This window comes from Holdemania sp. 1001095H_141210_F2 (assembly GCF_015558105.1).
Lineage (GTDB): Bacteria > Bacillota_I > Bacilli_A > Erysipelotrichales > Erysipelotrichaceae > Holdemania.
In genome coordinates this window covers 57672-151744 of the sequence record NZ_JADNPO010000007.1, presented here as the reverse complement: position 1 = coordinate 151744, position 94073 = coordinate 57672, and the positions used below count along the sequence as shown (strand labels likewise).

At 50.0% G+C, this 94073-nt stretch carries 79 protein-coding genes, 6 tRNA genes and 1 riboswitch (1 of these 86 only partly in view); of the genes, 23 read left to right on the top strand and 62 right to left on the bottom strand.

Going from position 1 to position 94073, the window contains the following annotated elements:
• Window positions 1-140 precede the first annotated feature (140 nt).
• The 7 genes from I2G61_RS06795 to I2G61_RS06765 form a co-directional block, all read right to left on the bottom strand.
• Window positions 141-214, bottom strand: a tRNA-Gly gene (locus I2G61_RS06795).
• Between the two features lie 9 nt (window positions 215-223).
• Window positions 224-299 (bottom strand) — tRNA-Lys (locus tag I2G61_RS06790).
• Between the two features lie 22 nt (window positions 300-321).
• A tRNA-Gln gene (locus I2G61_RS06785) sits at window positions 322-397 on the bottom strand.
• Between the two features lie 16 nt (window positions 398-413).
• Window positions 414-498: transfer RNA gene (locus I2G61_RS06780), tRNA-Tyr, on the bottom strand.
• A gap of 6 nt (window positions 499-504) precedes the next feature.
• Window positions 505-580: transfer RNA gene (locus I2G61_RS06775), tRNA-Thr, on the bottom strand.
• Window positions 581-590: 10 nt separating this feature from the next.
• Window positions 591-666, bottom strand: a tRNA-Val gene (locus tag I2G61_RS06770).
• A gap of 561 nt (window positions 667-1227) precedes the next feature.
• Window positions 1228-2859, bottom strand: a complete 1632-nt coding sequence (locus I2G61_RS06765) for a hypothetical protein (protein WP_072684695.1) — start codon at window positions 2857-2859, stop codon at window positions 1228-1230.
• A gap of 179 nt (window positions 2860-3038) precedes the next feature.
• Between I2G61_RS06765 and I2G61_RS06760 the strand changes: the two genes are divergently transcribed.
• Together I2G61_RS06760 and I2G61_RS06755 are read left to right on the top strand one after the other, a co-directional pair.
• Window positions 3039-5120: an alpha-amylase family glycosyl hydrolase gene (locus tag I2G61_RS06760; RefSeq protein ID WP_072684694.1), complete on the top strand. Its 2082-nt coding sequence runs from the start codon at window positions 3039-3041 to the stop codon at window positions 5118-5120.
• A gap of 287 nt (window positions 5121-5407) precedes the next feature.
• On the top strand, window positions 5408-6340 hold the full coding sequence (locus I2G61_RS06755) for a ribokinase (protein ID WP_072684693.1): 933 nt from the start codon (window positions 5408-5410) through the stop codon (window positions 6338-6340).
• Window positions 6341-6669: 329 nt separating this feature from the next.
• Here I2G61_RS06755 and I2G61_RS06750 read toward each other — a convergent pair whose 3' ends face one another.
• The 8 genes from I2G61_RS06750 to I2G61_RS06715 form a co-directional block, all read right to left on the bottom strand.
• A complete protein-coding gene (locus tag I2G61_RS06750; protein ID WP_072685051.1) occupies window positions 6670-7995 on the bottom strand; it encodes an MATE family efflux transporter in 1326 nt (441 codons plus the stop codon).
• Window positions 7996-8312: 317 nt separating this feature from the next.
• Window positions 8313-10211 (bottom strand): ABC transporter ATP-binding protein, encoded by a 1899-nt coding sequence (locus tag I2G61_RS06745; RefSeq protein ID WP_139248620.1) that lies wholly within the window; start codon window positions 10209-10211, stop codon window positions 8313-8315.
• The gene (locus I2G61_RS06740) at window positions 10192-11931 is read right to left on the bottom strand and encodes an ABC transporter ATP-binding protein (RefSeq protein ID WP_072684691.1); all 1740 of its coding nucleotides are present in this window, start codon (window positions 11929-11931) and stop codon (window positions 10192-10194) included. Before I2G61_RS06740 ends, I2G61_RS06745 begins: the two co-directional genes overlap by 20 nt.
• Window positions 11932-11954: 23 nt before the next feature.
• Entirely contained in the window at window positions 11955-12380 is a 426-nt protein-coding gene (locus tag I2G61_RS06735; RefSeq protein ID WP_072684690.1) for a MarR family winged helix-turn-helix transcriptional regulator, read from the bottom strand.
• A gap of 310 nt (window positions 12381-12690) precedes the next feature.
• Window positions 12691-13470, bottom strand: coding sequence for a hypothetical protein (locus I2G61_RS06730; RefSeq protein ID WP_072684689.1), 780 nt, complete (start codon window positions 13468-13470; stop codon window positions 12691-12693).
• A gap of 121 nt (window positions 13471-13591) precedes the next feature.
• A complete protein-coding gene (locus I2G61_RS06725) occupies window positions 13592-14485 on the bottom strand; it encodes a hypothetical protein (protein WP_072684688.1) in 894 nt (297 codons plus the stop codon).
• A 150-nt stretch (window positions 14486-14635) separates the two neighbouring features.
• The gene (locus I2G61_RS06720) at window positions 14636-14962 is read right to left on the bottom strand and encodes a hypothetical protein (protein WP_072684687.1); all 327 of its coding nucleotides are present in this window, start codon (window positions 14960-14962) and stop codon (window positions 14636-14638) included.
• On the bottom strand, window positions 14955-15938 hold the full coding sequence (locus tag I2G61_RS06715; protein ID WP_139248619.1) for a hypothetical protein: 984 nt from the start codon (window positions 15936-15938) through the stop codon (window positions 14955-14957). Before I2G61_RS06715 ends, I2G61_RS06720 begins: the two co-directional genes overlap by 8 nt.
• 151 nt (window positions 15939-16089) lie before the next feature.
• Here I2G61_RS06715 and I2G61_RS06710 point away from each other — a divergent pair, with 151 nt between their 5' ends.
• The 3 genes from I2G61_RS06710 (at window position 16090) to I2G61_RS06700 (ending at window position 17627) form a co-directional block, all read left to right on the top strand.
• The gene (locus I2G61_RS06710) at window positions 16090-16569 is read left to right on the top strand and encodes a peptidoglycan-binding protein (protein WP_072684685.1); all 480 of its coding nucleotides are present in this window, start codon (window positions 16090-16092) and stop codon (window positions 16567-16569) included.
• Window positions 16570-16702: 133 nt separating this feature from the next.
• Entirely contained in the window at window positions 16703-17164 is a 462-nt protein-coding gene (locus tag I2G61_RS06705) for a MarR family winged helix-turn-helix transcriptional regulator (RefSeq protein ID WP_159432797.1), read from the top strand.
• 4 nt (window positions 17165-17168) lie between these two features.
• Window positions 17169-17627, top strand: a complete 459-nt coding sequence (locus I2G61_RS06700) for a pyridoxamine 5'-phosphate oxidase family protein (RefSeq protein ID WP_072684684.1) — start codon at window positions 17169-17171, stop codon at window positions 17625-17627.
• 164 nt (window positions 17628-17791) lie between these two features.
• Here I2G61_RS06700 and I2G61_RS06695 read toward each other — a convergent pair whose 3' ends face one another.
• The 7 genes from I2G61_RS06695 to I2G61_RS06660 form a co-directional block, all read right to left on the bottom strand.
• Window positions 17792-17944 (bottom strand): hypothetical protein, encoded by a 153-nt coding sequence (locus I2G61_RS06695; RefSeq protein ID WP_195397017.1) that lies wholly within the window; start codon window positions 17942-17944, stop codon window positions 17792-17794.
• A gap of 314 nt (window positions 17945-18258) precedes the next feature.
• Window positions 18259-18747 carry a pyridoxamine 5'-phosphate oxidase family protein gene (locus I2G61_RS06690; RefSeq protein WP_072684683.1) on the bottom strand — a complete coding sequence of 163 codons (489 nt, stop codon included), beginning with the start codon at window positions 18745-18747 and terminating at the stop codon, window positions 18259-18261.
• A 196-nt stretch (window positions 18748-18943) separates the two neighbouring features.
• Window positions 18944-20104: a DUF349 domain-containing protein gene (locus I2G61_RS06685; RefSeq protein WP_072684682.1), complete on the bottom strand. Its 1161-nt coding sequence runs from the start codon at window positions 20102-20104 to the stop codon at window positions 18944-18946.
• Between the two features lie 551 nt (window positions 20105-20655).
• The gene (locus I2G61_RS06680; protein WP_200798796.1) at window positions 20656-23208 is read right to left on the bottom strand and encodes an ATP-binding cassette domain-containing protein; all 2553 of its coding nucleotides are present in this window, start codon (window positions 23206-23208) and stop codon (window positions 20656-20658) included.
• 634 nt (window positions 23209-23842) lie between these two features.
• Complete coding sequence (locus tag I2G61_RS06675) at window positions 23843-25219, bottom strand: ATP-binding protein (protein ID WP_072684681.1); 1377 nt, start codon at window positions 25217-25219, stop codon at window positions 23843-23845.
• An 849-nt stretch (window positions 25220-26068) separates the two neighbouring features.
• Window positions 26069-27610, bottom strand: coding sequence for a glutamine-hydrolyzing GMP synthase (guaA, locus tag I2G61_RS06665; RefSeq protein WP_072684680.1), 1542 nt, complete (start codon window positions 27608-27610; stop codon window positions 26069-26071).
• Between the two features lie 123 nt (window positions 27611-27733).
• Window positions 27734-29047: an NCS2 family permease gene (locus I2G61_RS06660; protein WP_072684679.1), complete on the bottom strand. Its 1314-nt coding sequence runs from the start codon at window positions 29045-29047 to the stop codon at window positions 27734-27736.
• 61 nt (window positions 29048-29108) lie between these two features.
• Window positions 29109-29209, bottom strand: a riboswitch (purine riboswitch).
• 231 nt (window positions 29210-29440) lie between these two features.
• Here I2G61_RS06660 and I2G61_RS06655 point away from each other — a divergent pair.
• Window positions 29441-30226 (top strand): copper homeostasis protein CutC, encoded by a 786-nt coding sequence (locus I2G61_RS06655; RefSeq protein ID WP_072685048.1) that lies wholly within the window; start codon window positions 29441-29443, stop codon window positions 30224-30226.
• A gap of 551 nt (window positions 30227-30777) precedes the next feature.
• Here I2G61_RS06655 and I2G61_RS06650 read toward each other — a convergent pair.
• From I2G61_RS06650 to I2G61_RS06625, 6 genes are all read right to left on the bottom strand, one after another.
• On the bottom strand, window positions 30778-31980 hold the full coding sequence (locus I2G61_RS06650) for a cytochrome c biogenesis protein/redoxin (RefSeq protein ID WP_072684677.1): 1203 nt from the start codon (window positions 31978-31980) through the stop codon (window positions 30778-30780).
• Between the two features lie 74 nt (window positions 31981-32054).
• Window positions 32055-32885: an undecaprenyl-diphosphate phosphatase gene (locus I2G61_RS06645; RefSeq protein ID WP_072685047.1), complete on the bottom strand. Its 831-nt coding sequence runs from the start codon at window positions 32883-32885 to the stop codon at window positions 32055-32057.
• 128 nt (window positions 32886-33013) lie between these two features.
• The gene (locus I2G61_RS06640; RefSeq protein ID WP_072684676.1) at window positions 33014-33511 is read right to left on the bottom strand and encodes a GNAT family N-acetyltransferase; all 498 of its coding nucleotides are present in this window, start codon (window positions 33509-33511) and stop codon (window positions 33014-33016) included.
• A gap of 42 nt (window positions 33512-33553) precedes the next feature.
• Entirely contained in the window at window positions 33554-34063 is a 510-nt protein-coding gene (locus tag I2G61_RS06635; RefSeq protein ID WP_072684675.1) for a methylated-DNA--[protein]-cysteine S-methyltransferase, read from the bottom strand.
• Between the two features lie 303 nt (window positions 34064-34366).
• Window positions 34367-35305 (bottom strand): GTP-binding protein, encoded by a 939-nt coding sequence (locus I2G61_RS06630; RefSeq protein ID WP_072684674.1) that lies wholly within the window; start codon window positions 35303-35305, stop codon window positions 34367-34369.
• Window positions 35306-35308: 3 nt separating this feature from the next.
• Window positions 35309-36523, bottom strand: coding sequence for a CobW family GTP-binding protein (locus I2G61_RS06625; protein ID WP_195548067.1), 1215 nt, complete (start codon window positions 36521-36523; stop codon window positions 35309-35311).
• A 232-nt stretch (window positions 36524-36755) separates the two neighbouring features.
• On the opposite strand from I2G61_RS06625, the gene I2G61_RS06620 reads away from it, so the two are divergent.
• Window positions 36756-37241: a hypothetical protein gene (locus tag I2G61_RS06620; RefSeq protein WP_195548066.1), complete on the top strand. Its 486-nt coding sequence runs from the start codon at window positions 36756-36758 to the stop codon at window positions 37239-37241.
• Between the two features lie 166 nt (window positions 37242-37407).
• Window positions 37408-37932, top strand: coding sequence for a hypothetical protein (locus tag I2G61_RS06615; RefSeq protein WP_072684671.1), 525 nt, complete (start codon window positions 37408-37410; stop codon window positions 37930-37932).
• 49 nt (window positions 37933-37981) lie between these two features.
• On the opposite strand, the gene mglC is transcribed toward I2G61_RS06615, so the two are convergent.
• From mglC to I2G61_RS06600, 3 genes are all read right to left on the bottom strand, one after another.
• The gene (gene mglC / locus I2G61_RS06610; protein WP_072684670.1) at window positions 37982-38983 is read right to left on the bottom strand and encodes a galactose/methyl galactoside ABC transporter permease MglC; all 1002 of its coding nucleotides are present in this window, start codon (window positions 38981-38983) and stop codon (window positions 37982-37984) included.
• Window positions 38984-38997: 14 nt separating this feature from the next.
• Window positions 38998-40506 carry a sugar ABC transporter ATP-binding protein gene (locus tag I2G61_RS06605; RefSeq protein ID WP_195397011.1) on the bottom strand — a complete coding sequence of 503 codons (1509 nt, stop codon included), beginning with the start codon at window positions 40504-40506 and terminating at the stop codon, window positions 38998-39000.
• A 79-nt stretch (window positions 40507-40585) separates the two neighbouring features.
• Window positions 40586-41620 (bottom strand): galactose ABC transporter substrate-binding protein, encoded by a 1035-nt coding sequence (locus I2G61_RS06600; protein WP_072684668.1) that lies wholly within the window; start codon window positions 41618-41620, stop codon window positions 40586-40588.
• 310 nt (window positions 41621-41930) lie between these two features.
• Here I2G61_RS06600 and I2G61_RS06595 point away from each other — a divergent pair, with 310 nt between their 5' ends.
• Window positions 41931-42944, top strand: a complete 1014-nt coding sequence (locus tag I2G61_RS06595) for a LacI family DNA-binding transcriptional regulator (RefSeq protein ID WP_072684667.1) — start codon at window positions 41931-41933, stop codon at window positions 42942-42944.
• 97 nt (window positions 42945-43041) lie between these two features.
• Window positions 43042-43245 (top strand): hypothetical protein, encoded by a 204-nt coding sequence (locus I2G61_RS06590; RefSeq protein WP_139248617.1) that lies wholly within the window; start codon window positions 43042-43044, stop codon window positions 43243-43245.
• 387 nt (window positions 43246-43632) lie between these two features.
• Here I2G61_RS06590 and I2G61_RS06585 read toward each other — a convergent pair whose 3' ends face one another.
• From I2G61_RS06585 to iadA, 8 genes are all read right to left on the bottom strand, one after another.
• On the bottom strand, window positions 43633-46446 hold the full coding sequence (locus I2G61_RS06585; protein ID WP_195548065.1) for a transporter substrate-binding domain-containing protein: 2814 nt from the start codon (window positions 46444-46446) through the stop codon (window positions 43633-43635).
• A 505-nt stretch (window positions 46447-46951) separates the two neighbouring features.
• The gene (locus tag I2G61_RS06580) at window positions 46952-49720 is read right to left on the bottom strand and encodes an ATP-binding protein (protein WP_195397009.1); all 2769 of its coding nucleotides are present in this window, start codon (window positions 49718-49720) and stop codon (window positions 46952-46954) included.
• Window positions 49721-50344: 624 nt separating this feature from the next.
• Complete coding sequence (locus I2G61_RS06575) at window positions 50345-51103, bottom strand: SDR family NAD(P)-dependent oxidoreductase (RefSeq protein ID WP_195397008.1); 759 nt, start codon at window positions 51101-51103, stop codon at window positions 50345-50347.
• Between the two features lie 59 nt (window positions 51104-51162).
• Window positions 51163-51789 carry a flavin reductase gene (locus tag I2G61_RS06570; RefSeq protein WP_072684663.1) on the bottom strand — a complete coding sequence of 209 codons (627 nt, stop codon included), beginning with the start codon at window positions 51787-51789 and terminating at the stop codon, window positions 51163-51165.
• 363 nt (window positions 51790-52152) lie between these two features.
• The gene (locus tag I2G61_RS06565; RefSeq protein WP_072684662.1) at window positions 52153-52692 is read right to left on the bottom strand and encodes a methylated-DNA--[protein]-cysteine S-methyltransferase; all 540 of its coding nucleotides are present in this window, start codon (window positions 52690-52692) and stop codon (window positions 52153-52155) included.
• 58 nt (window positions 52693-52750) lie between these two features.
• Window positions 52751-53452, bottom strand: coding sequence for a DNA-3-methyladenine glycosylase (locus I2G61_RS06560; RefSeq protein WP_072684661.1), 702 nt, complete (start codon window positions 53450-53452; stop codon window positions 52751-52753).
• Window positions 53453-53526: 74 nt separating this feature from the next.
• Window positions 53527-54729 carry a helix-turn-helix domain-containing protein gene (locus I2G61_RS06555; RefSeq protein ID WP_072684660.1) on the bottom strand — a complete coding sequence of 401 codons (1203 nt, stop codon included), beginning with the start codon at window positions 54727-54729 and terminating at the stop codon, window positions 53527-53529.
• 133 nt (window positions 54730-54862) lie between these two features.
• The gene (iadA, locus tag I2G61_RS06550) at window positions 54863-55996 is read right to left on the bottom strand and encodes a beta-aspartyl-peptidase (RefSeq protein ID WP_072684659.1); all 1134 of its coding nucleotides are present in this window, start codon (window positions 55994-55996) and stop codon (window positions 54863-54865) included.
• A 99-nt stretch (window positions 55997-56095) separates the two neighbouring features.
• Here iadA and I2G61_RS06545 point away from each other — a divergent pair, with 99 nt between their 5' ends.
• Entirely contained in the window at window positions 56096-57187 is a 1092-nt protein-coding gene (locus I2G61_RS06545; protein WP_072684658.1) for a YdcF family protein, read from the top strand.
• Window positions 57188-57331: 144 nt separating this feature from the next.
• On the opposite strand, the gene I2G61_RS06540 is transcribed toward I2G61_RS06545, so the two are convergent.
• The 5 genes from I2G61_RS06540 to I2G61_RS06520 all read right to left on the bottom strand — a co-directional run bounded on the left by I2G61_RS06540 (window position 57332) and on the right by I2G61_RS06520 (window position 62960).
• The gene (locus tag I2G61_RS06540) at window positions 57332-58678 is read right to left on the bottom strand and encodes an MATE family efflux transporter (RefSeq protein ID WP_072684657.1); all 1347 of its coding nucleotides are present in this window, start codon (window positions 58676-58678) and stop codon (window positions 57332-57334) included.
• Window positions 58679-58877: 199 nt separating this feature from the next.
• Window positions 58878-59093 (bottom strand): hypothetical protein, encoded by a 216-nt coding sequence (locus tag I2G61_RS06535; RefSeq protein ID WP_072684656.1) that lies wholly within the window; start codon window positions 59091-59093, stop codon window positions 58878-58880.
• Window positions 59094-59312: 219 nt separating this feature from the next.
• Window positions 59313-60182 carry a substrate-binding domain-containing protein gene (locus I2G61_RS06530; protein WP_072684655.1) on the bottom strand — a complete coding sequence of 290 codons (870 nt, stop codon included), beginning with the start codon at window positions 60180-60182 and terminating at the stop codon, window positions 59313-59315.
• Between the two features lie 13 nt (window positions 60183-60195).
• Entirely contained in the window at window positions 60196-61734 is a 1539-nt protein-coding gene (locus tag I2G61_RS06525) for a hypothetical protein (protein WP_139248615.1), read from the bottom strand.
• 332 nt (window positions 61735-62066) lie between these two features.
• Window positions 62067-62960, bottom strand: coding sequence for a LysR family transcriptional regulator (locus tag I2G61_RS06520; protein WP_195397005.1), 894 nt, complete (start codon window positions 62958-62960; stop codon window positions 62067-62069).
• A gap of 131 nt (window positions 62961-63091) precedes the next feature.
• Between I2G61_RS06520 and I2G61_RS06515 the strand changes: the two genes are divergently transcribed.
• From I2G61_RS06515 to I2G61_RS06500, 4 genes are all read left to right on the top strand, one after another.
• Entirely contained in the window at window positions 63092-64939 is a 1848-nt protein-coding gene (locus tag I2G61_RS06515; protein ID WP_195548064.1) for an FAD-dependent oxidoreductase, read from the top strand.
• A 440-nt stretch (window positions 64940-65379) separates the two neighbouring features.
• Complete coding sequence (locus I2G61_RS06510) at window positions 65380-66189, top strand: MerR family transcriptional regulator (RefSeq protein ID WP_195548063.1); 810 nt, start codon at window positions 65380-65382, stop codon at window positions 66187-66189.
• A 69-nt stretch (window positions 66190-66258) separates the two neighbouring features.
• Window positions 66259-66534 (top strand): twin-arginine translocation signal domain-containing protein, encoded by a 276-nt coding sequence (locus I2G61_RS16420; protein ID WP_229100698.1) that lies wholly within the window; start codon window positions 66259-66261, stop codon window positions 66532-66534.
• Window positions 66449-66970, top strand: a complete 522-nt coding sequence (locus I2G61_RS06500; protein WP_229100697.1) for a flavodoxin family protein — start codon at window positions 66449-66451, stop codon at window positions 66968-66970. The genes I2G61_RS16420 and I2G61_RS06500 overlap by 86 nt, the downstream gene beginning before the upstream one ends.
• Window positions 66971-67141: 171 nt before the next feature.
• Here the strand turns inward: I2G61_RS06500 and pflA are convergent, their stop codons facing one another.
• The 4 genes from pflA to pflB are packed head-to-tail and all read right to left on the bottom strand — an operon-like array spanning window position 67142 to window position 70455.
• The gene (pflA, locus tag I2G61_RS06495) at window positions 67142-67891 is read right to left on the bottom strand and encodes a pyruvate formate-lyase-activating protein (RefSeq protein WP_072684650.1); all 750 of its coding nucleotides are present in this window, start codon (window positions 67889-67891) and stop codon (window positions 67142-67144) included.
• A gap of 6 nt (window positions 67892-67897) precedes the next feature.
• Window positions 67898-68140, bottom strand: coding sequence for an autonomous glycyl radical cofactor GrcA3 (gene grcA3, locus I2G61_RS06490; protein WP_006061091.1), 243 nt, complete (start codon window positions 68138-68140; stop codon window positions 67898-67900).
• Window positions 68141-68154: 14 nt separating this feature from the next.
• Window positions 68155-68394 carry a hypothetical protein gene (locus I2G61_RS06485; RefSeq protein WP_072684649.1) on the bottom strand — a complete coding sequence of 80 codons (240 nt, stop codon included), beginning with the start codon at window positions 68392-68394 and terminating at the stop codon, window positions 68155-68157.
• Between the two features lie 3 nt (window positions 68395-68397).
• Window positions 68398-70455 (bottom strand): formate C-acetyltransferase, encoded by a 2058-nt coding sequence (gene pflB, locus I2G61_RS06480; protein ID WP_072684648.1) that lies wholly within the window; start codon window positions 70453-70455, stop codon window positions 68398-68400.
• Between the two features lie 674 nt (window positions 70456-71129).
• On the opposite strand from pflB, the gene I2G61_RS06475 reads away from it, so the two are divergent.
• The 5 genes from I2G61_RS06475 (at window position 71130) to I2G61_RS06455 (ending at window position 78001) form a co-directional block, all read left to right on the top strand.
• Window positions 71130-72113, top strand: coding sequence for a LacI family DNA-binding transcriptional regulator (locus tag I2G61_RS06475; protein ID WP_072684647.1), 984 nt, complete (start codon window positions 71130-71132; stop codon window positions 72111-72113).
• A 240-nt stretch (window positions 72114-72353) separates the two neighbouring features.
• The gene (locus tag I2G61_RS06470) at window positions 72354-74255 is read left to right on the top strand and encodes a sucrose-specific PTS transporter subunit IIBC (protein WP_072684646.1); all 1902 of its coding nucleotides are present in this window, start codon (window positions 72354-72356) and stop codon (window positions 74253-74255) included.
• Complete coding sequence (locus I2G61_RS06465; protein ID WP_195396999.1) at window positions 74252-75568, top strand: glycoside hydrolase family 32 protein; 1317 nt, start codon at window positions 74252-74254, stop codon at window positions 75566-75568. Before I2G61_RS06470 ends, I2G61_RS06465 begins: the two co-directional genes overlap by 4 nt.
• The gene (locus tag I2G61_RS06460; RefSeq protein ID WP_195548062.1) at window positions 75565-76506 is read left to right on the top strand and encodes a carbohydrate kinase; all 942 of its coding nucleotides are present in this window, start codon (window positions 75565-75567) and stop codon (window positions 76504-76506) included. Before I2G61_RS06465 ends, I2G61_RS06460 begins: the two co-directional genes overlap by 4 nt.
• A 322-nt stretch (window positions 76507-76828) precedes the next feature.
• On the top strand, window positions 76829-78001 hold the full coding sequence (locus I2G61_RS06455) for an FMN-binding protein (protein ID WP_072684643.1): 1173 nt from the start codon (window positions 76829-76831) through the stop codon (window positions 77999-78001).
• 229 nt (window positions 78002-78230) lie between these two features.
• On the opposite strand, the gene I2G61_RS06450 is transcribed toward I2G61_RS06455, so the two are convergent.
• Together I2G61_RS06450 and I2G61_RS06445 are read right to left on the bottom strand one after the other, a co-directional pair.
• Window positions 78231-79022, bottom strand: a complete 792-nt coding sequence (locus I2G61_RS06450; protein WP_072684642.1) for an alpha/beta fold hydrolase — start codon at window positions 79020-79022, stop codon at window positions 78231-78233.
• Window positions 79023-79039: 17 nt separating this feature from the next.
• Window positions 79040-79564: a GNAT family N-acetyltransferase gene (locus I2G61_RS06445; RefSeq protein ID WP_072684641.1), complete on the bottom strand. Its 525-nt coding sequence runs from the start codon at window positions 79562-79564 to the stop codon at window positions 79040-79042.
• Between the two features lie 133 nt (window positions 79565-79697).
• On the opposite strand from I2G61_RS06445, the gene I2G61_RS06440 reads away from it, so the two are divergent.
• A complete protein-coding gene (locus tag I2G61_RS06440; RefSeq protein ID WP_072684640.1) occupies window positions 79698-80462 on the top strand; it encodes an HAD family hydrolase in 765 nt (254 codons plus the stop codon).
• A 120-nt stretch (window positions 80463-80582) separates the two neighbouring features.
• On the opposite strand, the gene I2G61_RS06435 is transcribed toward I2G61_RS06440, so the two are convergent.
• Window positions 80583-81254, bottom strand: coding sequence for a hypothetical protein (locus I2G61_RS06435; protein WP_195548061.1), 672 nt, complete (start codon window positions 81252-81254; stop codon window positions 80583-80585).
• A 174-nt stretch (window positions 81255-81428) separates the two neighbouring features.
• Here I2G61_RS06435 and I2G61_RS06430 point away from each other — a divergent pair, with 174 nt between their 5' ends.
• Together I2G61_RS06430 and I2G61_RS06425 are read left to right on the top strand one after the other, a co-directional pair.
• Window positions 81429-81992, top strand: a complete 564-nt coding sequence (locus I2G61_RS06430; protein ID WP_195548060.1) for a TetR/AcrR family transcriptional regulator — start codon at window positions 81429-81431, stop codon at window positions 81990-81992.
• Between the two features lie 21 nt (window positions 81993-82013).
• Window positions 82014-82409, top strand: coding sequence for a DUF2871 domain-containing protein (locus I2G61_RS06425; RefSeq protein WP_072684637.1), 396 nt, complete (start codon window positions 82014-82016; stop codon window positions 82407-82409).
• Window positions 82410-82653: 244 nt separating this feature from the next.
• On the opposite strand, the gene I2G61_RS06420 is transcribed toward I2G61_RS06425, so the two are convergent.
• The 11 genes from I2G61_RS06420 to I2G61_RS06370 all read right to left on the bottom strand — a co-directional run.
• Window positions 82654-85266 (bottom strand): response regulator, encoded by a 2613-nt coding sequence (locus tag I2G61_RS06420; protein WP_195548059.1) that lies wholly within the window; start codon window positions 85264-85266, stop codon window positions 82654-82656.
• A gap of 177 nt (window positions 85267-85443) precedes the next feature.
• Window positions 85444-87270 (bottom strand): recombinase family protein, encoded by a 1827-nt coding sequence (locus I2G61_RS06415; RefSeq protein ID WP_195548058.1) that lies wholly within the window; start codon window positions 87268-87270, stop codon window positions 85444-85446.
• A 68-nt stretch (window positions 87271-87338) separates the two neighbouring features.
• Window positions 87339-87506, bottom strand: coding sequence for a hypothetical protein (locus tag I2G61_RS06410; RefSeq protein WP_187367950.1), 168 nt, complete (start codon window positions 87504-87506; stop codon window positions 87339-87341).
• Window positions 87507-87520: 14 nt separating this feature from the next.
• The gene (locus I2G61_RS06405) at window positions 87521-88045 is read right to left on the bottom strand and encodes a type II toxin-antitoxin system PemK/MazF family toxin (protein WP_148429242.1); all 525 of its coding nucleotides are present in this window, start codon (window positions 88043-88045) and stop codon (window positions 87521-87523) included.
• 620 nt (window positions 88046-88665) lie between these two features.
• Window positions 88666-89115, bottom strand: coding sequence for an RNA polymerase sigma factor (locus I2G61_RS06400; protein ID WP_148429244.1), 450 nt, complete (start codon window positions 89113-89115; stop codon window positions 88666-88668).
• Window positions 89116-89695: 580 nt separating this feature from the next.
• On the bottom strand, window positions 89696-90103 hold the full coding sequence (locus I2G61_RS06395; RefSeq protein ID WP_148429246.1) for a winged helix-turn-helix domain-containing protein: 408 nt from the start codon (window positions 90101-90103) through the stop codon (window positions 89696-89698).
• A gap of 5 nt (window positions 90104-90108) precedes the next feature.
• Entirely contained in the window at window positions 90109-90501 is a 393-nt protein-coding gene (locus I2G61_RS06390; RefSeq protein ID WP_148429389.1) for a metal-dependent transcriptional regulator, read from the bottom strand.
• Between the two features lie 26 nt (window positions 90502-90527).
• The gene (locus tag I2G61_RS06385; protein ID WP_148429248.1) at window positions 90528-91913 is read right to left on the bottom strand and encodes an ABC transporter ATP-binding protein; all 1386 of its coding nucleotides are present in this window, start codon (window positions 91911-91913) and stop codon (window positions 90528-90530) included.
• A complete protein-coding gene (locus I2G61_RS06380) occupies window positions 91910-92605 on the bottom strand; it encodes an energy-coupling factor transporter transmembrane component T (protein WP_148429250.1) in 696 nt (231 codons plus the stop codon). The genes I2G61_RS06385 and I2G61_RS06380 overlap by 4 nt, the downstream gene beginning before the upstream one ends.
• Complete coding sequence (locus I2G61_RS06375; RefSeq protein WP_148429252.1) at window positions 92605-93204, bottom strand: MptD family putative ECF transporter S component; 600 nt, start codon at window positions 93202-93204, stop codon at window positions 92605-92607. Before I2G61_RS06375 ends, I2G61_RS06380 begins: the two co-directional genes overlap by 1 nt.
• A gap of 24 nt (window positions 93205-93228) precedes the next feature.
• A protein-coding gene (locus I2G61_RS06370; RefSeq protein WP_148429254.1) for an ABC transporter ATP-binding protein crosses the window boundary here: on the bottom strand, window positions 93229-94073 show its final stretch. The gene runs 928 nt beyond the window's last position; only the last 845 of its 1773 coding nucleotides appear in the window; its start codon lies beyond the right edge, outside the window; it ends in the stop codon at window positions 93229-93231.

Genomic DNA, 94073 nt, shown 5'->3' with positions numbered 1-94073 from the left:
TTTTTTTATGCTCAAGAAAAAAAGGCGTTGGTTTCCACCAACACCAAAATTTATAGAACCTTGTTTTACTAAAAATGACTGATGAGAGAATATCCATCATGGAAAACAAAAAAACCCTCGATCAGGGTTATGGTCTTCAATGGAGCGAATGATGGGAATCGAACCCACGTAGTCAGCTTGGAAGGCTGAAGTTCTACCATTGAACTACATTCGCATAGTTAAGTGGTGTCCCGGAAAGGAATCGAACCTTCGACCCACTGATTAAAAGTCAGTTGCTCTACCGCCTGAGCTACCGGGACATAAACAATCCAAACTAAAAATTGGCTGGGGCACCTGGGGTCGAACCAGGGAAATGACAGAGTCAAAGTCTGTTGCCTTACCGCTTGGCTATGCCCCACTATCTTAAAAAAGAATGGTGGAGAGGGGCAGATTCGAACTGCCGAACCCGTTGGGAACTGATTTACAGTCAGCCGCGTTTAGCCACTTCGCTACCTCTCCAACTCCTGGTGCCGACTATAGGAATCGAACCTACAACCTACTGATTACAAATCAGTTGCTCTGCCAATTGAGCTAAGTCGGCAATAAAAAAATGGTGGAGGCTGAGGGGCTCGAACCCCCGACCCTCTGCTTGTAAGGCAGACGCTCTCCCAACTGAGCTAAGCCTCCATCTTTTTACTCGCTGATTACCAGCGCTTTAATAATATATCATAAGTTCCGAATCTCGTCAATAATAAAATCAGATTTTTTTACTGGGGTTTGATTGCAAAACTGAACACAATCTCCACAATTCCATGAAATCATTCTATGCTGGAAATATAATGAAGACTGCGTTACCGATACAATCCTGTTAATTACAACTGGACAAGCAATAGATGCAGCTTTGCTTTCTTTCGGAAATAAACTGGCCCATCTATTGTTAGATCATCCCTGCGCTTTGCCGCCTCTGCTCTTATTATTTTAACATAGCGCTAACCTGATAAACTATATCCCTTTATACTTCAGAACATAAAAAAAGATTCTCTTCTTAGAATAAGACACTGTTTAAGCAATAGTAACAATAGCTGGCTGCACAAAGACTAAAAGCATTATGCAGCCAGCTTCACTCTATTGAAAATTGTAATCAACACTGAACCAAGTAAAAACAAAAACGAATAAGTCTCTCAGCATGTGATCCAATTCTGAAAATCAATTTAATCTGAATCCCATTTTCTTTTTACCAAGGTTAAATCACGATTCTGGCACTTCCTCTGCCGGCTTATACGGCGTCATCCACGATTCACTGCGCTCAAGTAATTTCAGCTGAGCCTCTTCCGGCGTCATTTCCTGTTTGATTACACTTTCAGCGATTTCAATTAATCCGATCTCTGAGAGCATATCCCAGCCTCTGACGGATGGATCTTTTTCAAAGGCCACCATTGATTCTTCCTGAGATAATGAAAAAGCATGGCTGATCTGCCGCTGATTCTCATTCCTGAAACTCAAATAATACGGCACGATCTTATCGGACTCACCTTTTCCTTCTGCCTCTTCATTCTCCGGTGCCGGACGATTTTCCGGCCGATCAACCACGGTCACCGCCGGGATTTCATCGACCGTATCCATATACGCCTGTATTCCTGCTTCGCTGCGAATCAAACGCAGAACTTCATTCGCAGCGGACGGATATTTTGTTTCTTCAGATAACAAATACCCCTTCGTTTTCGCTAAGGGCGAAAGTGACTGTTCTTTCCAGGTAGGCATCGGTGAGAAATAAAAATCCTGCTGCTCAATATCCTCCTGTTGATTATAGTACATCCACGTTCCAACTAACGAAAATGGTGAAATAAGTTTTTCCAGATACACATCATACAACCACCCTCCCTCAAAAGCGCGGTCATTCTCTGACCGGTAAGGAAGAATGATTTCCTCCTCCTCACCTGGATTATCCGGCGTTTTCTTATTCTCATCCCCTTCCGATGAAGCCTCTTCTGACGGTGCTTCCGTATCAGGATCAGCCATCAACACGCCTGCCTCTTCTGTGTCCAGTTCCTCATCCGCAGCAGTTTCCGCCGCTTCCTCCCCGCTCGCTTCCTGAGGATTCAAATACCAGGGATATTCACCCATTGCCCTTAAAAATTTCAGTGTTTCTAAAAACTCATCCGTCTCCATTCCGGGACGGAGCGCCTCATAAGTTGCAAAAAAACGAAACTGATCAGCGCTGAAAAACACCATTGAAGCCCATAATTCAGAGAGAGCAAATGGGAAAACTGCGGTTACCGCCCGATCATGATAGATTCGCTCGATTCCTCCCCATTCCTCTGCCAGAGCCATTAACTCCTCAAAACTGTCAAACGCATCGACCAAGCCATCGCCATTTTCATCAGTACTATCATATCCCATTTCATTAAGCATCGTAACATTGGTAGAAAACACCAATCCGTAATAACTCATAGGCACATAGCGCAGACCTTCCAAATTTAGAAGCTCGCCAAACTGCTGTGGTACATGTTCCTGAATCATCACTTCCAGATCCGGCTGAACCGGCATAAAATTATTAAGAATCTGCGTTGCATCATTACTCCACAATAACGCAATATCCGTCTTATAGCCCAACCATGTCGCCGCATCGAAGTTCTGCACGACGATCGGCTCGATCACACCGGTCTGCTCGGGATGTTCTGCATCCCAAAGATTGATCAAAGCCTGACCATAAGCTTCGTTTTCCACCATCACTCTGATCCGGGCTCCGTCCTCTATTTGATAGCGCTGATTTTCTTCATCATAACAAACGATGCCATTTTCAGCAACACACGGTTTTTCTTTCGCACATCCCCCCAGCATAAGCATTACCCCCATGCTGATCAATAACAGTTTCCGCATTCATTTCACCTCAATGTCCAATTCAACCGCTATCATGGTAACAGACTTCCAACAGATTGACAAATTTATTTTCAGATTCCGATTTGCATTTTTCCTGAAAAAGCTGAAATTCTGTCAATCACTCGATTTTTCATGATAAAATGAATTAGGTCTTTAGTCACTTACAAAAGGAGTATTTCATGAGTTATCTATTAAAATTACAGAAAGCCCTGCAGCATCAGCGTCATTTACACGATTATCCATATAATTATACCCTTCCCGATCTTTTTGATAGTCTGGATTTAAAATGTCCTTCAAAATATAAATTACCCTCTGGCGAAATTTGCGTCAATCCTTATCAATTCTTTGATGAGTTGATCAATTCGCTTCGCAAGGATCATGCCGATCCCATTTGCCAACCTTATTATAAGAATCATTCAATCGCCAGCGTCGGCGCTCATGGGAATTGGATCCGGCAAAGCTGTGTGTATTCCTGCATGATCCGTACCTCCAGCAGCTGGGATCATGACCGCAGCGGATTTCTGGAAAGTGTAAATTTATATGGCCTGAAAGAAACCGGAACTTTTGTTAAAACGTTAGCTCTGCTTCCGTTATTAAAAAAAATGGGAGTCGATACGTTATACCTGCTTCCGATCAGTCAGTATTCGACCAAAAACAAAAAGGGAGATTTGGGCTCACCTTATGGCGTAAGTAATTTTTTCAAGTTAGATCCGAATTTAAAAGACCCCATGACCGGCGATGAATTGAGTGTCGAGGATGAATTCAAGGCGCTTGTGGAAGCTTGCCATTGCCAGGATATCAAAGTAATCATCGACTTGATCCCACGTACAAATTCAGTGAATTCCGATCTGATCGCCGAACATCCCGACTGGTTTTACTGGATTAACGTCGATCAATTAGACACTTACAAACCGCCGTTTGTTCCCGGCGTCGAACCTGGCAGTGTCGCTGATCCCAAATATCTGGAATTGATGTACGCCAGCAAAGAAGTTCTGGAGCATATCCGCAAATTCCAGCCGAATCCGCAAAGTCTGGATCCTGAAAAGTGGAAAACTGTCGTTGCGCGATGGAAAAAAGGAAAAGAAGAAATTCTGGATCTGGTTCAGGAAGTGTTTGGCATGACGGTCGCTCCGGCTTTCAGCGATTGCATCAATGATCCGCAGCCAGCCTGGAACGACATCACTTTTTTCCGCATGTATTTAGATCATCCGGCGTCCTCCGTTCCCTTCCTGCCGAAAACGGAGAACTTCAATCCCTATATTCTTTACGACGTCGCAAAGTCGAGTTTAAATCCCGGCAGCGTCATCAACGAGCCGTTATGGGATCTGTTAAGCCAGATCATCCCTTACTATCAGACGGAATTCGGAATTGACGGGGCACGGATTGACATGGGGCACGCGCTGCCGCTAAAGTTGGTAAAGCGAATCATTGACGCCGCCCGGGAAATCGATCCTCACTTCTGTTTTATCGCCGAGGAACTGGATACACAAAACGCGGCGGTTTCTTTGAAAAAGGGATATAATATGATTATCGGCGGAGGGTTCACTCAGGAAACGCGTCCCAAAGAAGATCAATTAAATGCTTTTGCTTACGGAGCTTCCGCTTTGCCCTGCCCGGTTTTTGCGGCAGGCGAAACGCACGATACGCCGCGGTTAAGCGCCCGCGAAGGGGGAAGACAGCTCTGCCGGATGTTAACTTTGCTTAATTTATTTATACCGAATTGTGTTCCGTTTATCAATTCAGGCCAAGAGGTTTACGAAGTCCAACCGATGAATACGGGATTGGATTGCCGGCCTGATGAACAAGACCAGCTGCCGGAAACAGACCCATTTTACCGCAAACTGGCGTTATTCGATCGTTATGCTTTCCATTATCTTGACGCGCAGCGGTGGCAGCTTCCGACGCTCCTGGAAGCGGCAACACAAATCCGACGGCGTTATCGCTCGGCGTTGACACGCAAGGCCGATCAATTCCCATTGATGTTTGAAGGGCCATGGATTCCGGCATTGGGCTTCGGCTATGCGCTTAAGCGTTCCATGATCCTGGTCATCGCTAATCATGATTTAGAAACGAGTCATCGGCATTGGATTCGTACCGGCAATCTGCCGGAGCGCTTCCAAAATGCCGTAAAGTCCGCAAAGGTCATCTTGAGTTCTGAAAATGAGAATTCCCGGATCGATCTGAATTTGGAGTTTGGCGAACAAGCGTTTTGCGCCGCTTTTCTGCCTGGGGAAGTTAAAATCGTGGAAATCACCTGTTGAATCTTTCTCCTGTTTTCTTTCACAGATCTTTGCCTAGAATCAATCACGACATCTCCCAAAGAACGGAATTCGGTAAGCATCATTCACCGGATTCCGCTTTTTATTGGAAAAAGACCGTTTTCATGTCTTAAAAAGCAAACAAAAGTAACATTCATCTACGGTCAGCTCGCTTTTGCGCCAACTTCAATCTTAGGATATTTGTCCTTTCATGCACCGCCTTTCACTTTTATTTGTATTTCCTGCGGCAGCGCATGCTATAATTAAAAAAATAAGGAGGCTTCTTCAACATGCAGAAATGTCTGGTTTTTGGATCGTTAAATCTCGATTATTTTTACTCCGTTGATCATATCTTAAATCCAAAAGAAACGCAGTCAGCCCGACAAATGCAGTGTTTCTGCGGCGGAAAGGGATTGAATCAGGCGGTTGCGCTCAGCCAGGGCGGCGCGTCAGTTTATTTTGCAGGCTGTCTGGGGCAGGCAAGCTCACTTTTAACGGACACGTTGGCGCATTATCATATTCATACCGATTTATTGCGCTTAGTTGACCAACCGGCCGGCCACGCGATAATCCAGGTAGATGATTCCGGCCAGAATGCCATTCTTGTCTATCCTGGAAGCAATTTTTCCATAACTTCAGCACAAATTGATGAAACGTTAGCTCATTTTCAAGCCGGCGATCTGCTTGTCATTCAAAATGAAATTAACCGGCTGGACGAGTTAATTCATAAAGCGCATGCTCAAGGCTTGACGATCGCGCTGAATCCTTCACCAACTCCGGCTGTTCCTGAATGGCTGCCATTAAATGAAGTGGACCTGTTATTCATCAATGAAGTTGAAGGGGCCTTCTTTTCCGGACAGAGTGAACCCGAAGCCATCCTGAACTACTTCGCTGAAACTTTCCCTGATGTGCAGATTATTCTAACCTTGGGGGAACAGGGAAGCTGTCTGCAAGCTGGGCGCAAACGATTGACTTTGCCTTGTTGTCCGGTTGAAGTTGTGGATACTGTCGGCGCCGGCGATACTTTTACAGGATTCTTTCTGGCGGCTAAACTTGCTGGTCACCAAGATCTCGATTGCCTTGCAATCGCTACGGCAGCCAGTGGCTGCGCAGTTATGAGAAAAGGTGCTTCGGCTTCGATTCCAACCTTATCTGAAGCACAAGGGATGCTGAACCGATACCGTGATTATTTATGGTCGAAAAAAACTGAAGTTGCTTTTTAACGGGTCAGCTGATTTCATTTCTTTTCAACAATACAGCTTCATATCATTTCCTGGGAAATGTCTACCTGTCGTATTCTCCCTCTGTTTAACCTGACTTCGCCGGCATTTCATCACAAAGTCAACCGGCTTGTTTTGCGCCCCATTCAATCATAATAAGAATTCATGAAAAAAATACCGCAAAAAAACGGGCTGTTCAAAGTTGAAATAAACTTTGAACGGTCCGTTTCTTTTACCTCGAAATTATATGGTTGTTTCCACTGCGTGTGAGCAGACTGCGCCGCAAATCCGCTCCTTCTATTTATTTTATTGAGCTGATGAGGCCGGTAAAGTTATTGCGCATCAAATGCATGCATCCAGTCGACGTGCCGATAATAATAGAAGAAAATAACTGAACTCATCAGCCAGGTCAGCGGATATGCCCAGAAAACAACTTGAATCGAATTGACCCAACGAACCATCAGCGTGATAAACGTTACCCGCGCCGCGCACCAGGTCAGCAGCATGACCAGCATCGGAACAGTCGATTTCCCAGCCCCGCGCAGGATTGCCGCCATACAATGAGAAAATGCCAGCAGGAAGAAAAACAAAGCGGACGTCCGCGCCCGATCCGTTCCATAGGCTATCACCTGCGGATCCCGATTAAAAGCAGCGATCAGCCACGGTGCTCCGATAAAAATCAAAATTCCAATGCCTTCGGCAATCGCCACTGAGCAAAGAATTCCAAACCGCGCCCCTTTGCGGGTTCGTTCAAGCTCGCGAGCTCCCAGATTCTGACCAACAAACGTCGTCAACGCCATCGTAAAGCTCGTGATCGGCAGGAAACCAAACCCTTCAATCTTTGAGAACGCGCCGCAGCCAGCCATTGCCATCTGCCCGAAAGCATTGATATTGGTCTGAACGACTACATTGGCAAATCCGATAATCGAATTCTGCAGCCCCGACGGCAAACCATATTGAATAATCAGTTTCAGCATCGGTTTGTCAAAATGAATTTTCTTTGGCTCGATACGATAAACGTCCTGCACCTTCAACAAACGTCTAAAGCAAAGCGCAGCGCTGACAAACTGCGATAGTATTGTCGCAAAGGCTGCCGAACCGACGCCCAGATGCATACCGGCGACAAACACCAGATCCAGAACAATATTGATCAGCGAGGAAATGACCAGATAGACTAACGGATGACGGCTATCTCCGGCCGCCTGCAGGATACCGACAAAAATATTATACATAATAAAGCCTAATGATCCGGCAAAATAGATTCGAAAATAAACTGCAGATAAGCCCAGCACCTCCGCCGGCGTTCCCATCCAGATCAGAATCTGCGGCGCCAGAATTACGCCAACGGCCGTCATCAACAGACTGGCGGCCAAACCGAAAGCCACTGTCGTATGCACCGCCAGCTGAACCTGTTCGCTATTGCGCGCTCCATAGTAACGGGCGATCACCACCCCAGCTCCAACAGCGATGCCGTTGAAGAAACCGACGAGCAGAAAGATCAGATTGCCTGACGAACTAACTGCCGCCAGCGCCTCACTGCCTAGAAAATTCCCGACGATCAGCGAATCGGCGGTGTTGTATAATTGCTGAAACAAATTACCGAAAAAAATCGGCAGCGCAAAGAATAAAATCTTCTTCCAGATCACACCTTCAGTCATTAAATTTTTAGAATTGGCTTGCGTCACTCCATTCCCCTCTTTCCCTTTTTAACCGATTTCCATCCGCGCGTAACGGTAAGTGCCTGCCCCTTTATCATACCAGCTGGACCGGACTATAAGTCAACTTTTTTGTTATTTTTGACGATTTACCATCGCTTATATTTTTGAATTGATCCATTTTCATTACCAGTCCCATTTTCATTTGAAATTTCAATTAGGCTGAGCTTTAAAAGCATTTTTTCTCTGCATCACGTCCGCCCTCATTTCATAATTCGAATTCCGGGCCAACAGGAAAAACAGACGGGAACTCCCGCCTGTCAGTCGTTTTCGATCAAGCCGGTATACAGCTGATAGTAGACGCCATGCTTTTCCAGCAGACGTTCATGATTGCCCCGTTCGATAATCCGGCCATGATCCATGACCATGATCGCGTGCGAGTTTTTAATCGTACTCAACCGGTGAGCGATGACGAAGGTCGTCCGGCCGCTCATCAGCTTATCCATGCCTTCCTGCACAAGTTTCTCGGTTCGCGAGTCAATCGAAGAGGTCGCTTCATCCAGAATCAGTACCGGTGGATTGGCCAGCGCAGCCCGGGCGATGGAGATCAGCTGCCGCTGTCCCTGCGACAATGAAGAACCATCGCGGGTCAGCCAGGTATCGTAGCCTTTTTCCAGATGCTTGATGAAATAGTGAGCATTCGCCAGTTTAGCTGCCGCCACAACTTCTTCATGCGTCGCCTCCGGCCGGGCATATTTGATATTGTCCTCAATCGTGCCGGTGAACAGATGGGTATCCTGCAGAACAATCCCTAACGACCGCCGCAGATCATCCTTGCGGATCAGCTTAACGTCGATGCCGTCATAGGTGATCGAGCCTTTCTGTACGTCGTAGAATCGATTGATCAGGTTGGTCATCGTCGTTTTGCCCGCGCCGGTCGCGCCGACAAAGGCCAGCTTCTGCCCCGGCTCGGCAAACAGTTCGATGTCATGCAGTACGGTTTTGCCTTCAACATAGCCGAAGCTGACATCGTGGAAGCGAACGTCGCCGGTCAGTTCGACATAATCGACGCTGCCGTCCTCATGGCAATGTTTCCAGGCCCAGTGGCCTGTCGTCATTTCCGCTTCACTCAGCCGTCCCGCCTCATCTTTATTGACATTGACCAGCGTTACGCGGCCGTCATCCACTTCGTGCGGTTCATCCAACAACTTGAAAACCCGCTCCGCGCCGGCCATCGCCATGATGACGGAGTTCAGCTGCTGCGAAATCTGGTTCAGCGGACCGTTGAACGATTTATTCAAAGCCAGGAAGGAGGCCAGGCCGCCCAGTGTCAAACCGCTGATGCCGTTGACTGCCAACACGCCGCCGATAAACGCACACAGAACATAGGAGATGTTGCCCAGATTGCCAACGATCGGCATCAGGATATTGGCATATTTATTTGCTTTGTAGGAAGCTTCGCACAGATCCTCATTGATCTGATTGAATTCCTCGATCGCCTTCTGTTCATGCGTGAACACCTTGACGACCTTCGCGCCTTCCATCATTTCTTCGATATATCCGTTTTCTTTCCCCAGCTGCCGCTGCTGCGCGCCAAAGTAACGACCTGACTTGCGCATGATTTTCTGCAGCGCAAACTGCATGACCACAACCATCATCAGGGTGACCAGCGTCAGCGGCACGCTCATGACGATCATTGAGAAGAAAACCGAAACGATCGTAAACAGCGAGGACAGAAATTGAGGAATGCTCTGGGAGATAACCTGCCGCAGCGTATCAATATCGTTGGTATAGACGCTCATGATATCCCCATGCGCATGCGTATCAAAATATTGGATCGGCAGTTTTTCCATGTGGCTGAACAGATCATTCCGCAAATCATTCATCGTGCCTTGAGAAATAACAACCAAAATTTTCTGATAAGCCAGATTCGAAATCACACCTACCAAATAGATACAAGCCATTGTACTTAACGCCTGAAACAGCGGCGTAAAATCCGGACTGGCGCTTTGCACTAACGGTGTGATGTAGCCGTCGATCAGCGTTTTCATGAAGACTGAAGACGCGACTGAAGCCAGCGATGAAATAATAATACAGATCAGAACGATAGCGTAACGGAATTTATATCGGCTGAGGATGTAGCTCATCAGTCGTCCCAGCACTTTCGTGTTCAGCTTTTCGCCGTTGGTTCCCACGTTTCTAGGCCTGCTCATGTTCATCCTCTCCTTTCTTCTGCGTTTCGTAGACTTCCTGATAAATCGCGTTGCTCGCCAACAGTTCCGCATGCGTGCCCACGCCTTCAATCCGCCCTTCGTTAAGCACGACGATCCGATCGGCGTCTTCAATGGAGGATATCCGCTGTGAAATGATCAGCTTGGTCGTATTCGGAATTTCTTCCCGGAACGCCTTGCGGATCATACTGTCGGTGCGGGTATCGACGGCGCTGGTGCTGTCGTCAAGAATCAGAACTTTCGGTTTTTTCAGCAATGCCCGCGCGATGCACAAGCGCTGCTTCTGACCGCCGGAGACGTTAGTTCCGCCTTGTTCGATATAGGTGTCGTAACCCTTCGGGAATTGCCGGATGAACTCGTCGGCGCAGGCAAGCTTGCAGGCATGGATCATTTCCTCATCCGTGGCCTGTTCGTTGCCCCAGCGCAGATTATCCTTGATCGTCCCGGAAAACAGGACGTTTTTCTGCAATACCATCGCGACGCTGTTGCGCAGCGAATCCAGATCATAATGACGGACATCGACGCCGCCGACGCGGACTGTGCCCTCGCTGGCGTCATATAGTCGTGGAATCAGGCTCATCAGCGTGGATTTACTGGAACCGGTCGGACCGAGAATTCCAATGGTTTCTCCGGCTTTGATCTTCAAATTAATGTCTTCTAAAACATATTTATCCTTTCCGGCATAATAACCGAACGCCACATGATCGAACTCGATCGAGCCGTCGGCCACAGTCATCGCCGGATTTTCCGGATTGACGATGCTCGGCTTTTCCTCCAGAATCTCCGCGATTCGCTGGGCCGAAGCCATCGACATACTCAGCATGACGAAGATCATCGACAGCATCATCAAACTCATCAGGATATTCATCGTGTAGGTAAACAAGCTCATCAGCTCGCCCGTTGTCAGCGCGCTGCCGACGATCATCCGCGCACCCATCCAGCTCAGCGCCAGGATGCAGCAATACATCGTCAGCTGCATGACCGGATTGTTGAACACCAGAATGTTCTCAGCTTTCATGAACATCTTTTTCAGGTTGCCGGCTGCGGTTTTAAATTTATCGGTCTCCGCACTTTCCTTGACATACGCTTTGACAACGCGGATATTCGTGACGTTTTCCTGAACGCTCGCGTTTAAATCGTCATATTTGCGGAACGTTTTGCGGAACATCGGATGGGCCTTCAGCGTGATGAAGCTCAGGATCGCCCCCAGAAAAATCATCGCGTAGAAGAAGACCATCGCCAGCTTGCCGTTGATCATAAACGTCATCGACATCGCCACCACCAGCATCAGCGGCGCGCGCACGCACATCCGCAGAATCATCTGATAGGCGTTTTGGACATTGGTCGCGTCGGTCATCATGCGGGTAACCAGACCAGAGGTCGAATATTTGTCAATATTGGCAAATGAGAATTTCTGGATACTTTCGAACATCGCTTTCCGCAAATTCTTCACAAACCCTGCCGAAGCGTACGCCGCATATTTTCCGCTCAGCATCCCGCAGAACAGAGATAAAAATGCACAGAGCAGCATCAGCGCTCCGTATTTAAACACCGCGGCCATGTCGCCCTGATTGACGCCGGAGTCAATGATGAACGACATCAAAAACGGCAGCATCAGCTCCATGACCACTTCGCCGACCATCAGCGCCGGCGCGAGCAAGGAAGCTTTTTTATATTCTTTTACTTCTTGAAGCAATCGTTGAATCATAACATTCTCCTTCCTCTTTTACGTTATTCCAGATTCTTTTTTAATTGATCCAAAACAGAAAAAAAGTGTTCCTGGTCATCCGGGGAGATCGATTGGGAAAGCAGGGCTTCCATCCGATCAATATTCTCGGTCATCTTCTGATTCAGCTGCAGCGCCTTTTCAGTCAGCACCAGTTTTTTCAGCCGGGCGTCATGCGGGGCGGGAATTCGATGAAGATAACCGTCGCGCTCCAGGACGTTCAGAATTTCGCTGGCGGTCGACCGGCGAATGCGCAATTCCTTTTCCAGATCTCGCTGGAAGACATCCTGCCCCCGACTGGCAATCAAAAAACCGATTGTCCGAGTTTGAACTAACGTCAGTTCACAGCCGTTCTCGTGACGGAATTGTTCCATCTTTTGATGAATCATCTGTTGGACTTCACGAATTTCATAACCAATTCTTCGCTGCATCAGTATCACTCCCTTTTTGTTAGGATACTAACATTTTACTCTGATCTTCCCGCTTGTCAATCTTATTTGTTGTGAATTTTATGTGAAATTTAACGAATAAAATCAGCTTCATTTCTTCCGGGAAAGCGTATAAATTTAATAAAAAAGCGAACGTTTCCACTGGACATGTTCGCTTTAACGAGATTGATAAACTTGAAATTACTGACCTGCGTGGATTATTCCACGCGCAAAAACGGTTATCGTTTTTTCCAGAAACGGACGATCGTCAGCGCAGTCAGGGCGATCACGCCGGCAATGCCCGCGCCAAGCATCAGCGTAAACTCCGGGCGTTTCTTAAGATAAGGATCCACAGAACCGTGGGTCGGCCGCGGTGAATCGAGCGGAACGCGCGGGATCGGGGCAGTCGGACGGGGCGTCGGCTTCGTCGGGGCATACGTTCCCTGATCCAGATACCAGTAATTTTCCAGCCCATCGGCGTCAGCTTTTGACCTTCCCGAATCCAGCCATACATCCCCGCGTCAACCTCAATATAGAACCAGACCTGTCCTGACTCGTCCGTATATTTCTTCGTGATCCGAATGACCGTCTTGGGATCCAAATTCCAGCTGTCGATGTAATTTTCAATGTGTTCCGATCCCGGATATTCCCACAACGTCAGATAGCCGCGCGGTTCGTTTAGAGTGTAGGTTTGCTCGATGGGCTCCAGCGCATCCTGATGTTCCCGCTCGAAATCCTCGGCTGTCTTTGCGATTTCAAATTCCGTCAGATTCATCCACTGCCCCAGACTCAGATCGCGCCGCGGCGTCTGCACGCCCCACAAAACGCCTTCTTTCGTCTGGTAAGTAAAATCAATCCAGATATCTGTGCCGTTGGGAATTTCTCCGACGATTTCATTGGAAATCGGGCTGGAATAAACATAGACAACCCCCGCATCCCCAGCCGCCGTGTAAAGCTGTCCGACATACTCGCATTCCTCGTCGTGTTCCTTGAAGAAATCATCCTCCGGACAGACGATCAGATCCGCATGCAGGGTCGCCGCACTGCCTGCGAGCAGCATCATCGCCGCGGCTATTTTCAAAAACTTCTTCATCGTTGTCCCTCCCTGTATTTTTCCATGCACTTCTGTGCTTTTGATTTTCTTCATTTATTTTCACGCCCCTTGCCTCAACGATCATCGTTCGATCTTGTGTCTTGTCCCTCGCCAAGGCTGGCTAGCGTTTCGGTTTTCTCCAGAAAACAGCGATCAAACCGCCGGTCACCACAACGACAGCGAGCACCAGACCGCCGATCAAGCCATCCGGCGATGAAGAGATCGCGATGTATTGGCGGACTGAGCCGCGTCTTGCCGGTCTGTCTGTCCTGTCCGGCTGCGGCGTGAGGACAGCCGGCTGCGGCGTCACAAAAGGAGCAACCTGAAGCGTGCCGTCTTCATCTGCCTGAATATGACCGCGCAGGTAGTTCAAAAGCGGCGCCTGTTCCACCACGGGCTGATCGCGCTGAAACCATCCCTGATGTCTAAAATAATTAAGGGTATACAGCCACACCTCTTCCGTCTCTGTTTTAAACAGCCCGCACACCGGCACCGGGCTTTCCAGAAGACTTTCAGCGTCGGTATATTCGTACACACTGTCCGCTCCGGGATACTCATAAAAGCATAAATAACCGGAAAAAGAATCCGGCGCAAATACGTCGTCGATCAGTTCTATTTCTTCCTGATGTTCCTTGAAAAAAATCGCATCATTCATTTCTGTCTGAAGATCCGCCAGATTCAGCCAGACTGAAGAACCGGCCAGATCGCCTTCCAGCGCCTGAACACCCCAGACATCGCCAATTTCTGAAACATACGTAAAGTCGATCCAGATTTCTTCTCCCAACGGCACCTGTCCGAGGACTTCCGCAGATTGCGGAGCGGCGTAAAGCGGAGCACCTTTGACGGCAATTACCCGATAATATTGCCCCACATAAGTGCATTCTTCGGCATGTTCTTTATAAAAAGGATCTTGCGGTTCCGCGATCACATCCGCGCTTACCGGTGTCAACAATCCCGCCACCAGAATCAGAATGCTGAAAATTTTCATCATGACCCAATCTGATTTTCTTTCCATGATTTTTCCCCCTTTCTGCAATATCCGCTATATCAATAAAACGACTTCGATGTTTCCGGTTCTGCAATATCCGTTGTATCAATAAATGATGAAGATGATTTCGCAAGGAAAGTCCGCTTTTTCAGCCTGACTTTCACAGACATTAATTGATCAGCCGTGCTGCAGCAGCCAGCCGACGCCATAGGAGAAAACGTTAGCCGCCAGCGAGAACAGCCAGGGATGACGGATCGTCAGCGCATAGCTTCGGTAATACAGTGCTTCCACCACGACTGCCAGACTTTCCAGCATCGTAATCAGAAGCCACGAAGGCAGGGAGTACCGGAAGGTCAGCGCCAGGTAAACAACCGCCGGATTGGTCATCAGATTGACCAACATGATCAGAATCAGATCTTTCCAGCGCCGGATCCCCAGCAGAAACGCAAAGCTCAGCTCCAGCAGCCACGTCATCATCAGCGACAGAATCAGCGATCTAAACATCGTCCTGCCCCCTTTTAAAGGCCATTCCCAAACCCAGCCAGGACAGCGCGATCAAAATCAGCGTCTGCGCTTTCGTCACCGTCGTTATGCCCAGGATCACCGGCACAAACCCAAGAAACAGCGCAAACGTTAAAAGTCCGAACACAAATCCGGCATGTTCCGGAAACTGTCGATGCATCTGCTTCAGACACAGCGGCATCGTCATATTGAATAAAAATACGCCGCTCAGTCCGGCAACGATCCAGTTGGCTTTTAAAAAGCAAAGAAAGCTCAGGCCCAGCGAAAACAGCGCCGTTTTCTTCAGTCCCCAGTAATCGGCAGCGATCCCGCCCGCCGCTTTGCCCCCCGCGACAGCCAATGTCAGCGGAATCAACGCCTGAGCTTTCCAGGACAGCGGCCAGGTGAAACCGGCAAAGGACCGCAGAGCGGCGACAAGAAACAAACAGATCACCCCCGTTAAAGAAAAGGAACATTTCTTTTCCCTCCGGTGCTCCTGCGGCTGCCACCGCAGCCGGTAAACAACAAACGCCAGCCCAATCAGAACAACGCTCAGCGGCAGGATCGAAATCCTATTCATCTTGGCGGCCCATGTTCCCAGCGTAATGCCCAGCGCTCCCGGCGCGACAAAGATCCCCAGTGCCGCGCTGCCGGATTCCGCCTCCATCAACGGTTTTCCAATCCCCAGATGATACGCCGCGTTGCCAAGTCCCAAAATCAGTCCCAGCGCCGCTAACGGCAGCGGCAAGGCTCCCGCGGCGCACAAAAGAGCACCCCCGGCCGCCCAGGGAAGCGCCGGCCAGCGGTCCGCCAGAATTCCCAATGGCATCTGCAGCGCAAACGCGCAGAAATTATAAAGGATCAACAGCTCCGTCCAGTATATCGTTTCTCCATTATGCCGCAGCAGAAACGCCGCGCAGGCAAAATCGACCAGGAAGTGACCGATCGCCCCCGCTGCCAAGACCTTCCCATTCTTCATCAACATTAACCCCTTTTCTTCATTATACAGGAAAAACCGACGTGCACAGCGTAAAAACTGACAAATTCATCAATCGGTTTGACATCCGCCTTTGCCCGCCTAACCCACCCCGGTTTCAACGCATAGCATACAGGGAAAGGAGGAATGCAAAATGGCATACACCTTACAGTTGGGAAGTAATGGAATCGACGTCAAGAAAATGCAGTATTATATCAACCAGATCCTGGCCGCGCCGAATCTGACGCCGATGGAGGAGGACGGCATTTACGGTCAGAAGACCGAATTTGCGGTCGCTGTTTTCCAGTATGTTTATCACCTGAATGTCGACGGCATTCTTGGACAGACGACCTGGGATAAGATTATCCAGGAATTCAAAAACCTGCCGAGTCCGGCGGTGGAGCGCAACAAATCAACGCGCACGCTGCGTGTCGGCAACGTCGGTCTGGGTGTCCAGAAATTCCAGCAATATCTGAATGAGCTGATCGCTCCCAATCCACGCCTGGTCGTCGACGGCAACTTCGGTCAGAACACCAAGCGTGCTGTGGAAACCTTCCAGGCTCTCAATGGCTTAACGGTCGACGGAGTCATTGGCAACAACACCTGGGATCGCGTCATCAACCGCCTGCAGTAAACAAAACAACTTTACAGGAGGGAAAAGGTCTGGAATCCAGACCTTTTTCATTCAGATTCAGGCTTGACGGCAGATTGGGAATGGATTATCATATTTATAGTTCTATATAGAACATATAGTTGAAATCCTCGAGGTGGTCCCCATCGAAACACTAGGCGGTTTTTACATCACGCAGATTAAACAGCTTCAAGATCGAATCTTTGAACGCTTTTTAAGCGAGCAAGGATTGAAGATCAGCGGCGGTCAGGGCCGGATTTTATTCGTCCTGTGGAAGCAATCCCCCTGTACGATCAGCGAAATCAGCAAGCGGACATCCCTGGCTAAAAATACGGTGTCGATCATGATTGATACGATGGTCGCGCATGGCATCGTGCGGCGGGAAAGCAATCCGGACAATCGCCGGCAGACGTTGATCACGCTGACCGATTACGCCGTTTCACTCCAGCAGAAATACGACGCTGTTTCCCAACGGATGAACGTCCTTTTTTACACCGGGTTCAGCGAAGCGGAAAAGGATCAGTTTGAAGCCTATCTGCGGCGAATCTTGACAACACTGCGTCAGGCCGAACAAAATCAGGAAAGAAATGAGGGTTAAGAGCATGATGAATCAAGATGAAATCATCCGTTTTATTCGCACACAGAAAGTTGCCGTGGTCGCCGGCGTTGACGAGGATGGATTTCCAAGTCAGAAAGCAATGTTCGCCCCGCGGCGGATTGACGGCCGCACCGCATTCTATTTCTCTACCAACACCTCCTCGCAAAAGGTTCAGATCTTTCGGACTCAGCCAAAAGCCAGCGTTTACTTTTACAAGCAGGGAAAGCAGAAATTCGTCGGAATTCAGTTAAAAGGAACGATGGAAGTTCTGACAGATCATGAAGCCAAAGCGTCGATCTGGCAGCCGACGGACACGATGTATTATCCATTGGGAGTCGACGATCCGGATTACTGCGTCTTAAAATTCACCGCAGCCTGTGGACGCTTTTACAGTGAAGGAAAGACGGAAGATTTTAAACTGAGCGACAGCGATCAATCATCGGCGAGCTCCGATCAAGAATGATCCTGGTTTCATATTTCGATTGATTTCCAGGAGCTATCTTGCCGCTGAAACGCAACTTTCTCTGTCTGACGGTAGAAGACTTGATCCTGAATCAAAAAAATGCGCTGAGTTCCCACAGGCAAAGTGAGAATCCAGCGCATTTTTATTTCTTCGCTTGATTTCAGTTACATCAACGGTGCAAAAAACTTGATCACATTGACGATCCAACGCTTGATCAACGGTTGGAACTTGCGGCAGTCTTCTATTGTAATCAGCTGAGAGACGACCTGAGTTTTCAGGAAATCATCATGCAGCTGATTGACCGCCGGCGTTCTCACATCCAGGCCGCACATCCATTTTTTTTAAATCTAACAAGAGTTGGAAGAAAAACTACTGAGTGTGCGGATTTAACACTTATTTTCAATATTCAAAGAGATTGTCGTTTCTCATCGGCTGTCTCTCAGAATATCCGCAAGGTTTTTCATGGTTTATTCTTCCTTAAAAGAATTTCATCAGGTGTTTCCTCTTTCCCACAGTGTACCTGTCAGCCTCTTCTATGTAACAAGAAACAGAATAGTTCATCATCACTTCTTCCATTTTACCTGCCTTTTGAAATTGTCTTAATTCACCAACACCGCTGAAAAATACGCAGCTATCGTATTTTTCGCAGTTCCTTCGCTTCTTTTCCCGTCATCGCTTCAATCTGAATTTCTACCATCGTTACGACGTTAAATAATTTATCAATTTCCGCCTTGCGTCCTTTTGGATATTCGGGGGAAAATCGTTCAGCCAGTTTTTCCAGAGCAATCCGCTTCCCTTCAGCTTCAGTCAAAATTCGAGCCTTTCCAAAGACGATCACACTGCGGAAATACGTCGTATATTTATCCGGAACAACCTGATCCTGATCGACGACGCAGAACGACACCCGGGGATTGCGGGCAATCGCTTCCAGTTTATGCCCTTCTCCGGCACAATGAAAATAAAGACGGGAATTCCAATAAACATAGCTGAGCGGTACGGCATACGGATAATCCCCGTCCTCGCCGGCTGTCGCCAGCACCCCTGAGGTCCCATTCTGCAATATGGCAATACATTCTTCTTCAGTTAAAGCCTGATTTTTTCTGCGCATTGTTGTTTTCATCGTTTTACTCTCCTCTTTCGATCTGACATTGGAAACGCCTGTCTTTCCCTTGATAACAGAACAACCGTATCTTTATGCTTCGGGTTAGAAGGCGACGGCATTCATCAAGTGATTTGCCAGCGGTTATTTCGCCTTGTTCACCTCGCTCAATCTTATGACAAAAAGAAGCTCTTTTTGCGAGCTTCCTTCTGACGATTTATTTTTTAGTGCCGACGCCGAGCTTTTCGTTAATTTCCGCAAGATCAGCTTCCAGTTCCTGAATAAAGTCTTCCTTATCTTTAATATCTTCAGCCATTTCATCCGCCGCCGTCTGACTCAACAGGGTCGGCAGTTCGTTTTTCATCCATTTCAGCTGACGTTGCTGGGACTGGATCAATTCCATTTTCCGGTTGCGAACCTCCTGCATCCGTTTGATCCAATCGTTGTGCTTCTGTTCGTTAAACTGCTTCAAGCCGGAGAAATAATCATCTGCCGCAGAACGGAATTCTTTCCACAATGCGTCTTCTTTCTCCTTGCCGCAGGATCCAGCTTCTTTCCACAGCACGTTCAGCCGTTTCATCTTTTCGGTATTCTCACGGTTATATTCTTTCTGTGCGACGATCGTGATCGCCTGATCGATCAGTTCTTTTTTCTTCTCAGCCACCTGCTGCTGACGCTCATGAATCTGCGCGTAGGCTGCGCTGCGGCGATCATAGAATTTTTGACGTGCCTCATTGAACTCGTTCCACAGCTGATCGTCGACGTCTTTGCCCGCAAAGCCGGCATTTTTCCATTCATCCATCAGCTTTCTGAGCTGATCGCCAGTCTTCTGCCACTCTTCCGAATCCGCCAGCGCTTCCGCCTTTTTGATCAATTCTTTTTTTACCTGCTGCGCATTCACGGATTTCGCCTTTCGCTCTTCCCAATTCTGACGCTTGCGGTCAAAGAACGCATTGCGCGCTTCGTTGAACGACTCCCACAGCTGATCGTCAGTTTCTTTCCCAGCCGAACCCAAAGCTTTCCACTGCCGCATCAGTTCGTTCATTTCCTCTGTCGCCTGATTCCAGTTTTCCGACTTTGACAATTCCTGAGCGCGTTCAATCAACTCCTGTTTCGCCTTCTGAATACTCTGGAATCCTTCGTTGCGCTTGGCATAGAAAGCGTCGATCATCTTTTCGAATTCATCCGCCAGTTCATCTTCATAAGCTGATTCCCAATACGAAATCCGCTTCCATCTTTTCTTTAAATTCATAACTGCCGAAGCGATTTCATTCCAGTTCTTTGAAAGATCGAGCTGCTTCGCTTCTTCAATAAGTGCTTTTCGGTCTTTGATATCTTCATCAAAATCCCGTACTTCATTCATGTCGTCCATTGCCATCGTTGTTCACCCTCCATTACAAGCTCTATGACTTCAAATTGCGTTCATAGGTTTATTATACCATTAAACAGGACAAAAATGATATTGGTTCTGCCCGGAAGTTCATTCAATTTCGTATTATTTTTCCAGTATGAACTCAGACCTCATTCCGGGTTTGATAAACCAAAATTCATCGACGTTTCATCCAAGCCATTCAAGCGCTGCCGCAAAGTTCTGATCCTGACGTCAATGTTTCTTCATAAACAGAAATACCACATCAACCCGCGTGTTCCAGCCTTCCATTTCCTTACTCGCAAAAGTTTAGCCGCTGTAAAGTTGGATTCTTAACGAATCATGATCCAATATCCTTTTGTGCATGAAAATCAGTTCTGATTTGCCATCGTTCGAGCGTTTCTTCGCTCCCTGTCAATTTCCGCAAAAATAGCGCCTGACAGCCCCGCTTCGATAATAATAAAATTTCTGCTGACCACGATCTTTGATCCATATATTCATTGGCAGCTGTGCTTCAATCCGCCCCCCATAAATCATGGCAGAATTTTTTTGATCCAGCCTTATTCCGGCTGCAGATGTTTCCGCAAATACTTGCCCGTTATACTTTCCTGATTGGCCGCCACTGCTTCCGGGGTTCCAACGGCCACGATCTGTCCTCCGTCCTCGCCGCCGCCCGGTCCCATGTCGATCAGATAATCGGCGTTGGCAATCACGTCGAGATCGTGCTCAATCACGATTACCGTCGCCCCTTTCTCCACTAATCGGTCAAGGATCACAAGCAGGGTGCGGACGTCCAGTGGATGCAGGCCGATCGTCGGTTCATCGAAGACGAAGACCGTGTTTTCCTGCTGCCGCCCCATTTCTGACGCGAGCTTCAGCCGTTGTGCCTCACCGCCGGACAAGCTCGGCGTCGCTTCGCCCAAAGTCAGATAGCCCAGTCCCAGCTCCTGCAATGTCTGAAGCCGCTGGCTGACTGTTTTTAAATCGGAACAGGCATTCAGCGCATGTTTGACATCCATCGCCATCAATTCCGGCAGCGCATACCCGTGTTCCATTTTATTCTGCCGGCGAATGGAGTCCGCCGTCTTGGCATACCGCGAGCCCCTGCAATCCGGACAGGGAATTTCCACATCCGGCAAAAATTGCACGTCGAGGCTGATCGTGCCTGTTCCATCACAGGTGGGACAGCGAAGCTTGCCGGTGTTGTAAGAAAAATCCCCGGCTGAATAATGCAGCGTTTTCGCCTGTGGGGTCCGCGCATATACCTTTCGTAATTCATCATGAACATTGGCATAAGTGGCGACCGTTGAGCGGACGTTAATGCCGATCGGCGTTGCATCGATCAATTTGACCTGACTGATATCCCCTGCCTCCAGTGAGCGCACATGGTTCGGCAGCGGCTTCCCGCCGATCAGGGCTTCCAGGCCTGGAATTAGACTTTCCAAAATGAATGTCGTCTTGCCGGACCCCGAAACCCCGGTTACCACGGTCAGCCGGCCTTTTGGGATATCGGCTTCCAACGGCTTAACGGTATGCAGCGCAGCGGTCGACAGATGGATTTTTCCCAGCTTGAACAGATCTTCGGAAATTGTCCGCCGACATACGTCAACAACGGCGGTTCCCGCCAAAAATGGTCCGATCTGCGATTGAGCGTTTTCTTTAATTTCATTCAGCGGTCCTTCGGCGATCACCTGTCCTCCCTCGGCCCCGGCTCCCGGCCCCATTTCCACAATCCAGTCCGCTTCCCTCAGGATCTGCGTATCATGATCGACCAGAACGACTGAATTTCCATCCTTAATTAAATCATGCATCACCCCGGTTAGTCCCACGATATTGGAAGGATGCAGCCCGATTGAGGGTTCATCCAGAACATACAGCACGCCGGTTGTGCGGTTGCGCACAGCGCGGGCCAGCTGCATCCGCTGACGTTCGCCAGTTGATAACGTTGACGCCGCCCGGTCCAATGTCAGATAGCCCAGTCCCAAATCCATCAGCCGTTTCGCTGCAGTCTGAAAGGATTCGCAGATCGCAAAGGCCATTGGCCGCATCTCTATTGGCAGGGATTCCGGAACCTCCTTAACCCAGAGTGTTAACTGAGATAAGGTCATCCGGCAGGCTTCATCCAGCGAAATACCGCGCAGCTTCGGCGCCCGGGCCGCCACGGAAAGCCGCGAACCTCCGCATTCCGGACAGCTGTCCTGCTTCAGAAATTTTTCAACGCGCTTCATGCCTTTTTCATCTTTCACTTTGGCAAGCGCGTTCTCCACGGTATAAACAGCGTTAAAATACGTAAAATCAATCTCGCAGGCCTGATTGGTGTTCTTGGCTTTATAAAATATATGTTTCTTTTCAGCCGGACCGTAGAAAACGATCTCACGTTCCTTGGCCGTCAATTCCGAGAATGGAACGTCAGTCCGGACGCCCATTGCCCGGCAGACATCCGTCATCAGCGACCACATCAGGGTATTCCAGGGAACGACCGCGCCTTCATCAATCGTCAGCGATTCGTTGGGAACCAGCGTTGACAAATCTACAGTCCTGACGATTCCGGTACCGCCGCACTTCCGGCAGGCTCCCTGACTGTTAAAGGCCAGCTCCTCTGCGGATGGAGCAAAGAAATGTTCCCCGCACACCGGACAGATCAATTCCTGTCCCGCGGCAACGGCTAACGATGGCGGACAAACGTGTCCGTTGGGACAGCGATGATGGGCAAGCCGGGAAAACATCAGACGCAGGCTGTTTAAAAGTTCAGTTCCCGTGCCGAAGGTACTGCGGATTCCCGGAACCGCAGGCCTTTGATGCAATGCCAGCGCGGCAGGAACATAGAGTACTTCATCAACCTGCGCCTTGGCAGCCTGTGTCATCCGTCTGCGTGTATACGTTGAAAGAGCGTCAAGATAGCGGCGTGAACCTTCCGCATATAAGACACCCAGGGCTAATGAAGATTTGCCGGAACCTGATACGCCCGCGATCCCGACAATTTGATTCAGCGGAATATCGACATTGATATTCTTTAAATTATGGACACGCGCTCCACGCACCTGGATCGCATTGGGTACTGAATCAGGTTCCATGCGTAACGCTTGCTGCATTCTGGCTTTCCTCTGTTCCATTGATCTACCTCCTGTTCGATTCCAGGCATGAACCAGTTCATTTCTAATGCTCATTTTATCCGAAATTCTCAGGCATTAAATTGAGCTTCCCAGGATATTTCGCGAAGGTTTCTGTCCAGGCTTGCGGATAATGATTGAAGTTTAACACGGTAATTACATAGATCATGAGTAAGTGTCAAATACACAGCCGCAGAATGCGATGCTGCTTTCGATCTGGAATCCGCTGTCCCAAGCGAGTTCCATCCATGGATCTGAACTCGGTTTTCACTGACTCCGCTTCCACTTAAACAAAAATGAAGTGATGCGGTTCTTCTTTACGTTTATTTTGCTTATAGATGTGATTGTAGAAAGTTTTTAATTTGATCCCTTTATGATTACAGAACTGGCTGGAACTTAAGTCGCTGGCTCGATAGTTCTCTATGATCTGTTGCCATTCTTCCCCTTTCCTTCTCTTCATTGTCTCCTGCTTCCTCTGCCTTGATTACCGCAAAGTTGGTTCTTTCTTTATAGTTGAGACGCTTATGATATTTCAGTTTCAATGATACAAGCCTCACAAATAACCACTAATATTCTGATTCCTTCTTTTTTCCTCCTCTTATGTCTTTTTTATTACCCCATTATCCTTGAACCTTAATCACTCTTTAATCTCCCAATACCCATTAGAACCATGGCCTACAAATCTGATATTATGCATATTTTTAATACGCCGTTTAATTGTCTTTGAACTAACTCCTATTGCCTCTGACATCTTTTCTGTGCTTATTTTATTATTCGCACGTATTAATTGAAGTATTCTTTTTTCTACATTATCCTGAGGGACATCCTGAGGGACATTCTGAGGGACATCCTGAGGGACAACATAATTTAGGTTTGGCATTATTACCGTAAATTGATAACGATCAGAACGAAATATTGGTTTTTTCTTGTCATCATAATTGATCTGCAACTCATACCCGTTAATAATTTTACCAAAACCACTCCCTTTTCTTTCCATATAGCCTAAACGATTTAACACATCAGCTAAAACCGGATTTCTACGTGTTGATGGTATTGTTAATGGGTCTCTATCTTGAATTATCGATCCATCTGGCATTCCACCCGGAGAATAAATTTCCAGCCGATCATCAAAAATATCAATATGAACTTCACTTCCATTAATTAAATAATCGCGATGAGCTAATGCGTTAATTAACGCTTCGTGGTAACTGCGTTCTACATATTCCGGCATTTCTTCTCTTGAATTCGCAGTTTTTCTCCACATTAATCTACTATTGCGTTTAATAAAAGTTTCTCCATTTTCAATTAAGGAAATGATACTTCCTTCATATTCCGCATCATCAATGGCATCAATAGAACCGCCACTCTTATTTAATCCATTCCATCGCGTACAAAATAATCTTGACCAACGAATTGGACTCTCATCCGCAAATAAAGCACCGGCATTGGTTAATTGACCATTTGAATCAACTAATCCAAATGAAATCAAATCTTTATCATCAAAACTATTCCCTGTCCACTTTTTATATCTTTCTCTTAACTTTGAAAAAGCATAGTCTTCAATTTTATATGTAGAATCTTGTGAATCAAAAGATGAATTTCTCCCACGAAGCACTAAACGTTTTAATTCTATCGGAGATGCTTTTACACTCTCATTCCCAACTCTTATATAGGCTTCCAATACGCCATCCCCACTATAATAATAGGGTGTTTCAAAGCCCTTAAAAACCTCTAAAATGATTACTGTTTGATTATTTGTATTTTCAAATCTTAGATTAAATTCAGGTATTGGATTGAGCTTTGATTTAATTATTTCGCTAATCTTTTCCGCATCTTTCTCCGGCTTTTCTAAGCCAACTATTTCATCATCATCAGAAACCCCAAAAATCAAAAAACCACCAAATGAATTTGCAAAAGCACTAACACTTTTACACCAACTTTTAGGCTTTCTTTCTTCAAGAAGAAGTTTCTTATCATATTCAGATGTCTCACCAATTAGTTGCTTTATATTCATTAAATTATCCATCCTATTTTTATATGCCCTTATTATAATCCAAGTTTATTCAATAAAGCCAGTTTCTTAATTTGAAAATTAGCTATATCAATCAAGAAAATGACTTAACCACATAGAAAAACGAATAATAAGATTATGGTTTATCCATCATGTCATCTGCAAATTTCAGATATTCCTCTTTTGTCCAGAACATCATTTCCTTATATTCCTCTGATCCCATTGCTCAGGCTTCCGCGCCGGATTAGAGAGTAAGCGATAAATCTTACTGCATGATTAAAAATAGAGTTTAATTGACCGTGTATTATTATAAGATGAGTAGCAGAATATGGCTGCCCGAATTCATTTTGATAAGATAGCAACTCATTCTGTTCCGCGATAATATCCTTTGTCTCTATTTTCTCCATCTTACATAATTCAAAATAATGAAGTATCGTTGTGCATATCACATAGCTTTTGGATTTTCATGTATTTTCCTTCACCCGTTTTCTTTTGTCTGTTTCATAGATTTTAAAAAAACTATCTAACTGGATCAAGGCGAAATTACCAATGAAGAAGACAAACAATGGCGCTGTAAATATAAGAACTTGACAACTCTCATCACTGGATAAAAGTTTCCTCGAAAACACTTAGCGATTTTCTTATGAGTGAACTAAAAAAGAAAAATAAACATTAAAAACCTTACTGATTTTCGATATCCAGAAGTGGAAAAGGAAGTCAATAAGGTTTTTCTATACTATTTCTTTAGAAATTATTACATCAGTAGGGATCACATGTTGCCAAATCATTGCCAGCACTTAAACAAATTTGTTTGAATCCGGCATAAACACTAGTTTTTTTCAGTCCATAAACTCATTCAAATTCGATCGTTCCCGGCGGCTTGGACGTGATGTCCAGCAGCACGCGATTGACATGAGGCACTTCGTTAACGATCCGACTGGAAATTACACTCAATACGTCAAATGGAATTCGTGCCCAATCCGCGGTCATCCCGTCGATCGAAGTGACCGCCCGGATCGCGATGGCGTAATCATACGTCCGCTGATCGCCCATGACACCCACCGACTTCATATTCGTCAGCGCGGTGAAATACTGCCAGATGTCCCGTTCAAGTCCTGCCTTCGCTATTTCTTCGCGCAAAATCGCATCCGATTCACGAACCATCATTAATTTTTCTTCCGTGATCTCGCCTAAAACACGAATTCCCAATCCCGGCCCCGGGAACGGCTGCCGCCATACCATTTCGTCCGGCAGGCCCAGCTCCTTGCCCAACTGCCGCACTTCATCCTTGAACAACGTGTTCAGCGGTTCGATCAACTGGAACTGCATATCCTTGGGCAGACCGCCGACATTGTGATGCGACTTGATCGTCTGGGCGGTCTGCGTACCACTTTCGATCACATCTGTATACAGCGTACCCTGCGCCAGCCAGTGGATATTCTCACCCTCTGCCAGCTTCTTGACTTCCTCATCAAACGTATAGACAAACTCATTGCCAATGATTTTCCGCTTCTGTTCCGGATCCGATACCCCTTTGAGCTTATCCAGAAATTTCTTCGACGCGTCGATCTTCCTCAGATTCAGCTTCATATTCCGACCGAACGTCTCCATGACACTCTCTGCCTCACCTTTGCGAAGCAGGCCATGATCAATGAACATGCAATACAGCTGCGATCCGATCGCCTTGTGCAATAACGCCGCCACGACAGAGGAATCCACCCCGCCCGATAAGGCCAGCAGAACCTTGTCCGAACCGACCTGAGCGCGGATCTTCTCAATCTGCATGTCGATGTAATTGTGCATTGACCAGTTATTTTGCGCATGGCAGATTTCAAATACAAAGTTTTTCAGCATCTCGTTGCCATATTCGCTGTGCCGCACTTCCGGATGGAATTGTACCGTATATATCCGCTTTTCCGGATTGCTCGTCGAAGCAAATTCACAAGTAGAGCTGGAAGCGTCCTTCACAAACCCCGGAGCCAGCCTGGACACCTGATCGCCATGGCTCATCCAGACGGTCTGCTTCTTTGGCAGCCCCTTGAACAACAGAGAATCCGATTCAATCTCAATCTCAGTCCGCCCATATTCCTTACTGTTGCACGAACGCACGTCGCCGCCGTTCATGAAATGCGTCATCTGCATGCCGTAACAAATTCCCAGAATCGGCAGACCGCTCGTAAAGATTGCCGGATCACATTTGAACGCATTCTCATCATAGACGCTGTTCGGTCCGCCGCTGAAAATAATGCCTTTCACATCCCCCAGGGCCTGGATCTCCGCCAGCGTCATCGTATTGGGATGCAGCTCACTGTAGACGCCGAACTCCCGGATCCGCCGGGCGATCAGCTGGTTATATTGACTGCCGAAATCGAGAACGATAATTTTATCAGCCATCGTGTTGCCTCCTTTGTTTTGGAATTGAAAAGTGAATTAAAATAACGAGTATTCTAATTCACTTTTTCCTTTGTTTATTTTACCATCGAAAGTGGCGGATTACCACAGAAAATGATGGATGAATCAGATGATGAAATACAGGATAAAGACGATATCCAGAATCCAGATAATCGGCCGGACTTCCTTCGCCTTGCCGCTGCCCAGCATCACCGCGCCATAGGTGATAAACCCTAACGCGATACCGTCGGAAATCGAATAGCACAGAATCATCATAATGATCGCCATGAAGCCGGTCGACGCGAAGATGAAGTTATCCCATTCGATGCCGCCCAGCTGCTGCGCCATCAGAATTCCGACGACGATCAGAGCCGGCGCCGTAACCGCGCTGGTCACGACGGAAAGCAGCGGGAAGAAGACAATCGACAACAAGAACAGAACGCCGGTCGTCACCGCGGTTAAGCCCGTCCGTCCGCCTACCTCAACACCCGAGGTCGATTCTACAAACGACGTTACCGTCGAAGTCCCCAAGACAGCGCCCACACAGGTGCCGACGGAGTCCGAAAGCAGTGCTTTTTCAATATTTTCCAGTTCACCTTTTTCATTGACCAACCCTGCCCGGTTTGCCACTGCAACCAGCGTTCCCGCCGTATCAAAGAAGTCAACAAACAGGAAGGAGAAGATGACGACGATGAAATCCTTATGTGAAAACAGTTCGCCGAAGCCGCTCATAAACGCACCCAGCGTCGGCATTTCAAAGTTGAACTGCATGATCGCCGTCGGCAGCTGCGGCATATTCGCTACTCCGCACAATCCCGCGATGACCCCGACCACCGCGGTGCCGATCAAGCCCCAGAACACGGCCGCCGTGACTTTCTTTGCCAACAGGATCAGCGTCAGCGCCAACCCGAAGATCGCAAGCAGAACCACCGGATCCGTCAGTTTTCCCAAAGCGACGAACGTCGATTCATTGGCGACGATGATGCCGGCATTCTTCAAGCCGATAAACGCGATGAAGAAGCCGATGCCCGCGCCGATGGCCAGTTTCAGCTGCTGCGGAATTGCGTTGATGATCATTTTACGCAAGCCTGTGACCGAAATAACGATGAAGATTATTCCAGAAACAAAGACCGCGGCCAGAGCCGCCTGCCAGCTGTAGCCGAACTGCATGCAGACGGTATAAGTGAAGAACGCATTGACGCCCATGCCCGGAGCTAAGGAAACCGGATAGTTCGCCAGCACACCCATCAGAATGGAGGCGATGCCAGACGCAATCGCCGTCGCCAGGAAGACGGACTGTACCGGCATGCCCGTGGCCCCCAGCATACCCGGATTAACCGCCAGAATATACGCCATGGCTAAGAAGGTGGTCAGACCGGCCAATATTTCCGTTTTGACCGTCGTTTTGTGAGAAGACAGCTTAAATAACTTTTCTAACATAATTCCCCTTACTTTCTAAAAAGCTTCGCCGTAAAAGAAAAAGCTTCCCGAGGACAGAAGCATGAAGAAAGGCTTCCATCGTAGAATGACGGTTACGGCCGCCATGTAGAAACTCCTGTGCCCGATCCTCAGGAATATACGGTGAACTTTTACGTTTGTCATTATAGCAGAGGTTCCTGACAGTGACCAGTGTTTTCCTGCGTTTTAACGATTTTCTACGGAAATCAAGAAAGAAAACATTCCGGATTGGAAACAAAATCGAAATCAAAAGGGGAAATGCCATCTCCGGCATCACTTCTGATTGCACTTTCCAAACATGAAGGCTACAATGAAATCAAATCACCGGAAATGATCCATGGTGGTAACCAGGTCATTTCAAGGAAGGAGATCGTTATGAAAAAACACATTATTGTCGAGGTCTGCTGCGGCAGCGTCGACGACTGCCTGCTGGCGGAAAAGCTGGGGGCAGATCGGATCGAATTGAACCACGCGCTGGAGCTGGGTGGCCTGACACCGTCGCTGGGTACATTCCTGGAAGCGAAACGTCGGGTCAGCCTGCCGATCTGCGTGATGATCCGGCCGCGGGGCGCCGGCTTCGATTATACTGAGCCGCAGTTTCAGGCTATGCTGAAGGATGCTGAGATCTTTATGGATCATGGCGCCGACGGTCTGGTTTTCGGCTTTCTGAATGAGGATGGCAGCATTAACGAAGACCGGACCTGTCAAATGGTTAAGGCTGCCCGGGGCAAGGAAGCCATTTTCCACAAAGCTTACGACAGCACAGAAAATATGGAAGACTCGCTGAAGACTCTGATCCGCTGCGGCATCACACGTGTGCTGACCAGCGGCGGCGCAGTCTATCCGAATATCGTGGAAGGCTGCAAAGAATTAGGCCGCCTGCAGGATCTCTATGGCGATCAGATTCAGATTCTGCCTGGGGGCGGAGTGCGGGAATACAATGCCCGGCAGGTTCTCAAGCTCGCGCATACCGGACAAATTCATCTGACAGCCAAAAATACGATGATCGACGAATCCACCGGCCATTATCATACTGCCGGCGATCGCTCCGGGCTGGAATATCTGGCCGTTGGGGAAATGAATCTGAAAAAGATCATGGAACAAATCCGGAGCTTTGACGAAGCAGAGCCAGATCCCCTCGTTACCCTGTTTCCGGGATGATCCCGTTCTTTCTTGGCGTCCCGAAGTTTTCAATACATTGTCATGCATTCCTTATTTGTAAGTTTCACGAAAGAAACTATTTTCATGAATGATGAAATTTTTACAATCAAAGTTGAAAATTGCTTGACAATCTTTACCAACCAGTTTAAACTACTAACCATAAACAGAAACTTGATGGTCCTGATCAAATTCCTGTTTAGATCTAAGTAAAATGAATTTAACCTTATGAACAGTTTCCTCTTTTTCCTCTCTTTCATTTTACTTAACCCGTGGGTCCTGCGCTTCCTTTCGCAGACCCTGATTCCTGGAAAAGTCGGTGGCTCCGACTTTTTTATTTTTAGCCCTGTTTTTCATTTCTTCTGCAGTTTGCAATCCCATTCAACTTCTATGAAAAAAAAGATAAACTTCAATTTCTGAAATTTACCTTTTCTGTTTCCTTTTCTATCTCTTTTCAAATCTGCGGCAAATCCGTCCTGAGTTCACGGCCTCAGCAAGCAGCCGCTTCCCCGTTTCCCGACTGCCGACCTTTGAAAATTCGCTCAATCTCACGCTCAATATGCTTCGTTGTTGCGCGCCATATCAATGATTTGCAGCATCGTCTGCTTATCCATGGCCCCCGGCATATAGCCATATACATTGCCTTCCGTATTGATCAGATACGTCGTCGGCAGTCCGGTCACGCCATAGTTATAATTGACCTGTCCGTCCTCATCAAAGACTGTCGGGAACGTATATCCGTTTTTATTCAGGAAGTCGATGACGCCCTGCTTGTCGGTTTCCCTTCCGCCCGGCTGATTGACGACCAGAATGACCAGATCGTCTGGTAATTCTTCATACAACTCCTGCACCGAAGGCAATTCCGCCTTGCAATAAGTACACCAGGTGGCAAAAAATTGCAGCATCACAATCTTCCCTTTATAGTCTGAAAGCGTATGGGTATTGCCATACTGATCCGTCAAGGTGAAATCATAGGCCGGAATGATCTCGCGGCCGTTTTCATCCACGGACGGGGTCGCCGTCGGCTGCGGTTGGCTGGAAGCCGCCGTTGAGTTCGCCGGCTGTCGGCGCAGTTGTTCGGAAATCGCCCCCACCGCCGGAACGCTCATCCACAGGCCCATCACGATCAACAAAATTCCGCCCAGCTTCATCGCTTTCGGCAGCCAGCTCTTTTTCTTCTGCAGCCAGTTCAGCGCTTCCTCCGTAAATAATCCCAGGATTAAAAATGGAACGACGAAACCCAGACCGTAACAGAAGATCAGCAGCGTGCTGCTGGATGAAGCCGCCGCGGCGACCAGCACTGAGGAAAGCATCGGTCCGATGCAGGGCGTCCACGCAAAGCTGAATAAGAACCCCATCGCGTAAGCCTGAAGCAGGCTGCCGGCCTCTTTTCCAGCCTGCTTCTGTGTAAACCGGAATTCCCGCATCAGAAACGGAATCTGAATCCAGCCTAACTGCACCAGACCAAAGAAAACGATGAGAATCCCGCCCAGCAGCGAGATTAACAACCGGTTCTCATTTAACCAGCCGCTCAATCCCTTCGCCGACATCGCCGCGATGAAGAATACCGTGCAGATGCCGAGCACAAACGCCAGCGTAAAGCCAAAGATATGCAATCGTTTCCGCCAGCCTGTTAAATCCTTTTTCAGCGCATCCTGACTCAGATACGCCATGTAGACAGGTAAAATCGGCAGAACGCAGGGGGAGAAAAACGACAGGAACCCCTCCGTCAGTACAAGCCATGCTTGATTATTCATACATCAAATCCTTTCTTTTACTCTCAATAAAATAAAGGAAAATGCCTTCGCAGCATTTCCCCCTTATTGAACTCTTACTTCATGAAGAAAAAGTAAGCGAATACCAAAATTCCCAAGGCGATCCGATACACGCCGAACGCCTTGAAGTCGTGCTTGCGGATATACCCCATTAAAAAGCGGATCGCAAACACGGAAACGATGAACGCGGCGATCATGCCGACGATCAGCACCGAAGCCGTCGCCAGAGAGAACGCGATTTTCATTTTGATCAGCTTCAGCAGGCTGGCCCCGAACATCACCGGAACCGCCAGGAAGAACGAGAACTCAGCCGCAATCCCGCGCGAGCAGCCCAGCAGCACCGCGCCTAAAATCGTTGCACCGGAACGGGAGGTTCCCGGGATCAAGGCCAAGACCTGGAAAACACCGATTGCCAGCGCCGTCTTGTAGCTCATCTTTTCAAACGAAGTCACGCTTGGGCGGCGATGCCGGCTTTCAATCGCCAGAAACGCCACGCCGTAAATGATTAACATCGAGGCTACCGTGACCGGATTGTAGAAATATGCGTCGATCAGATCGTCGAACAGCACGCCGATGATGCCTGCCGGCACCACCGCGACGATCACTTTCAGCCACAGATCAATCGTACTGCGTTTTTCGTAAGCGTTCTTACGTGGAGAAAACGGATTCAGTTTATGGAAATACAGCAGCAGGACCGCCAGAATGGACCCAAACTGGATGACGACCATAAACATATCGACAAATTCTTTATTCGCGGCCGCATCCGCCAGCACGGTCAGCGGCATCAGCTCATTAACCAGAATCATGTGTCCGGTGCTGCTGATCGGCAGCCATTCGGTAATCCCCTGGACAATCCCCAATAGGATTGCCTTCAACATCTCTATCATCAGATTCACGGAATTCACTCCTTCACTGTTAACATCTTAGCAGACAGTCTTCGTTATTATACCATTGAAATGCCACGGACTCTACCTTTTCCGACGCTTTTCCTGATTTTTTGACCTGAACCGCTTTGCTAGCGGCAATCCAGCTCCATGATATAATCGTCCATAAAATAACCGCCGCCAATCGGCGTTTTTTCTTCCCGCAGTGTGACGAAGCCCCATTTCTGATAAACCGCAATGGAATTTGCGTTGAAGCGGTTGACGGTAAGCTGAATCCGGCCGCTTCCCGCTTTTGCTTCTTCTTTGAGAACCGCCAATACCTTTGACGCCAACCCCAGCCCTCGCGCATCGGCGGCCAGATACAGTTTGCTTAGAAACAGATATTCCGGATTCAATGCCGTCGCAACGTAACCGCAAAGCTGGCCTTGATGGAAAACGCCGCGGTACCGATAACCCTGATTGGCAATCTGCGCCTTCATCGCAGGCAGCGATTGGAAATGTTCGACCATATAATTAACCTGATCCACGCCCAGAATAGATTCATAATGTTCATGCCAGATGATTTCCGCAAGTGCCGCAATTTGTTCCAATAAAGCGGCGTCAGCGTCGCGCAATTCAAATGATTCCATCAAATTTTCCTCTTTTCTTTGATTTTCCACAGCTGTCCGCGGTTACTGCGCCGCTTTTTTCAGCTCATCTTCCCGTTTCTTTTCCAATGTCCGGCGTTCCAGTGCCAATAATGTGCGCTTGATATCCAATCCGCCGCCATAACCAGTCAACGAGCCATCCGCCCCGATTACCCGGTGGCAGGGGATAAAAATCGGAATCGGATTCCGATGATTCGCCATGCCGATCGCCCGCAGCGCTTTCGGCTTGCCAATGCTTTCCGCCTGCTGCTTATAGGTGCGGGTTTCCCCATACGGAATTTCCATCAGCGCCTGCCAGGCGGCTTTCTGAAACGCGGTTCCGTCCGGATGCAGAATCAGCTCAAAAGTTTGCCGCCGGCCTTCCAGATATTCCTGCAGCTGCGTGAACGCCTGCCATAAACAAGCCGTTTCCGCTACTTCACATTCCTCGTCCTCAGGAAACTCCTGTTCAAAATCAACGCGTACAATCCGTTCGTCCTTTTCCTCGATCCGGATCATGCCCAGTGTTGTCCGGCGATAAAAACATGCGCGCATAAGGCTCCTCCCTAACTTTTCAATTCCATTTTTCACCGGCGGCTGCGCTTTGCTTCATCAGCATCCCCGGCCTGTTCTCACTGTATTGCTGTATTCATTTTACTCTCGCTGTGCCGAAAAGAAAAGGCTTGTGCGCAAGCTTCAGCGCCCATCCGTTCAACCTGATCAGACTGAAGCCTTTTCCCTTTAAAATCATTGAGTTTCTGTATCAGCTATGCAAAACAGCTTTGCAGTTAAAAAACTGTCCCGTTTCTTTAAGAAAACGTCTGAAAGCATGGTGCTTCCGGACGTCGTTTTGTTTATTCAGCTGAAATAAACCAGATCCTCTTTTAATTCATCTTCCATCCTCAGCGCCTGAACATGCGGAACGACCAGATTGCGCTGATATTCCTCATCGTATTCGACTTCAATCCGGGCGGTGACGGTAATCCATTCATTCACCGCCAGGTTGACAGGTTTGGCGCACTTGCACAGGTAACCGATTAACGATGTATCCTCCGCGCAGCAGACCATCGCATAACGTCCCATCACAAAAGACCGCTTATCCTTTTCCACATGCACGACTTTTCCCTTAAACCGCACGACCTTGCCGTCATATTTGTATGGATGATCCAGAGCGTCCATGTACCACAGGCCGTAATCGTCATCCTGAATGTCGATCACCTCGGCGTTGAGATCGAAAGGCAGATCATCCTCCGGCAGATCGTTAATTCCGCCGTCGACCGATTCATAAATAATCTGCGCGCCTTTGTTGATGGCTTTGATATTGCTTCGCAGAAAAGACTTCTTCGTATTGGAGTCGCAGCGGTTGATCAGGATCATCTCCGAATGCACCAGCTGATCATACATCAGCGAACGCATATTGTTGACATACATCATAAATGTCTGGGCGTCCACAGTGGAAATGATCTGAACCAGCATCCAGTTGATGGGAAATTCCATATCCAGAAATTCCGTCACGCTCCACATACCGTTAAACTCGATGAATACCTGTTTCGGCCGGTATTCGTGCTCCAGTTTTTCCAGATAATCAGCTGTCAGTTCTTCCTTCTCTTCCACATTCACCAAAACAGAGTGAGTTTGTTTTAAAAAGGGCTTGTCAAATTCCACTTCGCCTTGTTCGCATGCCAGAATCAAGGTTTTTGACCCGTCGTTGAATTCCGGATCGGACAGCGTTTCCTTCATCATGGATGATTTTCCGCTCTCCAGAAAACCGGTAAATAAATATACAGGAACGTCCATAGTTTACCCCTTTACATGAAACAGTCCGGCCAGCTGAGCTTCGTCAAGCTGTGCGCCAATGACGCACAACATACCCGCTACCGCTGCCGCGCCCCGGCGGATTTCGCATTCGCCCGGTACCATATCGAAATGCAGCCAGGTTCCATCTGTGCATGGAACAATCCCCTTCGCGCGCAGAATCGTGCCGGCTGCCGCGCCCTCAGCGATCTGATTTAAAGCCTGCTGCAGCTCGGATTCATCATAGACATGGGCTGTCTGAACACCCCAGCTGGTGAAAACCTCATCCGCATCATGGCCATGATGGTGATGATGGTGATGATGATGGTGATGCCCGCATTCACATTCCTCGTCGTGGTCATGATGATGTCCGCATTCGCATTCCTCATCGTGATCATGGTGATGTCCGCATTCGCATTCCTCGTCGTGATCATGATGATGTCCGCATTCGCATTCCTCGTCGTGATCATGGTGATGTCCGCATTCACATTCCTCATCGTGGTCATGATGATGTCCGCATTCGCATTCCTCATCGTGGTCATGATGATGTCCGCATTCGCATTCCTCGTCGTGATCATGGTGATGCGGCAGACATTCATCTTCCTTCATCAGCTGTTCCATCAGTTCCTTCTGTTCCATCGCTTCCAGAATCTGCGCGCCGCTGATCGCATCCCATGGGGTCGTAATGACGACCGCTTTCGGGTTCTTTTCCCGGATCAGCGCCAGGCATTCCGCCAGTTTTTCTTCACTCAGCTTCTGTGTCCGGCTTAAAACGATCGTGTTGGCGTGTTCGATCTGATTGTTGAAAAACTCGCCGAAATTCTTCATATACATCTTACATTTTGTCGCGTCCGCTACCGTGGTAAAGCTGTGCAGTTCCATTCCTGTTTCTGCCTGAACTCCCTGAACGGCGCCGATGACATCCGACAGTTTACCCACGCCGGACGGTTCAATGATGATCCGATCAGGCTGGAATTGTTCCGCACACTTTTTCAAAGCTTCCGCAAAGTCGCCGACCAGACTGCAGCAGATGCATCCGGAATTCATTTCCTTAATCTCAACCCCAGCTTCCTTTAAGAAGCCGCCGTCGATGCCAATCTCGCCAAATTCATTTTCAATCAGCACGGTTTTCTCTTTTGGGAAACCTTCCTGCAAGAGTTTTTTTATCAGCGTTGTTTTTCCGGCGCCGAGAAATCCTGAAATAATATCAATTTGTGTCACGATTTATCCTTCTTTCCTTTTTTATCCGCAGATCCGCGATCTTTGATTCAGCCGAAACTTTCGTTAGGATCCGACTGGTCTGTGTTCCTTATTTTAGCACTTTCCGCTTGGAAATGACAGGCTTCTGCCTGCTCAGTTTCCATTGTTGACCAAATTTTCCTTCCTCATCCGTCTATGCTATACTTAATTTAAATAAGAAAGAGGTGGCAATGATGAAAATCCGATGTGAACATTGCGGCGGCGACCTCACAAAAACGGTCAGGACTGCTTTCGCCCGCTCGCCCGCTATGACGCCGGACCGATTGAATGTCCTGATTGCCATGCGCTGCAATCGCGCCGCCTGACGCAGGTTGACTTTTTAATTGATCTGGGGGTCATGCTGAGCTTACTTCTGGCTCTGGTTTTACTCCTGCCTGTTTTTGTCGGGATCCGGACCGAACTTCGCTCATTCCTAAACCTTCTGTTTCTGGGCAGCGGCATTCTGTTTCTGGATCAATTCCGGTTTCTGCTGTACCGCGTTTCACCAACGACTTCCAAACCTTTATCGGCACAGGAACAATGCAATGTAAAAAACCGAGCCAACGGACTGCAGCTGATCTGCTTCGGCGGGTTGATTCTAACGTTAATCTATTTCAACACGCGTTCGTCAGTAATTTTAGTTTTAACCGTCAGCCTGATCGTTGTCGTTTTCCGTCTGCTTCTTCTGCGCTTTTACTGAAGCTTTCCCCTTCTGAATTCTTAACTTCCCCTTCAGCGCCTCCTTAAAGCCTTGCTCCCCCCCTTCATTTCCCGGACTTGTCCGCCCGTTTTCCACTATGCTTCAGTCCTGATTTTACGCTATATTCGCACCTCAGAATATGGTACAATAAGATAAGGTGATATTCATGAAAATTAACTGTGAAAGCTGTGGAAAACCAATTACATCTCAGGTTAATTCCCGCTTTGAACAATTCGAACCCGGCCGTGTCGTCTGCCCGCATTGCGGTCATAAACAAAAGCGTTATATCAGCGAAGCGGATCTGTTGATCTATTTCTGCTTCAGCGCCGTTCTGTATTCGATCGTGCTGGTCTTCATCTTCTTCTTATTAAATTGGAAGATGCAGGTCTGGATTCTGATCCTGGCGGTCGGCCTGTTTGTCGCCACCTATTTTGCGATGAAATATGGCAGTGCGATGTTGTATGAAAAAGCTTATTTCAAAGCGGACATCAAAAATAAAGTCATTCAGGAGGACGTCAACACCGTGCGCAAACGCCTCAAAACGCAATTCATTCTGTTTATGCTGGTGGCGTTCATGTTCGGTACTCAGCCGGAATTCATCCCCTTCTTCTTCATCCTGATCACCGCCTTCCTCATGCTGACCGTAATTAAAGTTCGCTTAGCGATACGCAATGAAAGAGCCCAGAAGTAATTCCGGACTCTTTTTTATTTGATATTGAATTTAGCGACTGAATCTCAGCTTATTTCTTCGCTGTATATTTGCGGATATCCAGCGCCACCGCCACGATAATAACGATGCCCTGCACGATGAACTGATACGACGTATCAATCCGCAGATACTGCATCGACGTCTTCAATAATTCAAAGACAAGGACGCCTAACAGAATTCCGGAAACCTTGCCGACGCCGCCGTTGGTGGAAACACCGCCGATCGTACAAGCGGCGATCGCTTCCAGTTCATAGCCCAAGCCGAGGTTGACCGAAGCGCCGCCGGACTTCGCCGCTAACAGGAAGCCTGCCAGACCATACATCAGCCCCGCCAGCGTATAGATTTTCAGTTTGGAACGGTTGACGTTCACGCCGGAAACTTCCGCCGCGTTTTCATTGCCGCCGATCGCATACATGTATTTGCCATAGCGGGTCTTGTTATAAAGAAACCAGAAGATCAGACCTGCGGCGATCGCGATCAAGAATAACCATTTAAAGCTGAACTTCCCGACCGTAAACATGGCGTTGGTCGCCACGCCGGTGAAATCTGAACGCAGACCGCCGATCGGATCCGCGCCCGAATAAACAAGGTTAATGCCATAAACGATCGTCTGCATGCCCAGCGTCGCCAGAAACGGCGGAACTTTCAGATACGCGACGACGCAGCCATTAAGCAGACCGAAGAACGCCGTGATCAACATGACGATCAACAGGACGACGACTAACGGCATCTGCGGCAGATTCGCAAAGAATTTCGCAGTATAATCCGGACGCTGCAGCAGCGTACAGGCGATAACGCCGCCGAAACCGACCATTCGGCCAGCCGACAGGTCCGTGCCCTTGGTGATCAGACAGCCGCTGACGCCCAGCGCGATGATGAACCGCGGTGTAACATTGGTGATAATATTGCTGTAATTCGGGCCGCTGAAGAATCCCTTGCGGGTAAAGCCGACAAAGAGAACCAACAGGACCAGGAGTATGACAATCGCATTATTGCTTAGAAAATCGGTGACTTTTTTCTTATTGAATTCCATAACAGTCCCTCTCCTTACATATATTTAGTCGCCAGACTCATGATTTCCTCCTGAGTCGTGGTTTTACTGTCAACGAAACCGGTGACGCGGCCTTCGCACATGACCATGATCCGGTCGCTCATACCGATCAGTTCCGGCATTTCGCTGGAGATCATGATTATTGATTTCCCCTGTTTGGCCAGATCGGCGATGATCGTATAAATTTCATACTTCGCGCCGACGTCGATGCCGCGGGTTGGTTCGTCCAGGATCAGGATTTCCGGGTCATTGGCAAGCCAGCGGGCGATGATGACTTTCTGCTGGTTGCCGCCCGACAGCGACTGAATCTGGGTTTTCGTGCTCGGCGTTTTAATGCTCATCTTGTCAATGTTATCCTTGACCAGACTTTCCAACTTTTTATTGTTCAGGACGACGCCGTAATCAATATACTTATCCAGCGAAGCGACGCCAACATTGTCGGAAATCGACAGGACGCCGAAGATTCCGGTCGCCCGGCGATCCTCCGTCAGCAGCGCGATACCCTTTTTAATCGCGTCCCGCGGATGATGAATCTTGATCGTTTCGCCCTTATAAGTAACCGTGCCTTTTTCAATATGCCGCACGCCGAACAGACCTTCCATCAGCTCGGTCCGCTGCGCGCCGACCAGACCGCCGATGCCCAGAATTTCGCCTTTCTTTAATTCAAAGGTCACGTCGCGGAAGCTGCGTGAGTCAATCGAAGTAAAGTTTTCCACCTTCAGGACGACTTCGCCCGGTTCGTTAAACCGCGGCGGGAACCGGTTGGTCAGTTCGCGGCCGACCATCCGCTGTATGATCAGATCCGTCGTCAGCTCATTCGCCGGCCAGGTGCCGACATAAGTGCCATCGCGCATGATCGTCACTTCATCGGAGATTTTCAGAATTTCTTCCATCTTATGAGAAATATAAATAATCGATACGCCCTTAGAACGGAGCTTATTAATGATATCGAACAATCCCTCGACCTCATTTTCGGTCAGCGACGATGTCGGTTCGTCCATGATGACGATCTTGGCGTTGACGGAAACCGCTTTGGCAATTTCAACCGACTGCATCTGCGAAACGGACAATGTTCCCAATTTCACCTTCGGATTGAAGTCCAGGTTGACTTCTTTCAGCAGCTCTTCGGTTTCCTTATACATCCGCGCGTGATCCACCACCTGCATCGGCCCGAACTTTTTCATCGGATAGCGGCCGCAGAAAATATTCTCGGCGATGCTGCGGTCCGGAATCGGCTGCAGTTCCTGATGAACCATCGCGATGCCTCGATGCAGCGCGTCGTTGGTATCCTTGATATCCACTTCTTCATCGTTGAAAATAACCTGTCCTTCATCCTTTTTGTAGATGCCGAACAGACATTTCATCAGCGTGGATTTCCCGGCGCCGTTTTCACCCATTAATGCGTGCACGGTTCCCGGCCGGACATTCAGACAGACATGATCGAGCGCTTTGACGCCAGGGAAGCTTTTACTTATATTTTTCATCTGTAAAATATAATCGCTCATTCGTAAATCCCCTTCCTCTTAATAATCCAGAAAAATTAAGTGTGCGCGGAGGCACACTTAATTTTCGGATTCTTTCTGCTTATTTGTATTCTGCTACGTTTTCCGGAGTAACCTTAATGTAGTCAATCCAGTAGTAAGCGTCCAGCTTTTCGCCATTGATCGCCTGGACTGTGCAGTCAACCGCTTTGTGTGACTGATTGATGTGGTCATTTAGAACGGTGCCGGTCATGCCGCCGGTAGAAACTAAATCCATCGCTTCTGCCAGAGCGTCAACCCCAACCAGATAGATGTCTTCGCCGACCTTACGGCCTGCCGCGGTGATCGCCTGCGCTGCGCCTAACGCCATTGCGTCGTTGTTGCAGAAGACAGCTTCGATCTTATCGCCGTACTGTGTTAAAGCGTTCGCTACGATTTCCTGGCCCTTCGCCTGATCCCAATCGCCGCGCTGTTCGTCTAATTTTTCAACTTTCAGGCCGGAGACTTCCTGATACTGGGAAATGGAGAATTCCGTGCGGTATTTCGCATCAACGTTTTCCGGATCGCCGACAACCATGACATACTGTAAGACGCCGTCGCCGTTCAGGTCGCCCTTGTTCGGCAGATCCGCGATCAGTTCGCCCTGGAATTTACCGGACTGACGAGCGTCAGCGCCGACATACGTGATCATCCCCGGATCCTTCTTCATATCTTCTTCACTTGGTTCACGGTTGATGAAGATACAAGGCTTGTTCGCCGCTTCGCACTTGTCGATAACAGTGGCTGCGGATGTCGCCTGGACTAAGTTAATGATCAGCGCGTCATAGTCCTGCGCGATGAAGTTGTCAATCTGGTTGGTCTGTTCAGCCATGTCGCCTTTGCCATCCTGAATCGTAACTTTGTATTCAACTTCGTCCGTATTCAGCGTCTTGAAATAGCTTTCGATTTCCTTACGGTAAAGCGTCATGAAGTTATCGTCGAATTTGTAGATGGAAACACCGACATTATAAACCTTCTTGTCGGTACCGGCTGCGCCGTCATCCGCCGGCTTGTCATTATTTCCGCCGCCGTTGTTGGAGCATGCAGCAAGGGATAATACCATCAATGCTGATGCAAGAAAAGCAAATAGTTTTTTCATCTTTTTCCCTCCGTATAGCTTCTGTATACGCTTACATTCTATGACGGTTCAAGTGCCGGTGTCAACAAACTGAGATAAACTTTGAGGTGGTTTTAACTAGTTTTAGTAAACTTCATTTTGTGAAAATATTGAATTTATGGCTTAAAAATGGCTGATTCAATGTGTTTTTACCAATTTTTACCTGATGTAAACAAAATGTAAGCGTTATCACTTTTAGTAAAACTTCGAGTTCTGATCAGCTGATTTAGTAAATTATTTTGACTTGTTCACTTAAATTCGTTAGAGTAAGTAAGAGAGAGAGTTGATAATTATGTCTACGATCAAAGAAATCGCGCAGCAGGCGGGTGTCTCCGCCGCCACCGTTTCGCGGATCCTCAATTATGATCCGACGTTGAAGGTCGCGGAACAAACACGCCAGCGGGTATTCGACGAAGCCAAGAAACAAAATTATATCAAACGGAAAATCAAAACGAAAAATAATTATAATCCGATCCGCATTGGCATCGTGCAGTGGTATTCCATCGAAAAGGAATTAAACGATCCGTTTTACCTCTCAATCCGCATCGGTGCCGAAAGTTATTTGAATCAGAACAATATCGAAATGATCCGCTCTTTCCGCGGGGATCCTGATTTTTTAAGCAAGCTTTCCATGCTCGATGGTCTGATTTGCATCGGCAAGTTTTCGTCTCAGGAAATCAGCGAATTCCGCAAGCTGACTGACAAAGTCATCTTCGTCGATCTGTTCATGCCGAAAATCTTTGTCAATACGATCGTCATGGACTTTCGCACCGCAGTCTATGAGGGATTGGAGTACCTCGCCAGTCTGGGGCATTCCCGGATCGGTTTTCTGGGCGGCATCGAACATACAACCGACGGCGAGATCTACTTTGAACAACGCTATCACTACTATCAGGAATTCTGCCGGCAAAAAGGCTGGGACAACAGCCGTTTCGTCCGCCGGGATCAGTTTACTGTGGAATCCGGCTATGCGCTGATGCAGGATCTGATCCAGGCACATACGGTGCCGACGGCGTTATTCTGCGCCAGCGATGCGGTCGCCATGGGCGCGCTGCGGGCTCTGCATGAAAATAATTACCGCGTGCCGGAGGATATCTCGATTCTTGGCTTCAATAACAATCAAAATACGGCCTATACCAATCCGCCGCTGACGACGATCTACGCGCCGGCTCGTCAGATGGGCGAACTGGCCGCGCAGTTTATCACGCAGTTCGCGGCGAAAGATAAAGTCTATCCGATGCAGATCATGCTTCCTTGCTCGCTCATCCTGCGTCAATCCTGCACGCAGCCGCGCTCAAAGAAATAACGGCCGGCCCCCTAAACAAACAACCCTCTGCAATTCAGCGAATTCAGCCAGAACGCTTTTGTCAGGTTAACCGGCGATCAATTTCAGCCTGCGCTCCTTGGAAGAATTTAAACAAAGCGGCGATCAGGAAAAAGCTGCGCGCCCTTTAAAAAGACAAGGCCAGCCAGAACACTCGTTAATTTCCAGCCTGAAGCGAATTCCTGAAGTCAGATCGCTTCCTCCTTTCTCTTCTGTTTCCACAGCTGAAGGCTTGATCAAGATTGCTTCGCTCAGGCATCTTCATTGCCTCGCGGTGCTGTAAAAATGTTCTGCCTTAAACAGCTTTCCTGGGAGAATGGCGATCTTCGAAGGATTCAAGACCTGCGTTCTTTCTTTTAATTCTGGTATTCCATTCCTCGCTGCGCTATCACAATCGAGGCCATATACACCATACAGTCCCGCATTTCATGCTTCCTGCGGATGTCCTGGAGAAAGTATTCAAAACTGAATAACTCTTCTTCTCTTTCTTTTCATTGCATAACTAAAAAGAGGGGAACTCAGCGCTTTGAAGCGCTTTGGCAGCCTAAAGCTCTAAAGAGCTTCCTATTGTTCATGCCATTGAAAGATACTTTCTAATAAAATGAAAATCCGGAGTTTCTGCAATCCGGATTTTTTTATCGTATCGTCTGCGTTGCAGCCGCTGCTTTTCTTAATCTGAACATCCCGGCTGGTCATTTTTTGAATTGTTTTTTTCCAGCACGGCGTACAGTTGATCAACCTCAAAGGGCTTCGGCAAAAAGTCGTTCATGCCTGCCGCCTGAGCACGATCGCGATCTTCCTGGAAGGTGTTCGCCGTCATCGCGATAATAAATACGCTCTGTGCGTCGCTCCGCGGCAATTCCCGCAGCCGTCGGGCTGCCGTTAAACCATCCATCACCGGCATATTGATATCCATCAGGATCAGATCATAATACCCTTCCTCATGGCCTGTAAACAAGTCCAGAGCGACCTGTCCATTCTCTGCCCGATCCACCTGAATTTTCCGGCGTTCCAATAACTCGATCGCGATCTCGGCATTGATGTCGTTGTCCTCGACCAGTAAAATCCGCAGACCTTCCAGCTTGGCCTGCTGCGCAGCAGAATGTTTCGGTTTATTCAATTCCGTTTCTTCACTGAGCGGCAGCTCGATCGTAAAGTAGAAATTGGAACCCTTCCCGACTTCGCTGCGCACTTCCAGCTCGCCCCCCATCAGCTGCACTAAACTGCGGCTGATCGCCAGTCCCAAGCCAGTTCCCGGGGTGTGCTGATCCCGATTTCCACCTTGTTCAAAAGACAGGAAAATCTTCTTCAAGTCCGTCTCGTCAATGCCGATCCCGGTATCCTGAACGCTGAAAAACAGCGCTGCCCGACCTTCCTGCCCCGCGGATTCACGAACGCTCAGCGTAATTGCGCCTTGCTTTGTGAACTTGCACGCATTGGACAACAGGTTGGTTAAGACCTGAGATATCCGCATGGCATCGCCGCTGAAACAAACATGCTTCAACTGTATGTCAAAAGTCAGTGAGTTGCCATGGATCTGCGCCTGCATTTCGAAGATATCCTGCATGTGATCCAGCAGCGCTCCCAATTCAAACGGCTGCGACAGGATCTGCATTTTTTCATTTTCAATTTTTGACATGTCCAGCGTGTCATTCAGCAAGGTCAATAGAAACTGCGACGACGTTTCAATTTTTTTCAGATTTTCTTTTAGCGCCGGCGTCGCCTCCTGAGACATCAGCGCCAAATGCGTCAGACCGATGATGGCGTTCATCGGCGTACGAATTTCATGCGACATCCGGGAAAGAAAATCCGATTTGGCCTGACTGGTTTCCATCGCTTTTTCCAACTGCAGCCGCATCATCCGGGTTTTGAGCTGAATCCGATAATAAATCAGCACGCACAAAGCAATCAGAGCGATCAGACCGGCACAGAACAAAACCGCCATCATTGGATTGGAATAAATCAACGATTCCAACGTCGCCGCGCTCTGGCGGACCTTTAACAAATTCTCAGAAATCAGGGTTTCGCTTTCCGTCGCTGAAAAATTATGAATCGACTTGCTGAAGATGGAATAAAGCAGCACATTCGGCGGCAAAGGCAGAGCGAAAGCGATTTCCTCCTGAACATTGTTCATTGTGATCAGATTCAGATTGGCATAGTATCTGCGTGAATAAAGATCCTCGACAAACGAGGCCGGCAGCCGCACGTAATCCGCTTTTCCATGATTGACGGCATCCAGGCATTTTTCATAAGAGTCATAATAAAGAATCTCGTCGTCCGCCTGCAAAGGCATTCCGGTCAATCCGAAAGGCACGGCCATGCGCATCGGCTGAGAAGCGCCGGTCTGCTTGTTCATCAGCACGACCTGATCCAGCTTTGCATAAGCCGGGGTTCGCGTCCAGCCTGTTTGATCAGCGGCCTGATCATTGTCCAGATAAGCGCCGATCAGATCCGCTTCTCCCGCTTTTACTTTTTCCGCCAGTTCCGCATACGTCTGAGCATACACATATTCAAATTGCAGCGAGGTGCGTTGCCGGATGAGTTCAAGACAAGCCGGAACGATTCCGCGGTTTTCTCCGTTTTCCTCATAAAACAAAGGATAGTTATTCTTCAGAACCGCCACCCGCAGCGTCGGCGACTGACTTAAATAAGCTTTTTCCTCACTTGTAAAATCAATGGCGTTGGCATAATCCGCCGTAAAATATTTCTCATACAGTTTGTCGGCAAAGTTGGGGTCCGCGGAATAAATCGCATTCATCGCCTCGTTGAGCTGTTCGCACAGATCAGGCCGGCTCAGCGTGGTGACCATATAGTAGGAATCGGCTTCAAAGCGGGCCGCAACATTGTAATTTTCTTTCAGATAAACGTCGCTGCCCAAAAGCAAATCGGCTTCTTTCGTTTCCAGGCACTGCGTATAGGTCTTTGCGTCTTCAAAATAAACCAGCTCGCATTGCAGATTATTAAAATTCAGGAATTTCTGCAGCCGCTCGATTTTGCTTGTCGCTTTACGCAAAACGCCGATTCGTTTTCCATTGAGCGTCGTATAGTCAAAACTCTTGATCGACGTATCGCTTTGCGGATAAATCAGTAAATTATAGTTGGAGCCCATCACGTATTCAGGATAGTTAAACATTTTTTCATAGCCGTCATAGTAATACATGCCGCCCATGATATCATTTTCCCCGGCGATGAACGAGCTGAGCAGCGTATCAGGATCGCCCGTAATGAATTCATATTGCCAACCGGTATATTTAGCGATTTCATGCAGCCAGTCATAAACCAGACCGCCATAAGTGCCGTCTTCATAAACCTCGTTTAATCCCGGACTGATCGGAAATGATACTTTCAATACTTCGCCTTCTGGATTTTCGCCGGCCTGACTGCCCTCCGCAGCCTCCGCCTGAATGCTCAGCGGCGTCCAGCTTAAGCCGCTTAACGTCAGAGCGAGGATTCCCAAAACAAATAATTTCCGCCAATTTCGCATAATTTTCTCCTCTTGCATCCTCTGCCTTCAATCAAACGGTTTTCCGCATGGTCCTATTTAACCCTTATTTTATGCCATTCCCGATCAATTTGAAATAGCAAAAGCGACTTTCAATTCTATTTCATGAGTAAAATTACCAAAGACGCTGCCTTTTCTGTCCTGCCGCTGGCGAAGATGCAAAAAAGCAAACATACTTTGCGAAGCGCTGCCGCTGCGCAAAGTTCAGTATTTTTTCTCTTTGTTCGCTGTTAAACCAATTTCCGTATTCCGAATAATCTTGATTATTTCTGAGAAAAGCGTTCTTTTATGGCATCGGCGTCTTATTTCCTCACGATCTGCGAGGAAAGTCCATCCTGAAAATGGATTTGTATTCTCCAATCCTTAAGCAAGAATGGGAAATAAAAAAACAGCGGATTGCCGGCGCTGTTTGTTGAGCTTTGGGCAATCCGCTTCCTGTTATTGAATTTTAAATTTCCTTGAAACGGCGTAAGAGGTCCTTCGTGGCTCATCTTTTCCGCAAGGTGCTGCGCAGAGCGTTATAAAGTTGATCCACTTCAAAAGGTTTCGGCAGAAAATCATCCATGCCCGCCTGCACCGCCGCTTCCCGATCTTCCTGGAATGTATTGGCCGTCATCGCAAAAATCAACACGGAACGGGCATCTTCCCGATCCAGCCCGCGCAGTTCGCGAACCGCCGTCATCCCGTCTTTCACCGGCATGTTGACATCCATTAAAATCAGATCGAAATATCCCTGCGGCCGGGCCTGAAACAGATCAAGCGCCTGCTGCCCGTTTTCCGCCCGTTCCACGATCACATTTTTCAATTCCAGCAGCTGGATCGTGATCTCGGCGTTAATGTCGTTATCTTCCGCCAGAAGGATCCGCATCCCATCCAGATCCAGTTCCGTTTCCGGGACTTCCGGCTCGCAAACCTGCGGCGCTTCGCTCAGCGGCAGCTTGATTGTAAAGTAAAAGTCAGAACCTGCGCCCAGCTTACTGTTCACTTTCAATTCGCCGCCCATCAGCTGAACGAGACTGCGGCTGATCGCCAGACCCAATCCGGTTCCCGGCGTCTGTTGATTGCGGTTGTCCGCCTGTTCAAATGACAGAAAAATCTTCTCCTGCTCAGCCTTGCCGATGCCGATGCCCGTATCCTTTACGCTGAAATACAGCTCGCCGGACTGATCGGTCAGCCGTTTCTCGGCAACGCTCAGCTTGATCCGTCCCCGCTCAGTATATTTGCAGGCATTCGATAACAGATTGGTCAGGATCTGACTTAACCGCAGTTCGTCGCCGATAAACCAGGTATCTTCCAAAGCGATGTCAAATTCCAGTTGATTGCCTTTCTCCCGGGCCTGCATTTCAAAGATATCCTGCATCTGCTTTAAGATCCGTGACAGATCCAGCGGCCGGGCCTCGATTTTCATCTTCTGATTTTCGATTTTCGACATATCCAGCGTATCATTCAGCAGCGAAAGCAGAAATTGAGAGGACGCATCAATTTTCGTCAGCTTTTCCTCAATCGCCGGCGTCGCCTCGCCGGAAAGCAGCGCGAGGTTCGTCAAACCGATAATCGCATTCATCGGCGTGCGGATCTCATGCGACATCCGCGAGAGGAAATCCGACTTCGCCCGGCCGGTTTCAACCGCTTTTTCCAGCTGCAGCCGCATCATCCGGGTCTTCATCTGCGAGCGGTAATAAACCAGCAGCGCCGCAAAGATCAGGCCGATCCCCCCGACGCATACGCTCAGCATCATCAGCGGATTTGAATACAGCAGCGATTTGATCGTCACTGCGCTCTTTCGAATCTGAAGCAGGTTCTGCGACACCAGACATTCTTTTTCCATTTGTGAGAAATTATGAATAGCCTTGCTGAAGATCGAGTAAAGCAGCACATCGGCAGGCTGCGGCATCGCCAGCGTCACTTCCTCATGATCGTTGTTGAGCGTGATCAGGTTGATATTGGCATAATAATCACGGGAGTAAAAATCCTCCGCAAAGGCAGCCGGCATCCGCACATAATCTGCCCGGCCTTCATTGACCGCCCGAATGCAGTCCAGATAAGTCTTATAAAAGCGAATCTTATCCTCCGGCTGAGTCGGCTTCATCGTGATGCCTTCCGGCACAGCCATCGTCATACTGGCCGAAGCTGAGGTGCGCTTATTCATCAGCACGACCAGATCCAGTCGGGCATAGCTCGGAGTCCGCGTCCAGCCGGACTGATCGGCAGCCTGGTCGTCGTTGAGATACATGCCGATCAAATCCGCCTTTCCTTCACGGACCAGCGTTTCCAGTTCTGTCATCGTTTCGCCGTATACATATTCGAAATTCAAATTTGTCCGCTGCGTGATCAGCTGAAGACAGGAGGGCAGAATGCCCTTGAGCTGACCGCCCTCCTGATACAACAGCGGATAGTTTTCTTTCAGCGCCGCGACCCGCAGGGTTGGCGACTGGGCAAGGTAAGCTTTTTCCTCCGCTGTAAAATCAATCCTGTTCACGTAATCCTGCGGAAAATATTTTTGATACAATTCGTCCGCAAAGTTGGGATTCGCTGAATAAATCGCATTCATGGCCGCGGAGAGCTGCTCGCACAAATCCGGCCGGTTAAGCGAAGTCACCAGATAATAAGGATCGGCTTCAAATTTTGCGGCAACATTATAATCTTCTTCCAGATAAACGTCGTTGCCCAGCATCAGATCCACTTCCTGATTGTCCAGACAATTAACATAAGCCTGCGCGTCGGAATAATAGACCAGTTCACAATCCAGTTTGTTGAACGACAGAAATTTGTTCAGCCGCTCGATTTTAGCCGTCGCCCTGCTGAAAACGCCGATCTTCTTGCCGTTGAGCGTGGAATAATCAAAGCTCTTGATCGTCGAATCGCTTTGCGGATAAATCAGCAAGTTATAATTGGAGCCCATGATGTATTCCGGGTAGCAGTACAAATCACGAATTCCCTCGATTTTATACATGCCGCCCATCAGATCATACTCGCCATCCGCCATGCCTTTTAAAAGATCGTTGGCAGAACCGGTGATGAATTCGTATTTCCATCCGGTATACTTGGCAATTTCATGCAGCCAGTCATACACCGCCCCGCCATAGGTGCCGTCTTCATAAATTTCACTGATCCCGGTGTTTTCAGGGAAAGCAACTTTTAATACTTCCCCATCGTCTTCTGAGGACTGGGCTTTGGCCGCTGAGGGAACAAAACAAAACACCGTCAGGAAGACGACGGCGAACAAACAGCTTATTTTCTTTAACCTTGAAATCATACGCAACCTCCGGCTGAAATTCAGCGTTTAAACCTGAGCTGCGGAGTGGTCCGGCAGCTCTGCCGACGGTTATATTTTAGAGCATTCCTAACGATTTGAAAACACAAAATTTCCGGCTTACTTCTTTCTGCCTGAATTTACGTTTTTTCCACAGGAAAATAATACGATTCCCTTCTGAAGGGCAGTTTTTCACAACTTCGGCTGCGTTTTAGCGGAAAAGACTTCGCCTGAATTCTGCCCGTTTTCCCGCTTTGTGTTCCGCAAAGTTCAGACTTTCCTGATCACTGCTTCATTCAGGCGTCATGGTTCCGTCCTGTTCGTTTCGCGAAGCGTGAATTTCTCTGAAAGTCCTTGCCTGCGGTTTGAATTTGTTTGTTTTTTCAGCTTTTGCATCAGCGCTTTATCAATTTCAAATCCGAACAGCCTGCTTCCTTGCGAAAAAAAGAATGGCGCAGGAAAAAAAATGCTGCGGAATTCCGCAGCTTCTTACTTGCGGCAAGGCAGAATTTCTCCTGCAAAGAAACAGGCTGAGACAAAGCGTTGTTATCATGCTTTGTCCAGCCTGTCTTTTTTCTCTTTGCCCAAATTAGAATAAGAATTCTTACGCAGCGTAAGGCGCCTGTTTCAGGGCCGCAGGCCGGAGCCGCCCTGCAGCGTGATCGTTTCGCCGCTGATATAGGAAGCATCCTCGCTTGCCAGAAAGACGCATGTCCTGCCGATATCTTTCTCCGCATCGCCGAACCGGCCTAACGGAACTCCCTTGATCGTTTTGGCATAGACATCCGGATATTCTTCTTTCCATTTCCGCAGCTGTTCCGTTTCCACCAGCGGACAAACGACATTGACATTGATGCCGAATTCGCCCCATTCAGTCGCCGCTACCCGCGATAAACCGCGGATGCCTTCTTTTGCCGCGGCATAGGAAGCTTGCCCCAAACGGCCGGCCAGACCTGCGCCGGAAGCAAAATTAATCACACTGCCTCGCGTTTCCTTCAAATAAGGGAATGCCGCACGCATCATGAAGAAAGTCGCGTACAAACCCGAATTAATCGCCAAATCGAAATCCTCCCGGGTATGATCCGCAAGCATGACGCCGGATTTGGAAGCCTGAGCATTGTTGATCAGCACATCCAGCCGGCCTGTCATTTCGATCGCTTTGGCGACAACCTTCGCCGCTGTTTCCTCCTGCCCCAGATCGCCCGCAACATAACCGACGCGGATACCATAAGCCGATTCCAGCTTTTCCCTGGCGCTGAGCAGCGCGGATTCCTGACGGCCGGTAATGACAATATCGGCTCCCTCCTTCGCAAAAGCTGTTGCAACGCCGAAGCCGATGCCTTTTCCTCCGCCGGTGATGATGACGGTTTTAGATTTCATTCTCATCGAAATTCTCCTTCTGTTGTTTTTCTATTCTGTTTTAAATAACTCGTTTTCCAAGCGCGTCAGATTTTTTCAAACGCGGAAGCCGGAGCACTGCAAATCGGGCAGATAAAATCCGGCGGCAGAATTTCGCCTTCATAGACATAGCCGCACAACAAGCAGCGCCATCCTCCGGTTTTCTTTGGTTCTTCCTGATAGCTCGGCGCATTCTTCGGCGTCTTGCCGTTTTTGACCTGATGATAATATTCGTAAGTCATAACCGGTTGGTTATCCAGGACTTCACAGCCGATCACTTCGGCAATAAACATGACGTGCGTTCCCAGATCCACCGTTTTTACAACTTTGCAGGAAAAGCGGGAAGCGGCGTTTTCTTTCACAAATGGCAGGCCCTGTTCGTCGATACCGCAATCCAGCCCGGCGAACTTATCGGTATCGCGGCTGCAGTGAAAACCGAACCGGCCGATCAATTCCATCCCGGCGCTCTGTTCCAGAACGGAAACCGCAAACTTTCCGCTCTTTTCGATCATTTGTTCCGTCGCGTTGTTTTTATTCAAAGTTACGCTGACCTGCGCCGGCGAACTGGTCACCTGATTGAATGTATTTGCGATACAGCCAGCCTGTTTGCCTTCGCTTTCAGTGCTGATGATATATAAACCATAGCTGAGCTTGAAAAATGCTTTCGGATCCATTGTTCTCCTCCTTAATTGATAATGATTATCACTTTCTATTAGTATTATCTTCCAATAAGTTCTGTTTGTCAACTACTTTAAATTCAATTTCGTCATGGAATTCCGATGTTCGATTATCCAAACAGAATCTGGATGTCTTCGCTTTTGTTATCGCCGATGATTCCGGTTTTAAACCCAATCCGGCTGGAAAACAAATTCTCCCGGAGTCGGAGGGCCACAAGAAAAGCAGAACGCTTCTCTGTCATTCTGCTTCTGCTTCCTTAATCTATGATTCCACATTGAGGCCGGATTGACTGCGGCTCCTCCCTGACTGACTTGAACAATTTCTCCCGAATAGATCACGTCCGCTCCCTCGTCAACGGTTTACAGTGCGGTACCCTTTTCAGGGATTGAGAAACGGCTGACGTCGACGCCTTCCCGCTGCAACAGGAAAATTTTTTTATCCAGCCCGCCGGCATATCCCGTCAGACTTCCGTGAGTGCCGACAACCCGATGACAAGGGATGATGATCGAAATCGGATTGTGCCCGACCGCGCCCCCGACCGCCTGAGCCGACATCGACGCCAAGCCGAACTGCCGGGCCAGCTTCCCGGCGATTTTCCCATACGTCGTGACCTGACCATAGGGAATTTCACACAAGCTTTTCCACACCGCCTGCCGGAATTTACTTCCCCGGGGCGCCAGTCTTAATTCGCTGATCGCGGGTTGTTCCCCCGCAAAATAACGGTCGAGCCAGGCTGACGTCTGAATGAAGACGGCACGGTCAGCTTGTTCCTGCGCCGCTTCCCGCAGCGTACTGCGATAATATTTCTGGCCTTCCAGCCACAACCCGATCAGCTGATTCTCATTCTCTGCCAGAAGCAGATCGCCGAGCGGGGAAGCGTAATGCGTCGTATAAATCATCGTGAGCCTCCTTTTCAAACCTCTTTCTTATCCTAGCCAATGACAGAATGAACGTCGTTCATTCCTGCACCCGCACCAGCGATTTGCGTTTTACGGGTTTGGACTGAACCGGTTTCGGCGCGTAATCCTTCATGCCTTCCACCGCTCCGCCCGCAATCACCCACAAATACAGACTGGCTACGCTGCCGTACGGACTGAACCGGCGGCGGTATTTCGCAAACAACTTGCGGTCGATTTTCCGATGATGATACACCATCCGCAATCCGCGCAGGATCGCCAGATCGCCATAGCTGAATACGTCCGGCCGCTGCAGACAGAACAGAAGAATCATTTCTGCAGTCCACACGCCGATCCCGTTCAGCGAAACAAGCTGCCGGATCACTTCCGCATCAGGCAGCCGCGGCAGCTGGTCCAGATCCAGCTCGCCGGTGGTTACTTTCCGCGCGCAATCCTCGATATACGCCGCTTTTTTATACGTCATGCCAAACGCCTGCAGTCGCTCAATCCCGGCCGCCAATATCGTTTCCGCTCTGATTTCGCCCAAGCCGTCCCGCATCCGCTGCCAGATTGTCTGCTGAGCCTTCGTAGAAATCTGCTGCCCGACGATATGATGCACGATTGCCGAAAACAGATCGGTATCGACAGCCCGTTCAATCGGACCGATCTGATCGATCAGCGCGCCCAGCTTCGGATCCCGCTGCTTTAAATATTCAATTTCCGTTTTCCCATAACGGAAAATCGGTTCTTTGGTTTCACTCATCCTGCGATTCCTGTCCTTTTCTTTGCATTGAACTTTGAAGTTCATTCTGGAATTCATATCAAATGGCTGTCCGATCAATCGGCCTTCCGTTTCCAGATTTCCGGCCTCAGCCGCAGCGACGCAAGGTTTTTAACGGAAAGTTTCCCGGAACCCGTGTTCTCCTGACGATAAATCAAAAATAAACTCATCCCCAGACAGACGATGCCCGCAAACCAGAACGGACGGTCCCACTGCACCACCAGATGAATCCGGTCCCATCCCTCAGTAATTTTGGCAATATCCGGAATCAACTTTTCCGCCTTAAAGAAATAATAATCCAATTTCTGCACAGGAAGCACGCTGCCGTAAAAGCCCAGTAATAAAAGGATCAAGACTCCGGCGGTACGATCCTGCCGGCGCCACCGCCAGATAAACAACAGACCTGCCAGCGCCGTCACGATCAAGACTGAAATCACGGCCGGATAGAGCTGCGACAGACGCGCGTAGCTTTGCGGCGGCAGTTCCGTCCAATCCCATTGCAACGATTGTCTGAATACAATCACGGATAGAATCAGAATGCTCAGTCCCAGCCAGATCATCGACTTGATCAGTTTGATCCAACCGGAAGTGCTCGCGTACCAGTTCACTTTCCAATTCAGAAGCAGAAACACCGTCAGCGACACCAGCATCCCCGGCAGCCACATCGCCTGCGTCAGCAGCGATTGAACTTGTAAAGCAACCGGATACTGCATCTTCTCCTGCAAAGCAAAATAATAGGGGTTCACTGCTCCAGTAAACGGCACTGGTCCTACATACCGCAGCAGTGACAGATAAATCCACTGGGCCGCAAGCTGCGTCACGAAAAAGAATCCGGAGCCGCTGTAAATCATACCGCTGAGTCTGTTCATCGGCAGCCGCAGCATCACAACGATCATCCCCAGAATCAAAAACACCGTCAGCCCCGCCAAAGCCAGAAGATTGCTCTGCTGAGGCTGCAGCCGGCGTCCGATTTCCGCAGCGAAAATCAGCACCAGACCGATTCCGATGATGACCTGCGGCTGCTGAGCAAACCGCATCCCCGGCTGTTTCCTTGTTCTATGACCTAAAATTTCATCCGTCGTGACGCCCAGACTGTCCGCCAGCTTGGGCAGCAGCGTAATTTCCGGATAACCCTCGCCCCGTTCCCATCGGGAAATGGCGCGGTTGGTGACGTTGAGCTGATCGGCCAGCTGCTGCTGTGTCAGATTCCGCGCTTTGCGCAGCTGTGCGATGCGTTTTCCCATGGTTTCCGCATCCATTCTCAATCCCTCCTTTTCCTCGCCTTCATTGTACGATTAACCCGGGGGATGAGCGCAATCCATGCCTGCTTGACTTTGTCCACGAATCATGGATTTCCGGTCGATTCCACCGTGAACTTCAGGGTTTGAATCTTTATTCGTAGGTTCCCCGCACCCGCAGCTGCTTGTCCTTCATCATCAGCTGACCGCGGGCGATCACGGTGTCGATCGCCAGATCCTTGTCCAGCAGCACGATATCCGCGTCCATCCCTTCCTGAAGCCGGCCCTTGCGGCTTAACTGCAGCGCGTCAGCCGGATTGCTTGTGACATAGCTCAGCGCCTCGGCTAAATCAAACTCGTTCTCCTTGACCATCCGTACAAGCTGTTCGTGCAGCGCTTTGACGCTGGACACCCCGATCTGAGTCAAATTGCCGCGCGCGTCATAAGTAGACCAGCTGCCTTGACCATCCGAGCTCACCGTGATCCGGCATGTATCCAGTCCCCGTTGTTTGGCAGCCTCAATATAATCCCCGCAGCTCTTTTCTTTGCGCGAGCCGGCGGTCAGATCGATCCAGCCGCCCAGCTCCAGAAAATCCAGCGCCTGTTCAAACAGCATCGGGTTGCGCGTCACATGCGTCGGATGGAAAACCTTCGCCGGGATCGCCGTCTGCTTTATCGCGTCGAACACCTTGTTCAACCCCTGCGGATCATCGCCCATGTGCAGCGTCACAATTCCCGCCTTGCCGGAAAGCATGCCCGCGACACGAGCGTCGGAAGCCAGCCGGATCAGCTCATCCAGCGTCACATTGGAGCTGCGGTGATCGGCCAGCGCCAGCTTCACGCCAATCACCTCGTCGATAAACAGAATGTCTTTTTTCACATCGCCCGTCAGCGTTACGCTGGGATAACTGTACGAACCAGTCAGGCAATAGACGCTCAGTCCTTCCTCTTTCAGCGCCTTGGCTTTGGAAACCAGATTTTCCACGGATCGTGAAAAACCATCGGTGCCCAACAAGCCGACCAGGGTTGTGATGCCGCCTTCAATCAGAGAAGAAAGCTGAACTTCCGGCGTTTTCGTATGAAAGCTGCCTTCGCCGCCTCCGCCGGTGATGTGAATGTGCTGGTCGATCAAGCCGGGAACCGCAATCTTCCCGGACGCGTCGATCTCCTGCACCTGCCCGCAATCCAGATGTTCTGCCATCTTCACAATTTCGCCGCCGGCGATCAAAATATCCTGACGTCCCGCAAACTGCGGGGCATAAACCTCTGCCTGTCGTAAAACAATCATAAATGCCTCCTGTTTTTCTTTCATTTTATCACGACAAGACGTGTCGGAACAGAGCGGAAAGGGTATAATGGAATCAGAATAAAGCGAGGAATCGAACAAATGGGAGAACTTCTGAATTTCGCCATTTTGGCGACAGCCATTTATTTCGGATTATTTTTAATTTTTTATCTCAGCGATAAGCGGCGGATTTTTAACGGGGTGCTGCTGACATTCGGACTGTTTCTGATTCTGGGTGATCTGACGCTGCTGGCACTGAATGCCCAGAATTCATTCTGGCTGTTAGCCGGGATCGGGCTGTTTCTGTTCGCCTTGTTTCTCTTTCCGATCCTGTCGCTGATTCTGGGGGCGGTCCTTTTGATGCGTTCGCCGCAGCTATGGGCAAAGGAGGGCGTCAGTGTCCAGCACAGCCTGTCGCTGATCTTCGGTCTGGCATTTCTGCTCGGCTGGTTTATTATTCCGATAGGACTCTCCCATTCCCAATCCCTGCCCTGGATTCTCAATCTGACGTTTTTAGCCGGCGCGGTGTTGTACTTCTATCTGATCTTCACCTTTGTCTGTTATCTGGTGTCCAGCTGGCTGTTCAAGCTCAACCGGCCGCTGCTGAATCAGGATTTTCTGATCATCCTCGGCTGCAAGGTGACCGATCAGGGTTTGACGCCGTTGTTAAAGCAGCGCTGCGATCGGGCGTTAGCCTTCTATTGGCGGCAGGAAGCCAGAAAGCACCGCTTTTTCCCGGGAAGAAAAAAAGAACTGATTCTGATCCCCTCCGGCGGTCAGGGACCGGACGAGCCGCGGGCGGAAGCGGAAGTGATGAAAGACTATTTGTTGGAACAGGGTGTACCGGAAACGCGGATTATGGTGGAAAACCAGTCGGTCAACACGTACGAAAACATGGTCTTTTCCAAGAAAATCATGGATCAACAGAAAAAGCGTTATAAATGTCTGTTCTGCACGAGCGATTATCACGTCTTCCGCGCGGGTTTGTTATCCCGCAAGGCCGGGATTCGCCGATGCAGCGGAATCGGCTCGCGCACCGTCGCTTATTTTTCCTATAACGCGTTTATCCGGGAGTATGTCGCGGCGATGATGATGCATAAAAAATTTCATCTGATCGCTGCCGGAATTCTATGTCTGCCCTGGATCTGTTCGGCGCTGGTGCTTCTGGCAGCCCTGATCCTCCGGCTGCTTTAGCGCTTTTATTCAACGTGCTCCAAAGCTTTTCTCTAATGTCGAAGGAGGGCAGCGGTCTTTGCGGAGTATAAATTAAGAATATAAATAAAGATCGGAGCTCCGTTTCAGGAAATCCGATCTTTTCACACTCATCGCCGCCAGCCGCTATTCAACCGCTTCGCCCGCCAACAGCCGATCCAGCTTCCGCTTGATTGGCAGCGCGATCAATAACGTCGCCACCTCCGCGAAGGTGATCGTCAGCCATACGCCCAGCTCGCCTAAAAATTTTGGGAACACCGCCAGACCGAGCAGGATGAAGATCAATCCCCGCATCAGCGCGATCATCGTCGTTACCTTAATACTTTCCACCGATTGAAAGTAATACATCAGAACTGTATTCACCGCCGTAAATACAAACGAAATAAAGTAAATCCGCGCCGCCCAGACGCCGTGGCCGATCAAGCCGGCATCGGAGGAACTGATGAAGAAACCGATGATCGGCTGCGGGAAAATCAGAATCAACAGATAACAGCCCAAGGAGAAAATTAACGCGCAGACTAACGCCGTTCTCAGCGTGGCCTGCACGCGCTTGATCTTCCGCGCGCCGTAGTTGACGGAAAGCATCGGCTGGGCCGCTTGGGAAATTCCGTTAAAAATGCCTTTTCCGACATACGCGATATTTGAGATGATCGCGAATACCGCCACGGCGTCCTGACCGCTGACATCCAGCAGCACGATGTTGAAGAAAATCACGACGCAGCCCAGGCTCAATTCCAGAATAAACGTACCGACGCCGTTTTTGAAGATCCGCTGCAGCAGTGAGAAATCCCAGAAACGCCTTGTAAACGTAAATGTATTTTTCTTTAACAGGTAATGGAAAATCCAGATACTCATGGCGACGCAGGGGCCCAGCGCCGTCGCGGCCGCCGCGCCGAACAGCCCCCATTGAAAGACGGAAACAAACAGCCAGTCAAAGATAATGTTGGTCGCGTTGCCGCATACCGCCGCTAACATGACCAGCTTCGGGTTGTAATCCGCGCGAATGATGACCTGCATCGTACAGTTGAGAATATAGATCAGCGCGACACAATGCAGGGGCTGTAAATAATCTTTCACTCCCTGCATCAGCTGCGGACTGGCGCCGAGCATCCGCGCGAAGGCGTCTGGAAAAAGCAAACCGTAGGCGCTCATCACCATGCCGATCAGCATGCAGCACAAAACAGTCAGCGTAAACACCTTGTCGACCTGTTCCTTTTGCCCCTTGCCGATCAGCACGGAAATGGTCACCGCGCCGCCAACCCCCAGCATTAAGCCTAACGAAGAATAAATCGTATAGACCGGCATCGCGATGTTAAATGCCGCCAAGCCCTGCGCGCCGATGCACAAACCGACGAACATGACGTCGACGATGCAGTAGACCGAATTTGTCAGCATCCCCACGATCGTCGGAATCAGATAGGAAACATACGTCTTTTTAATATCCCCCGATAATAAAGTTTCTTCTTTCTCCATAACCTTCTCCTTATCCCGAAAACAGAATTCAGTGTAGCATATCAGTCTGAAAAAGTCACCCGTTTCCGGTAAGAATTTCCTGCATTTGTAAAGGGTAGATGAATAAAAATTTCACGATAAAAAAATCCGCGCCGGAAGCCATCGGAAACGGATTTTTACACCTGTGATCAAAACTGGAAGGGACAGCTTACAAACTCCATTAATTCGCCAGGACATCGCCTTCATCCCGGATCCGCTGGCGGGCGTCGTCCGTTTTCAGCCATTCAGGCAAAATCCACGCCGGACAGTCCAGCGCCTCGTCCGCCCGGATCACCGCGTTAAATTCATGGATCAGTGAATATTGATCCCTGGCGATAGAATCAGAATCCGGTCTCACGCCGTCTGCAGCCAACAGCTTGACGTCGGAATGATCCATCCTTTCTTAAAGAGTGAACACCTGTGGGATTGACTTTGAGAACGAAGTTCTTCCTGAAAAATGAAATGGACACCGCGGCTGGTTCTATGCCGGAAATCGCGGCAGGCGCTGCGGTTTCTTCCCGAATGGGAGCGGAAGCCGTCTGACTGCTGTCAAAAACAGCCGGGTCGTCAGCACAGCCGACGCTGACTTCAAACCAAGCATGATTTTCATCTTCTTTTATTGAGTGGGAAACAGCCCCTGATCGCTTAACCACCGCTTCCCTGGTACACTTAACAGCCAGTCGGTAATTCCCGCAATCGTTGCGTCCGAGGCGGTGTTGCTTGCCAGCAAGACGGGGAGTTTCAGCGGATATTTCCCGTTTTCCAACGTTTTCGCATTTGCCGATGCGCCGTTGACGCGAAGGAGCTTGAGATCGGGCGACGGATTGACCTGACTGACCAGAAGCCGGCTGGAAAAGCCCAGCGCGTCTGAGGTGGGAGTGAAAGCCGCAACCGCCTGACGCACGACGCCGGCCCGCTCATAGAACCAGTCCAGCGTTGGATTGACAATCGAAACGCCCTGCATGACCTGACGTTCAAACGCCGTCTGCAGACCGCTGTTTTCATCCTGTGCGTAAATCCGGATCGGCTGGTCCAGTCCGCCGACCTGCTTCCAGTTGGTAATCTTCCCCGCGTAAATATCGCGGATCTGGTCCAGACTCAGCGAATCGACGGGATTTTCGCTGCCGGTGATCAACACCAGCGCGTCATAGCCGATCGTCTGCGCCTGCCACAGCGTATCATAATCCTGTAATTCCCGACGCATCGCGGCGGAAGGCTCATAGGCCAAAATCATCCGCGGCTGCGGATTGACCACCTGAATCAGGCTGCGCCAGGCCGCCTGCGTACTGCCGCTGGCCTCGGGCGGAAGCCAGTCTGGATCCGGACTCAGCTGCCGATGCAAATTCTGAAGTAAGGACTGCAGCGGCCAGGAAGCCGCCGCCAGCGGAAAACTTTCGGCCTGATATGCCGGCTCGGGTTCAGACTTTGCCACGCAGCCATTCAATACCAGACCGGCTGCGATCAACAATCCCGCTATTCGTTTCATCCCGCATTCCTCCTTAATCATCCCAACCCAGACTGTAAACCGACCGCTTTACAAGCCACTCGCCCTGCCCGTTGATCAGACCGGCTTCCTCACCCCGCAAGACGGCGAAGCGATCCTGCCCACGGCTGAAAATCCGACTCGCCCCGGCAAAGATCACATTTCCGTTTAAATCCAGAATATCCGTCAGCTCCGCGTTCTTAACGCTGCGCGATGCCAATAAATAATCCATCGGTTCGATCAGATAGTCCTGCAGCGTTGCGATCGCCAGCGTTTCATAAGTTTCGGCCGGGATTACGATCTGCAGAGTTGCATCGAGCATCCCTGTCCGGATCTTGCCTTCCGGATTATAAGCCTCGTAGAAATAAAAACCTTCCCGATCGCAATACAATCCTGACAATCCTGGAATCGTCTGAGACTTTAAGACCTGCCCGTTCCGGTCGATCACCATCGCGGTTTCCGCTTCGACCGCCAGAAACTGTTCGGCCCGGGCCTTCGACGACTGCGGCTGGGCGCTGATCAGATCTTCGGCGCAAAACAGTTCGTTGCCATCCACATCAAGCAGGCGCATGGTTTCTTCGCCGGTCTGCGCGTTTTCACCATAGACGATCAGCACTTCGCCGTCAAAATACGTAAACTCCTGTTCCGGATCGACGACATAGACCGGTTTGAGCGTATCCGCGCTGATGATTTCAGTCCGGTTTTTCTGATAGGTAATAAAATACGGACCATGCAGCCCCTTATAAACCATATTGATGCGCGGCGCGCTGAACAGCGGATTCAGGTTGACGTCCAGCAGCGTATCGGTCCGGCGCGCCTCATTGTCCAGAAAGCTGACCGAGCTGGCGACAATCCGTCCCAACGCCGCTTCCGGATCATAATACGTTTCTGCGGCCGGAAATCCCGATACCGCCCGGCCTTCACGATCGACGACGCCCAACAGCCGGCGGTCTTTGTCCAGCGCGATCAGATGTTCCTCGTCAATCGCTTTCAGCTGAAAGATCGCCTCCTGCACCACCGTCTGCGTCACGCCGTCCACCAGCGCAGTCCGGTAGGTTTCCGGAAGATCCATCATCGAATCAAATTCGTCGGCGTAGTCGCGCCGAATGACCAGACGGCCGGCGCCGCCCTCGTAAATCACATCATCCCAATCAGCCAGACACTCATCCTCCAGCGAGAACAACGCCGACTGGTTGGTATAAACAGGCTGCCCATATTCGTCCGTTTCCCCGTCCAGATACCGCCTCGTTTTTACTTTGTATTGCGGCTGGCGTGTCAGCTGATCGTAAATCAATGCTGATTGGGACTGCGCGCCGACCGTTTCGCCATCGCGGTTCACCAGCCAGATCCGCCCCGGCGTCAGTTCAATCGGATACACGCGCGCCTGTTCCGTTAAGCTTAAATTCTCTTCTTCCGGCCGCTTCAAAACTTCCTCACCCGGTTTATTTTCCTCATTCTGCATCGCTTTCCTCATCGCCGGAGCGCAGCCGCCTAAAAGCAGAAGTCCGGTTATGAGAAAGCAGTACAGTCGTTTCCAAGGTTGCGCCATAGCCATCCCTACCTTCTAATTGAACGTTTTCCGATCTGCCCCGCGGCTTTTCCGTAAAACGGATTGATCGTCATAAATTCCTGAACATATCACATCTTCGCTGCGCAGCTTGCAAGCCGACGTTTTATTCCAAACCGGTCTTCCGGTTTCACCTTTATTTTACCATTATCCGAACAACCCGACTCTTACACTTTTATTACGGTCATTTTAGCAGGAATATCCAACTTCTGTACAATCCAGAATCTTCCGGTTTCAAAGACTACCGCCGGTCTGTCATCCATAAAAAAACGGCCGATCAAAAGAATCAGCCGCGTGAACCGATTTTAAAACAGCCTGTCTCAGGCAGCGGCAGGAGTCTGCGCCCACTTCAGGACATAGTTCTGAAAATGCCGGACCGCCGGACTTAAATAATGATGACGCAAATAAATCAAATGGATATACCGGTAATTTTTCGGATGATCCAGCCGCAGGATATTCACCGTCGGCAGCTGCACGGCGGGCGACAGCGACACGATCGCGATTCCCAGATCCATCGCGACCAGTGAAGCGATCATGCTTTCTTCCGTTGCTTCTTCAGCCACCTCCGGTTTTAAGTCTGCTTCCTCAAACAAATCGAGCACAATCTTCCGCATCCCGGTATTGCGGGTATGCAGGATCAGCGGCTGCGCCGCAACCTGCTCTAACGATAAAGATGAAACGCCCTGCCAGCGCGCTGTTTTCGGCGTCAGCACGACCAGCTCCTGACGGAACACCGGATCCGATCCAAACCGTACGGGATCCCGGGGCTCAGAGCCCAAAGCCAGATCCAATGTTCCTTCCTCCAGCTGTTCCAACAAGGTGACCGTCGTTCCTTCATAACAGGCAAAGCGCGTCTGCGAACCGGTCGCCTGGCGATAGTCTGCCAACAGCTGCGGCATCATCCGCGCCTGTAAAGAAGACACAAACCCGATATCAATCCGCAGATTCAGCTCCGACTGCATCCGCTGTAAAGCAGAGCGCCCTTCCTCCAGACTTTTGAGCGCTTTCTGAACATAGTCCAGATAAAGCTTCCCCTGCCGGGTCAGCACGACGTTGCGGCCTTGTTTCTCAAACAAATCGACGCCTAACTCCTGTTCCAGATTGGCGATCGCTTTGGACAGACTGGGCTGAGCGATATTCAGTTTTTCACTGGCCCGGCTTACATGTTCAAGCTGAGCCAGCGTTTCAAAATAAATCAGCTGATTCAGGTTCATAACGAATTCCTCTTTTTCTTTATTATACTTAAATTTATAGCTTCCAGCTATGAATATTTTCTATTTTATTTCTTTATTCACAAAATTGATATGCTTACAATAAAAAGGCAACTCAGGAGGAAAGAAAAGCAATGAAAAAGAATTGGACAATCAAGACCGGCAAAGCGCTGGCCGCCTGTCTGCTTGCATTCTCGTTAGCGGCGTGTTCCGGAACGCCGAAGAACGAAGAACCGGCATCCGGGCAGTACAAAGCGGGAACCTACACGGCTTCCGCCCAGGGCAATAACGGCCCGGTAGAACTGGAAGTCACCTTCACCGCCGACGCGATCAGCAGCGTCGTCGTCAAAAATCAGCAGGAAACCGAAGCGATCGCATCCGCGCCGCTGACCTCGATTCCGCAGGCGATCGTTGACGGACAGACCTTGGCGGTCGACGTCGTATCCGGCGCCACGCATACCAGCGAAGCGATTTTAGCCGCGGTGGAAGACTGCGTCACGCAGGCTGGAGGCGATGTGGAAGCCTTGAAGAAGGCCGGAAACAAAACGGCGGCAGAAAAAGAAGCCAAAACCTTGGATACCGATCTGGTCGTTGTCGGAGGCGGCGCAGCGGGCATGGCTGCGACAATCCGGGCTGAAGAATCAGGCTTAAACGTCGTCTTGGTGGAAAAGATGTCGTTTATGGGCGGCGCGATTTCGATCAGCGGCGGCAATCAGGTCGTGATGGGCAGCGACCTGCAGAAGCAGGCCGGCGTGAGCGACGATTCAGTCGAAAGCATGGTTGAGGATTTCATGGCCAACGGCGCAAACCTGAACGTTGGGGAACTGATCCAGCTGTACGCAGAGAATGTCGGCGCAACGACCGACTGGCTGCATGACAGTGTTAAGCTGAACTTTGATCTGGACGGCGGACTGCACAAGCTGGCGGAATATTCGCACGACCGCGAATTAGCGTATGAAGGCGGCGGCGCGGGAGCCGCGAAAGTGCTGCGGGAAGCCGTCGAAGCCAGCGGCGCGGAAGTTCTGTTGAGTACACGCGCCAGCGAGCTGATCATTGACCAGACCGGCGCAGTTGTCGGGGTCAAAGCGGCGGATGAGAAAACAGAGTATACGATCAACGCCAAAGCCGTGCTGTTAGCGACCGGCGGTTATGGCAATAACAAGGATCTGTTAAATGACGAGATGAAAAGCGCGCTGTATTATGGACCGGCGTCCTCCACGGGCGACGGCATCGTGATGGCCACGGCGGAAAACGTTAACGCGGCAACCCGATTGATGGAATACGGCAAACGTTATCCCAACGGCATCGAAGTCTCCGAAGGCATCGCGAAGTCCACGATCGCCGGCAACATCGCGGCCTTCAGCGAAAGCGCAATTCTGATCAACAAGGAAGGTCAGCGCGTCGTCAATGAAAAAGCGTCGAACCGGACGATTCTGGAAACCGAATTGAAGCAGACGGACGGCATGTTATACCTGTTGATGGACGCCTCCACCTTCGATCTCTTTAAAAGCAAGCTGGCTACCGGCGGAATCTCCGAAGGCGATATCAACGGCTGGCTGGACAATAACGGCAAGACGACGCCAGTCTTCGCGCATGCGGATTCTTTGGCGGAACTGGCCGGAATCGTCGGCATGGACGCCCAAGCGCTGGAAAATACCGTTACGACGTACAACACCTTTGTGCAAAACGGCAAGGATGAAGAATTCGGACGCGCTGCCGAGTATCTGACAAAAGAGATCGGTGAAGGCCCGTATTATTTAGTCGAACAGAAACCGCGCTTTGCGACAACCATGGGCGGTCTGGTTGTGACGACAAATTTGGAAGTGAAGAATACTTCCGACACGGTTATTCCGGGGCTGTACGCGGCGGGTGAAACCGTCGGCGGCGTCATGGGCGACGATTCCCCATCCGGCGCCAACAACGGCTGGGCGCTGACCTCCGGCAAACTGGCCGCGGAAGCGATCGCCGCAGCCTTAAACTAACCAATCAATAACGAAAAGAGCCTCCGTTCGGATCGCTCTTTTCTTTTATATTCAGCCTGACAAGCAATCGAACCCAAGCCGCACTTTTCCCGTGTGAAGAAAGAAGATCACGCCGCGAAAGTTTGCACAGAACGCTTTTTGAGACGAATGACAATCTACAATTTTGCCAAACGCACAAGAAAGCGAATAAAATGAATCCCTTTTTCAAAAATGCGCCATCAATGTTCTTCTTTCCTTCATGATCCTTTCTTTCATCTTTTTCTGAAGCGGTAATCTCCCCTTTTGCGTAATAGAAATAACACAGCTTTTTGCTCGTTCTCTGCCTTCTCTTTCGTTTAATTACTAATCTGGGAAAGCTTAACCATAGCTGCTTATTCCATGATCTTAATTCCCTGAAAAGGATATTCAATGTTAAAATGAAAGACAGGGTGGATGATCTGATGACTCAGCCTGTTAAAATCAATGTCATTGCCAAGCTTCTGAATATGAGTCCCGACGCGATCCGTTTTTATGAAAAGAAAGGGATTATCAATCCGCCGCGGGATCCGGAAAGCCGCTACCGGGAATATTCCGCCAGTGAAATCCGCCGGCTCTACGACTGCGCGAACTGGACAGCATTGGGTTTTACAATCCGGGAAGTCGAAATCCTGATGCATACCCTGACGGAAACCGAAATGAGTCGGCTGCTGGAAGAACGGGAACAAGCGCTCCGGCATCAATTAGAGGATACACAGCTGGCCCTAAATAAATTGAGCGGCTATAAGCAAGCCCGCGCGCTTTCTCCATCAATGCTGATGCGATGGGATTGGATTGATGCGCCACTCAGTTATTTCTATTGTTACAGCCATCATGACGAATTGAATGAAGCGATGATTTTCAGTCCGCTCTATCAGCCGGTCATGCAATACCGGAACTTATTTACCTGCGCCGTTCTCGCTCCTGTCGATCTCCTTGAAGCGCAGAGAAGTGATTTCGATTTTGGTTTTATTGTCACAGCGGAGGCGGCAGCCCGGCATGGATTTCAAATTCAGAATCCGATTCGCAGTCTGCCGGGTCAAAAATGTCTTAGAACGATCATTCAAACAGAGGCCGTCATTCAATCCTCAGACCTGCTTCCGTTACTGACGCAGCTCAGGCAGATGCAGATTCAATTAAAAGGAGATTGGATCTGCCGGGTATTAAGCCTGGACTATGACCAGGGAAAACAAACTCGCAGATATGAACTCTGGATTCCGGCCGAAGTTCAATAAATTTCCAGAAAATCCTTGACTCTCGAGTTATTCCAGACTTTATGATGAGAGACAAGGAGGAGAATAATCATGGAAATTATGTCTCGAAGAACTTTTCTTAAAAGTGCGGCCGCCGGCGCCTGCGGCGTAGCGACGATGAGTATCCTGCCCGGCTGTGCGGCGCAGGAAATCGGCTCGTCCGCAGATGTCCCATCACGACGGATTTTGATTTTAATCGGTGCTTCGCCGGAAGGAAACACAGTGAAGCTGGCGGACAGCTTTGCCCAGGGCGCCGCGTCGCAAAGGTCACGAAGTCACTTCGATTTTTCTTGGCAGCCGGGATATCCGCTGTTGTCTGGGGTGTGATCAATGCCGGTATGGCAAAGGCTGCTTGCAGCAGGACGACATGACAGAAATTTATGAAGCGATCAAAAACACCGATCTTGTCGTCTTCGCTTCAGCGCTGCGTTACTGGACGTTGACCGGTGTCATCAAAAATGTTCTGGAACGGTTGTACGCGACCTGCAGCGAAGATCCGAATCCGCCGTTCGGCCGGTATGAAAAATACCCGGATCTGGACTGTGCTTTACTGATGAGCGCGGCGGATGACAACTGGTGGACCTTCGAGCAGGCGTTATCCTATTATCAGCACGTGATTTCAAATTATCTGAGCTGGCATGACAAAGGTCATGTCCTGGCCGGCGGCTGCGGGGGCTGCGGGGGTCCGAAGCACATTGAGGATACCGGCTATCTGGATACCGCTTATACGTTTGGAAAAACGATTTATACCGCACAGGACTAACCGCCGAAATTGCCTACATCGGGTTTGCGTATCTGATAAGGGATTAAACCGCGAAGATCTCATGCTGATCTTCGCCGGACTCACACAAAAACAACGCTGCATAGAATCTCCGAAGTCAGGAATTCCATCAGCGTTGTTTTTTTATGCCAGTCAGCTTTCAGATTGTTCCTATCAGGACACAGTCTGACGCCGCGCTTTCCGCATGCCTTGAAGAATGGTTGAGCGGGCCTGGCGGGCCTGTTCCATCGTCGCCTGCGGAATCCCTTCCAGCGGGTAGGCCAGCCCCAGCTGCTCATACTTGACCTTGCCCATCGTATGATAAGGCAGAACGTCGACCGCTTTGACATTGTGCAGTGTGCCTAAAAACTCACCCAGCGCGAATAACTGCTCAGGCGGGTTCAGGGACGCGTTGACATAGACGTGCCGGATCCAGACCGGAACCTGCTTCGCGTTCAAATACCTGGCGAAGGCCAGAATCCGCTCATTGTCCTGCCCGGTCAGCCAGCGGTGCTGAGCCGGATCGATCTGCTTGATGTCCAACAGCACCAGATCCGTGACCGCAAGCAGGGAATCGAACGCTTCCGGATGGGACGGATCAAATAAAATCCCCGACGTATCCAGACACGTGTGAATTCCAGCCTGCTTCGCCGCCGCAAACAGCTCCCTGACAAATTCCTTCTGTCCCAGCGGTTCCCCGCCGCTCACCGTGATTCCGCCGCCGCGGTAAAACGCTTCGTTGCGTTTGTATGTCCGAAGAATTTCCGCCGCGCTCATCATTTGACCACCCTCGCGCCGCCAGGTATCAGGATTATGACAATACCGGCAGCGCATTGGACAGCCCTGGACAAACACAACCAGCCGGACGCCCGGCCCGTCGACGGTGCCGAAGCTTTCCAGCGAATGAATCCGGCCTTCGCTCATACGCCGTTAAATCTGTTCGTGGAAGGTCCGCGAAATGACTTCGTCCTGCTGCGCCTTCGTCAGCTTGTTGAAGTTGACCGCATAACCGCTGACGCGCACGGTCAGCTGCGGATATTTTTCCGGATGTGCCTGAGCGTCCAGCAGCGTTTCCCGGTTGAAAACGTTGACGTTCAGATGATGTCCGCCCTTTTCGGCATAACCGTCCAAAAGCGATACCAGGTTGTCGATCTGTTGATCCATCGTACTCATATTCGTTTCCTCCTTTATTCTTCGTTCCGGTCCAGCCCCTCCATTAACGTCGGGGTCTTGCACGCGAGATTCTGTTTTTCACAATCCAGACAGCCCAGCGTTTCCACTTCTTTGACCAGGCTTTCTTCATTTTTGTCGATCTTCTCCAGCTGAACCGTCGATCCCTCGACGCTGACGTTGACATGGCCCACGCCGGCGGCGAAGGACTGGTCCAGCTGCGCGATCAAATCGTCGATCAGCTGTTCCTGCTTCATCGTTTATTCGTTGCTTTCAATTTCATCCAGCTCCAGCTCGACTTCCAGATCGCCGCTGGTGACGATCTCCTTACCCAGCGCGTTGGGAATGATCGAGAAGGTGTTGGAGATACCGTCCTGCGCATCCGCAAACGGCAGCTTGGAAACCGAAGCCAGTGAAGCGACGGCGCCATGGCTGTCGCGCTTGTGCATCGGATTGGCGCCCGGCGCAAACGGCTCGCCCTTCTTACGGCCATCCGGGGTGGAACCGGTGTTCTTGCCATAGACGACGTTGGAGGTGATCGTTAAGATCGAGGTCGTCGGGATGCCGCCGCGGTAGGTGTGGTTGCCCTTGATGTAAGTCATGAAGGTGTGGACGATCTCGCTGGCAACCGCGTCGACGCGGTCGTCGTCGTTGCCGTATTTCGGGAAGTCGCCCTCGACTTCATAATCGACGACGATGCCGCGTTCATCCCGGATCGCCTTGACCTTGGCATATTTGATCGCGGAGAGTGAATCGGCAACGACGGACAGACCCGCGATGCCGGTGGCAAACCAGCGCTTGACGTCCTTGTCATGCAGCGCCATCTGCAGCTTTTCGTAACAATATTTATCGTGCATATAATGGATGATGTTCAGCGCGTTAACATAGACCTGCGCCAGCCACTTCATCATCTGCTTGTATTTGTGCATAACTTCGTCGTAATCCAGATATTCCGAAGTGATCGGCCGGTATTCCGGTCCGACCTGCTTGCCGGAAATTTCATCGACGCCGCCGTTGATCGCGTACAACAGGCACTTCGCCAGATTCGCGCGGGCGCCGAAGAACTGCATTTCCTTGCCGATGCGCATCGAGGAGACGCAGCAGGCGATCGTGTAATCGTCGCCATGGGTAACGCGCATCAGATCGTCGTTTTCATACTGGATGGACGAGGACTCGATCGAGGTCTTGGCACAGAATCGCTTGAAGTTCTGCGGCAGCCGCGTCGACCACAGCACCGTCAGGTTCGGTTCCGGCGCGGTGCCCAGATTCTTTAAGGTATGGAGGTAACGGAAGGAAGACTTGGTGACCAGATGCCGGCCGTCGATGCCGACGCCGCCGATCGATTCCGTGACCCAGGTCGGATCGCCGGAGAACAGTTCGTTGTATTCCGGGGTACGGGCAAACTTGACCAGCCGCAGCTTCATGATGAAATGATCAATGAATTCCTGGATTTCTTCCTCGGTGTAAACGCCGTTGTCCAGGTCGCGCTGAGCGTAGATATCAATGAAGGTCGAGGTCCGGCCCAGCGACATCGCCGCGCCGTTTTGTTCCTTAACGGCCGCCAGATAGCCGAAATACAGCCACTGGATCGCTTCCCTGGTATCCTTGGCCGGCCGGGAAATATCATAGCCGTAGATTTCACCGAGTTTTTTCAGCTCCTGTAACGCGCGGATCTGTTCCGACAGTTCCTCCCGTTCACGGATGACGTTGGAATACATGATGACGCGCGTCGAATCCTTCTGATGCTGCTTGTCTTCAATCAGACGATCAACGCCATACAGCGCAATCCGGCGATAGTCGCCGACAATCCGGCCGCGGCCGTAAGCATCCGGCAGACCGGTGATAACATGGCTGGAACGGCAGGCCCGCATCTCCGGGGTATAGGCGTCGAACACGCCCGCATTGTGAGTTTTGCGGTGGACGGTGAAGAAATCGACAATCTCCGGGTCGACTTCATAGCCGTTGTCCGAGCAGGCTTTCTGCGCCATGCGGATGCCGCCGTAAGGCTGCAGGGAACGCTTGAACGGTTTGTCGGTCTGAAAGCCGACGATCTTTTCCAGATCCTTGTTCAGATAACCCGGGCCGTGGGAAGTAATCGTCGAGATGATCTTGGTATCCATATCCAGGACGCCGCCGGCTTCGCGCTCCTGGCGGCTCAGCTCCATGACCTGATCCCACAGTTTCAGCGTGGCTTCCGTCGGCCCCGCCAGAAACGAATCGTCGCCGTCATACGGGGTGTAGTTCTTCTGGATGAAGTCGCGGACGTTGATCTCGCGGGACCAGACGCCTTCAACAAATCCCTTGTAGCAGTCTTCCATAGTATCCTCCTATAACTGTTTGTAAGATTTCCTGTCGCAGGGGACAAGACCGTTTTATTTTACCGTGTTTGAGAATAAAAAAACAGAGGTCGGAAACATCATTTTCCATTGTAATCGGTTACAAGTTTAAAAAATATGTTAGGTTATTCTAACAATGGTAGAATAGCCAATTTATCCTGCATTGTCAAGCAAGACTCTCTGCGGATCGAGTCCTTTTTTATTCTTTCCCATGGCGATGCTCCCCTGCCTGCACAGGCCGCTTCCGTCCACTTGCTTCCCATGGCAACCCGAACCCGCTTTTCTTCTGTTCTGAGCTTCTTCCCGTTTTTTTATCTTTTAAACCGCAAACAGGCGCCAAAACTTTCTATACGCTTCAGCGAACAGGCAACAAGGAAAAGACGTCCGCTAAGACACCCAGAATTAGTCACGACGCTGCAAAGTGAAGGGGAAGTGTGAATCCAGGGCGAAATGACAAAACCCTGATTTTCCCTTCGATTCTGATGCAGCATCACATTTTTACCCTTATGCCGCTTGAAAACAAGACGATCATACCTTTGCCCTCAGTTTAGAAATTGATCAATATAGATCGGCTCTTCGCCGCAGGTTTAACCCACATGCCTTGAATCCGGCCCGGCGGTTATGCTATGATGAAACGCATAAAGGAAGACGACAGAATGACGAAAATAACGATGAAGGAAATCGCCGAGTTTGCGGGCGTAGGCAAAAGCACAGTATCCCGCTACTTTAACGGCGGTTATGTCAAAGAAGAAACGCGGCTGCGGATTGAAGCGGTCTGCCGGGAATATCACTATCAGCCCAATTCCGTAGCGAAGACGCTGAAAGCCCGGCATTCCTATCAGATCGGGGTGATCACGCCCTCGATTGATTCCCGCACCAGTGCGCGGGTGCTGACGGCATTGGACGAGCAGCTGCGCTTATCGGGTTATACGCCGCTGCTGATCAACACAAATCACAATGAAATCCGCGAGCTGTCGAGTCTGGAAAGCTTCAGCCGGATGAACGTCGAGGGAATTATTTTGTTAGCCACGCAGATCACGCCGGAACATGAACGGATCATCCATAAGCTGCGCCTGCCGGTGATCGTGCTGGCGCAGGAAATGGCGGACGTCGTCACGATCACACTGAACGATTACGAAGCCGGCCGCGAGGTTGGACTGCGGATCGGACAGACTCATCATCAAGCGGTCTGCCTGCTGGGCGTCAGCGAAACGGATAAGGCCGTCGGGATCACGCGCAAGCAGGGAATTCTGGACGGCTTACAGGAAACCGGACTTTCCCGGATTGATTTTCTGGAAACCGATTTCAGTTTTGCGACCTCCCGTCAGGTTGTGCGGGAATACCTCAAAACGCACCGCCCGGACTGTCTGATCTGCGCAACGGACAATCTGGCGCTGGCCGCATTTAAGGAACTGCACAGCGCAGGGCTGCGGATTCCGCAGGATGTATCGTTAGTCGGTTTTGGCGGCTACGATGTCTCTGAAGTCCTGACTCCGGCGTTAACCACGGTGCGTTTCGACTATGAGCTGGAAGGCCGCACCGCCGCCGAGCTGATTCTCGAACTGATCGCGGGCAATCCGGTGGAATCCGTTAAGATCGGGTATACTTTAATCGAAGGCGAAAGCGTTATCGACCGATAGCGCTTTTTTGTTTTCCCCTGTCGCTATGAAGGGCACAGCCCGCTTTTTTTCACCGTCCTTCAGATCATGATAAAAAAATCAACGCCGAAAATGGGAGAAAAGCCAAGTTGAAAGAAAGGGAAAACGATAAAAATAAACGATTATTAAAAAATATGGTACCGTTCCCATATTTCCTGTTGACATTTCCGAATGACAGGTCTATATTAATTATGGGAACGGTACCACAAGGAGGAAGAAACTATGAATTATCCATCCATCGCCGCTCAGATCGTCGCCGCCGTCGGCGGCCGGGAAAACCTGAGCAACGTCATGCACTGCGCGACCCGGCTGCGTTTAACCTGCCTGGACGAATCCAAAATCGACGCCGACACGATCGCCGAAATTGAAGGCGTCAAGGGCGTCTTCAACGCCAAAGGGCAGTTTCAGATCATCTTCGGTTCCGGCACCGTCAATCAGGTCTGTGACGAAGTCCTGAAGCTGACCGGCAGCCAGCCTGTCCAGCCGCAGCCCAAAGCGGAAGCCGGGGGCAGCGTGATCAACCGCTTCATCAAGATGCTCAGCGATATCTTCGTACCGATCATTCCGGCGATTGTCGCCGGCGGCCTGTTGATGGGCATCAACAATATCTTCACCGCCGAAGGCTTATTTGTCAGTGGAAAAACCTTAATCGAGCTGGCTCCGCAGTTCGCTGATCTGGCGGCCATGATCAACCTGTTTTCCAACGCCGCCTTTACTTTTCTGCCGGTGCTGATCGGTTTCAGCGCAACGAAGAAATTCGGCGGCAATCCTTACCTGGGCGCAGTCCTGGGCATGATCATGGTTCATCCGGAACTGATGAACGCGTACAGCTATGGTACCGGCGCGCTCGTTCCGACATGGAATCTGTTTGGTTTGTCGATCGAAGCGGTCGGCTACCAGGGCACGGTGCTGCCGGTTCTGGTGATGTCGTTCTTCCTCGCCAAACTGGAAACCTCGCTGCATAAAATCACACCGAGCTGGCTGGATAATCTGACGACGCCGCTAATTTCAATTCTCGTCTGCGGCTTTGTCACCTTCCTTGCGGTCGGACCAATCATGCGCACCGCCGGCAACCTGTTGGCCTTCGGGATTTCGTGGCTGTATCATTCGCTGGGCTTCATCGGCGGCGGTTTGTTCGGTTTGTTCTACGCTCCGATCGTTTTAACCGGCATGCACCACAGCTTCATCGCGATTGAAACGCAGCTGTTGGCGGAAACCGCAGTCACCGGCGGCAGCTTCATCTTTGTCACCGCCTCCATGAACAACGTTGCGCAGGGTGCGGCCGTGCTGGCTGTTCTGGCAACAACTAAAGATTCCAAGCTGAAAAGTCTGTGTTCGGCTTCCGGAATCAGCGCGCTGCTGGGGATCACCGAACCGGCAATGTTCGGCGTCAACCTGAAGCTGAAAACGCCGTTTTACGCGGCGATCATCGGTTCCGCTGTGGGTTCGGCCTACGTCGCCTTCCACCATGTCTTAGCCGTCGCGCTGGGCGCCGCGGGCCTGCCGGGCTTCATCTCAATCCGTCCGGCCGACTGGCTGCACTTTGCGATCGGGCTGGCGTTAAGCATGGTCACCGCCTTCATCCTGACGCTGGTCTTCACGAAAAAGCAACAGAACCCAACTGGAAATACAAAACCGCAGACAGACAAACGGAACGCGCTTCCCGCGGTGGACAACCAGACGCTCTTAGCACCGGCTGCCGGTATGGTAAAACCGATCGAGCAGTCCACTGATGGGACATTCAGTGAAAAGCTGATGGGCGACGGCTTCGTGGTTTTCCCAACCTGCGGAGAAGTCTGCGCGCCGATCAACGGCACCGTGAAATTCATCTTTCCGACCAAACACGCAATCGGACTGGTCAACGAGGACGGCGTGGAGATGTTGATCCACATGGGCATCAATACCGTCAGCTTAAACGGCGAACCGTTCACGATTCTCGTTCAGGAAGGCCAGAACGTCCGCGCCGGGGAACCGTTGGCAATCATGAATCTGAAACAGATCGAAGACGAGGGCTGTTCGACGGAAATCTGCTGCATCTTCACCGCGCCGACACCGTTTCACTGGACCTTTGAGGGTGAAGCAGCGCAAGCCCAGCCGATCATCACCTTAGGAGACAAACAATGACCGATTACCGCTTAACTTATCATCTGTCGCCCCGGCGGGGATGGCTGAACGATCCCAACGGGCTGTGCGTCCATGACGGGAAAATCCAGATCTATTATCAAGCGGATCCTGACAGCCTGACCGGCGGCTGCCGCAAGTGCTGGGGACACTTCACAACGATCGATTTCCGCCATTACACCGACTGCGGTCTGGCGGTCAAACCGGTGGAACGCTTTGAATCGCACGGCGCTTATTCCGGCAGCGCGCTTTCGCTGGACGGGCAGCTGCACCTCTTCTACACCGGCAACGTCAAGGAACCGGGCGATCACGATTACATCCGCTCCGGCCGCCAGCACAATACAATCCACGCCGTCAGTCAAGACGGGCTGCGCTTTGATCAGAAACAGGTCGTGCTGACCAACGCCGATTATCCGGATTTCTGCTCGTGCCATGTCCGCGATCCGAAGGTCAATCCAACCGCCGACGGCTATGAAATGATTCTGGGGGCGCGCACGCTGGACGACGAAGGCTGCGCCCTGCTTTACCGCAGCCGTGATTTACAACGATGGCGGCTGGATGCCGTGCTGCGTTCCGCCGCGAAGATGGGCTATATGTGGGAATGCCCGGATCTGCTTCATTTTGATCAAGCCGATGTGCTGCTCTGTTGTCCGCAGGGGCTAGAGCGTCAGGGTTATCACTATGAAAATGTTTACGACAACGGCTATTTCATCCTCCATGGCGATGAAGCACGAACATACCGCACGCTCGATCACGGTTTCGATTTCTACGCGCCGCAGACGTTTCTGGATCCTCGCGGCCGGCGGATTCTGATCGGCTGGATGGGCTTGCCGGACACGGACTATACGATACCGACAAAAACCTGGATGCATGCGCTGACCTTACCGCGCGAGCTGCGCTTTGAAGACGGCCGGCTGAAGCAGCGGGTCATTGAAGAGCTGCAGGCCGGGCCAGCTCTGACCAAAACCGTCAGGCAGACGAAGGCGCCGGAGACCTTCGTTTTAAAAGCTTGCCCGCATGGGGCGCTGACCTTAACGATCGACGGCCTGAAACTTGTTTATGAAAACGGCTTACTGACGCTGGATTGTTCGCAATGCGGCTGCGGCCGGACTCAGCGGCATGTCGAGCTGGACAAACTGGACAGTCTGGAATTGTATATGGACGTCTCCAGTGTTGAAATTTTCATCAATGACGGCGATGTCAGCCTGACCTCGCGCTGTTTCTTTGAAGGTTCCGTCCGCAATGTCGCCGCCAGCTGTGACTTTACGCTGTATCAGGCGCCGCGAATTGAAATAGAAAGCAGGGATTCCGAATGAAAAAACTGATTGCGATCGGCGAAGCGCTGATCGACTTCATCCCCGCCCAGACCGGCCGGCTTCAGGACGTGGCGTCGTTTGAGCCGCATGTCGGCGGAGCGCCGTGCAACGTCTGCGGCGCGTTTGCCCGCCTGGGCGGAACCAGTGCGATGATCACGCAGCTGGGCCAGGACGGCTTCGGCGATAAAATCGTCAGCGAATTAGCGTCTTATGGCGTCGATACGACGATGATCGAGCGGACATCCGCGGCCAACACCTCGCTGGCCTTCGTCGCTCTGCAAGCGGATGGCAACCGGGAATTCAGCTTCTACCGCAAACCCGGCGCAGACATGTTGATGCGGCCGGACCAGCTCCGGAAAGAAGGCTTCCAGAATTGCGGCTTCCTGCATTTCTGCAGCGTCAGCCTGGGCGATTTTCCAATGTGCCAGGCTCACAGGCAGGCCATCGCGATGGCTCGCGAACAAGGCGCGCTGATCAGCTTCGATCCGAACATCCGCCTGCCCTTGTGGCCCGATGCCCAAGCCTGTCAAAAAGCGGTGCGGGAATTTCTGCCGCAGGCGGAGATCATCAAGATATCCGACGAAGAGCTGGAATTCATCACCGGAACGACGGATCTGCAAAAAGCGAAGGCGTTCCTGTTTACCGAGCGGACGCAGCTGGTGCTGTATACCTGCGGCAGCCGGGGCGCTTATGCCCTGACGCGCGGCGCGGAAATTTACGAACCTTCCTTATCCGTAGAAGCGCTGGATACGACCGGGGCGGGGGATGGCTTTATCGGCTCCTTCCTTTATCAATGCGCCCGCGATCAGGTCAGCGATCTGACTGCCTGTTCCCCAGAACAGCTGCGCCGCTACCTCCGGGCCAGCGCCGCTTTCTGCGCCGCCAGCATCCAGCAGAAAGGCGCAATTTCCTCCTATCCGACCACGCTGACAGAATAATTTCCAATTTTCCTGCTCATCCTCTCACTGCTTCTCTCCTTAAAATCAGTCACGGCCAATAATCCCCTCCCTTTTACCTGGATCCTGCCTGAAGTGCAGGATCTTTTTTAATTCATCAATTTCACCTGATCCTTGCGTTTCCGCTTCGCCTGGACAAACCGTTGATAAAGAGTCATCACAAATTCTGGAAACGATGGTCCCGCGGTTTAAGCTTTTAAACCAGAAATTTATGTTCCTGCTTCAGAATAGTTCGTTCATCCGCTAACAAGTTGTTTTTATTTTTCAAATATGATAAAAGTTAAACAAAGGGAGGATTTAAGAAATGAAAAAACTGCTCGCGATCCTGGCTGCCTGCGCCATGGCCATGGGCCTGACAGCCTGCGCTTCAACGCCGAAGGAGGATACGCCAACGCCGACGCCAGAGGAATCTACCGCTCCTGTGGTCGAAAGCTTTTCCGCCGAATATGAAATGGTCGGCACCACCTCGGCCGGCAAGCCGAAAAACGACACGTTTATCTTTGAAGGTAAAACGACCGACGGCATCATCACCGAACTGAACTTCGATATCATCCGCAACAAGGGACTGGAAGGAGAATACTCCAAGAAAGACATCATGGGCTATCAGATGAACGTCTCCGACGCCGCTGTGACTAAAACCGGCGATGGCTTTGAGCTGACAAATCTGGGCATGAACGGCTATGAAACGAAATTCGGACAGTACATGATCACCGCCGTCTGCAAGGATCTGACCGACGCTTCGACGTTTAAGGATCTGACAATCACCAACTACACCGGCGAACAGCTGAACATGGAAGATTCGCTGATGATTTATCAATATCTGGCCAACGAAGCCAAGCTTCAGCTGACGGAGGATACGCCGCTGAAGGATCTGCTTGCGCTTTTTGATCTCTATAAAGACGGCGCGTTTGTGGAAGGCACAAAGCGTGTTTCCTTCGCCGGCTTCCATGGCGGACGCAGCTATGGCGAACAGATCGACGCGATCGCGGATTACATCTTGGCTAACAACATGACGCTTCAAGACGTCTATGAAATGTTCAAAACAGTAAACCAGCAGAGCGAGCCGATCGAGGAACGTGATACGATCACCGGCGCGACCATCGCGTTTGTCGGCGATTTCCAGCGGATGGTCTACATGGCGATCCATGGCGAATTATTTGAAGGCGTCACCAATCACAGCACCGCGGAGGGTGTCACTACGGTGGAAGTCGTGACGCAGGGCTATGCCGGAGAAATTGAAACGCATGTCAGCTTCGATGACAGCACGAAAAAAATCACGGCGATCACAGTCCGTGACGATCAGGAAACCGATACGGTCGGCGGCCTGTTAACTGCGGAAGGTTCAGAATTCATTCAGAAGCTGATCGACAATCAGGAAGCGCCGGATTCCGTCGATGCGGTTGCCGGGGCGACAAAAACATCCAACGGACTGGTAAAAGCGGTTCAGTTCGCTATCGAATATTACAACAGTTTATAGGCTGAAAATAAAGAAAGAGACTGTAACGTGAAAGGTAAAAACCGAAACGTTCCAGTCTTTTTTCTTCTTTATGCTATTCCCATCCGGAAATTCTCACCGATTCACCAGGCACAGACAAATAGCACAGATCCCCTGACAGGCGTGGCCGGTCAAAGGTCCGCGATCCGATCGCTGATCGTGGAGTCATCTTCAATAATGCCTATTGTTTTTATCGTCAAGGCGCATTTTCTCAATCGCTTTCAACCTGAATCAGAAAATCGGCCAGCGCCTGCGCCAGAAGCGATGGATCCTCATACGCCATGTTGTGACCGACGCCGGACAAAATGCGCACGCTGATGCCATGATGAGCCAGTTCCTCGACATCCGGATCCGGCAGCGATTTCTCCCCGAACAAAAACGTCTTCGGACAATCCAGATCATAGAGACGCTGCCGCCATGACGGCTTTCCGCCCCGCACCGCATCCACGGAAAGCCGGTGCATCGCTTCCGGCAGCCAGGTCCGCAGCGTGAGGGCCCAGGTTGGCGGAATTCCATGGGGTTTTCCTACCGTGTCGAACAGATGGGGATAGGCTTTTTCCACAAATACAGCTTCGCTGAACTGCGCCGTTTTGTAGCTGGGCTGATCGGATGGACTGGGATCGAGATTCGCTTCGCTGAGAATCAAGCCCCGGACGTGGGCACGGCAGTTTTCTGCGGCGCTTAATGCGATGGGCCCGCCGAGACTGTGACCATACAGAATTACAGAACCGCTGAACCGCTCGCGGATCAGCTCGGTCAGAACCTGCGCATGAGCCGCGACGGTATAGGTAAACTCCCGCGGTTTCTCACTTTCGCCCGCGCCGATTAAATCGATCAGGACGCAATGTTTTCCCCGCAAGGCCGGTGCGGAAGCCACCTGGGAATAATCCAGGCCGCCGGTACACCCAATTCCGTGAATCAGAATCAGCGCCGGGCCGGTTCCCGGCCTTTCCTCATAACGCAAAAACGCCTGCGCTGAAGGACTGAAAAACTCCTGAAGCATCGTTTCTTCCCCTCTTTCTATCGCATGGATGACGCTGATCTTTCACGATCAGCCCGTGTCAACGAACAATCCGATGACTCACTCGGGTCTGATATTGCTTTCACATCGGTCGGTCTGAGCGGCAGCGTAAACTTAAAATGCCGGCACGTCATTCCCTGCTTTTTATAAAAGGCATGACTGGAAGTCCGGCGTTGATTGCACGCGCATTCCAGCTGCGGACAGCCTGCCTGCGCCGCGATTTCTTTCGCCTTCCCGAATAACAACTTTCCCAGGCCCTGACCGCGGGCTTGTTCGTCGACGACCAGCTCCTGAATCTCCGCGATCGGCGCTATGTGATGAAGCAGCTTCTGCACGTGCACGCTCACAAAGCCGCGAATTTTTCCTTCTGACAGCGCGGTCAGATACACAATCTGCGGGTTATTCAAATTTTCCAGATAAACACCGTTAAAAACTTCCCGATCCATCGGCGCTTCCTCCAGCTGTTCGATCAGCCGGGCAACGGCTTCCCGATCTTCCGCTTCTGCCTTACGAATTTCAATCATGAACATATCCCTCCTGTCCGCAAATTTCCAGTTTTATTCATTATACCATGATTAGGGCATGACACCGCCTTTTGCCGCTTGTTCCCTGAGGCTTGAAATGCTATACTCAATGATTATAAGGGGGATTGTTCTAATGAAATACAAATGTGTCGTCGTCGATCTCGACCAGACGCTGCTTCACGAAGATAAATCATTGTCTCAAAAAACCATAGACGCCTTCGCTAAACTGCCGCCGGAAACGGAAATTGTCGTGGCGACCGGCCGGGCGATCATACGGACTCAGCGCTATGCCGATCTGATTCACGCCCGTTCGATGATCTGCACCAATGGTTCGATCGTCTATCATCAAGGCGAGGTCATTCACCGCACGGAAATTGACAATCAGAAAGTAATCGATCTGATTCAAGTTGTCCGGAAAATCGAGCCGGTGCATATTACGCTGTTCTATCCGACGCAAGGGTATACGACCAACGAGTATTACATCAACAAAGGCGAATCGCTGCGGCTGGATCTTGATCATTTTGAAACGCATGAGATCCAGAAAATCTTCATCGTAACGTCCAATCACGCGGCAGTTGAGGCGATTGACTTTTCCAGTTATGGCATGAAAGCCGTTCCGTTAACCGAAAATCCGGACATCTTTGTCATTACGGCAGATCAGGTCAATAAAGGCAGTGCGCTGCGGGCGCTATGTGATCATCTGGGGCTGGATTTAAGCGAGGTTGTCGCTTTTGGGGATGATTACAACGATCTGGAAATGCTTCAAGAAGCGGGCTGCGGCGTCGCGATGGCCAATGCCGTTGGGGAAATCTCAGCGTCTGCCGATCAGCACACACTGAGCAATGAAGATGACGGCGTTGCCTGGTGGTTAGAAAAACACCTCGCCGATTTTCAATAACGAATACCGCCGGGATTTTCGTTAACTCTTAACGGCCCAACCAAATCTCATTCGATCAAAACAGCCGCGGCCGGATTTCTCCAGACCGCGGCTGTTTGTATTCTCAGACGCGCTGCGTCTTTATTTTGCCTGAAGCTCTTTGCGCATGGCTGAATAGCCAATCCACACCGTCCACACATAAGCGCAGGTCTTCGGAATCATCAACATTCCAATTAACGGAAGGGTATCCGCCCACAGCACAACCGGAATATAAAAGCCGAAACTGAGAATGATCGTCAGGCTCATGAAGCGAAACGCCGCGTCGTGATGCTCCTTCGTGCTCTGATAAAACAACACGATGATCAACAATCCCAGTAAAGCAAATGGGATGTTGCGGTAAATTCCCCAGGATAGCGGAGCGTTGGCGCTGGTCCAGCCATTCTGCGGGAACAGACACAGCGCGATCCGCAGCGCCGCCAGCAGATAGACAACCCTGGTCAGTCCCTGCTTTCCCCTCACCTGATACCGCTGACGCCAGACATAATACAATAAAACATAGAAAATCGTCATCGTGATGGATGTGATGAATTTTCCAATTCCCAACGCGAACGTATAATTTTCCAATCCCGTCGTACACAACGCAAGCGCCCGGGGCACAAGATGGAATGCATCCCCTGCGCCTAAGGTCACCGCCATGATGCCGAACAAAACATACTGACGATGCCCGCGCCCGGCGCGGATCATGATCAGTCCGAGCGTGATCACCGTACAAAGATAAACGATGTCGAATACAGTTTCTACAATAGCCTGCATGATTTTTCCTCCTTTTATGAACGTTGTTCATTATAGGCGTCAAGATCGATTCTGTCAACACTTTTACGGCTTTTTCATCCCTTTCTTTTTTTGTTCATTTTTAGCGTCAGCGTTGACTTTCAGGCTTCTTCTTCCTATAATGAACATAGTTCATATCATGAAAGGAGGATTTCTTTGCCTAAACTCTTGCCGAATTTAAGACAGACTTTAATCGAAAAAGCAATCGAGCTGTCGCGCACCGGCGGCTTAAGCGGATTAAAGCTGCGTGATTTAGCCCGCGAATGCAATATCGCGTTAGGCACATTGTATAACTATTATCCGACGAAAGACAGTCTGGTTCTGGACGTGGTCCAGCAGTTCTGGCAAAATTGTTTTCACCAGAAGACGTTTCCCGAGGGCGACGTTTTAGTCAAGCTGGACTGGCTTTATTCCACAATGAAGGAAAGTGTCGACGAATTCTCGGCAGAATTTCTGCATGCCGCCTCCGGGTTATCTCCTGCGGCTTTAGAAGAAGCCAAGAGCCGGGAACTGCACGCCCAGAAACATCTGACCCATCAGTTGGCCTTAGCGCTCAAGGCTAGCTTTCCTGATGAAACTGACGATCAGCTCAACGAGCGGGCAGCTTTCCTGTTTTACAGCCTGCTGGGTTGTCTGGAAAACCGCGGTTACTGCTATGCTTCGCTGCGGGAATGGCTAAAAGTCGTCCTGGCGTCAGCTGAACAAACTCAAAACCAATAAAAAAGAAAGGAAATTCATTGAATGAAAAAACTGATCAATACCGCTTTTATCTATGCCCTGGCCGCCATGGCCGCCGGCGTCTTCTACCGCGAAGTTACGCGGATGCTCAATTATACAGGCCGGACTTATCTGTCGCTGGCTCATGGCCATCTGTTTCTGTTAGGCGTCTTATTTTTCCTGATCGTCGCGCTGTTAAGCAAGTTCATTGATTTCACCGAAACCGCTTCTTTCCGCAAGGCATTCATCGTTTATAACGTCGGCCTGATCTGGACTGTCGCCTTGTTCTTAGTTCACGGTTGGATGGAAGTGCAGGGAATGGCAGTCGGCGCCATGATCGCCGGGATCGCCGGTTTAGGCCATATTTTATGGGGCGTCGGGTTAGTCTGGATCCTGAATCTGATCCGTTCCCGCGCTTAATTGACACTTAAGAAGCGCTGCTCTTTCGCTTTGGCGGTGATCTTCGGCTATTCAGCTTCTCGTTCAGATTCTCCCGGAATTGAAAACAAAGCCTGATCCCGCCGGTGCGCAAAAGAGCGCACAAATTAATAAAGAACTTGACTGGAAAGTAGTCAAGTTCTTTTACTTTGGATTAGACAGCGCAATTCACCCGGAATTACATTACCAGCCGGATTTTTCCCGATTCAGCGGTTCATTCTTGCCTTTATGCCTGATTCAGGATTTCCGTCAGCGTCGTATACAGCTGGCTGACGTCGATCGGCTTGGCAATGTGGGCGTTCATTCCCGCTTCCTTGGCCCGCGCGATATCCTCAACAAACGCATTCGCTGTCATAGCCAGAATCGGCAGCGTTTTAGCGTTGGGATGATTCGAATTCCGGATAGCCTGAGTCGCTTCATAGCCATTCATAACCGGCATCTGGATATCCATCAGGACCAGATCAAAGTAATCCGCCTCAGAATTTAATATCTGATCCACCGCATCCTGACCATTGAGGGCATGTTCCACCTGCATATCCGCCATTCTTAAAATCTCCGTCGCAATTTCCATATTCAATTCGTTATCTTCAACCAATAAGACCCGCCGGCCGGAAAGATCGTGCGGCGTAACTGTCTTGGGTAAGTCCAGAGCCGGGGCGGACTCGAAATTCGGACGGCGCGTTACCGCCATCAGCGTATTATAAATCGTTGAGGCAAACATCGGCTTGGAAATGAACGCGTTCGCTCCCGCTTCCCGGGCCGCCTGTTCGATCGGACTCCAATCGTAAGCTGATATGATGATAATCAACGTATCCGCTCCGACAAGCTTGCGAATCTGGCGCGTCGTTTCAATGCCGTCCATATCCGGCATCTGCCAGTCGATGAAGCAGACGTCAAATTCGTCGTCCGTTCCATGCGCATCCGCAATAACCTGCACCGCGGCTTCGCCCGTCAGAACCCACTTTGCCTGAATTCCCATTTTTTCCAACAGGATCGACGTATGGATACAGGTGTCCTGATCATCGTCGACAACCAGAACGCCCAGCGTTTCCAGCTTCTGCGTCTCAGAAACGTGCGCCGAAGCTTCCATCCGATCAAACGCCAGCTCGACGATAAACGTCGTCCCTTCGTTTTCTTTACTGAAGACCTGAATGGTTCCGCCTAAAAGCGATACCAGATTCTTCGTGATCGACATTCCCAATCCCGTTCCGCCAAACCGCTGCGAAATTGATCCATCCGCCTGTTCAAACGGCATATAGAGCTTCTGTAAAAATTTCTCGTTCATGCCGATCCCCGTATCGCTGACGGTAAAGCGCAGGCGCACCTGATTGTTGCGGAAACCGATCTGCCGGACTTCCAGGCGAATCTTTCCATTTTCCGGCGTGAACTTGACGGCGTTGGACAACAGATTCAGTAAAATCTGATTCACGCGCATTGCGTCGCCGATAATGACTTCTTCAGTGAAATCAACGACCGTCGCTTCAAAATTCTGATTGCGGGAACGAGCCTGAGAATCAATGATCGCGGTTATGGACTGAATCAGCTGACGGAATTCAAACGGTTCGCGGCTGATCGTCAGCTTGCCTTCTTCAATTTTTGACATATCCAGCACGTCGTTGATCAGCGAAAGGAGGTGTTTGGAAGAGAACCCGATCTTTGTCAGACAATCCTCTACCCGCCGCTGATCCTGAATGTTCGCCGCGGCGATCGTCGCCATCCCGATAATCGCATTCATCGGCGTGCGGATTTCGTGGCTCATCCGCGATAAAAAGTCTTTTTTCGCATCGTTGGCTTTCTGCGCCAGAGCCAGAGCGTCGCGCAGATTCTGCTGCGCCAGAAGCGCCTCAGTCTGATCGCTGATGCTGATAATATACCGTACAACCTGATCGTCAACTAAAATCGGATAAACTTTTAATAACAGCCAGCTCTCCCGTTGTCCATGGACTTCCAGCTTGAGGTTCAGCTCAGCCTGGCTGCGGAGAACGCCGGAATGAAATAATTGATAGAGTGCGGTGCTGTCCGTTTCCGAAAGCCGCGACATAAAATTATCATAGTCTTCCAACTGTTCCTCATCCAATCCCAGAATCCGCGTGCAGTTGGGACTGATATATTCCATCAGCTTGTCCTTTAAACTATAAATAAAGAAGACGTCATCGACGTTCGTGGACAGTAAATCGAACATTTTTTCCCGATCGGCGACGTCATGAACGCGGCGGCGTTCGAGATTGCGCGTCGTTTTGATACTTAATACAATAATGAAAAGGGAAAGCAGAATCGCGGTGATGATCGCCAGCGAACTTGTTCTTTTCATCTCTTTTTCAAGCGATAAAATTTTCTGATTGGCAAACGTGATAATCGTTGTCAGCGTGTCGCTGACTTCATCGTAAATCGGATAGATATTCTCATTCAAATAATCGTTAATTTCAACGTTCGTAAGGTTGGGAACCTGTTGAAGCAAGACCGCCTGCGCCTCGATCAGCGCATTCATTTTTTCCTGCAGGCGTTCGGTATCCGCCGCTGGCCCCAAATAATTTTCGGCAATCCGATCCAGCGACTGCTGCTGCATCGTATACCGGCTGTTCAGCAGGTCTTCTGTTTCTTCAATGGAATGGAAGCTGTCCGTCAGGAAAATACTGATGAACTGTTTCATGTCCAAAAGCCGCGAACGCATTTCGCGGGAGGAATTGGAAACTGTATATGGATGATCATAAATACGGGAAGCCGCGGCCTCCATGTTCCGTATGGAATAAATGCAACTCAATGAAAAAATAATCGAAATGACGCAAATAACCAGCGTACTGGCCACAGTTGCTTTACTGGAAGCAAAGTTAGACTTCATCTTTTTTCTCCCTTACTTGTTTGATCAGCACCTGAGGTTCATTTTAGCCTTTTTTCTAAGTGCGATGGCCGAAAATTCTTCAATCCTATTCATTATAAATTAAAATAAGAAAAAAACAATTCCATATTGAAAAAACATCTGTTTTTACGGATATTGTTAGTTTTTATACCATTTAAGCTATAATATTTTACAAATGCTATACTTATCTAAATCACACATCGGCGGCATATAAGTTGCCACCGGCAAAAGGAACTTACCATCTATGTACTCGGCTGCGCCGAGTATGTCGGAATAATCCTCCGTGGCGCAGCCTTTAATATAAACCTGGCACTTTTGTGTAGAGCCATCTGTGGTAATATAGATTCGGTCAACAATCGAGTGTACCAAAGTGAATAAAGTTTCCGGCTGTGCGTCCTTTGCAAATTCCTCAAAAGACAGCAGCCGTTTTTTTATGCTGTTCAATTCATGGATGAGGTAGTGATTTTCAGACTGGGTATTCTCAATGCGGCGCAGGTCTGCCTCCCGCTTAGCAAGGTCATCTGTAAGCACTTTTATATCGTCCTGGATAAAACGCTTGAGAGCGTCGTCCGCTTCACGCAGATTGCGTACCTGTGCGGCAATATCTGCATTTAACCGCTCAATCGCTTTCTTTGTTTCCTGGTATTCTTTCTCGCCTTGGTCGGTGCGGATCATGCTGGCAACCCGGTTCTCCAAAAGCTGCCGATAATAATCGGAATGTTCTTCTTGTAAACTGGAAAGCGAGTGGATGACGAATTCATCTAACGTTACGCCCTCAACCCCTTTGAAGGTACATTCTTTTGCCCGCGCCCCAGGGCAGGCGTATTTGAAGCGGGGCTTACCGTTTGTCCAACGGTTAGATTCCGGCAGCACCCGCAGACGCTTTCCGCAAATTGGGCAATACATCAGGCCAGACAGCAGAGCATTGGTCTTTCTATGGGGCCTGTTATACTTTTCTGCAATCTCATCCAACATATTTTGTGTTTCTACCCATTTTCGGGAGCTGATAAAACCTTCGTGGCGTCCGACGGAAACAATCCATTCACTAATCGGTTTCTTGGTAAGAAGCTGGGAAAACTTCGGGTTGAAGAACGTGGAATCCTCATCCTCGACTTTCATCTGGTCGGTCTTGTTATAAGCGGAAAGGCCATGCTTCCCGTCAAACTCATGTGCTTCTCCAAATAGATTCCCGTCATGCTCCAGGAAGTAATTATAGGAATACTCGTCGGCTACACAGTAGATGGGATTTCGCAAAATCAGCCGGATGGTAGAAGTGGTAAACTTCGCCCCGTGTTTCGTTTCATATTTCTCACTAATGAGATTTGCTGTTTGCAGCAGGGAACGTGTTTCCCAAAAGGTACGGTAGATTTCCAGCACAATCTCTTTTTCTTCTTCAATGGGGACAAGAAAGCTGATGGCGCTTTTATTTTTTCCGCTCCCCGTTGTCACACGCTTGGAAGAAAATCCGGTGGGCGTTTTACCGCCCAGCCAACGCCCGTCCTTAGCCAGTTCCATTAAATTATCCTGGATACGCTCAGTGAGGATGTCGCGCTCAAACTCAGCGATGATAGCCAGTACCTGAATGATGATTTTGGAAGTGCTGATCTGTGTATTGATGTTATTGGAGCAAACCAAAAGCGTCACATCGTGGCGCTCAAAGTATTCCAAAAGCCGCATGAGATCAGATGTTTTTCGGCTGATCCGGTCTAACTTATAGCAGGCTACCGCTTTGATCTTTCCCATTTCAACATCCCGTAGAAGCCGCTGGAAATCAGGCCGGTCGGAATAGTAGCCGCTCAAGCCTTTGTCCTCATACTGGATAAACTCATAATCCTCCGGTAAAGAAAGTTGATTGACAGCATAATCGGCGCTTTGCTTGAACTGGACGCCAATGCTGTCACCTTTATTTGTAATGCGGGATTTCCTCGCATAGATGGCTACCAGCCTATCGTCTATACCAGCCTGGATTCTTGCCTTTCGTTTCATTTTCAAATGTCCTCCTTTCCAGGGCAGCTATACAGCAGCCCCTTTCTTCATTTATTATAGAAACGCCCTCATTTTTGTTCAAAGGTGCGATTATCCTCTTTTAACGTGGAAAGCAGCGCCTTTAATTCCTCGGCACTTAATTTCCGCAGTTCGCGGGATAGAAATTCGGCGCGCTTTTCTGCGAACCGGCGCATGGGCTGTTCGCTCTCCTTCCCGGTGTGGAATACGATCTCCATAAGTTGTCCTCCGGTCATTGGTGCCGTTTGACAACTTCATAATCAAAGCCAGGGCGCTGGCCGCAATAGGTGCAGATGTCCCGTTCCTGCTGCGCAGGGTTTACCCGTTTCAAATAATAAGAGCCTGTACCATAAAAATTGTTGGCACAGGCCGGGCAAAGGCACATGATTAAATTTTCGGGAACCTCCTCGATCAGCCCTACGCTGACTGCCAGGGCATGGTTGATTCTGCGGATATGCTTTTCTTCCAGCCTGCCGATGTACGTTTCCAACCGCTTCTTATCAATGGTGCGAAGCTGCTCTAAAAGAACAAGAGAAGGCAGCTCCAGGCCGTTCTCTGCCTTTAACAGATAGTGGGTGGGCAGCTTTGCCTTTGCGTCCACCTTGCTGGAAATAGCCGCCACAATGACGGTGGGGCTATATTTGTTTCCTGTATTGTTCTGGAGAATGAGGACAGGGCGGCGTCCTTCCTGTTCGGAGCCGATTCCCCGGCCCAGATCGGCATAGTACATTTCGCCGCGCAAGTACGTTTTGTTCATGGTATTTAACCTCCCTTTGAAAATTCAGGCGGCAAAAGCCGCCTATGTAGAGGCCGTACAGCAGAACAGAATGAAGGCCGGGGAGAGATAAAACATTTCTCCTGTTTTCATTGGCCCGTCCTGCCGCACGGCCCATATTTCAAAGCGTTCCTACTTGTCCTCGACACCCCGGAACACTGTGGGAAGTCATCAAACGGCTGGCAGCTCACCAGCTCCACGGGGAATCTCACCCCTCGCGTGGTTCTCACGCAACCGCCCCCATTGCCTGCGACGGATCACGGCCAAAAAGGTGGCCGCTTCAACGCTCGGACGTTAGGCTGGACGGGAGTATCATTGTCCCCGCTGCCGGTCATGGCCGTACCGGGAGCCGCCCGGTACTGACAGTCTGCTGTTTCTCGCTCCTTGCCGGGAAGAACAAACCTAAGACCTACATTTCTTTTTCGGTGGTGTCTCGTTGTTTTCCCCCGGCAGATCGCCGCGCAGCAACCGTCTGGGCTTTGGCTTTCGCCAAAGCAGCGGGAATGTGCCTGATGAATGGGCATGCAATTTTCAAGGTTCTGGGAGAGGTCATAGAAAAACCTCTCACCCTTTTTGCCGTTGGGTGAGAGGTTTGCACAACACTACTCTAAAATTTTTTTGAGTTTTTTGAGAACCTTCATTTTCCGAACATGAACAGCATTGCGGTACACGCCAAGTTCATCTGCGTATTGCCGCTCTGTCTTTTCCTCAAAGAACAAAGCCTGGATCAGCGCCTGTTCCTCTGGAGTCAACATGGAAAGCGCGGTATGTAGCCTGTCCGTTTCCATCTTGCGGAACACCACACTCTCCACGCTTTCCTGCCTGTCGGAAAACTGCTGGGCATTTTCATCCATCAGCCGGTCTAAAGAATCTTCGCGGCTGGGAATAATCTGCACCACCTGGCCCTCCTTTCCGAGAACGAACCGCTCGGTTTTCAAATCATTCTCAAAGTAGCGCATTTTCCGGTCGCCCTTCATATAGGCGGCATACACTTCATCCGTGACCTCGATAAATTGGCCGCGAATCCATATTCTTTTTTTGCCAGCGTCCACGCTGTGTACCTCCGTTTCGTCTGAATTTCAAGAAGAAATCCAGACGGACGGCGGCCCTCTGCAACATGGAAGGCTTGTCCCGCAGGGAAATACCAGAAAACCGCATTTCCCGACAAAGTAAAAGTGCACACACCAAAAGGCGCGTGCGCTCGGCTGTTGGTTTTTGCCTGATGATGGGTAAGGCCCGGAGAAAAGAAAAAAGCCTGTCGAACAAAAAAATACCGCAATCCCCGTAAGGACTGCGGTATGTACGAAATACGGTTTTTGTTTGGTTTTGGGCGGGAAGCCGCCCGGCTTTTTTCTTTCTGGCTCCATGCTATCCCCTTATGGGGATAAGCTGACAAGCACCACCACCTTTCCCCAAATTGAAATGTTGATAGAGGTAGTATAATGTATAAAAAAGAGGAAACAGCGAGGTTTCAAAGAGGATTTGCATAGTTTCATCGCAAGTTTAGACACGTCCCGTGTGTGATTTGTCAAACACAAGCGACAAGATATGAGATTTGAAAAATTGTCCCGAATGACCGCATTTTAAGGAAAGAAAAAACGCAGCCTCTATCAAGACTGCGCTTTGTGGATATTATGAAGTTGTTTGAAAGCGATACCCGATTTCACGAATACTCTCGATGATAAAGGAATGGTGCGGATCAGCGGAATAAAGTTTTTTGCGTAGGTTTCGGACATGGTAGCCTACGGTGCCTCGTTCATTGACAGTTAGAGTTTCGCCCCACACCTTTTCATAGATTTGGGAATAGCTTAATACCCGCCCATTATTAACTGCCAGCAGACAAAGGAGATTATATTCTTTTGTTGTTAAGGCCACTTCTTTCTGATTACAGCGCACCAGCCTTTGGCTGGGATCAATCTCAAGATCGGAGAGAGATAGCACCGGCTCCGAGGTAAACTCCCACTTTTTCAGTTCTGGATGAAGCTGCAAAAATGAAAGGAAATCTTCAAAAACCTTTTTTTCTTCCTCGTTCAGCTTCATAATGATTATTTCTCCGATGGTATCACCTCCTGGGCTTTCATCCAGGCAGCTTCTTTTAGTTTATTGAAACTTGTTTCACTAATAACGTGTTCCAGCCTGCAAGCGTCTTGCACTGCAATATCACGGGGAACCCCGGCTTCAATAAGCTGCTTTGTAAAAAACTGGTGCTTTTCATAGATTTGCTGGGCGATCTGTCGGCCCTGCTCTGTGAGGGAGAGTGTGCCATCGTCCTTTTTTAGCAGGCATTTCTTTTTAGACAGTTCCTTGACCGCCCGGCTCACAGAAGGCTTCGTCACGCCTAAATACCCTGCTACATCCACACACCGGATATAACCGTGTTTTTGTTGGAGTACAAGAACGGCTTCCAAATAGTCCTCCATAGAAGAAGTCAAAGATATGTTGCACATCTTATTGTCAGTGTTCATTACCCCAGTTTCCATCGAAAATCGCAGCATGCCTGCATCAACTCCTTATCATGGGTGATGACCCCTATCGTTTTGCCTTCGGCTGCGGCTACTGTCAATACGGCAGCGATTTTTCGCATGTTTCCCCCGTCCAGCCCGGACGTGGGTTCGTCGAAAAGCAGGATTTCCCTTCCGGATAACAAGCCGCAGGCGATAGAAAGTCTCTGCTTCTGGCCGCCAGAAAGGGCAGCCGGGTGTGTATCCTTGTAGGCATACAACCCCAGTGTTTTCAACAATGTTCTGGCATGTTCCAGCCGCCCGGAGGAAGCATCGGAATGGAGCAGCAATTCCTCCGTGACGCTGGTGGTAAAAAACTGGGTTCCTGTGTCGTTGGAACTGTACCACACCACTTTTCTGCGCTTCCCGGCAGGCAGCTTTTTTCCGCCGATATAAATTTCCCCACCGCTCTGCTTTTGCAGCCCCGCCAGAACCATGGCAAGGGTAGTTTTTCCCGCGCCGTTTCTGCCAGTCAGGGCGGTGATCTTCCCGGCGGGCAGAGAAAGATTCAGATTTTCAAAAATAAGGAGCTTTTTGCGCCTGCAGGTCAGATTCCGGCAGAAAAAATGTTCCTCCCCGGCGTTTGCAGGAACCCCCGGCAGGGAAGCCTCTGTTTCCGTGACTTCCCGCAGACCGTACCGCTTTCGTTCTTCCTCTGAAAGTTCCCTCATCTGCGCCGGCGTTTTTTCCCACTGGATGGTTCCTTCTGAAACATAGACGAAACGGTCGGCGATACCGCTTAGCCATGCCAGCCGGTGCTCCGCTATAATCAGGGTGTTTCCCTCGTCTTTCAATTTCCGAAGTATGCCCGCAAGCCTTGTAGCTCCCTCGCTGTCCAAGTTGGCCGTGGGCTCATCGCAGACATAGGTATGGGGGCGCAGTGCGTAGACCGAAGCAACCGCCACCCGCTGTTTCTCGCCGCTGGACAGCACATCCAGAGGACGCGCCCGCAGGGTCTCCAATCCCATGGAAGCGATAGCCTCATCCGTGCGTTTCCGTATTTCCTGTTTCGCCATCCCATAATTTTCACAAGCAAAGGCAACCTCCCCCGCAAGTTCCGAGGAAAAAAACTGACTCTTGGGATCCTGAAATACGCTGCCAATCTCCTGTCCAATCTTCCAAGCGGGAAGAGAAGCAATCTCTGTATAGTTTATCCAGAGGTCACCCTTTTTCGTTCCCTGATAATAGGACGGAGCCAGACCGTTGAGCAGCCTTGTCAGCGTCGTTTTCCCGCCGCCGGAAGGGCCTGTCAGCACGACACATTCCCCGTCGCAAACAGTAAGGTCAATCCCATGAACACCCTCTTCGCAGCCTTCATATTGAAATGACACATCCTTAAGAACAATCATATCCGTACACCTCCCGCAAAGAGAAATACCGCCGTCGCCCCAGTCCAGAGCGCCAGACAGATACCATCCAAGGCATCGGACCTCTTTCCATAATAGCTGCCCCGCTTTCCGGGACGCTCCGCCCCACGGGCCACCGCAGAGACCGAAAGTTGATCGGCAATCTGCAGACAGCGCAGCAGCAAGGGGACAAGCACATACTCACAGGATGCCGCCGGATGCCCCGCAAGCTGGATCGGCGTGGTCAATCCCCGGTTGCGCATGGAAAGCCAGACACTCCGCAATTCCGACTTCATAGTCGGAAAAAAACGGAACATGACCAGTAGGCCCAGAATGACAGGACTCGGCGTGTGGATACGGGATAAAAAGGCTGCCAGCTCTCCGGGCGGCGTGGTAATCAGATCCCATGATACCAGAAACACCGGCGTCAGGTTCCAGAACATCAGCACATAAAATTCCGAAAATACCGCCGGATGGAAATCGTGGAACCGGATCAGGTACAACAGAATCCCAAGCGCTGCGTAGAAAGCTGCCATGGAGCGCAGGAAACGCCAGTTTCGCTGCACTCCCAGATAAATGAATCCCGCGACTGTCAGAACGCAGGTCAGTAAAGTATCGGTAGTCAGGGATATGCCGATGATCGTACAGGCCAGTGCCCACAGCTTCACCGGGACGGCAAGATTCCTGCGGCCCATCAGAGGACTCCCGCTTTTTTGAAATGCTTGTTCACCAGCTTCCCGCCCACCAGGCTACCGAGGAAGCCGCCAAGCACGGTAAAGAGGATGATGAACGCAAGCCATCCCGGGGAGGTATAATAACGGACAAAGGAATCAATGTAGCTTTGCTCCATGCCGCTGGAGAGGGCAAAGGCTTCGTAGGTATCCCAGAAAAACCAGATCGGCAGAAGATTCACGCCGTTGTACAACAGGCTTGCCACCGACCAGGCCGCCGTCATTTTCTTTTTTGATTTCCAGCCATCCCTCCAAAGAATCGCCTCACAGATGATCCCCACCACAATGTAATACGGCAGCAGATACCAGTTTCCCATGATGAGGAACACAAGCCCCAGTATAGTCATGTAAATCAGCGTCACGAAACGCTTATGTACCCGGCTTACCACGAGAAAATAAACCGGGGCGCACAAAAACATGGTAAAGCCCACCGACAGCACCATGCTGACAAAATCGTTTGCCATGCAGACCATATTCACAATAAGCTGTATGACGATGAGCAGCACCGTAAGCAGCACCGTGGTGATTACATCCCTGACATTCCATTTCTGCGTTGTTTTCATTGAAATTTCCTCCTGATCTTTCTTTTAATCATTTGCCTGCAGCTTTTCTTTTCTTCCAAGGTTCCAGCCGATTGCCGTCTCCCGCATCTGAATAAAACGGCGGTACAGCCCCTGTTCTTCCATCAGTTCCCTGTGCGTGCCGCGTTGGACAATCCGGCCCTTATCCAAAACAAGAATCTGGTCGGCATTCCGGACTGTGGAGAGCCTGTGGGCAATCATAATGATCGTCTTGTCTTTTGTCAGCTCCGCAATCGCCGCCTGCAGTTCCCGCTCATTCTCCGGGTCCACACTGGCGGTGGCTTCGTCTAAAATGATAATCGGCGCATCCTTTAAGATGGCCCGGGCAATAGAAATGCGCTGGCGCTCCCCACCGGAAAGGGAGGCTCCGCCCTCGCCTACAAGGGTATGGTAGCCTTCCGGCAATGCCGATATAAACTCATGGCAGCACGCCTTTTTCGCCGCCTCGATCACATCTTCCCGGGTGGCGTCCAGCCTGCCGAATTTGATGTTGTTTTCAATGGTATCCTCAAAAAGATAAACATTCTGGAACACAATGGAAAAATTTTTCAGCAGACTGTCGCAGGTAAAATCTTTTACATCATGTCCGCCCACACAGATTTTCCCTTCCTGCACATCCCAAAAACGGGCAATGAGGCTTACAAGGGTCGTTTTGCCGGAGCCGGAAGGCCCTACGATGGCGCAGGTTGTTTTTTCAGGAATGATCGCGCTTACATCCTGCAGCACATTTTCCTGTCCGTAGGCAAAGGAAACGTGGGCAAGCTCAATGTCATAGTGATCCAGTGGAATATCCCCGCCATGTTCATCCAGTACCGGCGTATCCATAACGGCCTCCATACGGTCCAGGGAGG

Excerpts from the sequence above, each read along its gene's own strand:
- I2G61_RS06765 (WP_072684695.1), bottom strand. The coding sequence starts at position 2,859 with ATGCGGAAACTGTTATTGATCAGCATGGGGGTAATGCTTATGCTGGGG.
- I2G61_RS06760 (WP_072684694.1), top strand. The coding sequence starts at position 3,039 with ATGAGTTATCTATTAAAATTACAGAAAGCCCTGCAGCATCAGCGTCAT.
- I2G61_RS06755 (WP_072684693.1), top strand. The coding sequence starts at position 5,408 with ATGCAGAAATGTCTGGTTTTTGGATCGTTAAATCTCGATTATTTTTAC.
- I2G61_RS06750 (WP_072685051.1), bottom strand. The coding sequence starts at position 7,995 with ATGACTGAAGGTGTGATCTGGAAGAAGATTTTATTCTTTGCGCTGCCG.
- I2G61_RS06745 (WP_139248620.1), bottom strand. The coding sequence starts at position 10,211 with ATGAACATGAGCAGGCCTAGAAACGTGGGAACCAACGGCGAAAAGCTG.
- I2G61_RS06740 (WP_072684691.1), bottom strand. The coding sequence starts at position 11,931 with ATGATTCAACGATTGCTTCAAGAAGTAAAAGAATATAAAAAAGCTTCC.
- I2G61_RS06735 (WP_072684690.1), bottom strand. The coding sequence starts at position 12,380 with ATGCAGCGAAGAATTGGTTATGAAATTCGTGAAGTCCAACAGATGATT.
- I2G61_RS06730 (WP_072684689.1), bottom strand. The coding sequence starts at position 13,470 with ATGAAGAAGTTTTTGAAAATAGCCGCGGCGATGATGCTGCTCGCAGGC.
- I2G61_RS06725 (WP_072684688.1), bottom strand. The coding sequence starts at position 14,485 with ATGGAAAGAAAATCAGATTGGGTCATGATGAAAATTTTCAGCATTCTG.
- I2G61_RS06720 (WP_072684687.1), bottom strand. The coding sequence starts at position 14,962 with ATGTTTAGATCGCTGATTCTGTCGCTGATGATGACGTGGCTGCTGGAG.
- I2G61_RS06715 (WP_139248619.1), bottom strand. The coding sequence starts at position 15,938 with ATGAAGAATGGGAAGGTCTTGGCAGCGGGGGCGATCGGTCACTTCCTG.
- I2G61_RS06710 (WP_072684685.1), top strand. The coding sequence starts at position 16,090 with ATGGCATACACCTTACAGTTGGGAAGTAATGGAATCGACGTCAAGAAA.
- I2G61_RS06700 (WP_072684684.1), top strand. The coding sequence starts at position 17,169 with ATGATGAATCAAGATGAAATCATCCGTTTTATTCGCACACAGAAAGTT.
- I2G61_RS06690 (WP_072684683.1), bottom strand. The coding sequence starts at position 18,747 with ATGAAAACAACAATGCGCAGAAAAAATCAGGCTTTAACTGAAGAAGAA.
- I2G61_RS06685 (WP_072684682.1), bottom strand. The coding sequence starts at position 20,104 with ATGGCAATGGACGACATGAATGAAGTACGGGATTTTGATGAAGATATC.
- I2G61_RS06680 (WP_200798796.1), bottom strand. The coding sequence starts at position 23,208 with ATGGAACAGAGGAAAGCCAGAATGCAGCAAGCGTTACGCATGGAACCT.
- I2G61_RS06675 (WP_072684681.1), bottom strand. The coding sequence starts at position 25,219 with ATGAATATAAAGCAACTAATTGGTGAGACATCTGAATATGATAAGAAA.
- guaA (WP_072684680.1), bottom strand. The coding sequence starts at position 27,610 with ATGGCTGATAAAATTATCGTTCTCGATTTCGGCAGTCAATATAACCAG.
- I2G61_RS06660 (WP_072684679.1), bottom strand. The coding sequence starts at position 29,047 with ATGTTAGAAAAGTTATTTAAGCTGTCTTCTCACAAAACGACGGTCAAA.
- I2G61_RS06655 (WP_072685048.1), top strand. The coding sequence starts at position 29,441 with ATGAAAAAACACATTATTGTCGAGGTCTGCTGCGGCAGCGTCGACGAC.
- I2G61_RS06650 (WP_072684677.1), bottom strand. The coding sequence starts at position 31,980 with ATGAATAATCAAGCATGGCTTGTACTGACGGAGGGGTTCCTGTCGTTT.
- I2G61_RS06645 (WP_072685047.1), bottom strand. The coding sequence starts at position 32,885 with ATGATAGAGATGTTGAAGGCAATCCTATTGGGGATTGTCCAGGGGATT.
- I2G61_RS06640 (WP_072684676.1), bottom strand. The coding sequence starts at position 33,511 with ATGGAATCATTTGAATTGCGCGACGCTGACGCCGCTTTATTGGAACAA.
- I2G61_RS06635 (WP_072684675.1), bottom strand. The coding sequence starts at position 34,063 with ATGCGCGCATGTTTTTATCGCCGGACAACACTGGGCATGATCCGGATC.
- I2G61_RS06630 (WP_072684674.1), bottom strand. The coding sequence starts at position 35,305 with ATGGACGTTCCTGTATATTTATTTACCGGTTTTCTGGAGAGCGGAAAA.
- I2G61_RS06615 (WP_072684671.1), top strand. The coding sequence starts at position 37,408 with ATGAAAATTAACTGTGAAAGCTGTGGAAAACCAATTACATCTCAGGTT.
- mglC (WP_072684670.1), bottom strand. The coding sequence starts at position 38,983 with ATGGAATTCAATAAGAAAAAAGTCACCGATTTTCTAAGCAATAATGCG.
- I2G61_RS06605 (WP_195397011.1), bottom strand. The coding sequence starts at position 40,506 with ATGAGCGATTATATTTTACAGATGAAAAATATAAGTAAAAGCTTCCCT.
- I2G61_RS06600 (WP_072684668.1), bottom strand. The coding sequence starts at position 41,620 with ATGAAAAAACTATTTGCTTTTCTTGCATCAGCATTGATGGTATTATCC.
- I2G61_RS06595 (WP_072684667.1), top strand. The coding sequence starts at position 41,931 with ATGTCTACGATCAAAGAAATCGCGCAGCAGGCGGGTGTCTCCGCCGCC.
- I2G61_RS06585 (WP_195548065.1), bottom strand. The coding sequence starts at position 46,446 with ATGCGAAATTGGCGGAAATTATTTGTTTTGGGAATCCTCGCTCTGACG.
- I2G61_RS06580 (WP_195397009.1), bottom strand. The coding sequence starts at position 49,720 with ATGATTTCAAGGTTAAAGAAAATAAGCTGTTTGTTCGCCGTCGTCTTC.
- I2G61_RS06575 (WP_195397008.1), bottom strand. The coding sequence starts at position 51,103 with ATGAGAATGAAATCTAAAACCGTCATCATCACCGGCGGAGGAAAAGGC.
- I2G61_RS06570 (WP_072684663.1), bottom strand. The coding sequence starts at position 51,789 with ATGGATCCGAAAGCATTTTTCAAGCTCAGCTATGGTTTATATATCATC.
- I2G61_RS06565 (WP_072684662.1), bottom strand. The coding sequence starts at position 52,692 with ATGATTTATACGACGCATTACGCTTCCCCGCTCGGCGATCTGCTTCTG.
- I2G61_RS06560 (WP_072684661.1), bottom strand. The coding sequence starts at position 53,452 with ATGAGTGAAACCAAAGAACCGATTTTCCGTTATGGGAAAACGGAAATT.
- I2G61_RS06555 (WP_072684660.1), bottom strand. The coding sequence starts at position 54,729 with ATGGATGCGGAAACCATGGGAAAACGCATCGCACAGCTGCGCAAAGCG.
- iadA (WP_072684659.1), bottom strand. The coding sequence starts at position 55,996 with ATGATTGTTTTACGACAGGCAGAGGTTTATGCCCCGCAGTTTGCGGGA.
- I2G61_RS06545 (WP_072684658.1), top strand. The coding sequence starts at position 56,096 with ATGGGAGAACTTCTGAATTTCGCCATTTTGGCGACAGCCATTTATTTC.
- I2G61_RS06540 (WP_072684657.1), bottom strand. The coding sequence starts at position 58,678 with ATGGAGAAAGAAGAAACTTTATTATCGGGGGATATTAAAAAGACGTAT.
- I2G61_RS06535 (WP_072684656.1), bottom strand. The coding sequence starts at position 59,093 with ATGGATCATTCCGACGTCAAGCTGTTGGCTGCAGACGGCGTGAGACCG.
- I2G61_RS06530 (WP_072684655.1), bottom strand. The coding sequence starts at position 60,182 with ATGAAACGAATAGCGGGATTGTTGATCGCAGCCGGTCTGGTATTGAAT.
- I2G61_RS06525 (WP_139248615.1), bottom strand. The coding sequence starts at position 61,734 with ATGGCTATGGCGCAACCTTGGAAACGACTGTACTGCTTTCTCATAACC.
- I2G61_RS06520 (WP_195397005.1), bottom strand. The coding sequence starts at position 62,960 with ATGAACCTGAATCAGCTGATTTATTTTGAAACGCTGGCTCAGCTTGAA.
- I2G61_RS06515 (WP_195548064.1), top strand. The coding sequence starts at position 63,092 with ATGAAAAAGAATTGGACAATCAAGACCGGCAAAGCGCTGGCCGCCTGT.
- I2G61_RS06510 (WP_195548063.1), top strand. The coding sequence starts at position 65,380 with ATGACTCAGCCTGTTAAAATCAATGTCATTGCCAAGCTTCTGAATATG.
- I2G61_RS16420 (WP_229100698.1), top strand. The coding sequence starts at position 66,259 with ATGGAAATTATGTCTCGAAGAACTTTTCTTAAAAGTGCGGCCGCCGGC.
- pflA (WP_072684650.1), bottom strand. The coding sequence starts at position 67,891 with ATGAGCGAAGGCCGGATTCATTCGCTGGAAAGCTTCGGCACCGTCGAC.
- grcA3 (WP_006061091.1), bottom strand. The coding sequence starts at position 68,140 with ATGAGTACGATGGATCAACAGATCGACAACCTGGTATCGCTTTTGGAC.
- I2G61_RS06485 (WP_072684649.1), bottom strand. The coding sequence starts at position 68,394 with ATGAAGCAGGAACAGCTGATCGACGATTTGATCGCGCAGCTGGACCAG.
- pflB (WP_072684648.1), bottom strand. The coding sequence starts at position 70,455 with ATGGAAGACTGCTACAAGGGATTTGTTGAAGGCGTCTGGTCCCGCGAG.
- I2G61_RS06475 (WP_072684647.1), top strand. The coding sequence starts at position 71,130 with ATGACGAAAATAACGATGAAGGAAATCGCCGAGTTTGCGGGCGTAGGC.
- I2G61_RS06470 (WP_072684646.1), top strand. The coding sequence starts at position 72,354 with ATGAATTATCCATCCATCGCCGCTCAGATCGTCGCCGCCGTCGGCGGC.
- I2G61_RS06465 (WP_195396999.1), top strand. The coding sequence starts at position 74,252 with ATGACCGATTACCGCTTAACTTATCATCTGTCGCCCCGGCGGGGATGG.
- I2G61_RS06460 (WP_195548062.1), top strand. The coding sequence starts at position 75,565 with ATGAAAAAACTGATTGCGATCGGCGAAGCGCTGATCGACTTCATCCCC.
- I2G61_RS06455 (WP_072684643.1), top strand. The coding sequence starts at position 76,829 with ATGAAAAAACTGCTCGCGATCCTGGCTGCCTGCGCCATGGCCATGGGC.
- I2G61_RS06450 (WP_072684642.1), bottom strand. The coding sequence starts at position 79,022 with ATGCTTCAGGAGTTTTTCAGTCCTTCAGCGCAGGCGTTTTTGCGTTAT.
- I2G61_RS06445 (WP_072684641.1), bottom strand. The coding sequence starts at position 79,564 with ATGATTGAAATTCGTAAGGCAGAAGCGGAAGATCGGGAAGCCGTTGCC.
- I2G61_RS06440 (WP_072684640.1), top strand. The coding sequence starts at position 79,698 with ATGAAATACAAATGTGTCGTCGTCGATCTCGACCAGACGCTGCTTCAC.
- I2G61_RS06435 (WP_195548061.1), bottom strand. The coding sequence starts at position 81,254 with ATGCAGGCTATTGTAGAAACTGTATTCGACATCGTTTATCTTTGTACG.
- I2G61_RS06425 (WP_072684637.1), top strand. The coding sequence starts at position 82,014 with ATGAAAAAACTGATCAATACCGCTTTTATCTATGCCCTGGCCGCCATG.
- I2G61_RS06420 (WP_195548059.1), bottom strand. The coding sequence starts at position 85,266 with ATGAAGTCTAACTTTGCTTCCAGTAAAGCAACTGTGGCCAGTACGCTG.
- I2G61_RS06415 (WP_195548058.1), bottom strand. The coding sequence starts at position 87,270 with ATGAAACGAAAGGCAAGAATCCAGGCTGGTATAGACGATAGGCTGGTA.
- I2G61_RS06410 (WP_187367950.1), bottom strand. The coding sequence starts at position 87,506 with ATGGAGATCGTATTCCACACCGGGAAGGAGAGCGAACAGCCCATGCGC.
- I2G61_RS06405 (WP_148429242.1), bottom strand. The coding sequence starts at position 88,045 with ATGAACAAAACGTACTTGCGCGGCGAAATGTACTATGCCGATCTGGGC.
- I2G61_RS06395 (WP_148429246.1), bottom strand. The coding sequence starts at position 90,103 with ATGAAGCTGAACGAGGAAGAAAAAAAGGTTTTTGAAGATTTCCTTTCA.
- I2G61_RS06385 (WP_148429248.1), bottom strand. The coding sequence starts at position 91,913 with ATGATTGTTCTTAAGGATGTGTCATTTCAATATGAAGGCTGCGAAGAG.
- I2G61_RS06380 (WP_148429250.1), bottom strand. The coding sequence starts at position 92,605 with ATGGGCCGCAGGAATCTTGCCGTCCCGGTGAAGCTGTGGGCACTGGCC.
- I2G61_RS06375 (WP_148429252.1), bottom strand. The coding sequence starts at position 93,204 with ATGAAAACAACGCAGAAATGGAATGTCAGGGATGTAATCACCACGGTG.